The 115343-nt window shown below is 48.8% G+C and carries 104 protein-coding genes, 2 tRNA genes, 11 pseudogenes and 1 other annotated feature (1 of these 118 running past the window's edge); of the genes and pseudogenes, 20 read left to right on the plus strand and 97 right to left on the minus strand.

Annotated elements, in window-relative coordinates:
* Positions 1-236 precede the first annotated feature (236 nt).
* The 12 genes from DWX91_RS07280 to DWX91_RS07335 form a co-directional block, all read right to left on the minus strand.
* Positions 237-325: transfer RNA gene (locus tag DWX91_RS07280), tRNA-Ser, on the minus strand.
* Between the two features lie 44 nt (positions 326-369).
* A tRNA-Ser gene (locus DWX91_RS07285) sits at positions 370-455 on the minus strand.
* Between the two features lie 268 nt (positions 456-723).
* The gene (gene rplA, locus DWX91_RS07290; protein ID WP_022359097.1) at positions 724-1419 is read right to left on the minus strand and encodes a 50S ribosomal protein L1; all 696 of its coding nucleotides are present in this window, start codon (positions 1417-1419) and stop codon (positions 724-726) included.
* Between the two features lie 67 nt (positions 1420-1486).
* A complete protein-coding gene (gene rplK, locus DWX91_RS07295; protein ID WP_022359098.1) occupies positions 1487-1912 on the minus strand; it encodes a 50S ribosomal protein L11 in 426 nt (141 codons plus the stop codon).
* A gap of 69 nt (positions 1913-1981) precedes the next feature.
* Entirely contained in the window at positions 1982-2500 is a 519-nt protein-coding gene (gene nusG, locus DWX91_RS07300) for a transcription termination/antitermination protein NusG (protein WP_022359099.1), read from the minus strand.
* 17 nt (positions 2501-2517) lie between these two features.
* The gene (gene secE / locus DWX91_RS07305; protein WP_022359100.1) at positions 2518-2721 is read right to left on the minus strand and encodes a preprotein translocase subunit SecE; all 204 of its coding nucleotides are present in this window, start codon (positions 2719-2721) and stop codon (positions 2518-2520) included.
* A gap of 58 nt (positions 2722-2779) precedes the next feature.
* The gene (gene rpmG / locus DWX91_RS07310; RefSeq protein ID WP_207722866.1) at positions 2780-2944 is read right to left on the minus strand and encodes a 50S ribosomal protein L33; all 165 of its coding nucleotides are present in this window, start codon (positions 2942-2944) and stop codon (positions 2780-2782) included.
* Between the two features lie 261 nt (positions 2945-3205).
* Positions 3206-3961: a YcxB family protein gene (locus DWX91_RS07315; RefSeq protein WP_118538588.1), complete on the minus strand. Its 756-nt coding sequence runs from the start codon at positions 3959-3961 to the stop codon at positions 3206-3208.
* Between the two features lie 185 nt (positions 3962-4146).
* Complete coding sequence (locus DWX91_RS07320) at positions 4147-4896, minus strand: ComF family protein (RefSeq protein WP_022359102.1); 750 nt, start codon at positions 4894-4896, stop codon at positions 4147-4149.
* Complete coding sequence (locus tag DWX91_RS07325) at positions 4893-7259, minus strand: ATP-dependent RecD-like DNA helicase (RefSeq protein ID WP_118538590.1); 2367 nt, start codon at positions 7257-7259, stop codon at positions 4893-4895. Before DWX91_RS07325 ends, DWX91_RS07320 begins: the two co-directional genes overlap by 4 nt.
* 33 nt (positions 7260-7292) lie before the next feature.
* Positions 7293-8294 (minus strand): rod shape-determining protein, encoded by a 1002-nt coding sequence (locus tag DWX91_RS07330; RefSeq protein WP_022359104.1) that lies wholly within the window; start codon positions 8292-8294, stop codon positions 7293-7295.
* A 514-nt stretch (positions 8295-8808) separates the two neighbouring features.
* Complete coding sequence (locus tag DWX91_RS07335; protein WP_022359105.1) at positions 8809-10362, minus strand: ABC-F family ATP-binding cassette domain-containing protein; 1554 nt, start codon at positions 10360-10362, stop codon at positions 8809-8811.
* Between the two features lie 329 nt (positions 10363-10691).
* Between DWX91_RS07335 and DWX91_RS07340 the strand changes: the two are divergent.
* Positions 10692-11836 (plus strand): annotated as a pseudogene (locus DWX91_RS07340) (hypothetical protein).
* 53 nt (positions 11837-11889) lie between these two features.
* Here the strand turns inward: DWX91_RS07340 and DWX91_RS07345 are convergent.
* Positions 11890-13626 (minus strand): phospho-sugar mutase, encoded by a 1737-nt coding sequence (locus tag DWX91_RS07345; protein ID WP_118538592.1) that lies wholly within the window; start codon positions 13624-13626, stop codon positions 11890-11892.
* Positions 13627-13815: 189 nt separating this feature from the next.
* Entirely contained in the window at positions 13816-14796 is a 981-nt protein-coding gene (locus DWX91_RS07350) for a phosphotransferase (protein ID WP_118523071.1), read from the minus strand.
* Positions 14797-15210: 414 nt separating this feature from the next.
* On the opposite strand from DWX91_RS07350, the gene DWX91_RS07360 reads away from it, so the two are divergent.
* On the plus strand, positions 15211-16611 hold the full coding sequence (locus DWX91_RS07360; RefSeq protein ID WP_118538614.1) for an MATE family efflux transporter: 1401 nt from the start codon (positions 15211-15213) through the stop codon (positions 16609-16611).
* A gap of 134 nt (positions 16612-16745) precedes the next feature.
* On the opposite strand, the gene DWX91_RS07365 is transcribed toward DWX91_RS07360, so the two are convergent.
* From DWX91_RS07365 to DWX91_RS07395, 6 genes are all read right to left on the minus strand, one after another.
* Positions 16746-18140 carry a CCA tRNA nucleotidyltransferase gene (locus tag DWX91_RS07365; RefSeq protein ID WP_118538594.1) on the minus strand — a complete coding sequence of 465 codons (1395 nt, stop codon included), beginning with the start codon at positions 18138-18140 and terminating at the stop codon, positions 16746-16748.
* A gap of 1 nt (position 18141) precedes the next feature.
* Positions 18142-19575 carry a proline--tRNA ligase gene (gene proS, locus DWX91_RS07370; protein ID WP_022359111.1) on the minus strand — a complete coding sequence of 478 codons (1434 nt, stop codon included), beginning with the start codon at positions 19573-19575 and terminating at the stop codon, positions 18142-18144.
* A gap of 88 nt (positions 19576-19663) precedes the next feature.
* Positions 19664-19883 (minus strand) — a binding site (T-box leader).
* A 235-nt stretch (positions 19884-20118) separates the two neighbouring features.
* The gene (locus DWX91_RS07375) at positions 20119-21147 is read right to left on the minus strand and encodes an NUDIX domain-containing protein (protein WP_182435064.1); all 1029 of its coding nucleotides are present in this window, start codon (positions 21145-21147) and stop codon (positions 20119-20121) included.
* Entirely contained in the window at positions 21072-21599 is a 528-nt protein-coding gene (locus tag DWX91_RS17305; RefSeq protein ID WP_243098999.1) for an alpha/beta hydrolase, read from the minus strand. Before DWX91_RS17305 ends, DWX91_RS07375 begins: the two co-directional genes overlap by 76 nt.
* A 258-nt stretch (positions 21600-21857) precedes the next feature.
* On the minus strand, positions 21858-22940 hold the full coding sequence (locus DWX91_RS07385; protein WP_118472556.1) for an AI-2E family transporter: 1083 nt from the start codon (positions 22938-22940) through the stop codon (positions 21858-21860).
* A gap of 357 nt (positions 22941-23297) precedes the next feature.
* A complete protein-coding gene (locus DWX91_RS07395) occupies positions 23298-24023 on the minus strand; it encodes an RluA family pseudouridine synthase (protein ID WP_118469495.1) in 726 nt (241 codons plus the stop codon).
* Between the two features lie 318 nt (positions 24024-24341).
* Between DWX91_RS07395 and DWX91_RS07400 the strand changes: the two genes are divergently transcribed.
* Positions 24342-25049 carry a PAQR family membrane homeostasis protein TrhA gene (locus tag DWX91_RS07400; RefSeq protein ID WP_118469496.1) on the plus strand — a complete coding sequence of 236 codons (708 nt, stop codon included), beginning with the start codon at positions 24342-24344 and terminating at the stop codon, positions 25047-25049.
* A gap of 211 nt (positions 25050-25260) precedes the next feature.
* Here DWX91_RS07400 and DWX91_RS07405 read toward each other — a convergent pair whose 3' ends face one another.
* The 16 genes and pseudogenes from DWX91_RS07405 to DWX91_RS07475 form a co-directional block, all read right to left on the minus strand.
* A complete protein-coding gene (locus DWX91_RS07405; protein ID WP_243099000.1) occupies positions 25261-26337 on the minus strand; it encodes an MATE family efflux transporter in 1077 nt (358 codons plus the stop codon).
* Positions 26229-26603, minus strand: a complete 375-nt coding sequence (locus DWX91_RS17310) for an MATE family efflux transporter (protein ID WP_243099001.1) — start codon at positions 26601-26603, stop codon at positions 26229-26231. Before DWX91_RS17310 ends, DWX91_RS07405 begins: the two co-directional genes overlap by 109 nt.
* Positions 26593-27045, minus strand: coding sequence for a MarR family winged helix-turn-helix transcriptional regulator (locus DWX91_RS07410; protein ID WP_107001883.1), 453 nt, complete (start codon positions 27043-27045; stop codon positions 26593-26595). The genes DWX91_RS17310 and DWX91_RS07410 overlap by 11 nt, the downstream gene beginning before the upstream one ends.
* 343 nt (positions 27046-27388) lie before the next feature.
* A complete protein-coding gene (locus DWX91_RS07415; protein ID WP_118469498.1) occupies positions 27389-27841 on the minus strand; it encodes a VOC family protein in 453 nt (150 codons plus the stop codon).
* 48 nt (positions 27842-27889) lie between these two features.
* Positions 27890-28447, minus strand: a complete 558-nt coding sequence (locus tag DWX91_RS07420) for a cyclase family protein (protein WP_118472553.1) — start codon at positions 28445-28447, stop codon at positions 27890-27892.
* Positions 28441-28905, minus strand: a complete 465-nt coding sequence (locus tag DWX91_RS07425) for a MarR family transcriptional regulator (protein WP_118469500.1) — start codon at positions 28903-28905, stop codon at positions 28441-28443. Before DWX91_RS07425 ends, DWX91_RS07420 begins: the two co-directional genes overlap by 7 nt.
* Before the next feature lie 153 nt (positions 28906-29058).
* Positions 29059-29604, minus strand: coding sequence for a methylated-DNA--[protein]-cysteine S-methyltransferase (locus DWX91_RS07430; RefSeq protein WP_118469501.1), 546 nt, complete (start codon positions 29602-29604; stop codon positions 29059-29061).
* A 33-nt stretch (positions 29605-29637) separates the two neighbouring features.
* Complete coding sequence (locus tag DWX91_RS07435) at positions 29638-29868, minus strand: nucleotidyltransferase substrate binding protein (RefSeq protein WP_347475390.1); 231 nt, start codon at positions 29866-29868, stop codon at positions 29638-29640.
* A 48-nt stretch (positions 29869-29916) separates the two neighbouring features.
* A complete protein-coding gene (locus DWX91_RS07440) occupies positions 29917-30825 on the minus strand; it encodes a radical SAM mobile pair protein B (RefSeq protein ID WP_118472552.1) in 909 nt (302 codons plus the stop codon).
* Positions 30813-31502, minus strand: coding sequence for a radical SAM mobile pair protein A (locus DWX91_RS07445; protein WP_118469502.1), 690 nt, complete (start codon positions 31500-31502; stop codon positions 30813-30815). The genes DWX91_RS07440 and DWX91_RS07445 overlap by 13 nt, the downstream gene beginning before the upstream one ends.
* A pseudogene (locus DWX91_RS07450) lies at positions 31499-31935 on the minus strand (radical SAM mobile pair system MarR family transcriptional regulator). The gene DWX91_RS07445 and the pseudogene DWX91_RS07450 overlap by 4 nt, the downstream one beginning before the upstream one ends.
* Positions 31936-32029: 94 nt before the next feature.
* Positions 32030-32272 (minus strand): annotated as a pseudogene (locus tag DWX91_RS07455) (GNAT family N-acetyltransferase); the annotation flags it as partial.
* A gap of 62 nt (positions 32273-32334) precedes the next feature.
* Positions 32335-32828, minus strand: a pseudogene (locus DWX91_RS07460) (HD domain-containing protein).
* Positions 32829-32865: 37 nt separating this feature from the next.
* Positions 32866-33623 (minus strand): annotated as a pseudogene (locus DWX91_RS07465) (class I SAM-dependent methyltransferase).
* 73 nt (positions 33624-33696) lie between these two features.
* Positions 33697-34020 carry a hypothetical protein gene (locus DWX91_RS07470; RefSeq protein ID WP_004613237.1) on the minus strand — a complete coding sequence of 108 codons (324 nt, stop codon included), beginning with the start codon at positions 34018-34020 and terminating at the stop codon, positions 33697-33699.
* A gap of 96 nt (positions 34021-34116) precedes the next feature.
* Positions 34117-34449, minus strand: coding sequence for a winged helix-turn-helix transcriptional regulator (locus DWX91_RS07475; protein ID WP_008373705.1), 333 nt, complete (start codon positions 34447-34449; stop codon positions 34117-34119).
* Between the two features lie 142 nt (positions 34450-34591).
* Here DWX91_RS07475 and DWX91_RS07480 point away from each other — a divergent pair, with 142 nt between their 5' ends.
* The gene (locus DWX91_RS07480) at positions 34592-34945 is read left to right on the plus strand and encodes a cupin domain-containing protein (RefSeq protein ID WP_004614173.1); all 354 of its coding nucleotides are present in this window, start codon (positions 34592-34594) and stop codon (positions 34943-34945) included.
* 112 nt (positions 34946-35057) lie between these two features.
* Here DWX91_RS07480 and DWX91_RS17315 read toward each other — a convergent pair.
* From DWX91_RS17315 to DWX91_RS07555, 16 genes and pseudogenes are all read right to left on the minus strand, one after another.
* Positions 35058-35264: pseudogene (locus tag DWX91_RS17315) on the minus strand (VOC family protein); the annotation flags it as partial.
* A 362-nt stretch (positions 35265-35626) separates the two neighbouring features.
* On the minus strand, positions 35627-36070 hold the full coding sequence (locus DWX91_RS07495; protein WP_118469267.1) for a GNAT family N-acetyltransferase: 444 nt from the start codon (positions 36068-36070) through the stop codon (positions 35627-35629).
* 166 nt (positions 36071-36236) lie between these two features.
* The gene (locus DWX91_RS07500) at positions 36237-37073 is read right to left on the minus strand and encodes a sialate O-acetylesterase (protein WP_087155189.1); all 837 of its coding nucleotides are present in this window, start codon (positions 37071-37073) and stop codon (positions 36237-36239) included.
* A 195-nt stretch (positions 37074-37268) separates the two neighbouring features.
* Positions 37269-37967, minus strand: a complete 699-nt coding sequence (locus DWX91_RS07505) for a DUF5714 domain-containing protein (RefSeq protein ID WP_118472549.1) — start codon at positions 37965-37967, stop codon at positions 37269-37271.
* A 22-nt stretch (positions 37968-37989) separates the two neighbouring features.
* Positions 37990-38844 (minus strand): ATP-dependent sacrificial sulfur transferase LarE, encoded by an 855-nt coding sequence (gene larE / locus DWX91_RS07510; protein ID WP_207663648.1) that lies wholly within the window; start codon positions 38842-38844, stop codon positions 37990-37992.
* A gap of 67 nt (positions 38845-38911) precedes the next feature.
* Positions 38912-40312 carry a nickel pincer cofactor biosynthesis protein LarC gene (gene larC / locus DWX91_RS07515; protein ID WP_118482022.1) on the minus strand — a complete coding sequence of 467 codons (1401 nt, stop codon included), beginning with the start codon at positions 40310-40312 and terminating at the stop codon, positions 38912-38914.
* A 103-nt stretch (positions 40313-40415) separates the two neighbouring features.
* Complete coding sequence (larB, locus tag DWX91_RS07520; RefSeq protein ID WP_118469270.1) at positions 40416-41189, minus strand: nickel pincer cofactor biosynthesis protein LarB; 774 nt, start codon at positions 41187-41189, stop codon at positions 40416-40418.
* 134 nt (positions 41190-41323) lie between these two features.
* Positions 41324-41449, minus strand: coding sequence for a hypothetical protein (locus tag DWX91_RS17975; RefSeq protein WP_412693852.1), 126 nt, complete (start codon positions 41447-41449; stop codon positions 41324-41326).
* Positions 41413-41898: an ATP-binding cassette domain-containing protein gene (locus DWX91_RS07525; protein WP_412693853.1), complete on the minus strand. Its 486-nt coding sequence runs from the start codon at positions 41896-41898 to the stop codon at positions 41413-41415. Before DWX91_RS07525 ends, DWX91_RS17975 begins: the two co-directional genes overlap by 37 nt.
* Before the next feature lie 54 nt (positions 41899-41952).
* Positions 41953-42723, minus strand: a complete 771-nt coding sequence (locus DWX91_RS07530; RefSeq protein WP_243015259.1) for an ABC transporter ATP-binding protein — start codon at positions 42721-42723, stop codon at positions 41953-41955.
* Positions 42724-42881: 158 nt separating this feature from the next.
* Positions 42882-43691 (minus strand): ABC transporter permease, encoded by an 810-nt coding sequence (locus DWX91_RS07535; protein WP_118469274.1) that lies wholly within the window; start codon positions 43689-43691, stop codon positions 42882-42884.
* Positions 43688-44674 (minus strand): ABC transporter permease, encoded by a 987-nt coding sequence (locus tag DWX91_RS07540; RefSeq protein WP_333549120.1) that lies wholly within the window; start codon positions 44672-44674, stop codon positions 43688-43690. The genes DWX91_RS07535 and DWX91_RS07540 overlap by 4 nt, the downstream gene beginning before the upstream one ends.
* Entirely contained in the window at positions 44667-46145 is a 1479-nt protein-coding gene (locus DWX91_RS07545) for an ABC transporter substrate-binding protein (protein WP_118538618.1), read from the minus strand. The genes DWX91_RS07540 and DWX91_RS07545 overlap by 8 nt, the downstream gene beginning before the upstream one ends.
* A complete protein-coding gene (locus DWX91_RS17980; RefSeq protein WP_182435065.1) occupies positions 46064-46330 on the minus strand; it encodes a hypothetical protein in 267 nt (88 codons plus the stop codon). The genes DWX91_RS07545 and DWX91_RS17980 overlap by 82 nt, the downstream gene beginning before the upstream one ends.
* Positions 46331-46605: 275 nt before the next feature.
* Positions 46606-47556, minus strand: coding sequence for a 3'-5' exoribonuclease YhaM family protein (locus tag DWX91_RS07550; protein WP_118472547.1), 951 nt, complete (start codon positions 47554-47556; stop codon positions 46606-46608).
* 23 nt (positions 47557-47579) lie between these two features.
* Positions 47580-48899, minus strand: a complete 1320-nt coding sequence (locus DWX91_RS07555) for a S1C family serine protease (protein WP_107001862.1) — start codon at positions 48897-48899, stop codon at positions 47580-47582.
* A gap of 234 nt (positions 48900-49133) precedes the next feature.
* Between DWX91_RS07555 and DWX91_RS07560 the strand changes: the two are divergent.
* The 4 genes and pseudogenes from DWX91_RS07560 (at position 49134) to DWX91_RS07570 (ending at position 53787) form a co-directional block, all read left to right on the plus strand.
* Positions 49134-51538: pseudogene (locus DWX91_RS07560) on the plus strand (endonuclease MutS2).
* 65 nt (positions 51539-51603) lie between these two features.
* The gene (locus tag DWX91_RS07565; protein WP_107001860.1) at positions 51604-52317 is read left to right on the plus strand and encodes a response regulator transcription factor; all 714 of its coding nucleotides are present in this window, start codon (positions 51604-51606) and stop codon (positions 52315-52317) included.
* Positions 52318-52369: 52 nt separating this feature from the next.
* The gene (locus DWX91_RS17985) at positions 52370-52813 is read left to right on the plus strand and encodes a hypothetical protein (RefSeq protein ID WP_412693854.1); all 444 of its coding nucleotides are present in this window, start codon (positions 52370-52372) and stop codon (positions 52811-52813) included.
* Complete coding sequence (locus DWX91_RS07570) at positions 52810-53787, plus strand: HAMP domain-containing sensor histidine kinase (RefSeq protein WP_412693855.1); 978 nt, start codon at positions 52810-52812, stop codon at positions 53785-53787. The genes DWX91_RS17985 and DWX91_RS07570 overlap by 4 nt, the downstream gene beginning before the upstream one ends.
* 29 nt (positions 53788-53816) lie before the next feature.
* Here the strand turns inward: DWX91_RS07570 and DWX91_RS07575 are convergent, their stop codons facing one another.
* From DWX91_RS07575 to DWX91_RS07605, 7 genes are all read right to left on the minus strand, one after another.
* Positions 53817-54449: a helix-turn-helix domain-containing protein gene (locus DWX91_RS07575; RefSeq protein WP_022358806.1), complete on the minus strand. Its 633-nt coding sequence runs from the start codon at positions 54447-54449 to the stop codon at positions 53817-53819.
* Positions 54430-55107 (minus strand): DUF3990 domain-containing protein, encoded by a 678-nt coding sequence (locus DWX91_RS07580; protein ID WP_107001858.1) that lies wholly within the window; start codon positions 55105-55107, stop codon positions 54430-54432. The genes DWX91_RS07575 and DWX91_RS07580 overlap by 20 nt, the downstream gene beginning before the upstream one ends.
* A 226-nt stretch (positions 55108-55333) precedes the next feature.
* Positions 55334-56818: an L-serine ammonia-lyase, iron-sulfur-dependent, subunit alpha gene (locus tag DWX91_RS07585; RefSeq protein ID WP_207664029.1), complete on the minus strand. Its 1485-nt coding sequence runs from the start codon at positions 56816-56818 to the stop codon at positions 55334-55336.
* Between the two features lie 208 nt (positions 56819-57026).
* Positions 57027-58313, minus strand: a complete 1287-nt coding sequence (locus DWX91_RS07590) for a TRAP transporter large permease (protein WP_118469282.1) — start codon at positions 58311-58313, stop codon at positions 57027-57029.
* A 9-nt stretch (positions 58314-58322) separates the two neighbouring features.
* A complete protein-coding gene (locus tag DWX91_RS07595; RefSeq protein WP_118469284.1) occupies positions 58323-58841 on the minus strand; it encodes a TRAP transporter small permease in 519 nt (172 codons plus the stop codon).
* Between the two features lie 75 nt (positions 58842-58916).
* The gene (locus DWX91_RS07600) at positions 58917-59981 is read right to left on the minus strand and encodes a TRAP transporter substrate-binding protein (protein WP_022358811.1); all 1065 of its coding nucleotides are present in this window, start codon (positions 59979-59981) and stop codon (positions 58917-58919) included.
* Positions 59982-60084: 103 nt separating this feature from the next.
* Positions 60085-61125, minus strand: coding sequence for a proline racemase family protein (locus tag DWX91_RS07605; protein WP_207663647.1), 1041 nt, complete (start codon positions 61123-61125; stop codon positions 60085-60087).
* Positions 61126-61489: 364 nt separating this feature from the next.
* On the opposite strand from DWX91_RS07605, the gene DWX91_RS07610 reads away from it, so the two are divergent.
* On the plus strand, positions 61490-62599 hold the full coding sequence (locus DWX91_RS07610) for a helix-turn-helix transcriptional regulator (protein WP_118472545.1): 1110 nt from the start codon (positions 61490-61492) through the stop codon (positions 62597-62599).
* A gap of 64 nt (positions 62600-62663) precedes the next feature.
* Here DWX91_RS07610 and DWX91_RS07615 read toward each other — a convergent pair whose 3' ends face one another.
* Positions 62664-63023: a DUF1622 domain-containing protein gene (locus DWX91_RS07615; RefSeq protein ID WP_118472544.1), complete on the minus strand. Its 360-nt coding sequence runs from the start codon at positions 63021-63023 to the stop codon at positions 62664-62666.
* Between the two features lie 277 nt (positions 63024-63300).
* Here DWX91_RS07615 and DWX91_RS07620 point away from each other — a divergent pair, with 277 nt between their 5' ends.
* The gene (locus DWX91_RS07620; RefSeq protein ID WP_182431310.1) at positions 63301-64287 is read left to right on the plus strand and encodes an ornithine cyclodeaminase family protein; all 987 of its coding nucleotides are present in this window, start codon (positions 63301-63303) and stop codon (positions 64285-64287) included.
* Positions 64288-64443: 156 nt separating this feature from the next.
* Here DWX91_RS07620 and glyA read toward each other — a convergent pair.
* The 9 genes and pseudogenes from glyA to DWX91_RS07665 all read right to left on the minus strand — a co-directional run bounded on the left by glyA (position 64444) and on the right by DWX91_RS07665 (position 76444).
* A pseudogene (gene glyA, locus DWX91_RS07625) lies at positions 64444-65690 on the minus strand (serine hydroxymethyltransferase).
* Positions 65691-65840: 150 nt separating this feature from the next.
* Positions 65841-66989 carry an FprA family A-type flavoprotein gene (locus DWX91_RS07630; protein WP_118472542.1) on the minus strand — a complete coding sequence of 383 codons (1149 nt, stop codon included), beginning with the start codon at positions 66987-66989 and terminating at the stop codon, positions 65841-65843.
* Between the two features lie 129 nt (positions 66990-67118).
* A complete protein-coding gene (gene rpiB, locus DWX91_RS07635) occupies positions 67119-67562 on the minus strand; it encodes a ribose 5-phosphate isomerase B (protein ID WP_022358818.1) in 444 nt (147 codons plus the stop codon).
* A gap of 210 nt (positions 67563-67772) precedes the next feature.
* On the minus strand, positions 67773-70364 hold the full coding sequence (clpB, locus tag DWX91_RS07640) for an ATP-dependent chaperone ClpB (protein WP_118472541.1): 2592 nt from the start codon (positions 70362-70364) through the stop codon (positions 67773-67775).
* Positions 70365-70565: 201 nt separating this feature from the next.
* Positions 70566-71435, minus strand: a complete 870-nt coding sequence (aroE, locus tag DWX91_RS07645; protein WP_118472540.1) for a shikimate dehydrogenase — start codon at positions 71433-71435, stop codon at positions 70566-70568.
* A 48-nt stretch (positions 71436-71483) separates the two neighbouring features.
* Positions 71484-72263 (minus strand): shikimate kinase, encoded by a 780-nt coding sequence (locus DWX91_RS07650; RefSeq protein WP_118472539.1) that lies wholly within the window; start codon positions 72261-72263, stop codon positions 71484-71486.
* A 145-nt stretch (positions 72264-72408) separates the two neighbouring features.
* Positions 72409-73296, minus strand: a complete 888-nt coding sequence (locus tag DWX91_RS07655; RefSeq protein WP_022358823.1) for a shikimate dehydrogenase — start codon at positions 73294-73296, stop codon at positions 72409-72411.
* Between the two features lie 99 nt (positions 73297-73395).
* A pseudogene (locus tag DWX91_RS17990) lies at positions 73396-75415 on the minus strand (FAD-dependent oxidoreductase).
* Positions 75416-75487: 72 nt separating this feature from the next.
* A complete protein-coding gene (locus DWX91_RS07665; RefSeq protein WP_118472537.1) occupies positions 75488-76444 on the minus strand; it encodes a LysR family transcriptional regulator in 957 nt (318 codons plus the stop codon).
* Between the two features lie 458 nt (positions 76445-76902).
* On the opposite strand from DWX91_RS07665, the gene DWX91_RS07670 reads away from it, so the two are divergent.
* The 5 genes and pseudogenes from DWX91_RS07670 (at position 76903) to DWX91_RS07695 (ending at position 82336) form a co-directional block, all read left to right on the plus strand.
* Complete coding sequence (locus tag DWX91_RS07670; RefSeq protein ID WP_107001849.1) at positions 76903-78117, plus strand: MFS transporter; 1215 nt, start codon at positions 76903-76905, stop codon at positions 78115-78117.
* Between the two features lie 31 nt (positions 78118-78148).
* A pseudogene (aroD, locus tag DWX91_RS07675) lies at positions 78149-78912 on the plus strand (type I 3-dehydroquinate dehydratase).
* Positions 78913-79247: 335 nt separating this feature from the next.
* Entirely contained in the window at positions 79248-79868 is a 621-nt protein-coding gene (locus DWX91_RS07685) for a TRAP transporter small permease (protein ID WP_118472535.1), read from the plus strand.
* Complete coding sequence (locus DWX91_RS07690) at positions 79868-81157, plus strand: TRAP transporter large permease (RefSeq protein ID WP_118538598.1); 1290 nt, start codon at positions 79868-79870, stop codon at positions 81155-81157. Before DWX91_RS07685 ends, DWX91_RS07690 begins: the two co-directional genes overlap by 1 nt.
* A 132-nt stretch (positions 81158-81289) precedes the next feature.
* Positions 81290-82336: a TRAP transporter substrate-binding protein gene (locus tag DWX91_RS07695; protein WP_107001903.1), complete on the plus strand. Its 1047-nt coding sequence runs from the start codon at positions 81290-81292 to the stop codon at positions 82334-82336.
* A 172-nt stretch (positions 82337-82508) separates the two neighbouring features.
* Here the strand turns inward: DWX91_RS07695 and DWX91_RS07700 are convergent, their stop codons facing one another.
* The 11 genes from DWX91_RS07700 to DWX91_RS07750 form a co-directional block, all read right to left on the minus strand.
* The gene (locus tag DWX91_RS07700; RefSeq protein WP_022358832.1) at positions 82509-83099 is read right to left on the minus strand and encodes a 50S ribosomal protein L25; all 591 of its coding nucleotides are present in this window, start codon (positions 83097-83099) and stop codon (positions 82509-82511) included.
* A 235-nt stretch (positions 83100-83334) separates the two neighbouring features.
* A complete protein-coding gene (locus DWX91_RS07705) occupies positions 83335-84150 on the minus strand; it encodes a histidinol-phosphatase (RefSeq protein WP_118472533.1) in 816 nt (271 codons plus the stop codon).
* Positions 84151-84245: 95 nt separating this feature from the next.
* Positions 84246-84989 carry a YkgJ family cysteine cluster protein gene (locus tag DWX91_RS07710; RefSeq protein WP_118472532.1) on the minus strand — a complete coding sequence of 248 codons (744 nt, stop codon included), beginning with the start codon at positions 84987-84989 and terminating at the stop codon, positions 84246-84248.
* Positions 84990-84991: 2 nt separating this feature from the next.
* Positions 84992-86047, minus strand: a complete 1056-nt coding sequence (locus tag DWX91_RS07715) for a threonine aldolase family protein (RefSeq protein ID WP_118472531.1) — start codon at positions 86045-86047, stop codon at positions 84992-84994.
* 75 nt (positions 86048-86122) lie between these two features.
* A complete protein-coding gene (locus DWX91_RS07720) occupies positions 86123-86968 on the minus strand; it encodes a CPBP family intramembrane glutamic endopeptidase (protein WP_182431309.1) in 846 nt (281 codons plus the stop codon).
* A 61-nt stretch (positions 86969-87029) separates the two neighbouring features.
* Positions 87030-87668, minus strand: a complete 639-nt coding sequence (nth, locus tag DWX91_RS07725) for an endonuclease III domain-containing protein (RefSeq protein ID WP_117796723.1) — start codon at positions 87666-87668, stop codon at positions 87030-87032.
* A gap of 159 nt (positions 87669-87827) precedes the next feature.
* Entirely contained in the window at positions 87828-88694 is an 867-nt protein-coding gene (locus tag DWX91_RS07730; protein WP_022358838.1) for an NYN domain-containing protein, read from the minus strand.
* Between the two features lie 404 nt (positions 88695-89098).
* Entirely contained in the window at positions 89099-90523 is a 1425-nt protein-coding gene (gene rlmD / locus DWX91_RS07735; protein ID WP_333549119.1) for a 23S rRNA (uracil(1939)-C(5))-methyltransferase RlmD, read from the minus strand.
* A 24-nt stretch (positions 90524-90547) separates the two neighbouring features.
* The gene (locus tag DWX91_RS07740) at positions 90548-91138 is read right to left on the minus strand and encodes a TIGR01440 family protein (protein WP_118472529.1); all 591 of its coding nucleotides are present in this window, start codon (positions 91136-91138) and stop codon (positions 90548-90550) included.
* A 91-nt stretch (positions 91139-91229) separates the two neighbouring features.
* Positions 91230-92333 carry a chorismate synthase gene (gene aroC, locus DWX91_RS07745; RefSeq protein WP_118472528.1) on the minus strand — a complete coding sequence of 368 codons (1104 nt, stop codon included), beginning with the start codon at positions 92331-92333 and terminating at the stop codon, positions 91230-91232.
* Between the two features lie 25 nt (positions 92334-92358).
* Positions 92359-93435, minus strand: coding sequence for a lactonase family protein (locus DWX91_RS07750; RefSeq protein ID WP_107001837.1), 1077 nt, complete (start codon positions 93433-93435; stop codon positions 92359-92361).
* Positions 93436-93830: 395 nt separating this feature from the next.
* Here DWX91_RS07750 and DWX91_RS07755 point away from each other — a divergent pair, with 395 nt between their 5' ends.
* From DWX91_RS07755 to DWX91_RS07770, 4 genes are read left to right on the plus strand one after another with little or no spacing between them, the layout of a single operon-like run.
* Entirely contained in the window at positions 93831-94364 is a 534-nt protein-coding gene (locus tag DWX91_RS07755) for a helix-turn-helix domain-containing protein (protein ID WP_107001836.1), read from the plus strand.
* Between the two features lie 36 nt (positions 94365-94400).
* A complete protein-coding gene (gene potA / locus DWX91_RS07760) occupies positions 94401-95477 on the plus strand; it encodes a spermidine/putrescine ABC transporter ATP-binding protein (protein WP_107001835.1) in 1077 nt (358 codons plus the stop codon).
* 18 nt (positions 95478-95495) lie between these two features.
* Positions 95496-96317 carry an ABC transporter permease gene (locus DWX91_RS07765; protein WP_022358845.1) on the plus strand — a complete coding sequence of 274 codons (822 nt, stop codon included), beginning with the start codon at positions 95496-95498 and terminating at the stop codon, positions 96315-96317.
* A complete protein-coding gene (locus DWX91_RS07770; RefSeq protein WP_107001833.1) occupies positions 96317-98245 on the plus strand; it encodes an extracellular solute-binding protein in 1929 nt (642 codons plus the stop codon). The genes DWX91_RS07765 and DWX91_RS07770 overlap by 1 nt, the downstream gene beginning before the upstream one ends.
* An 84-nt stretch (positions 98246-98329) precedes the next feature.
* Here the strand turns inward: DWX91_RS07770 and DWX91_RS16595 are convergent, their stop codons facing one another.
* Positions 98330-98470, minus strand: coding sequence for a hypothetical protein (locus DWX91_RS16595; protein ID WP_181357268.1), 141 nt, complete (start codon positions 98468-98470; stop codon positions 98330-98332).
* Between the two features lie 111 nt (positions 98471-98581).
* Here DWX91_RS16595 and DWX91_RS07780 point away from each other — a divergent pair, with 111 nt between their 5' ends.
* Positions 98582-99013, plus strand: a complete 432-nt coding sequence (locus DWX91_RS07780) for a NifB/NifX family molybdenum-iron cluster-binding protein (protein WP_118469322.1) — start codon at positions 98582-98584, stop codon at positions 99011-99013.
* Between the two features lie 51 nt (positions 99014-99064).
* Here DWX91_RS07780 and trmL read toward each other — a convergent pair whose 3' ends face one another.
* From trmL to DWX91_RS07855, 16 genes and pseudogenes are all read right to left on the minus strand, one after another.
* Positions 99065-99559: a tRNA (uridine(34)/cytosine(34)/5-carboxymethylaminomethyluridine(34)-2'-O)-methyltransferase TrmL gene (gene trmL / locus DWX91_RS07785; protein WP_118472527.1), complete on the minus strand. Its 495-nt coding sequence runs from the start codon at positions 99557-99559 to the stop codon at positions 99065-99067.
* Positions 99553-100727 (minus strand): annotated as a pseudogene (locus DWX91_RS07790) (aminotransferase class I/II-fold pyridoxal phosphate-dependent enzyme). The gene trmL and the pseudogene DWX91_RS07790 overlap by 7 nt, the downstream one beginning before the upstream one ends.
* A complete protein-coding gene (locus tag DWX91_RS07795; RefSeq protein ID WP_022358850.1) occupies positions 100724-101206 on the minus strand; it encodes an Lrp/AsnC family transcriptional regulator in 483 nt (160 codons plus the stop codon). Before DWX91_RS07795 ends, DWX91_RS07790 begins: the two are co-directional and overlap by 4 nt.
* A gap of 14 nt (positions 101207-101220) precedes the next feature.
* Positions 101221-101838 (minus strand): AIR synthase-related protein, encoded by a 618-nt coding sequence (locus DWX91_RS07800; RefSeq protein WP_118472525.1) that lies wholly within the window; start codon positions 101836-101838, stop codon positions 101221-101223.
* 115 nt (positions 101839-101953) lie between these two features.
* A complete protein-coding gene (locus tag DWX91_RS07805) occupies positions 101954-103516 on the minus strand; it encodes a VanW family protein (protein ID WP_243099003.1) in 1563 nt (520 codons plus the stop codon).
* Between the two features lie 127 nt (positions 103517-103643).
* Positions 103644-104369, minus strand: a complete 726-nt coding sequence (locus DWX91_RS07810) for a PolC-type DNA polymerase III (RefSeq protein ID WP_118472524.1) — start codon at positions 104367-104369, stop codon at positions 103644-103646.
* 191 nt (positions 104370-104560) lie between these two features.
* Positions 104561-106384 carry a B12-binding domain-containing radical SAM protein gene (locus tag DWX91_RS07815; protein WP_118472523.1) on the minus strand — a complete coding sequence of 608 codons (1824 nt, stop codon included), beginning with the start codon at positions 106382-106384 and terminating at the stop codon, positions 104561-104563.
* A 4-nt stretch (positions 106385-106388) separates the two neighbouring features.
* Positions 106389-107441 carry an L-threonylcarbamoyladenylate synthase gene (locus DWX91_RS07820; RefSeq protein WP_242995804.1) on the minus strand — a complete coding sequence of 351 codons (1053 nt, stop codon included), beginning with the start codon at positions 107439-107441 and terminating at the stop codon, positions 106389-106391.
* 204 nt (positions 107442-107645) lie between these two features.
* Complete coding sequence (locus tag DWX91_RS07825; RefSeq protein ID WP_333549118.1) at positions 107646-108383, minus strand: N-acetylmuramoyl-L-alanine amidase; 738 nt, start codon at positions 108381-108383, stop codon at positions 107646-107648.
* 87 nt (positions 108384-108470) lie between these two features.
* Positions 108471-108872, minus strand: coding sequence for a YitT family protein (locus DWX91_RS17335; RefSeq protein WP_284525737.1), 402 nt, complete (start codon positions 108870-108872; stop codon positions 108471-108473).
* Positions 108872-109342: a YitT family protein gene (locus DWX91_RS07830; protein ID WP_284525736.1), complete on the minus strand. Its 471-nt coding sequence runs from the start codon at positions 109340-109342 to the stop codon at positions 108872-108874. Before DWX91_RS07830 ends, DWX91_RS17335 begins: the two co-directional genes overlap by 1 nt.
* 101 nt (positions 109343-109443) lie before the next feature.
* Positions 109444-110898 carry a sigma-54 interaction domain-containing protein gene (locus tag DWX91_RS07835; protein WP_107001825.1) on the minus strand — a complete coding sequence of 485 codons (1455 nt, stop codon included), beginning with the start codon at positions 110896-110898 and terminating at the stop codon, positions 109444-109446.
* A gap of 149 nt (positions 110899-111047) precedes the next feature.
* Positions 111048-112415, minus strand: coding sequence for a sodium/glutamate symporter (locus tag DWX91_RS07840; protein WP_022358860.1), 1368 nt, complete (start codon positions 112413-112415; stop codon positions 111048-111050).
* Positions 112416-112568: 153 nt separating this feature from the next.
* A complete protein-coding gene (locus DWX91_RS07845; RefSeq protein ID WP_118472522.1) occupies positions 112569-113738 on the minus strand; it encodes an alanine dehydrogenase in 1170 nt (389 codons plus the stop codon).
* 412 nt (positions 113739-114150) lie between these two features.
* Positions 114151-114369 carry a hypothetical protein gene (locus DWX91_RS07850; RefSeq protein ID WP_118472521.1) on the minus strand — a complete coding sequence of 73 codons (219 nt, stop codon included), beginning with the start codon at positions 114367-114369 and terminating at the stop codon, positions 114151-114153.
* A gap of 427 nt (positions 114370-114796) precedes the next feature.
* Positions 114797-115343: the final stretch of a sodium:solute symporter family protein gene (locus DWX91_RS07855; RefSeq protein ID WP_182427998.1), read on the minus strand. The gene runs 863 nt beyond the window's last position; the window shows 547 of its 1410 coding nt (coding positions 864-1410); the start codon falls outside the window, past its right edge — the gene reads right to left on this strand; the stop codon is at positions 114797-114799.

Genomic DNA, 115343 nt, shown 5'->3' on the forward strand with positions numbered 1-115343 from the left:
ATTCGCTTGGCTAATTTTAACCGTTATTACTGTTGTTTTGGTTCTTCGCAAAATTTGCATTTTGCTCATCGCGTTCAACTCGCTCATGCCTGCAAGCAGTCATGGACTCGTTTTTATCGCGAATGTTCTGAATGTTCTCTTGAACTTCAAGGCTTAACCAAAAGCCTTTGTTCTTAGAATTTTCAGGGTTTTACATACTGTTCAGTTTTCAAGGTTCCTGATGCTTTCGCATCGAACGCAGAAGGAGGGATTTGAACCCTCGCGCCGCTACTAACGACCTACTCCCTTTCCAGGGGAGCCCCTTCAACCTCTTGGGTACTTCTGCAGGTTGATTTTCATATCTTATGAAATTAATAACCGTTTTTGAAACGGAGAGAGTGGGATTCGAACCCACGCGCCCTTTCGGACAAACGGTTTTCAAGACCGCCTCGTTATGACCGCTTCGATATCTCTCCAAAAATGTGCTTAACCATTATATAATGGGTATTCATTTTTGTCAAGGACTTTTTCACTTTCTTTTTGAAAGTTTTCACAATCACCTGTGCGTCTTGACTCTTTAATTTTCGTTTCCGCTTTCTCAGCGGCAACAGAACATATTTTATCACTACTAAAGTATAAAGTCAACTGTTTTTTTGACTTTATTTATATTTTTTCGACAATCGAAAAAAAGAGGACGAAAGACCCAAAAGTCCCTCATCCTCTTGATTCTATAACGTCTTCTGATTAGCCAATCAGCTTACCTACGTTCAGCTTAACGCCCGGGCCCATGGTAGAAGTCATGGTTACGCTCTTTAAGTAAGCGCCCTTTAAGGTAGCTGGTTTTGCCTTCAGGATAGCGTCAATAAGCGTCTGGAAGTTGTCCGCTAACTGCTCCTCTGTGAAGGAAGCTTTACCTACTGGCACGTGGATAATGTTAGTCTTATCAAGTCTGTACTCGATCTTACCGGCTTTGATATCATTGATAGCTTTGGTTACATCCATAGTAACAGTACCAGCCTTCGGGTTCGGCATTAAGCCCTTCGGTCCAAGTACACGACCAAGACGTCCTACAACGCCCATCATGTCCGGAGTAGCTACTACTACGTCGAAGTCTAACCATCCCTCGTTCTGGATCTTCGGGATCAGCTCCTCAGCGCCTACGAAATCTGCGCCTGCAGCCTGAGCCTCTTCTGCCTTCGGTCCCTTAGCAAATACAAGGATACGAACGGTCTTACCAGTTCCGTGCGGCAGTACAACTGCACCACGGATCTGCTGATCAGCATGACGGCCGTCACAACCAGTTCTGATATGAAGTTCTACGGTTTCATCGAATTTAGCACCTGCAGCCTTCTTCACGATGGAGATGGCATCTGCAGCTTCATAAAGGCTTGCGCGATCTACTAATTTAGCAGCCTCTACGTATCTTTTTCCTCTTTTCATTATAAAAAACCTCCTAGTGGTATTGTCGGGGAATTCCCTCCCACGTTACTGATAAACATCCCGAAAATTACTCGGCAACTGTGATACCCATACTTCTTGCTGTACCAGCGATCATGCTCATAGCAGCTTCAAGGCTTGCTGCATTTAAGTCAGGCATCTTTAATTCTGCGATCTTCTGCAGATCCTCTTTCGAGATGCTAGCTACCTTAGTCTTGTTCGGTGTAGCGGAACCGGATTTAATCTTGCAAGCTTTCTTTAACAAAACGGCAGCCGGCGGAGTCTTTGTGATGAAGCTGAAGCTTCTGTCAGCATATACAGTAATAACAACCGGGATGATCATATCGCCCTGGTCTGCTGTCTTAGCGTTGAACTCTTTCGTGAACTGTACGATGTTTACACCGTGCTGTCCAAGAGCCGGACCTACTGGCGGAGCTGGTGTAGCCTTTCCAGCAGGAATCTGTAATTTAATATATCCTGTAACTTTCTTTGCCATTGTTGGCACCTCCTATAAATTGTGGTAATTGCGGGGATTTCCCTCCCACAGGCTCATAAATGAACCTCTTTACATCATCTTCTTGATCTCTGTGAAGTTCAGTTCAACCGGTGTCTCACGGCCAAACAGTTCTACACGAATCGTCAGGGTCTGTCTTTCCTCGTTGATGGACTCGATAACACCAACGGTATCCTTCCATGCCCCTGTCGTTACAACAACCGTGTCGCCGACCTCAAAGTCAACAACAACGCCGGTTTCCTTAAATCCGAGACCGGCCATCTCCTCTTCCGTCAAAGGAACCGGTTTGGAGCCCGGACCAACAAACCCGGTCACTCCGCGGGTGTTGCGTACTACGTACCAGGTATCATCATTCATAACCATGTTGATCAGTACGTATCCGGGAAACATCTTCTTGGCAACCTGTTTATTGGCTCCATTCTTGACTTCGATAACTTCCTGCATCGGCACGGAAACCTCTAAGATCTGATCCTGAAGGTTCCGGTTCTCGATCGTCTTTTCGATGTCAACCTTTACTTTGTTTTCATAGCCGGAATAAGTATGCACTACATACCAATTTGCTTCTGCCATATTTCTCACCTTTGCCTTTACATAACGAAGTGCAGTCCAAACACGATTGCCGTGTCAAGAGCCGCAATGATAAGTCCCAGCGCAACGGAAACGGCGATGACCGCTCCAGTCTGCTTCGTAACTGTCTCTTTGTCAGGCCAGATGATCCTTTTGTACTCAGCTTTTAGACCTTTCCAGAAACTCTTTTTAGGAGCTTTTTTGGTATTTTCTGTATCACCCATTTTTGTCCTCCAAAGCGCTCAGGCAGATGCCCGATCGCGCAGAACCAACCAGTTACTCTTACTTCGTCTCTTTGTGTAACGTGTGTGTCTTACAGAATCTGCAGTACTTTTTGGTTTCCATTCTGTCCGGATGAGTTTTCTTATCCTTGGTCATGTTGTAATTGCGCTGCTTGCATTCTGTGCATGCCAGTGTAATTCTTGTACGCACAACTTCCACCTCCATTTTTCTTAGTATGCGATCTTTCCACTCTCCAACCGGAAATCTGGTTTTTGAGCATAAAAAAAAGACCTATGTTCTTCCATTCGCCCGTCTACTATATCATAAAAGAAGCGGCGCGTCAAGCAATAACTTGCCGACATTCGCCGCCTCTTTTATATTATAGATATCATTTTCACTTAGTGCAGGCTGGAACCAGATTCTGCCCGCGCCTCGTATTTCACATTATCAGGACTTACAATGATGCTATAAAACAATCAGAAACGTTTACTCATCGGTTTCTTCCTCATCTGCCGCCTGGCTTCCGATAAAATGCGCCATTTTTCCAATCTTACCCATATGGCTTGTATCCACGCGGGTGATCTCCGGCTCATCAGCTTCCACAACATCATCCTCAAGCGCGGCGTTCTGATGCAGGGCGCCGCCCTCCTGATTCTCCGCATTTTCCGGATTTTTTGTCACGGATGGATATTCTTCCGGGTTTTCCTTGGCATCCGCAAGCTTTTCATTCATGAATGTCTCAAACAGCTTTTGCTCTTCCTCGCTGGAAAATGCCGACTTGGCGATAAACTGCCAGGTTTTCTCGTTCGTCTCAAGCAGATACATCCGCTCAATCTCAACCATCTGCTCAATGTCGCTGTAGCTGTAAGTCTTGGTCATCTCCTGTGCCGCAACCGTCATGGTCAGTGTCTTCTCATCCAGCGTCAGATGTACGACTGGGAAATTGCCCGTCTTTTCCAAATTTTTAAGTCCGCTCCGTTTCCAGATCATCCGCTCCTGGTTCTGGTTTGAAATCATGTAAAACATGCCGATGCCGACCAGCACCGCTATCACGATGGACGGTACAAGAAGAACCAGATTGCCCTTTGCCTGCATCACATTTTTTCCCAGAAAGAGAGCTAAAAATGCGACATATAAGAGTGCCGACACCATCTTCATTTTCTTGGACTCATGCTTAAGCACGTTCCAGTGAATCCAGTTTTTATAATCTTCCTTTTCCAGGCGATATTCAAATTCCTGCATTCTTTTTACTCCTTTTCTTTCTTACTTGAAATCTCCCCCGCATTCCTTCCGTCTCCTGAACCTCTTTTTGCCTCTCCCGCAAACTTTTAGATTCAAATGCTTTCTACTATTCTTTTCATCCAGAAATGCCGGAGTATTTCCACTTATAAGGCTTCCCTCTGCCTATCTTCTCTATCATATCCACTTTAGCGTCCTTGTCCAATACAAACGGCAAAAAAACAGACTTTTTCAATCCCCGCAGACAGAAGCGCCCGGGTACACGCTTCCGCCGTGCTTCCGGTCGTATAAATATCATCCACGAGAAGCACGTTTTGCACACCACTTGCCCGGATTGCCTCCGCATCTGCCTGAAACGCCTGCTGTAAATTCCGGAGCCGTTCATCTGGATTCAGCTCTTTCAGGGGTTCTGTATTTCGTATCCGATATAAAAATTCCGGGCACACCGGCATTTCCAGCCGCTCGCCCATCCGCTTTGCCAGAACCTCCGCCTGATTGAAACCGCGTTTCCGTTTCCGCGCCGGGTGGACCGGAACGGGAACCAGACCGTCAAACTGCCACTCCTCCCGATTTTCATACTGCCTCAGCTTTTCCGCTGCAGCTTCGGCATAAAAATCGAGATATTCCCTCTTATTTTTATATTTAACCGCTGCCATCGAGCGCGCAGCTTCCTCCGTATAGTTAAAGAGTGCCATCCCACGTGCAAATGACCGGCGATGTTTCACACAGTCTGGACAATATTCGATTTCTTCACTCCAAACTTCTTTTCCACATTTCTGACAAACCGGCGATTTGACAGGCGAAAGCCTCAAAAGACACGAAGGACAGATAAGCCTGCCCTTCGGCGTCACGATCTCCCCGCAGACCGGGCAGCGCCTTGGATATAGCGCATCCAGAGCGGCGCGGGGGAATTGATTCCATTTTATATTTTTTATCACAATGTCTCCATAATTTCTTCAATGCGGTCGCGCAGTCCCGAATAGCGCTTCTGTTCCATCGCATTGTCCACCATCTGCTGAAACACATACGGGACACCGACCAGGCAGACACAGGCTCTTGCCCTTGTAACCGCCGTGTAAATCAGATTCCGCGTCATCAGCATCTGCGGTCCGCTCCAAACCGGAATCACGACCGCCGGATACTCGCTTCCCTGCGACTTGTGGATCGTGATCGCATATGCCAATTCCAGCTCCTCCAGCTGCTTGAAGCTGTACTCGACACGTTTTCCCTCATCATACTCCACGGTTACCAGCTCCGCAAAGGTATTGATCTCGCGGATACGCCCAAGATCCCCGTTGAACACGCCGGCTCCCTTGTCCACCGGGATGCCGCTGCGGTTGTAGGAAGTCCACTCAATCTGGTAATTGTTCTTGATCTGCATGACCTTGTCGCCCACACGAAACGTCGTCTCGCCATACTCTTTTTCCGCCTTTTCTGCCGATGGCGGATTTAAAAATTCCTGCAAAATGGAATTTAACCGTATCGATCCCAGCACTCCCTTCCGCATCGGCGTCATGACCTGTACCTCAAACAAATCGGCATGGACGTAATTCGGCAGTTTTTCACGTACCAGCGTGATCATTGCATTGATGATCGCATTCGGATCATCACGCTTTATAAAGAGGAAATCTCTGCTTGACTTTCCGATCGGAATGCGCTCTCCGGCGTTGATGCGGTGGGCGTTGACGATAATATCGCTCTGCGCCGCCTGCCGGAAAATCCGGGTTAGCTTTACCACATGGAAACACTCTGACTCGATGATATCACGCAGGACATTGCCCGGTCCGACGCTCGGAAGCTGATCCACATCACCTACCAGAATCAGACGCGTGCCGACATTGACCGCCCGGAGCAGCGAATGCATCAGATTGATATCCACCATCGACATTTCATCGATAATGATGACATCAGCTTCCAGCGGATTGTCCTCGTTCCGCTCAAAATGCATCGAAGTCGTCCGGCTCTTCTCATCCTCCTCTGGCATTCCCGTCAGCTCTAACAGGCGGTGAATCGTCTTCGCCTCATAGCCTGTCGCCTCGGTCATCCTTTTTGCTGCGCGTCCGGTCGGGGCTGCCAGCAGGATATCCATGTCGCCCTTTTCAAAATACCGGATGATCGTGTTGATCGTCGTCGTTTTTCCGGTACCCGGGCCTCCCGTGATTACCAAAAGTCCGCAGTTGACCGCCTCAATCACCGCGCGGATCTGCAGTTCATCCAGCTCGATCTGTTCCTCTTTCTGGATGACTGCCAGACTTTTCCGAATCTGTTCTTCCGATTCGGAACCAGTGATGTTTAAGTCGTGCAGCATGCGGGCGGTGTTTAGCTCGGTATAATAGTAGTGTGATGCATAAACGGCGCGTTCCGGGGCGTTTGCTATATTTGATACATTTGATGCATTCGGTTCACCCAAAACATCTGGCTGCGGCTGCATCTGCCCCGACACTGCCGATTCCGCCTGAACGAAAACATCCATTTCTGCTGTTTTCTGCTGTTTCCTCTCCCGGAGCACCAGCCGTTTATCCATCTGCATATCCATCAGATGCTTGTCAATCTCGGAAATCTCAACCTGTAGAAGCTTTGCCGCCCGATCCGCCAGCTCGTCCTCCGGCAGGTATGTGTGCCCGTTCGCCGTCGCCTGATAGAGTGTATACAGGATGCCGCTCTTGATGCGGAAATCCGAATCTGCCACGATTCCTATCTTCGCCGCAATCTCGTCTGCCATCTTAAAACCGACGCCCGGAATATCGTCCGCCAGCTTATACGGATTGTTCTGGAGAATCGTGTACATTGCCGGACCGTATTCCTGGTAGATTTTAACCGCCAGATTGATGGAAATGCCATAATTTTGCAGAAACATCATCGCCTGGCGCATATCGCGCTTTTCCTCGACCTGTTCACCGATGGACATCGCCATTTTTTCACTGATTCCCTTGACCTCCGCGAGGCGTTCCGGCTCTTCTTCCATGATGCGGAATGTGTCCGCCTTAAATTTTTTAACAATCCTGGAAGCTAAAGCAGCCCCGACGCCTTTGATGGCGCCGGAGCCTAAATATCGTTCCATGGAAACAGTATCCTCAGGCGCTTTCAGCTCATAGCTTTCCACCGCCATCTGTTCCCCGTAAATCGGATGCTCGGTCATACGCCCGCTTGCCTCGATCATCTCGCCCTCTGCGATGTAGGAAAAAGTGCCAACCAGCACATATTCCTCCCCGTCGTCCAAGCCGCTGATAGAGAGAACCGTATAGCCATTGTCCTCATTGCGGTATTTTATTTTTTCAATATATCCTTTAACTGCTGCCATATTTTTATGCTATCCGCCTTCCGGCGGTTCTCTTTAATCGTAGTTTTTCTTCTCACCGTGTGCGAACTCGATAAACTTACCAGTTCCGATCGCAACTGCGGTCAGCGGATCCTCTGCGATCATCGTGGAAATGCCAGTTTTCTCCTCGATCAGGGCATCCAGACCGCTTAACAGTGCGCCGCCGCCTGTCAGTACGATACCACGGTCAAAAATGTCGGCTGCCAATTCCGGAGGCGTCCGCTCGAGTACGTTGTGAACGGCATCTACGATCTGGAGTGCCGGCTCGCGCAGCGCTTCCAGCGTCTCGTCGGATGTGACAACGATCGTCTTCGGAAGTCCGGTAACCAGATTTCGTCCGCGCACTTCCATTGTGATTACCTCCGGACGGCGGTATGCCGCACCGATATTTATCTTGATCTCCTCAGCGGTTCTCTCACCGATCAAAAGATTGTGTTTCTTTCTCATGTAACGGACCAGTGCCTCGTCGAAGTCATCACCAGCCACTTTAATAGAAGTGCTGACTACGGTACCGCCCAGAGAAATAACGGCGATATCTGCCGTACCACCACCAATATCTACGATCATGTTGCCGCACGCCTTGGAAATATCGATACCAGCGCCGATCGCAGCTGCTACCGGCTCCTCGATGATCGAAACCTCGCGTGCGCCAGCCTGATAAGTCGCATCCTCAACCGCCTTGCGCTCTACCTCGGTCGCACCGCTCGGGATGCAGACGCTGATACGCGGCTTGCGGAGTGTCTTCTTGCCGACTGCCTTGTTGATGAAATATTTCATCATCTTCTCTGTCACTGTATAATCTGAAATAACCCCCTGGCGCAACGGACGGACCGCTACGATATTGCCAGGGGTTCTGCCGATCATCAGGCGGGCTTCCTCGCCGATCGCCATGATCTTATTCGTATCCCGATCGATCGCCACTACGGACGGCTCTTTCAGTACGACACCTTTTCCCTTGATATATACAAGGATGCTGGCTGTACCCAGATCGATACCAATATCATTGGACATCAACATAGTTGTTTTCCTCCTGCTCTGAATATGCACTCTTGAGTACATAAATCTATGAGTTTCATTGTATTTTATCTTCTTTATTTCAGCTTTTTTCGCTGCCATCCAGCCCGCGCATTGTTTTAGAGCGGACTATACCACTTACTATTATATACAACTTTCGATTCTTTTGAAAGAGGTTTTTATTTTTTTATGGACTTTATATTTTTTTTATGAAAGGGACATATTTTAGTCACAAGTTTCTCCTATAATACAAGTATGTTATCCGAAAGGGTAACAGGCCTTTGTTTCAAGTGTTACTTGAAATAAAAAAGCTTTTTCATACTCATACCGGACGATACAAATCGTCCGGCCCCCCTAAGCCAATTTCTTTTTTATATATACCTACCATTCCCAATTTAAGAAAAACAGGAACGCCGTCGGACTCTCAGCCGATGCGTTCCTGTTTTTTGTCAGTGCCGGACACCTAAAAAAAGGGCTCTATACTGAATGTTGGGGTACGCTGAAAAACATTTTTTTCTTATATTTTCAGACTCCACTCACTGCAGTCCCAGACCTTCGTTGCGAATCCCTCATAGAAATCCGGTTCATGGCAGATCAGAAGGATATTTCCTTTGTACGCCGCCAGCGCACGCTTTAACTCCTCCTTCGCCTCAACGTCCAGATGGTTCGTCGGCTCGTCGAGAAGCAGAAGGTTCGTCTCGCGGTTGATCAGCTTACACAGGCGCACTTTTGCCTGCTCGCCACCGCTGAGCACGCGCACCTGGCTCTCGATGTGCTGGGTCGTCAGACCGCATTTTGCCAGTGCAGAACGCACCTGGTACTGGGTGTAGGACGGAAATTCTTTCCAGATCTCATCGATGCAGGTCGTCGTATTGCCCGGCGCCATCTCCTGTTCGAAATAGCCGATGGAGAGATAATCGCCCAGCGTCACCTTGCCGGACACTGCTGGAATCAAACCTAAAATACTCTTTAAAAGCGTCGTCTTTCCAATTCCGTTGGCACCGACCATCGCAATCTTCTCGCCGCGCTCCATATAGAGGTTCAGCGGACGGGACAGGGGCTCGTCGTAACCGATCACCAGATCCTCCGTCTCAAAAATACATTTTCCGGAGGCTCTCGCCTCTAGGAAGTTGAACTCTGGCTTCGGTTTTTCCTTCGCCAGTTCGATCACATCCATTTTATCCAGCTTTTTCTGGCGGGACATCGCCATATTTCGCGTGGAAACACGCGCTTTATTGCGTGCCACAAAATCCTGCAGCTGCGCGATCTCCTGCTGCTGACGCTTATACGCTGCCTCGAGCTGCGCTTTCTTCGCCTCGTGCACCTCGAGAAACTTGTCGTAATCGCCCACATAGCGGTCAAGCCGCTGATTTTCCATATGATAAATGATATTTACTACGCTATTTAAGAACGGAACATCGTGTGAAATCAGGATGAACGCATTTTCATATTCCTGCAAATACCGTTTCAGCCACTCGATGTGCTGCACATCCAGATAGTTCGTCGGCTCGTCCAGCAACAAGATATCTGGCTTTTCCAGAAGCAATTTCCCGAGCAGTACCTTCGTTCTCTGTCCGCCGCTCAAATCCGTTACATCGCGGTCCAGACCGATATCGGTCAGCCCCAGCGCACGTCCGACTTCCTCCACCTTCGCATCGATGGAATAAAAATCGTGGTTCATCAGAAGATCCTGGATCGTTCCCAGCTCTTCCATCATCACGTTCATCTCATCCTCCGATGCCTCGCCCAGATGGTCGCAGATTTCATTCATCTGCACTTCCAGCTCAAACAGGAAGGAAAATGCGCTCTTCAAAACCTCGCGGATCGTCATGCCTTTTTCCAGCACCGTGTGCTGATCCAGATAGCCGACGCGCACCCGCTTTGACCACTCTACTTTTCCCTCGTCCGGCTGCATATGCCCGGTAATAATATTCATAAACGTCGATTTACCCTCGCCGTTCGCACCGATCAGACCGATGTGCTCACCCTTTAACAGGCGGAACGAAACATCCTGAAAAATCGCCCGGTCACCAAAACCGTGGCTTAAATGTTCTACATTCAGTATACTCACGTGTGTACCTCTCCTATTTTTCTTTTTATTGTAAATTGTTTGTATTTGTTGAATTGTTCTTTGTTTTTCTGCAAATTTTATCCTGGAAAACAACTCCACTTCATATAAGATTTGCTTTCTGTACGTCTGCCTGCTGTCTGTGGCAAAGCTGACTTCGATTTATTGTACACGAAGCGTGCTTTTGTGGCAAGCGGAGATTTTGGAATTATCTTTTTTCACCCAGATGCCTTGAACTTTTCTAGATTTATATAGTAAGATAAGAAACAACTTCATTTTAGATACGTTTTTCAACCAATGAGAAAATGACTTAATTTTCTAAAGGAGGTTTTATGTATACCTATACCTGGTACCAATGGCTAGCTTTTTTCTATGTATACTGCTTTTTAGGGTGGATTTTCGAATCGACTTATGTTTCCCTGAAACAGAAACGGCTCGTCAACCGCGGATTTCTGCGGCTTCCGATGCTGCCGCTCTACGGTTCCGGCGCGGTGATGATGCTCTGGGTGTCCCTGCCGGTGCGGGACAGCCTGCCGCTCGTCTATATTTCCGGTTTTATCGCCGCCACGGCGCTTGAATATGTCACCGGCGCGTCATGGAACGCCTATTCAAGGTCCGCTACTGGGATTACAGCAGCCAGCCGTTCCAGCTGCACGGCTATATCTGCCTGAGTTCCTCGATCGCATGGGGATTTCTGACGATCCTTATGACCGATGTCATCCATGATCCGATCGCCCGCACTGTGCTTACGGTTCCTCCGGTTATCCTGCTCATCTGCGATTTCGTCATCAGCGTCCTTTTCACCGCCGATGCTTACGAATCCATCAAGGCAGCCCTGGCTCTGGGTCATACGCTGGAAGCTATGACAAAGCTCAAAGCCGATATCGAAGAGCTCCAGTCCAAGATCGAGCTGCTGCGTGAGGAAGCCATTGAGCGCGGCGCCCTGACCCGTGAAGAAACAGCCGAAAAACTGGCAGCCGCCCAGGCAGAAGCCGCCCGCAGACTTGCCGCCGTCCGCAGTGACGCCGAAGAACGCCTGGCAACCGCACGCGCCGAGACTGCCAGACAACTGCAGGCGGCTGCCACCGAACACAAAGAGCGCCTGGCTGAGACCAAGGCACTCGCCGAAAAACGCCTGTCCGATGTTCGAGAAGAAACCACCTCCCGCATCGAAGCTGCCAAAGCAGGAAACGCAGAACGCATCGAAGCTGCCAAACAGCGCGTCAACGAGCGCATTGCCGAAGTCCGCACCGAAGTCGATGCCCGCATCGCCTTCGACAACCGCCTCACCCGCCTGAGCACCCGGTTAGAAGAACTCAAACACCGCCGCCAGTCCCTGCGCCCGGCTAAAAAGCTCCATGCCTTCTACCGCCGCGGGCTGCTGAGAGGAAATCCTACTGCGGTTTCGTCGAAATTTGCAGCGGCGTTGAAAGAATTAAAAGAACAAAATAGCACAAAAATAGGACCTTTCGCATGAACGAATGGTCCTATTTCTTTTAGGAACTTATTTCACATCTTCTTTTTATTTTTCTACAGCAGTCCATTGACAATCGCCATCACAGACTCGCCTACCTTCTCTGATTTCGCTGCCGCGTCTTCCAGGGAGGTACCTTTCACGCCGTAGTAGAACTTGATCTTCGGCTCGGTTCCAGACGGGCGGACGCAGAGCCATGCGTTGTCTTCCAGTTCGTAGTAAAGAACATTGGAGGATGGAAGTCCGGTCGGTTTTACCTCGCCGGTTGCCAGATCCTTGACGGTATCTGCCTTGTAATCGCGGACAGCCAGCACTTTATGTCCGGCAAAATCGGACGGTGTGTGGGCGCGGAAATATTCCATGATCTCCTGAATCTTTGCCAGTCCCTCGATGCCCTTTAAGCCGATGGACTTCACTTCATCTTTATAATAGCCGTATTTCTCGTACATCTCGACCATCGCATCCCACAGCGTCATGCCTTTTTCCTTGTAATAAGCAGCCGCCTCGCAGAGTGCTGCGGTTGCGGAAATGGCATCTTTATCGCGTGCGTATGTACCGATCAGACAGCCATAGCTCTCTTCCATGCCAAACAGATAGGTTCCTTTGCCTTCCTGCTCATTTTTGAGAACCTGTTTGCCGATCCACTTAAATCCGGTCAGAACCTCGATGAGCTCTGCGCCGTAATTCTTCGCAACTGCATCTACCAGATTCGTCGTAACGATGGATTTAACAACCTGTCCATCTGCCGGAATCTTGCCGTTTGCCTGTTTCTGGCTGAGCACATACTCGCAGAGCAGGGAGCCGGACATATTGCCGGTCAGCGGAATGTATTCGCCGGACTTGGTATCTTTGACATACACGCCCAGACGATCGGCATCCGGATCGGTTGCCAGAACGAGGTCTGCATTTTTCTCTTTTGCCAGAGCCAGTCCCAATTCAAATGCTTCCTTTGCCTCCGGGTTCGGATAGCTGACGGTCGGGAAATCGCCGTCTGGAAGCTCCTGCTGCGGAACCACATATACATGGGTAAATCCAAGCTCTTTCATCACACGGCGTGCCGGGATATTGCCCGTGCCGTGAAGCGGTGTATACACGATCGTGATCTGATCCTGCATGCGGTCAATCGCGCCCTGATTGACTACCTGTGCCTTGACCTGTGCAATATATTTGTCGTCAATCGCTGCACCGATGATCTCGTAGAGTCCTTTTGCCTTTGCCTCTTGTGCTCCCATCGTCTTAACGGTGGAAAGATCGGTGATCGCCATAACTTCCTCAGTCACACCCTTGTCATGCGGCGGTGTAAACTGTGCGCCGTCCTCCCAGTAAACCTTGTAGCCGTTGTACTCCGGCGGGTTGTGGCTGGCAGTGATGTTGATGCCGGCGATGCAGCCACGCTCGCGGACTGCAAAGGAAAGCTCCGGCGTCGGGCGCAGCGTCTCGAACCGGTACGCCTTGATGCCATTTGCCGCCAGTGTCAGCGCTGCTTCCTCGGCAAATTCCGGGGACATATGACGGGAGTCAAATGCGATCGCCACGCCTTTTGCCGCGCCGCCCTGCTTGATGATGTAATTTGCCAGTCCCTGGGTCGCACGGCGGACGGTGTAGATATTCATCCGGTTAATACCTGCACCGATGATGCCGCGCAGTCCTGCCGTACCAAACTCCAAATCCATATAGAAACGCTCTTTAATCTCATTTTCATCGCCCTCAATGGCGCGTAATTCCTCTTTCGTTGCCTCGTCAAAGTATGGATTTTCCAGCCATTCTTTGTAAATCGTCATGTAATCCTTCATGATTCACTTACCCCCTACTTTCTTCTAGGATGACTTTCTTTTCCTCCATTATAGTATAATTATTCTGAAAAATAAAGAGAATTTCGGTTACTATTCTTTGTCTTTATTTTTTCTCTTTTCAAAGTTTCTCCATGATGTATCGAATACGCTTAACCAAAGAATTTATATGCATATGTAAATCAACATTTCTTATCGGATTGCCTCAAGAAAGAGGTTCCGCGCCGTCTGCTGTTCTTCCAGCTTCTGCAGTTTTTCAATGCTGCGGACTGGAATCCACGCCTTGCCTGCATTATAATAAAAATTTAACTGTTTCCAGTATTTTTCCGGATATAAAAACAGGTAATAGAGGTATGTCCGCTCCTGTGCATTCAACGGCAGAATACGATCATACGTCTCCAGCAGCCGCATCCCCAGACGCAAATCCCAGCCATGCTTTTCCAATATTTTGCGCGTAAAATGATACAGGTCTTCGACCTGGACGCCCCGGTGCATCCGGTTAAATTCAATCACCGCCATCTCATTTTCTTCTGCCAATAAAATATGGTGCTGGTTCAGATCCCCGTGACACAAATAGTTTTCCGGCTCGCCGTCCTGCTCGATCTGCGCTTTCAGCCCGCCTGCTGCTTCCTGCGCCTGCTCATAAAAGATGGCAAAGCTTCCGCTGACTGCCCTCTCAAAATCCGATTTACGCCGTTTTTTCCGGATATAATTCCGCGTACGGACAAGTTCCCGGTTGTGGCGCTCCATCTCCGCCACCGCCGGACGCGTGAGAATTGACCCCAGATTCCACGACTCATCGATCGCAATGCCGCGCAATGTCCGGTGCAGCTTCGCGATCTGCCCGACCGCCCGGACTACCTCCGCCTCGCTCTGCACACTGCACTCGCGCCCGGAAAACCATTCCTTCACAACACACCGCGTTCCATCCTCCGCCACCGACAAAAGCTCGCCCTCCCGGTTCCGCATATACTGATCGGTCCGGCATGTTTTCTGATTTTGCAGAACATTCATGATTTGTTCTTCAAATTCAAGACGTTTGACGGTCCCCTTATATTCCCGGAGGAGTTTTAACCCCTGACTCGTCTCGCAGATCCACGCGCCTCTTCCACGGCGCTTCGACTGCACTTCCAGTTCATACTGTTCCAGCACCTCGGTTGTTCTCTCGTTCACAACTTCCCCCTCCTGCCTCTATCCGACTGCCCGCCTTTCCATTTCCCAAAAGAATGTGGACAGCATATTTTCACGCCGGGCCACAGCTGCTGACAGCTATGTTAATTGCAACATTCACACGATTATGCAAATATGCACATCAGACACCCAGCCTGCTACTCCTAACCTATGAGAGGGGGCTTACAAATATGCTTATGCATAAATATCGCAGATTTGAAACACAGTGCACAAACTATCACACACAATCGCCAATGTGGAGTGATTACGAAATTCTGTTCATTGCCATCATTTTAACGGTATGTTACAATGATTCACGTTGGGATAAAAAAGCGGTCTGGCTATTTGTCCCAACAATCAGGCAAAAAATCAAATAATATATTTTACTGTAAATGAAAAGGAGGGCTCTCTTTGTCCATACAATCCGCTCATCGTTCCAACGATGAAAATACGCGCCCGCATTCAGGCGCAGCATCATCCCGTGAAGCTGATCTCGGCAGTGCGCCGATCGGGGCACTTCTTTTTAAACTGGCGCTCCCGGCAATTGCCGCACAGATCATCAACGTTCTCTATAACATGGTTGACCGCATGTACATCGGCCATATCCCGGACATCGGTCCCAGCGCCCTGACCGGCGTCGGCGTCACAATGCCGATTATCATGTGCATTTCCGCTTTTGCCGCGCTCGCCGCCATGGGCGGTGCCCCGCAGGCGTCGATCCTGATGGGAAAAGGCAACAAGGATTCCGCTGAAAAGGTACTCGGCAACTGTACCTTCATGCTGACCGTCATTTCGCTCGTCCTGACCGCCCTGTTTCTTGGCTTTGGGCGCCCGATCCTCCTGATGTTCGGCGCCAGTGAGAAGACGATTCTCTACGCCTGGAACTACATGAAAATCTACGTCTGCGGCACTTTCTTCGTCCAGATGGCGCTCGGACTCAATGCCTTTATCAACGCACAGGGTTATGCCAAAACCGGCATGATTACCGTTGCCATCGGCGCTCTCTGCAACATCATCCTCGATCCGCTCTTTATCTTCGGACTGCATCTGGATGTGCGCGGTGCGGCACTTGCAACCATCCTTTCACAGGGTATTTCCTGTATCTGGATTCTGCGTTTTCTGACTGGAACGCATAGTACCCTGCGGATACGGCTCCGCAACCTGCGCCCGCAGAAGAAATTTATCCTGCCATGCCTGGCGCTCGGACTGGCGCCGTTTATCATGCAGTTTACAGAAAGTGCACTGTCCATCAGCTTTAACACCAGCCTGTTGAAATATGGCGGCGATACCGCGGTCGGCGCGATGACGATTCTTTCCAGCGTCATGCAGTTTTCCATGCTGCCGCTGCAGGGGCTCACACAGGGCGCGCAGCCGATCATCAGCTTTAACTATGGAGCAAAAAATATCGACCGTGTGAAAAAAGCGTTTCACCTGCTTCTGCGCTCGGCAGCCTGCTATTCCACCTTGCTCTGGCTCTTATGTATGCTGGTTCCGCAGATTTTTATTTCCATCTTTACCAGCGACGCAGACCTTGCCAGCTATACCATCTGGGCGCTCCGGATCTATATGGCAGCTTCCCTGCTCTTTGCCGTCCAGCTCGCCTGCCAGCAGACTTTTATTGCCCTTGGAAATGCGAAAACATCCGTCTTTCTGGCATTGCTCCGGAAAGTACTGCTTTTGATTCCGCTGATCTTTATCCTGCCGCATTTCGTTTCAAATCCGGTATTCGGCGTATTCGTGGCAGAACCGGTGGCAGATACGATTGCGGTGGCGACGACGGCGGCGCTGTTTTTCAGGGAGTATAAGAAATTGGGATAACCCTTTTAATCATCCTCTGATTGAAACTATTGTTGTTAAAAAAGCAAAAGGAAAAGAGACAAAATCGTTTGTCCGGCTTGTCCTGCCGGTTCCAAACGATTTTGCCTCTTTTCTCTTTTTATTTATTAATCGTCTTATGCTTTACTGGTTTTGGCATTCTGCGATTGTTTCAACACTTCCACCTCAGCCAGAAGCCGCTCTTTCTCATTCCAAGCCGGATTCTCCAGCACCTTTTCAAAGAGAAGATGCAGCGTTTTTCCAAGCGCCGGTCCCGGCTGGATGCCTGCCTGAATCAGGTCTTTTCCGGTTACCGCCAGAGTTTTAAGACGGATACAGTCACCGCGCTCCCGGATCTGCCTTGCAAGTGAGCGAACCATTTCCACCGCATCCATGCGCTCCGGCATCAGAACTTCCTGAAGGAGAAGCAGCCAGTCAAAGACCGTATCTTCCATCGCACTCATCGCGTGGCGGACAGCGCTTTCCTCCGGTTCCATCTGCGTGAATGCAAAACGGCTCAGAATCTTCGCCTTATCGATCGTGTCGTTGTCCATCTTGAGTTCTCTCAGAACCCGGACACAAGTTCCCTCGCCCGCCGGGGCAAGAAAATACGACCAGCGCAAGGCTTTTTCTGCTGGCAGATGTGCCGCAGCAGCAGAAATTTCCCCCGCCATGTCTGTCTCACATTCATGTTTCACGAACATGTGCCCCTGCTGCGCTACCGTTTCCGTTTTGATCGCATCCTTGTCAGCAGCTGGCACATCCTTCGAATATACCTTCTCTTCCAACCTCTGCTTTGCACAGCTTTTCTGCTTTTTCCACGCCGCAAATACCTCCGGAAATGTCTTTGAAATGTACGGTGCCAGTCCTGCCGCCTCCGTTTTCCAGATAAATTCCGGGCGGTCGGACAGGAGTGTTTTTGTCAACTCCACCTGCACCCGTTCCTTGCTCACATGGACAAGGGAGGGCGCCAGCTCACAGAGCGCCTGCCAGGTCTTTTTCTCTATCGAAAATCCCAGCTGGGCCGAAAAGCGGACGGCACGCAGGATCCGGAGCGCATCTTCCGTAAACCGTTCTCCCGCATCTCCGACGCAACGGATCCGGCGCGCTGCCAGATCCTCCGCCCCGCCGAAAATATCGACAATTCCCGTTTCGTGGCTGTATGCCATCGCATTGATCGTGAAATCACGCCGTCTCAAGTCCTCACGCAGTTCGGCAGTAAATACGACTTCCTTCGGGTGGCGTCCATCCTCATATTCACCGTCAATCCGGTAGGTGGTTATTTCATATCCGATATGATCACGCATGACCGTGACCGTACCGTGCTGAAGCCCGGTGTCGATCGTGTGACCGAACACCTGCTTCACCTCCTCCGGGTGCGCCGAGGTCGTGATATCCCAGTCACCGGGAATCCGTCCCAGGATCGCATCGCGGACACAACCGCCGACTGCAAATGCCTCGTAACCATGTTCTCGCAGCTTTCCCAGGATTTCCTCGACCTGGACCGGCATTTCTATCCGTTTTGGAATCATATTAATATGCCTTACCCCAGTAAACCATCTTCGTTGCCGGCTTGCCGCAGCATACGCAGGTGTCAGCCAGATGTTCCTGATTGAACGGAATGCAGCGGGAGGTTACGCCGACTACTTCTTTCAGTTTATCCTCGCACTCCTGATTGCCGCACCACATTGCCTTGATGAAGCCTGGCTTATTTTCTGCGATCTCCTTCATCTCATCCAGTGTTGTCGCTACATAAGTATGGGAATCTCTGTGTGCTTTTGCACGCTCAAACATATCGTGATGAATCGTCTCCAGAAGCTCGCCAACCTTTGCTGCGATCTCATCCAGAGATACCGTAATCTTCTCATGCGTATCACGGCGAACCAGAACTGCCTGATTTTCAGCAATATCTCTCGGTCCGATCTCGACACGTACCGGAATACCGCGCATCTCGGACTCGCTGAACTTCCATCCCGGAGATTTGTCGGAATCATCCACTTTGACACGGAAGTTGGACAGAACCTCTTTTACCTCAAATGCCTTGTCCAGAACACCCTCTTTTGCCTGCTGAATCGGAACGATCATAACCTGGGTCGGAGCTACCTTCGGCGGCAGAACCAGACCATTATTGTCACCATGAACCATGATGATCGCGCCTACCATACGGGTTGTCATACCCCAGGAAGTCTGATGAACGTATTTTAATTTATTATCCTTATCCAGATACTGGATGTTAAATGCCTTTGCAAATCCATCGCCGAAGTTGTGGCTGGTGCCGGACTGCAGTGCCTTGCCATCGTGCATCAGGGACTCGATCGTGTAGGTTGCCTCTGCACCGGCAAATTTCTCCTTGTCGGTCTTGCGTCCGCGGATAACCGGAATTGCCAGGAAGTCCTCGCACAGATCCGCGTATACATTTAACATCATCTCGGTACGCTCCTGTGCTTCCTCAGCGGTTGCATGAGCGGTATGACCTTCCTGCCATAAGAACTCTCTGGAACGCAGGAACGGACGGGTGGTCTTTTCCCAACGTACAACCGAAGCCCACTGGTTGTAGTTTCTCGGCAGATCGCGATAAGAATGTACGTCATGTGCATAAAAATCGCAGAACAGAGTCTCGGAAGTCGGACGTACACACATTCTCTCCTGTAACGGCTCTAAACCGCCCTGTGTCACCCACGCTACTTCCGGTGCGAAACCTTCTACGTGATCTTTCTCTTTTTCCAGAAGACTTTCCGGAATAAACATAGGCAGATATACGTTCTCTACGCCGGTTGCCTTAAAGCGCTTGTCCAGTTCATTGCGGATATTCTCCCAGATCGCATATCCGGCCGGTTTGATAATCATGCAGCCCTTTACACTGGAGTAATCAGAAAGCTCTGCTTTCTTTACGATGTCCGTATACCACTGGGCGAAATCTTCATCCATCGATGTGATGGCTTCTACCATTTTCTTTTCCTTTGCCATGTCATTTCTCCTTGTTAAAAACATTTTATTGTTGTTTTGTATTTCATAGAAATAAAAAAGCCCTCCGATCCCTGCTGATCGCTGCGATCAAAGGGACCGAATGGCTTAACTTCGGCGGTACCACCCTGCTTAACCAGAATTTCGTTCCGATTCTGGCTCACTTAACTTCCGTTAACGCCGGAAATACGTTGCATTTTCATGCACAGCTCCAGGGCCGGTTCAACTTTCAGGGACACAAAAGCCTCTCACCATACGGCTTTCTCTCTGGACGTGTGTCAAAGTTTACTGATTCCTCTCTTCGCCTGTTTTGTTTCTTATTGTTTGATGTTCTAAAATCAAACGCTGGATTTCTTCCACGGCATCCACAAACTCAGCCGCGCAAATCCTGACAGTATTATGATTTTACGCCAATCGGTCGGGTTTGTCAAGGCTGGAACTCGCCCTTGTACAAGTCTTGACGATACCTCGCATTTTTTACTCGGTCGTCACTGACTCGGTTGCGTCCGAACAAAAAATAATGTTTTTATCCCTATCTTACGAATCCTATTTTAATAAAATGTCCTCCCGGTACATCTCCGCCAGTGACCGCAGAATCTTCGCCGTCATCCCCCAGATGATTCCTTCCTCGCGGCGGTAGAAGTAGACATCGTAATGTCCGCGCCGCCAGCGGTAATCGCGTCCGCCCGGAACATCTTCAAACGGGAATGTCTCTTCCGGCACGGTCACAAGTTCTGTTTCATATCGCTCCGGTTCATGTTCCGCGAACCAGCGGAGCGGGACAGAAAAGGTATGATCGACCTCCGCCTCGGAATATGACCAGCGGTAGCCCTGCAGCGCACCTAAAAATGGAGAAATCTCCATCGCTCCGGGTGCTTCCAGCACATCCAACGGCGCGATAACGCGAATCTGGCGGCGACTGATTAAGAGTTCTTCCATCGCCTCACGGATCGCCGCCTGCTTCGGTGTCTCGTCCCGCTCAACGGCACCGCCCGGAAAACAGATTTCGCCCGGCTGAGTTTTTAAGCTTCCCGCGCGCACCTCAAACACCACGTGGTACTCCCCGCCTTTCTGAATCAAAGGTACCAGCACCGCCGCCCGACGGATCTTCTCCTTCTCCAGCCTTCCGGCTCTCCGGCTGCCCCAGACTCGGCTCATCTGCGCCAGCTCGCCGCCCTGTGTCTGTTCCAGGAATGATGCAACACATTGGTTAAATGCGTCCGGGTTCTCTGCTGCAATAAAATGGGTGCCCTCTAAAAGCCGAATCCTTGCGTTTGGCAGAGAACGTGCGATTTGGCGCGTGTGGCATTCGCGGATCATGTCGTCGCTCCCTGCTACCACAAGGACGGGCATTTTCAGGCGGTGGAGAAGTTCAGGGCGGATCCAGGGTTCATACAACATTAAGGATAGAAGCTCTTTTTTGTGTATATTTGCCTTCCGATCATTTTCCTTATTTTCAGGAATTTTTTCTTTCTGACAGCTTCTTCTCTGTTGTTTATTCAGTCCTTCCTGTCCATTCTGTTTTTCGTTTTCTTTTGAAAATTGCTTTTCTGTCCGCATTTTTCCTGCTGCCATCTGCATTTTTCCCCGTATCTGCCGATGCCGCTTTTCTGCAGCCAGAGCTTCCCCACAACTCCCACATACTCCCGCGCCACATCCGCCAGCACGGACGGCTTCATGCCAAACGGGTTTAAGTTCGCTCCATTTAAAATCAGCCGATCGACATATCCCGGATATTTCAGTGCAAAAATCAGCGCAATATTGCCGCCGTCGCTGAACCCCAGCAAAATGATCCGCCTAAGTCCCCGGCGGTCAAGAAATCCTTTCAAATCATCAGCAAACCGTTCCAAGGTAAATGTCCCACAACCACGCGGAGATCTGCCATGTCCACGGGTGTCCACCGCAATCACGAGATATTTTGATTCAAAAAAGGATATCTGGTTCACAAAGTAGGAGCTGTCCTCTCCATTTCCGTGAAGCAGCACCATCGGCTGTCCGGAGCCTGACTCTTTTGTATATAAATTCACGTTTGTTCCTCCATATTAAATGATATGCATATTTATTTCAGCTTAACATCCAGCTATCTTCCAGCAACTCTTTCTCTGCTGTTTTCCAGAACTTTTATGCGTTTTTAATTCCTTATCTATTATATATGATCCTTTTGTCTCGCGGCAATTCTAAAAAATCCTTTCATCTCCTTAAATTTCCACATTCAAAAGCAATTTCAGATCGCCCATCCACCAATACTCCACTTTTTTCCTCTTTTTTCCTCTAAAAGCGCCTACTTAATGAGCATCCGCTCCTTCGTCCGCTTCCCCATACTCCTCCACAAAATCCTTAATAATCAACAGCCCAATCGGACCCAGCAGAAATCCAAACAGACTAAACAGCTGCAAGCCCACATAGATCGCCGCCAGCGTTTCAAGCGGCGACAGCCCCATTTTCTTCCCCATCAGGTGCGCCTCCGTGAACTCACGCAAAAAATAACAGAGCAGATACAGCCCGAAGAGAATCAGCGCGTGTCCCCACTCCCGCTTAAACAGGAGAAAAAGACTCCACGGCACCAGCGCCGTCCCTGCGCCGAAGATCGGCAGGGCATCCAGAACCCCGATTCCGATTCCACCCAGAATATAATATGGATTTCCAATCAGCAAAAGCCCCGCCATCGAAAATGCCGAAGTCATCAGGAAAATGACCGACTGGGTTTTCAGCCATGCGCTTCCTGTCACCGCAAGGCGCCTGCCGAGCAGGAAAAATTCGCGGTGAAACATCGAATCAAACCGCCTCCGGCGCAGTTCGTCCATCTCCTGTAAACTCAAAATCGAGGCAATGAAAAATAAAACAACCACAATAACCGCGCGCACAATCCCCGCCGCAGCAGGAACTGATTTCTGAAGGAGCTGCGGCAGCAGGATCTCCTTGACCTGTCCACCGCCCTGCAAGCCTGTTCCGCGAAAGAGCTGCCCGATTTTACCGGCAGGCAGATGAAGGACTCGCTCGATCGACTGTTCAAATTGCTGTCCGAGCAGTGACAATTCCTCCATCCGTCCTGGAAGCTCTTCTAAAAAGTGTTCCAGCTCCTCCGTGAAACGCCGTCCCCCTGCTGCCAGCAGACCGACCAGAAAAATGCTCAGCAAAATCAGCTCCACGCCCCCGATCATACCGATGGGAACGCCGATCATGCGCCCGCGGAAGGAGATTCGCAGCCGTTTTTCGAGAAATGCTGCCGATGGCTGGAGAAGCAGCGCCATCAGATACGCTGCCAGAAATGGGAATATAAGCGGCAGCAGGTAACGGAAACTCAAATACACGCCCGCCGTGACTGCTGCTGTGAGAAATGCTTTTTTCTGTTTTCTGCTGAGTGCCATCTGTCTGCTCCACCTTCCCGATTTTTTCTTTATGCCATACACCGTTATGGTTCTATGATTTCTACAGCCATCCATTCAAACAAACGTCTTTTCCTTAAACCTACACGCCCTTTTTTCCGGATGTATGACAACGAAAAACCACAGGAAACCGGTGTCAGCTCCCGCTTCTCCCGGCTCCTGCGGTCTCTTTTGTAAGCCCTCTTTAGTCGCTCCGGGGCTTACCCATGGACTTTGCCCATTTATGATTCGTACTTCCTTTGTACACACTCTAGTATGGGCAGGCTGGATAAAAATATACACATCTTACCTTCTATTCACCCTTGATCTTTTATTTTCTTGACTTATAGAAAAGTTCGCTCACAGAACAAATTGCGGTTTGGTGGAAAACTCCATTCTTTTTCCCGTCACCGGGTGAAGGAACGATAAACGGACCGCGCACAGCGCCAGCGGTTCCCGACGGGCACGTCCCACGGAAGCAGCCGCTGGTGCGCCATACTTGGTATCTCCCATGAGCGGTGTCCCATGCGCGGCAAACTGTACGCGTATCTGATGGTGGCGTCCTGTGTGAAGATGGATTTCCACCAGTGAACGCACGGTACCGTCTTCCTGTTCTTTTTTTTCTAATATCTGATATTCCAGCTCTGCCCGTTTCGCACCGGCGACCGACTTATCCACAATCCGGCTGGTATTCGTTTTCCCGTCTTTCAACAGATAATCCACGTACTTACCCACATTATCCACAGGTTTTCCACATACGAGCGCCTGATAGATTTTCTCCAGTTTTCCCTCCTGTACCTGACGGCTTAAGTGCGCTGCCGCTTTCAGGTTCTTGGCATATACCATCACACCGCGCACCGGCTTGTCCAGTCGGTGGATAACTCCAACATACGGATCCACCGGGGCTGTGGACGCTTTTGGGGATAATCCTGTGGATAACTTTTTCGTCTCCTGCACCTTCCGGTGGAGATAATTTTTTATCTCGCTGACCATATCCGGCTCCAGGCGTCTCGATGTCTGCGACTCAACTCCAGCTGGTTTGACCACAACTAAAATATCTTTATCTTCGTATAATATATCTAACATAACCGATTTCCTCTCTACTTCATCCATGAATTCCCGAGCATTTTAACTTCTCAAATCATCTATGATCCATTTTATCTTCCACTTGTTAAAAACGCTTCGTTAATTTCTCATATTATAACATATCCCATTCCCCTCTTGCATATTTTTCGAAAAAGATGTATAGTATATAAAAACGTTCTATGTGGTTTTAAATACTACATATTGCATTTATAATTACTCTGTAACTGTTCAGTACCTTCACAGTCACGCGCAGTACATGTGCAGACCTACTGAACCGTTACATTACTCTCTCAATATTACAGCAAAGGAGGTTATCCTATGATTTCCAATCAAACACATACATCTGACACAACAAAACTCGCTGAGACAAAGCATCATAAATTCCACGTAAAGGATCCCGGAAGCGCGCTGACGCATTTTATCGCGATGATCGGCGCGGTGATCGCGGCAGTTCCGCTGCTTCACAAAGCGGCTGGAGAAGCAGATTCGCGCCATCTTGCGGCGTTGGCTGTGTTTATCGTCAGCATGATTCTGCTCTATGCCGCCAGCACGACCTACCACACCTTTAATATTTCCGAGCACGTTAATAAAATCCTGCGTAAGATCGACCACATGATGATTTTCATCCTGATTGCCGGAACTTACACACCGGTTTGCCTGATCGTCCTTGGAAATAACGCCGGTTACCGGCTTCTGGCGCTCGTCTGGGGTATCGCGATTGCCGGGATTCTCGTCAACGCGCTCTGGATCAACTGCCCGAAGTGGTTCTCCTCGCTAGTTTACATCGCGATGGGCTGGATCTGCGTGCTGGCGTTCCGTCAGATCGTACTGGCACTTCCGAAAAGCGCATTTCTCTGGCTGCTGACCGGCGGACTCATCTATACGGCTGGAGGCATTATCTACGCATTAAAACTGCCGATTTTCAATGCAACGCATAAAAATTTCGGTTCGCATGAGATTTTCCATCTGTTTGTCATGGGCGGAAGCCTGTGCCATTATGTGATGATGTACGCATTTGTAGCATAAGGGTGAAATACCCATTTCGTCTGACAGGCATTATGCCTCATACGTACACGAAATGCATACATTCAATTTTTTATGTCACATTCATTCTCCTTTCGAAAAAGGAACCGTCCTGATGCCAGTTGATAGACTGACCCAGGCGGTTCCTTTTCAATTCATTAAAAGCGTTTAAAAATTTTCTACGAAACTATTTTCTATGTTTTTACGTGCTTTCTCATGCTGCTCCTTTATCAAAGTCTCTTTTGATTTCCTTGTAATAAAGCACGATTCCCGTGACACCGACCAGCACTTCCGAGATCGGAAATGCAAACCAGGTAAAGCGCAGGTCAATCAGCGACAGCAGCCAGAAAATCGGAATCAGGCAGCAGATCTGGCGCATCACGGACAAAAAGAGGCTGATCTTTCCATTTCCGATCGCCTGGAAGAAGACCGGGGTCATCAGTGAAAATACCGCCGGAATAAAACTTGCCCCGATGATAGGGAATGCATTTTTTCCGATCGCGATGACCTCACTGCTCTTTGAAAAAACCTGGAGCAGCTGCACCGGAAAGAAAACGAAGCAGATCACACCGACCAGCATAAACACACAGGAAAATCCATAGCTGTCCCGCATAATTTCCCGGCATCTCGCATAGCTCTTGGTTGCATAGTTAAAGCTGAGCACCGGAACGATACACGTCTGCAAGCCCATCAGCGGGATAAAGAAAAACGTCTGCATTTTATAATAAAGCCCCAGCACCGTCACTGCCGAATCTGAAAATCCGGCAAGGATCGCATTTAAGATCACGATATAAACTGTAAATAATGCCTGCATAATAATCGACGCGTAGCCAAACCAGTAGATCTGCTTGATATAGAGCGGCATTTTTGTGCGCTCTGGCAATCTGCCAACCCCGCCAAACGATGTGATGACCGCAGCTGCCACCTGTCCGCAGACAGTCGCATAGGCAGCACCCGCGACTCCCAGCTCCGGCACCGGACCGAGTCCGAAAATCAGGATCGGGTCAAGCACGATATTCGTCAGCGCCCCCACGGTCTGGGCGACCATCGGACGGTGCATATTGCCCCGCGACTGATGGACCTTCGTCCAGTTTCCTTCCAGAAATGCCCCGATGCTGCCGATACAGACGATCTGTCCGTAGATAACAGCACTCTCGATCGCTTCCGGGGTATTCGCACTTGTCAGGACATACGGACGCATACAGAAGATCGAGAAAATGGCAAATATAAGCCAGGTTCCAAGCGCCAGAAGCGTGCCTGTTCCCGCTGTTTCTTCCGCCTGTCCCGGCATTTTCTGTGCATACAGCGCGCCATGTAGGTATTCACGCCCACGCCGGTTCCCACCGCCAGCGCAATGATGATGAGCTGCAACGGATAAATGACCGAAAGCGCCGTCAGCGCCGATTCGGAATATTTTCCCACAAAAAAACTGTCCACAATGTTATACATCGCCTGAATCAGCTGCGCCAGCATAACCGGAGGTGCGATTTGCAGCAATATCTTCGGAATTTTCTCCGTCCGGAAAAATTCTGTATCCGTTCCCGCCTTACTCTTCATCGTCCGTCTCCTCCAGTGCCTCTTCCAGAATCTGGTCATACTCCATAAACAGTTCCGTCATTCTGCGGATCTTGTCCTCTCCCAGACGTTTCGCCGCCCGTTCTTCCATCCGGCTTAACGAATATAATAATTTTTCCGAATACCGTTCGCCCTCCGGCGTCAAAACAAGCGCCTTTTCCTTCCCGGTGCTCTTTTCCAGATCCGCTACAAGAATCCCGTCCTTTTTCATCTCTGAAATCACATGGTTCACCGTCTGCCGCGGAAGCAGATACGAATCACAGATCTGCTTTTGCGTACAGAATCCGAATTCGCGGATGGTGTAAAGCACCAGCATCCGGTTATAGCTCACATTGTTATTCTTTGCCCACATCGAGTATACACCACGGCAGCGGATGATCGCCTGGTTGACCTGATCGTAAAGTTTTTGTATTTTATATTCCATAACCTTCCCCATTCAATCCCATTTGGGACTGAAAGAAGTATACGACAGGATTTTGAAATTGTCAATCTTTATATATTCTTCATTCTTGATATGCAGAGATGACGTAACTGTTCACAGGTAGGCATTTTCTGAACTGAAAATTCCGTATGACACAGTTCTGATTCTCATAAAAAAGACTATATTGTAAAACGAAAAAACACCGCCGGAAAAGCTATATAGAATAAGCCTTCCTGCGGTGTTTTTCCAAATATCACTGTCAAAGACGGGATTATATTTAATATTACCCAAAAGTACAAGATCCGTCTGATTTTTCTGTTATATAAACTGGAAGTTGTTTATTATTTTACAAAGGTTGCATCATCTCAAGAATGATTCCATCCGGGTCTCTGAAATAAAACGCTCTGCTTTCCCCAAACCCATCTGCCCTGAAATCGAAATACTGCGGTTCAGACAAGCACTCCACATGATTTTCAATAAGGGTTTTGTAGACAGAATCAATGTCATCCGTGTAAAAGCATACTTCTGAGATAGATGTCGTAAACAAGTCTGATTGTTCCTTATGGATTTTGCTGTCTACAAACTGAATCAATTCAATCGGTGGTGCTTCAAGAGCCTTCGAACCATTCAAATATGCAACCCTTGCTTTACAATTTTCCTTGCGAAACATTTTATCTGTCTCTTCGCCCTCCATAAAGATTTCGCCCTGAAATTCAAGCCCAAGAATGTCTCTGTAGAAAGCAATGGAGCGATCTATATCAGAAACGGTTAATCCTACGTGATAAATTCTTCCAACCATATTTTTTCCTCTCCAATAATTTCTATATTTCATCAAACCGGAAGTTGTCTAAACCTCTGCAACAACCCTACAAGGCAATCCGGTCATGTCAGCATAGTTCATAGGATAGGTATTGATAAGGCAAGTCCCTCCTGATTCAATAACTTTTTGCAGATTACACAGGTTTTCAATGATAAAAACGCCTTGATCCGCACAATACTGATCCTTTGGTGTATGTTCTTTTCCACGTCGTACACCTGCACAATCTACTCCAATGATAGATACTCCTTTGTCAAGCAGAGCATCTATCAATTTGTCTGAAAGCTGTGGGTGCCCTGTAAAATATTCTTTTCCACCATAGCCTTCTTTTTCAATAAATCCGGTATAAAATGCCACGAACATATTCTGTTCTACTTTACTAATAACGATATCATCAATATCTATATCCCTGTCACCAACATCAGAAACATCAAAGACTATCGCCCTTCTCTTTGTATATTCTAAAGGGAACTCTTTGTTCATAACATCAAAATGTGTTCCAAGATGACCTACCAGTGCTTTCTTTTCATTTCCCTGTGCATCCGTTACCATTTTGGGTGTGATTTTTAAAGTAATATCAATTAACATTCGTTATGTCCTCCTATTTCTGCTATTTTATCTTCCAGATAATTATTAAAATCCATCATAAACTGCTGTATTTCATCCAGTTCTTTTTTGCTGTACTTTTGTAAAAATGCGTTATCACGTTCCAGCCACAGATTATGCCTTTTCTCATGTTCTTCGTATAGCTGCTGTCCTTTATCAGTCAGTTTAAAGAAAATCTTCTGATTATTTCCTTCTGCCATATAAGACTCAATCATTCCATTCTGCATAAGTCTTCTTGTGATCTTGCTGATTGCTCCTCTGGTCATATGCATAGCCTGTGAAATTCCTGTGACATTTGGAAACTCCATATCTCCTATTGCAGCAATCGTATGTATTTCTGAATAATTATAGCCATGAAGCTCTTCTGATTCCGTCAGTTTCGATAGGACTTCCTGCTTTTCCATGTACTTTGCAAACAAACCTAATAATTCTGAATTCATTTTATTCTCCTTTCTTGTTTCTCTGGAAACAAATGTATTATACCGCTCACTTGTTTCCATATCAACAAGTCAATAAGAATATATAGGCAAAAAGCTGCTGCCAACTTATAAAATGGCAACAGCTTTAAAAATTCCAATTTTTCCACTTAATAACTAAAGCGCCGTTCCTTTCTTCGGCACAAAGAAACGACTCATATCGGTATGTTCCAGCATAAGCAGCGCCACCTTCTTCTCAATTCCGCCCGCATACCCAATCAGGCTTCCACTCGTTCCCACCACACGGTGGCATGGGATGATAATGGAAATCTCGTTATGCCCCACTGCACCGCCTACCGCCTGCGCGGACATATGGGACGCATTCTGCATCTTCGCCAGCTTTTTTGCAATCTCCCCATAGGTAGTCGTCTGTCCATACGGAATTTGCAATAAAATCTGCCACACCGCCTGTCGAAATGCGGAGCCAGTCGGATGCAGCGGCGGAATAAAGTCCGGTTCTTTGCCAGAAAAATAAATATCCAGCCATCTCTTTGCCTCGGTTAAAATCAGGGATTCCTGTGAAATAGCTCCGTCTGGAAGTGTATTTGCAAAATACTTCTGCCCCTCAAACCACAGACCCGTGAGTCCGATCGCGTCTGCCGCCAGCAGAATATCGCCTAACTTTGATTTATATGTACATGTATATACTGTTTTATCCTTCACCGTGGACTCCTCCCAGGGTTATCGACTGTTTTTTTACATCCAATCGCTTTCTGCTTCCTCCAGCTTCTTCACAAGTGTATCTTTAAGAACCGTAAAAGCCAGAATAAAGCTATCGCGTATCAGCAGAATCAACTCGTCTATTTCATCCTCATTATATATATGAACAGAGGTATTGCGTTTTTTTAACATGAGTAACCATATCTCAGCATCATTGATAAATCCGATCTTATAACCAAGCTGGAAGTTCTCAATCTGTGAAAATATTTAATCTAATCGCTTTCACTCTGTAAGCACTCCTTTTCAAATTTCTGCTTAACGATTTCTTTTTCCTGTATTTTCTGTCCCTCGGATTTCCTCATGATAGAAATAATCTACGATCACCGGATGTCCCTGCGGGACTCTTCCATAAGGCATTTCATTATCCACAAAGGCACAATCATACTTCTTAGCCATTTTCTCAGCTTTTACTTCAAGTGCTTCAAAGTAGCTGCGGTTATGCTTGTTATAGATCTCGTCGTAAAGTGGTACAAGATCAGGATATTTTCCGGCGATATAATCCATAATTGTCTTTTTGAAACCGCCTCGAAGATTGAGATTTTCGAGCCAGAACAGATCGCACTGATCCTTTACCCGCTCAAAGATTGCTTCAAAATCCGTGATACCGGGGAATACCGGGGATACGAAACAGACTGTACGGATACCGGCTTCATATACCTGCTTCATAGCAGAGATACGGCGCTCAATGCTCGAAGCAGAGTCCATATCGTTCTTGAAATTTTCATCTAGTGTGTTGATCGACCATGAAACGGTTACACGTCCAAGCTTCTTCAGCAGATCAATATCCCGTACCACAAGATCCGACTTTGTGCAGATCAGAATATCTGCGTCACTGCCGATTAACTGCTCCAGAAGTTTTCTGGTATTCCCGAATTGCTCCTCCTGTGGATTGTAGCCATCCGTCACAGAACCGATGACCACACGCTGCCCGGCATATTTCTTCGGATTTTTAATTTCCGGCCAATGCTTCACATCAAGGAAAGTGCCCCATTCCTCCTTGTGCCCGGTAAAGCGCTTCATAAAAGAAGCATAGCAATACTTGCAGGCATGTGTACAGCCCACATAGGGATTGACCGAGTAACCGCCTACCGGCAGACTAGACTTAGTCATGATGTTCTTTGTTTCCACCTCACGAATGAGGATTCCATTTATTACTTCTTCCATGATTTCTGTACCTCTAACACTTTATTAAATTCTTCCGGCATTTCCTGAATCATATTTTCATTCCCTATGATAGGGACAAGGTCTTCCTTCATAAACACCGGAATGCCGAGCTTATGTGCCTGGTCCGCCAGAGACCATGCCCATTCCGGCTCCGTATGAATCTTCCTGCTCTGAGCCCCGGTCATAGTGCCGACAACGATCCAATTGATTCCGAAAAGGTCAACTGTGCCGGGATCGTCGAATAACGGCTCAAAGGTAACATGGTAATGTTTTGCTCTGACGTTTTTCCGAAGGGCGTCGATACGCCACAGTTCTGCTTTCCTCGTCACCGTAACGCCAAACCATGCGTTTTCCAGATCGGTATCAAAATCCAGCAAATCAGGTCGCTTGGTAAGGAACAGGAACTGATGCTGTGGATTTTCACGGATCTTTGCAAATACCTCGTCTCTCCATTCCGGCTTCCATCCGGAGAGATCGCTCATCCCGGTAAGAAGAAAGTTCTGCGGACGTTTCTTTTCCATCATCTTGAGCTTACTCGGAAAGAATTCAGGGTCAGCGAAGTCATCAATCATATGCCAGCGTTTCACGTTGTTGCGGGCATAGCAATATGTACACCCCACTGTGCAGCCGATGACGATATTCATGTTCTGAATCTGATCTTTGATACAAATACTCATGACTTCTGCCACTCCTCAAGATTCTTTCTGATGCGGTCGAGGCATTCCTCAAACCGGGTAATTTCTTCCTCTGAAAAACCTTTGTAGTAAATACTGCCCATCTCATCAGATACAGAATCGTACTCGCCCTTTAAGGCATGTGCTTTCTCAGTCAGAAACAGGAGTGTTTTCCTTTTGTCCGTTTCAGACTGAACACGGCTTATCAGCCCTTGATTTTCCATTCTTTCCAGCATCGTAGTAAGAGATGTTATCGCTAATCCGCATTTAATCGAGAGTGACCTGATTGAGATACCATCCTCCTGCCACAGCACATAAAGAATACGTCCCTGGCTCCATTAAACGCATCGATATTTTTTTCGCTGAGAATCTTCTCAAAAATCCGGTCACCAAGCTGTTTTATTTTGGTGACAAGAAATCCGCCATTTGTTTTCATGCAAAAGCTCCTATATAGTAGTTTATAAAATCATACTATATAGGAGCTTTATTGTCAAGAGCTTGTATGTTTGAATAGAGGTAAACTGGAATTTCTATTTGTGTTGCCATGTCATTACATAATCTTTTTCTCCGGTAGCCTCATCTAAGCCACTATGCTGAATCTCAAATCCTTCTCTCTTATAAAAAGATATTGCCCGTGCATTCTTTTGGTATACGTTCAAGTACAACTTACTCCTTTTGTCCTTTGCATAATTCAGCAGAATTTTACCTATACCCTGCGATTGCATTTCACCAGAAACAAAAATGCCCTCAACATATTCATCATTTAACCCTAGGGTTAAACTTAACTACTATTTTTTCTTTGCGATATAAAATACATAACTGTAATAATCTACTACTAATCTAAAATAAAGCGATTATAAGCTATCCTTTTTCCTGTGTTTGTTTTAAGTTTTCATCTATACACTTTTTTATCTTTTCCTGTTCTTTTTCTTTATCCATAATCGTTAAATTTTCAAGCAAATCAGCTTCCCATTGTATTTGAAAATCAAGTCCATCAATTTTAGATGGAGTATGATGGTTGCCTATTATAAAGCATATTCTATCAATATTTTTGTTATAGCCTACCTTTTTTAATATTTCTTTCGCTACTTCTGGTCCTTCCTTTTCTTGATAGACACCATCAATAGAACCGTATTTTTTTTGTGCTTCAACCGCACCAATATCATGTAGTATAGCAATAATACTGATGAATTCTTTTTCTTCCTCTCCGATATTTTCTCCTTTCATTATATCTTCTGCATTTTTCAAAACTTTGAGAGTATGCTCTATGCCAAAAGGAATTTCTTTGAATACTTCTTTCATCTCTATAATAATTTTTTCTTTAAACATAAATTACCTCCATTTATACCTTATAGGTGTTTTAGTTCTATCTATCCACTTTTTTGTTCGCCGATACAATCAGCATCATGGGACGGCGCATTTCATCCTGCATCCCCGGAATATCCATCATGTATTCCGGCGGCTGCGGCTCCACAATATGATTTATTATAAAACCATTTGAAAGCAGTGTATTTAGATATGTGGTCAGTGTTCTATGATATTTTGTAACCTTTTCTCCCAAAAAGACAGCTGTCCGTTTGCCCTCATAATAATAATTATCCACCGGAAAATGCAGTATTTCTCCTTTTTCGTTATAATGCCAGTCTTGTGTTCCATAGGCAGTAAAAACAGGATGTTCAACCGTAAAAACTAGCTTACCACCAGACTTCAGTATTCTATATATATTTTTTACTAAAATCTCATAATCTGCTACATAGTGAAACGCAAGTGAACTTAATATTACATCAAAACTCTCCTCTGGGAATTCCACATCTTCTATAGCACAGCATTTATATTCAACCTGTGGAAAATGTGTTTTTTCTTTGGCTACCTCGAGCATTTTATGAGAAATATCAACACCCACAACAGAAGACGCTCCGTGTTCCATCGCATAAATACAGTGCCATCCATAGCCGCATCCTAAATCAAGCACACGCTTATCTTTAAAATCCGGCAGCAGCTTTCTCAATGTTTCCCATTCTCCTGCACCGGCTAGTCCCTGCTGTGAGCGACTCATTTGACTGTATTTTTGAAAAATATATTATCATCATATTTGTTTTCTTTTCCATATTCTACATAATTCAACCTCTTTCACCTCGCTGTAAACTTCCGATTTTTCGTTCTCTGCGACTTCCCAATAAACGGGAATTTGACTTGCCTATTTTCTTAAAATCTCATGTGGAGCTTCTATTTCATTTGCCAAGGTATGCTCTGTTAATTCTGACATCAATTTCAATTTTTTATTAATCAATGGTCGCATACAATTAGGAACATGTTCCTGATGCGCTCTGTGGATTGCTACACATTCCTTACAGTTTCCGTGATAACGACAGGCTTTCAGGCAAGGACAGTGATCTTTGTCTTTATACTCCTTACGAAATTCCGCTGCAAATTCTTCTTGCAGTCTCAGTCCCTCGACACGGTTTCCCTTATGAAATTCTACCATTGCATCCAGTTCTTTCTGGTTCCCTTCAATCTTCATGTTATTATAGCGCCTCCATTTCAACTATTCCTCATTTTCTGATAAATTCCTGTTATACAAACTGGAATTGTTCGATCTTTTCAAATACTAACGTCCCTAATTCTGTTCAATAATTGATTTATAGTAGTTACCAAAGTCAGCAAGTGAATTAACAATTGGAAGCATTTTTGTTCCGAGTTCAGTTAAGCCGTATTCAACTCTCGGTGGCTGCTCATGGTAATCGTGGCGATATGCCAGCCCATCACTCATCATTTGTCTTAAACTATCTGTCAAAACCTTTTGTGAAATACCATCTATACTTCGTTGTAGCTCATTGAATCTCCATGGACGCTCTTTCAAGTTACGCAAAATCAGCAGTTTCCATTTTCCTCCGATAAGAGATACTGCTGTTGCAACTGGGCATTCCGGTAATTCTTCTTTTGCTCGCATAATTCTCACCTCCGAGTCTATTGTAACACATTCATTTTTGAGTGTACAGTTACAAAAAGGTGCGTACTTGTTTTTGTATGTGTCTCACACTATACTAATACCAAGCAACCAGAAACTACAAATTAACTATGGAGGTATTATTATGGCAAATTACACAAAAACAACTATTGGAAAGGAAAACCGAATTGAGCTACATGAAAAGTTGTCTTTAACAGGTGCAGAAATCAGTTTAAACGAACTACCTGCAGGAGCAAATGTCCCATTTGTTCATTCTCATAAAGAAAATGAAGAAATCTATGGAATTCTTTCAGGTAACGGCAAAGCCATAATTGATGGAGAAGAAATTAGCCTTTCAACTGGAGACTGGCTAAAAATCGCACCTGCTGCAAAGCGTCAGTTTTTTGCATCCGATATTTCCGGAATTACTTATATCTGCATTCAGGTAAAAGAAAATTCTCTGGAACATTTTACAGCAGAAGATGCCGTAATCGGCTAATTAAAAGTATTTATTTACAGAAATGCACAGTTCCCGATATGCTAAGAACTGTGCATTCCTTTTTTCTTCAATTTTACGATTTCTCAATTTTTCGAACTTGAAATTGTCGGGTTCAAACTGTAACCTCAATTTGATTCCCTTCAATTGCAACAATACAGCTTTCGTAATAGCCATCTCCTGTTGTCCGGGGACCACTGATTACTTCATAACCAGCAGTTTTCAACTCTACGGTCAAGGCATCAACCTTTTCTTTACTTCCTACACTAAATGCGATATGTGCATATCCCGTGCGAGCAAGTTCTTTAGGTAAATCAGGCATTTTGCAAGATGGTAATTTTTTAGTGTACAAAGGTGGTTTTTAAGCCAATTACCTATCTTGTACGAAAGATGTACAAAGGTGGTTTTTTACTGTACAAAGGTGGTTTTTCTGGATTCCTTTATCTTTTATCTAAGAAACTGTACAAAGGTGGTCTTTTAATAATAAAAGTTATTTTTGGTGATTATTCACATTTCATAGAACTGTATAAAGGTGGTTTTTTGAGCTTTTTCCCAATTTTACAAGAATGTATAAAGGTGGTTTTTAAGAAGTTATCCACATTTTAAAAAAGTGTACAAAGGTGGTTTTTTCATTATCCACTCTCCAATTCCTCAGGCGCAAACATACATTCGAAAAGCTTGAAGTTATATATGTCTTTGCAAATATACCATATCTATTAGTTGTACACCGCCCTCATAAATTGGGTGGTCATAATTGTCAGTAAAGAAATTGGGAATCTTGTGAGAACGAACAAACCCACATTTTTCATAAAATGGTATCGTCAATGGACTGTCACCTGTTCCAACTTGCAAAACAGAATATTCATCTGCATATTTACTGGCAAGAAAATCAATTAGTGCTTTGCCATAGCCCTTTCCCTGATTTTCCGGATCGACTGCGATATTCTTGATTTCAAGTATTTCGTTACCTTCATCGGTGACAACACATTCAGCTTTTACATCATTGTCTTCAAGCACATACATAGTTCCTTTTTCAAGATAGCGATCAACCATGCTCTCCTGTTCATCAGCTAATAACAATAATGATATAAACTGCTTTTTATTCTCATTCACTTCTCGGATTTTCATATATATTACTCCGTCAAATTGGAATTTGCCAGTCAATTACTTATCTTTTTCCAAAGAAGTAAGAATAGCAATCCTCATTACAACAATCGCTTTATTCATACAATTACACTTCTTTGTAAAATTCTAATTCTTTTCTTTATTTTATTTCCATTAGTCAGATTGAAAGTTAGAGATTTTTCATTTTTGTTATGAACTCTTCATAACTACATTTTCCCATTGTCAAATCCATCATGGCTAAATATTTCATTTCATTCTGAGTATATGGAATATTAATACATGACTCTAATAATTTTTCTTCGTTTTTCAAAGGTGTTATCACATTCTTTTTGTTTTTGTAGGCATAGTAATAACGAACCCCAAATTTTCTTTGAGAGACAGCATTTAAATGTATGCCATCTGGATTTGCTGACAACCCCTGGGCAGTTACAAAATATACATGATTATGATCATTGGCATATCGTAATAATTCTTTATTCACCAAGTCATACTCTGTACAATTAAAACCAAAGCCTATCTTTCCTAAATAGTCACCAAGTCCTCCAATAATAAACGGTACATCGTCTAAATTAAGTTCATTTTTTAAAGCCTCAAAAATTGTATGTAATTTTTCATAATACGTTTTGTAGTTACCATTATAGCTATCATTTTCTCCTTGATGCCACAGAATAGCAATCAAATTACTATTTTGCATTGCAAATTTTGCCTGAATAATTGCATTTTTAAATAATATTTTCTCTATAGACCAGTCATCAATGGAACTGCCACCTTCCGCACATGGAATCAAGCCGATTTGTTCTTCTTTGTTTTCCATGCACCACATTGCAGCAAATGAACCCGCAAGACTTACTCCTGATATAGGACGATCGTAGTTAATTGGTTCTGTCATCATTTGCCATTTTCCATTTCTTAACATCTGGATTCTCTCATTACAAATCATCGGTACTTCGTTTATGAATCCACGTCCAGCCATGTTGGACTGTCCAATCATTAATACACTTTTCATTCAACACCTCCACAACTTCCGATTTTTCCACGTAAAAAAGGATGTGCCTTTTTGTGTAATAGGGAATTCCAGGAAATTTCCTATTACACGAGAAATTGCTCTCTCATCACAGTTCACACATTATGCAAACTGCAATCCCATCTCGCACAATCTAATTATATCGCAGCTTTATTATCTCCGTTTATCCATTTATAGTCAAATATTATCATCAAATCGCCAAAATGGACAGCGCTTGCCAATACACTGATTGTTCTGAGCATAATGCGTACAATGGACTTCTGTGCATTCCATTTCGATTCCAAAATGCGTTTTTACAAAATCAACCGCCGCCAGAATCGCCAGATAAGAATCTCTTTTACAACACCTCGGACCGCCGGTGTGCGAAATCGCTTCCAGTGCTTTTGATGTCATCTGATTCGAAAGTCCCCAGGATTCCTCCGTCAGTGGCGTCGCCCCAGACAAGATAGATACAAACATACCTGCGCTGATTCCCGCTCCGCAGGCACCCCAGAATCCGCAGGTTCCTCCTGGAACGGCTTTTCCACGGTTCAGCATTTCCATCACAGATTCCCGCAGATTAATAGCACCTCCCGCATTTTTATATGCAGTAAGCAGCGCCGCTCCCACCATGACATGATGCTCCGGTCCATGCATATGGCAAAACGGTGCATCCATCATCTTCCGGACAATCTCGATCGGATTTCTGGATGTTTCGTCTATACACAGGGAAAGAATGGTGTCCAGTCCCTTCGTATGACAATCATTACAAACATAATGCCCGTTCTGGCATCTGGTCTTGCTCAATTCTTTTTTATGACATAATTCGCACTCCATCCATTCATCCTGTTCCAGATAAATAAGAGGTGCTTTACAGACAATACATTCTTCTTGCATGGGATTTCCATCTCCTTCACATTCATTTCCCGGCCAGCGCGTTGAGTTTCTGCACTATATCCATACTTCCCGACCGGAAACCTTCCAGATCGAGTGTAATGTACAGAAAACCCATTTCTTTTAATGTCCTGCAGATCGTCTCCCGCTCGGCAATCGCTTTTTCAAATTTATCCGCATTCACCTCGATCCGGACAATATCGCCATGCAGGCGCAGGCGCACATTTCCGCCAAACACGCTTCGAAGATAATCTTCGCCTTTCTCAATCCGCTTCAAAACTTCCATGTCAAAGGAAGTTCCATATGGAAGGCGGGTCGCCATACATGGCATGGACGGACGGGATGCAACGGAAATTCCTAAGTCAGCTGCAAATGCCTTGACATCCTTTTTCTCCAGTCCGCACTGTGCAAGTGGACTGACGACACCCAGCTCACGGAGTGCCTGGATACCTGGGCGGTACACATGCAGGTCGCTCTCATTGGTTCCGTCCATCACGCACGGAATCCCCTCTTCTTTTGCAAAATCCAGAAGTGTCGCGAACAGGTGGTGTTTGCAGATATAACAGCGGTTGACCGGATTCGTCCGGATGGCTTCCAGCTCCATCTCATTGACCTGGATAATTTTATGGATCGCGCCCAGCTCCTTTGCCACCCGCTCCGCGATCTCCAGATCACAGGCTGGGTGCAGCATGGTGTGAAATGTCACGGCATAAACCGGCATTCCCGTCTTCTTCGCCGTATCACACGCCAGCTTGAGAATCAGGCTGCTGTCCACACCGCCCGAAAAGGCGACACAGACCGGTGCTTTCGCTTTTTCTGCCATGAACTGTTTTAAAGCTTCTCTTTTTTCTGTCTCTGATATCATTGGTTTATTTTCCATGGTTCTTGATTCTCCTCTTAATTATCTAACGAGAATGCACTGTGCCGTTTTTCAATCTCAAAAGTGCCTACTGTAAACTAATACTTCCGTCTTCCATTACTCCGTGGAATACTTCCATGAAGCGCTTCCCTGTCTCCCGGCAGATCGCGCGCACGCTCTCATACTCCGGATAGCACGTATCCACGCCGCCGCGCTTGCAGATTTTTACCTTTGCTGCCCCGTAACGGGTCTGGATCTCCTTTACTTCCCGTGGCAGTATCGTCCTCTCTACTGGATAACGGCGCACACCAATCGTGGTCGTACAGGAGAATACAAGCTGTTCTAATTCTTCTCGTTTTTCTGCCGTTGTCAGTACATGAAGCACATACGCCGGACGGTTTTTCTTCATATATGCCGGTGTGTACCACACATCTCTGGCGCCCGCTTCCAGAAGCACCTCCATCGCATATCCCAGCGCCTCGCCGGTGCAGTCGTCCAGGTTTGCCTCCATGACCCACATGGAGCTCTCGTCGTGACCGTCTTTTCCGGTTTCTACTTCCACCGTTTTATCCGTCAGAAGCATCGCCCGCAGGATATTCGCGTGCGCGAAATCCTTATTTCCGGCGCCGATACCGATCTTTTCGATCTGGTACTTCTTCGGAAGCGCCGCTTCTGTCCGGAATGCCGCCGCGATCGCCGCGCCGGTCGGCGTTACCATCTCTCCTTCGACATCCCGAAGCGTCAGTTCCAAGCTCTGTGCTGCTGCGATATTTGCCGTCGCCGGAACCGGAACCGGCATTAAACCGTGCTGGCAGCGTGCGAATCCATGACCTTCGGAAAGCGGCGATATCACCACGCGGTGGATTCCCAGATCCTCCAGGCAGAATGCCGCACTGATAACATCCACAATCGAGTCAATTGCACCAACTTCATGGAAATGAACCTCGCTGACCGGGATTCCGTGTGCTTTCGACTCTGCCCCCGCTACAATCTCGAACATCCGGCGCGCCAGGTTTTTAACGCGGTCAGATGCATCCAGACGATCGATGATCTCGAAAATGTCATGGATGTTGCGGTGGATGTGAGGATGCATATGATCGTGGGTGTGAGCGTGATCATGGCTGTGCTCATGGTCGTGAGTGTGTTCATGATCGTGATGATGCTCATGGTCGTGCTCATCATGGCTATGTTCGTGCTCATGACCATGTTCGTGGTCGTGATGATGCTCGTGGTCGTGATGATGCTCGTGGTCGTGATGATGCTCGTGGTCGTGATGATGCTCTTCTTCCTCTAAATGTACATCGAAATCATACGCATCGATTCCACATTTCTTCGTCCGCCCAAAATGCAGATGATACCCGGATACGCCCAGACTGTCCAGTGCCTGTACCAGTTTTTCCCGGCTTGCTCCAAGATCCAACAGTGCGCCAACCGTCATATCTCCACTGATTCCAGACGCACAATCCAGATATAAGATTTTCTCATCCATTTTTTACTTCTCCTTCCAGTCTTCTCTCTTTTGATACATTCCCGCTTTTCCGCTCTCATGCATCTATTGTCCTGTTTATTTCCACAATAACACAAACTTTCTATCACTCTGCCGTCTTCTTCGGCTCCCGCACCGCCAGGCGGTTGATCTGCGCCGCCAGATATGCTGCGCCGTAGCCGTTATCTATATTTACAACCGAAATGCCGTTCGCACAGGAATTAATCATCGTGATCAATGCCGACAGTCCATGAAAACTTGCACCATAGCCGACCGAGGTCGGAACCGCAATGACCGGATTTTCCACCAGCCCGGCGACAACTGTGCCAAGCGCGCCTTCCATTCCCGCCACCGCAATCACGCAGTTTGCCCGCGCAATCGCCTCGCGTTTGGATAAAAGGCGATGGATGCCCGCCACCCCTATATCATAGTAGCGCTCCACGCGGCAGCCGAAAAATTCTACCGTTTTGGCAGCTTCCTCCGCAACCGGGATATCCGCGGTTCCGCCTGTGCAGACTGCCACCAGCCCTTCCAGCTTCCACGGTGTCTCCGATGATTTTCTCGCCTGCAAAATTTTTGAAACCGGATCGTATTCTATCTCCGGGATGCGCGCCCGCACTAGATTCCACTGCTCTGGCGTCGCCCGCGTTCCGAGTACTTCCCCATTTTCCCGGTACAGCGTCTCGAAAATATCCGCCAGATAGGCATCCGGCTTTCCTTGGCAGAACACCGTCTCTGGGAATCCCGAACGCAATTTCCGGTGCAGATCCAGCTTCGCATACCCTAAATCTTCGTAAGGAAGATTCTTGAACGCATTCTCCGCTTCCTCAATACTCGTATCCCCCCGTTTTACCTCTTCCAACAGCTTCCGAACATCCATTTTTCCTCCTCCTTACCAAATCCCGAATTATTAATCTCTTACTATCGCCCATCTTCTTGTCCTTTGGACAAGAAGCATCCCTCGCTCTTATGAGCTCGGTCAATCCCGATTTTCTCTGTCAATATGTGAACTGGCTAAACTGCTGCCATCTTTTCCTGCAATGCCTTTAAATCAATCCGCCGCGTGCAAATCCGCTTCAAAAGAGATTCCGAATGGCTCACAATCACCATTCCCAGCTCCCGCTCCTTTGCCTCCTGCAAAAGCGCCTGCCAGATCTGGCTCTGGTCACTGCGTCAAACATCGCGGTAATCTCATCCGCCAGCAAATACCTCGGATTTGCCGCCAGCGCTCTGGCAATACAAAACCGCTGCAGTTCGCCTCCGGAAAGCTCCGATGGGAACCGATCCAGCCATTCTTCCCGGATGCCAAGCCGTCCCCGGCTCTCCTCATCCACCTGACCGCCTTCACTGAGAACCTGGCGCATCCGCCAGCGCGGGTTGACCGCCTGCTCCGGGTGCTGCCAGATTAACTGCACCGGCATACAGCCCCGGATATTCTCAATCGGTATGCCGTCAATCTCTACCATTCCCGCCTCCGGTCTCTCATATCCCGCCAGCAGGCGACACAGCGTCGTTTTTCCATATCCGCTCGGCGCCACCAGCCCCACGCGCTCTCCCGGCTCAATTTTCAGGGAAATACGCGTCAGCACGTGGCGCCCGTCCTTTTCATATGAAAAGATAGGTTTTCTGCCTTTAGTGACATCTCATTCTCCTCCAAAAAATTCATGTTCCGGCAGCGCCCGGTAGAGCGCCTGCGTGTATGGCTCTTTCAGATTCCGTCCCTCCCGGAAGTTCTCCGGCTTTACTTCCTCCAGAATCGTCCCGTCATAAAACACCAGAATCCGGTCCGCCATCTCAATCGCCAGTTCCAGATCATGAGTAATCAAAAGCACCGCTGCCCCGTCCTGTGCCATCTCTTTTAAATGACGGATCACATGGCGCGCGGTCATCGCCTCCAGCCCCGGTGTCGGTTCATCCGCCACAATCAGCCTCGGCTCCTGCATCAGTGTCGCTGCCATCAGGACGCGCCGCGCCATGCCGCCCGACAGCTCAAATGGATAACATTTTTCCACTGATTCATCCAGCCCGTACCGCTTCAAAAGCTGGCGGCATTTTGCCCGCGTCGCTTCATCTTTTCTGCCGCCGCAGATCTGATCCCCGACCCGCATCAACGGATCGAGGTAGGAAACCCCCTGCGGAATCAGGGAAATCCCATTGCCCCGCAGCCCGGCAAGCCGCGTCTCATCCAGAACCTCTCCCTGATAGGAAATTTTTCCTTCCATCCGGCAGTTGTACGGCAAGATCCCCAGAATCGCGTGCGCCAGCAGGCTTTTTCCCGAACCACTCGCCCCGACCACCGCCGTCAGCTCCCCACTGAAAAGTTTGCAGGAAAGGTCGCGGAGCGGATGGAGTTCGCGCCGTCTAAGCCCACGCGCGTACTGCGTAAAATATAAGTTTAGATTTTGAATTTTCAATATCGGCTTTTCCATGGATCACGATTTTCACGCAATCTCCGTTCTTTGAGAACGTCTGTCTGTTCCAAATCTGATAGCCGCATCGTTTTTGATTGTTTCTGTCTTAATCGCATCATTTTATCAAAATATATGTTTTTCTGCCTCATTCCCAGCATCCTCTACTCATGCACGCTCCCCGGATCCATCAGCCGCCCCAGGCTCTGCCCGATCGCCTGAAATCCCAGCGTTACCAGCACCAGTGCCGCGCCCGGAAAGAGCGCCAGCCACCATTTTCCGGTAATCAGGTACGACATACTCTCGGATAAAATAACACCGATCGCCGGTTGCTCGGAGGAAAGGCCGAAGCCCAGAAAGGTCACGCCCGCCTCATGAAGAATCGCATGGGGAAAGAGAAGAATTAACCCGGTTACAAATTGCCGCGATACCTGCGGTACTATGTGGTTCCAGGCAATCCACCAGGGCTTTTTCCCCAGTTTTTCGGAGATCCGCATATACGGACTGTCCCGGATCTGTAAGATTTCCGCCCGCAAAAGCCTCGCCAGGGACGCCCAGTGCGTCAGGGCAATCCCGGCTGCTACACCCCGGAATCCCTTTCCCAGACTGTAGGAAATCAGGATCAGGAGAAGCATGTGCGGGATTCCCATTACCAGATTAATCAGCCCGCATACCAATGAATCCATCAGGCCCCCGCCAAGCGACGCCAGCAATGCAAGCGCCAATGCCACCGCGGCGCTGATCGCCGCGGTCAGAAGCCCCAGCCGGATGCTTAAAGAAAGCCCCGCAACCGTCCGTTTCAGCATATCCCGCCCCATCCAGTCGGTTCCAAACAGCCCGCCGGTTCCCGGAGGCAGGTTTTTTCTCGCAAAATCGACCTGCTGTGCGGCATCCTCCCAGACGATTCCAAGCACTGTCACCAGAATCAAGAAAAGGAGGGAAATTCCCAGCAGCCAGAGTGTTTTCTTTCTCATGCCCTACCTCCTTTCCTAAGTCTCGGATCGACCAGCCGGTACAGCCCATCCGCCGCTGCATTTCCTGCAAATACAAGCACGGCACTGATGAGTGTAATTCCCAGCAGAAGCGGGATATCGCTTCCCAGCCCCGCCGTGACCGCCGCCCGTCCGAGTCCCGGATAGGAAAAGACCTGTTCCACCAGCACCGAACCGCCGAAAATCTCGCTGATCGAGCCAAATTGCAGCGTAATTACCGGGAGAAGCAGGTTGCGGAGTCCATGCCGGAAAATCAGCCGCCAGCCGCTCTCGCCCCGCGCCCGCGCATAGAGTACGTAATCACTTTCCAGAATCTCAATCACTTTTTCGCGCGTGTGCATCGCAATCGAAGAAATCCCTGTCAGTCCCAGCGTACACGCCGGCAGAAATGCGTGATACAGGCGATCCGCCAGGCTGACCTCGTCCGCCGCCATTCCCACCGGGACACTGAACCCGATTGGGAAGATGGGAAGCTGCACTGTAAAGAGAAGCAGCAGCACCAGCGCCAGCCAGAAGGACGGCGTTCCCGCGATCACGATGCAATAGCCCGTAATCAGGCGATCCACCCACTTGCCCCGTTTTGCCGCCGCTGCAATTCCTAAAAATATCCCCACGATTCCCGAAAACAGCCACGCAGACAGAAGGAGCCACACTGACGCAGACGCCTTTTCCGCGATCACCTCCAGCACCGGTCTGCGGTACAGAAGGGAAATGCCAAAATCACCATGACAGATGCCCGAAATCCAGCTAAAGAAGCGCTTCCAGACCGGCACACCAACGCCCCAGTACGCCTGCAGCTTCTCGATCTGCTCCGGCGCCATCGAGCCGAGCGCCGTCTGCCCGACATTCGTCTGCAGCGGATCGACCGGAGACATCGACACCAGCAGAAACGATACCAGACTGACTGCCAAAAGCAGCAGAATCAGGTGCAGCAGACTGCGCCCAAACCATTTCATCCTACTCATAGTACCACCGATCGACATTGTTGACGATGGACCAGCCGTGACCGTGCGGATGCACCTTCTGCTCTGCGACATGAAGCCCGTCTCTCACCCAGTACAGATGATCGACATTTACCAGCCAGATCCACGGAAGATCACCCTCGGCTGAAACGCCCGTCTCGCCGTCCCACTGCGCCGTTTTCCACAATTCATACGAACTTTCCAGATCCGGTGCTTCCAGGGCCTCATCCATATAAGCGTCCACGGTCTCATTCGCATACGGCGAATATTCTGCCAGCCCCGTATCTGCCTTTGTATGGTAAATATTATAAAATTCCATCGGCGTGTGCGCGCCCCAGCCCCAGAGAAGCGGCTGCGACTGTGCCTCGTCATACGCAGTATCCCAGCCGGTGCCGCGGATCGATGCGTCAATTCCAATCTCTTTTAACTGCTGTGCCGTATCGGCTGCCAGCGCCTGACGCACCGAATCCCCGGTCGGATAGAGAAATTCCAGAATGGCTTTCACTCCATCCTTTTCGCGGATGCCGTCAGCATTTTTCTTCCATCCCGCCGCATCCAGCATCTCTTCCGCCTTCTCCACATCATAGGAAATTTTCTCCATTTCATCGTTGTACCACGGCATCTTGTCACAGACACTATATGCCGGGCTGCCGTAACCATTTAACACATGATCGATCATTTCCTGCCGGTCAATCGCCAGGTTGATCGCCCGGCGCACCTGCACATCCGCGGTAAAATCATTGCCGATTTTTACGCCATCCCCCCGTACCGTCTCCGGCACTGCCGGGAGGTTAAATCCACGGTTGTCCACCGTCTCACAATCCAAAAGACTGAATTCTGGAACCGACTGGTCTGCATAGGACGCCGCCGTGTACGCCACATCCACCTGCCCGGCGCGCACCGCCACAAATGCCGCATCCTCTTCCATAAAGAGAATCGTGACCTGCCGCATCTTCGGCGCATCCCCATAATAATCCGGGTTGGCTTCCAGAATCACCTGCTGCCCCTTGTCCCACTGTTTCAGGATATATCGCCCGGAACCGATCGGATGTGTGCCGTAATCCGTTCCATATGCATGCTCCGGCACAATTCCCGTCACCGCCATCGTGTATGACCAGATAGCAAACGGGCGTTCCATCTCAAACACAACCGTCACATCATCGATCGCCTCCGCCTGTTTCAGCATTGAAAAATCGTTGACGGAACTCGTCTTTTTCAATGTGTTATAAGTGAATGCCACATCCTCCGCGGTCAGCGCCTCGCCATCCGTGAATTTCGCATCGTCGCGGATCGTCACCGTCCATGTCATTCCATCCTCGGAGGTCTCCACATCCGTCGCCAGATCATACCCGATACTCAAATCTGCTTCTGTCACCGTCAGGGTGCTCTGGATCAGCGGTTCATGCATATGCTCGCCCGCGCCCCAGCCATATGCCGGATCAAAGCCCGCCTCCGGCTCTGAAGTCGGCGGCATCGCGATAATAACGCTTGTTGGGTATTTTCCGTCTGTTCTGCGCCGGAACCGCCTTTCTGTGCCTGATTTCCAGCGTTTCCGCATCCGGAAAGCATGACTGCCGCCGCTAAGGCAGTAACGCCAAGTTCCCTGGCTTCTCCGAACACCTTTCCAATGATTTTGCCTGTATTTTCTCGTTTTTTCATATTTTCTGTTGTACCCCTATATTTTTCTTTATGAAACAAAAGGATATCAGAAAAGTGCGATCCCTACTGAACCGCTGTACCTTCCTGGTATCCTTCTCCATTTTTCTTATTTATTTTATGTGCGGCTATTTAACTCGCTTCTCTGCCAACAGCATAGACACCTGATTCCTATTTTTTCGTTCCCCCGCTTCTGCAAGGCAGCATCTGCTTGTGCAGCGCTGTTTTCTTTTTCTTATATACATTTAGACTCATTTTAGATGTCTGTTATCTTATTATTATTCCGTCGGCGTCGTCTTTCTCACATTCGTCTCCAGGAAACGGTTATATCCGAGCCAGCCCGGATTCTCCCCGCCGCTCTTTAAGACTTCCAGCATCGTCTCCATCTTCGCATCGGTATTGTCCGCGAAATTCAATGCCAGCGCCTCCAGAAGCGCCGGTTTCTTCGGGGAACCGTACTCTAATTCGCCGTGGTGCGCAAGGATGCAGTGCTTTAACTCCGCCGCTGTCTTTGCCGGGAATCCCGGAATCTCCTTAATACGGTCTGCAACCATCATCGTGCCGATCACGATATGACCTAAGAGCTGACCGTCGTCCGTATAATCATTTTCCGGAAACGCGGATAATTCCTGCACTTTTCCGATGTCGTGGAACAGCGCCGCCGTCAGAAGCAGATCGCGATTCAGCGCCGGATATGACTTCGTGTAGAAATCACAGAGTTTCATAACACTTAACGTATGTTCCAAAAGTCCGCCCACAAAACCATGATGCACACTCTTCGCCGCCGAATGGAAGCAGAATTTCTTCACAAACGCCTTATCTTCCAGGAAATAGCTGGATGCCAGCTTTTTCAGGTACGGATTCTGGAAAGACTGCACCAGAGCCGTCAGATCCTGATACATTATCTTGATATCCTTTGAGCTGACCGGAAGGTAATCACTTTCCTGATACTCGCCCTCGTCTGCCTTGCGTATGCGCTTGATATTTAACTGGTTGGAACCCTGGAAAACCGTCACATCGCCGTCCACATAGACGTACTGCAGCGGCTCAAAATCATTGATGCCCGGAGAACTTAAATCCCAGATTTTGCAGTCTACCGTGCCTGTTTTATCCTGAAGCAGCACGGAAGCGTACTCTTTTCCGTTTTTCGTCACCGCGTGCTGTTTCGTCTTACATAAATATACGTCCGAGACTCTCATTCCTTCCCGGAACTGTTCAATATATCTCATTCTGCCTATATCCTCCTGAATTTCTATCTGGCGCGCAGAGATACCAAAAATGGAATTTCCGTGTATCCGTCGCGCCCTTTCCGCATCACATTTACCGATACAGACACGCCGCTCGCGGAATTTTCAATCTGCGCCTGGAGATCTTTGAAACTTCCGATCTCCTTTGTGCCAAATTTCACAATAATATCGCCGGGCTGGATGCCAGCGTCATATGCCGGGCTGCCGGAGACTGCCTCCGTCACGTAAACGCCCGCCGGAATGCCGCTCCCCTGCATCGCACGGCTCACATCCTGTCCCAGGATGCCCAGATATGCCGCCGAAGCGCCATTCGTCAGCCGCTCCAGAATCGGCTTGTAGCTGGAAATGGTGTACGCCGCCGTCCGATCCGTACAGCTCTCGCTGCGGCAGGACTCCGATGTCCAGCCGACCATCTCTCCGGCTGTATTGATCAAAAAGGTACCCGTCTGCGAATTGCTGCTGATATCCGCATACAGGATCCGCGTCAGTCCATCTGTAATCTGCACATTGCGCGCCACGTAGGATACCGTTCCGAACGAAAGCGAATGCACCTGTCCGGACGGACCGCCGATACCTACGAGGACATCGCCTGCCTTGACCGTATATGAATTGGCAAGTGAAAGCACCTGCACCTTTTTCCGCTCTTCTTCCGGCAGATTGCCGGACGGCACCGCCACAACTGCCATTCCGAGCACTTCGTCAATCTGGCGCACTGTACCAGCGATCTTCGTTCCATCCGAAAATCTCACATTGATCGAATCTGCTGCCCGCACCGCATCGGCGTAAGTAAAGATCAGAAATTCTCCATCACTCTCCGCGATGACTGCACCTGCATAATCACCCGTATTTTCCACCGGGTTTCCAAATATATCCGTATCCTGTTTGCCGGAGCTGACCGTCACGATCGACTTATCACCCTGTTCCCCGATTCCACGCAGCACCGACGTCATCGAATTGAAATTGTCTGCGGAAAACTGATAGCTGGAAAGCGCCTCGCTGACCGCCTCATCAATCTCCTGCTCCATTTGTTCCGGCTGCGCTGTCATATCCGCATCTGCACCGTCCGACGGCGAAACAGAGTCCGGATCGTCCTTGGAAAACTCGACTGAGGATGTCTCCTGCATCCCATTTTCCTGAAAACACCGATCCGCAAACGGCTTTACCGCCGCAAACGAAACCGCCGCGACTCCTCCAAATGCGGCTGACGCGCATACAAAGAGAGCCACCCGCTTCGCAATCTGTTTTCTGGTCAGCGGCGGCTTCACTATCGTTTCTCTCATGAATTCCCGTTTTTCCTTTTTTTCAAGTTCTTCTGAATCCGGCATTTCACTTTCCCCTTTGCATAACATATCCTAATTATACTTTCCTTCTTAAGGTTATGCAAGAAAAAAGTGCGAATGCTTGGCTAGACGGCGGGGAATGTGATATAATGTGAACACTTGACGAGGTCTTTTCGAGTCTAGTGAGAACTTATACCTGACCACTTAATGAGGTCTTTCACGAATTTAGTGGTCACGGTATCATGTGAACACCATTTAAATTAAGAGGATTACCACAACATGAATGAAAAAGCATTAAAAACTCTCGAATATACAAAGATCATCGACCAGCTCACGGAGTACGCCTCCACGGAGATGGGAAAACAGATGTGCCGGGAACTGCAGCCGTCCTGTGATCTGGGGACGATCCGGCAGAGCCAGACGGAGACGACCGATGCCCTGACGCGCGTCCGCATGAAGGGAAGTCTCTCCTTCGGCGGCGTGAAGGATGTGCGTGGTTCCATGAAACGTCTGGAAATCGGAAGTTCCCTGGGGATCCCGGAGCTTCTCGCTGTCAGCTCCCTGCTGACAGTCGCTGCCCGCGCGCAGAGCTACGGACGCCATGAGAAATCCGAAGAATTTCCAGATGATTCCCTCGATGAGCGCTTCCGCGCCCTGGATCCGCTGACGCCGGTCAACAATGAGATCAAGCGCTGCCTGCCATCCGAGGATGAGGTCAGCGATGACGCAAGTCCGGGACTTGCCAAAGTGCGCCGCTCCATGAAGATCGTGGGCGGACGCGTCCATACCCAGTTAAATTCTATTTTAAATTCCAGCCGGACCTATTTACAGGATGCCGTCATCACAATGCGCGACGGGCGCTATTGCCTGCCGGTCAAGGCTGAGTATAAATCCCAGGTACCAGGCATGGTGCACGACCAGTCCTCAACCGGTTCGACTGTATTTATCGAGCCGCTCGCGATCGTCAAGCTGAACAACGAACTGCGCGAGCTGGAAATCCAGGAAAAACGGGAAATTGAATTTGTTCTGGCAGCTCTTTCCAGCCAGCTTATGCCTTACACCGACGCGATCCTCTCGGATCTTTCGATTCTGGCAGAGCTCGATTTCATTTTCGCAAAGGCAGCTCTTTCCCGCCACTATAACTGCGTGGAACCGAAATTTAACAACAAACGGTATATCAATATCAAGGACGGACGCCATCCGCTCTTAAATCCGAAACAGGTCGTTCCGATCAACATCTGGGTTGGCGATTCGTTTGACCTTCTGATTGTGACGGGTCCAAACACGGGTGGTAAAACCGTTTCTTTAAAAACCGTCGGACTCTTTACCCTGATGGGGCAGTCAGGACTCCATATCCCGGCATTTGAGGGATCCGAGTTGGCTGTTTTTGACAATGTATTTGCCGACATTGGCGATGAGCAGAGCATCGAGCAGAATCTGAGTACATTCTCCGCCCATATGACGAATATCGTTTCGATTTTAAATGAGGCGGACGCCAATTCGCTCTGTCTCTTCGATGAGCTCTGTTCCGGTACCGACCCGACCGAGGGCGCGGCGCTGGCGATTGCGGTTTTAAATTTCCTGCACAACATGACCTGCCGGACGATCGCAACCACGCATTACAGCGAATTAAAAGTCTTTGCGCTGACCGCGCCAGGCGTTGAAAATGCCTGCTGCGAGTTCAACGTCGAGACTCTCCGCCCGACCTACCGCCTGCTCATCGGTATTCCAGGAAAAAGTAATGCATTTGCCATTTCCCGCAAGCTGGGGCTGCCGGATATATCATCGACGAGGCGAAAAACCAGATGGAGCAGAAGGACGAATCCTTCGAGGATCTGCTTGCCAATCTGGAAAACAGCCGCGTGACCATTGAAAAAGAGCGCGAAGAGATCGCCTCCTATAAACAGGAAATTGAAACGCTGAAGAACCGCCTCCAGCAGAAGGAAGAACGTTTCTCCGAGCAGAAGGAAAAAATGCTTTCCAAAGCCCGCGAGGAAGCTCAGAAGATCCTTCAGGATGCGAAGGACACCGCCGATCAGACGATCCGCAACATCAACAAGCTTGCCAAGTCTTCCGGCGTCAATAAAGAACTGGAAGCTGAGCGGACCAAGCTACGCGGCAAGATCCAGGATGTAGACAAGAAACTGGCAGTTAAGAAAACCGCCGCACCGAAAAAAGCCGTTTCCGCGAAAAAGCTGCGTCTCGGCGATACCGTGCGCGTTCTCTCGATGAATTTAAAGGGAACCGTCAGCTCCCTGCCGAACGCCAAGGGCGATCTGTATGTACAGATGGGAATTCTGCGCTCCCTCGTCAATATCCGCGATCTGGAAATGGTCGAGGAAGCATCCATCACCGGACCGGGACTTTCCGGCACGCATACGGGTGGTTCCCGCGGATCCGGAAGCGGAAGCAGCAAGATCAAGATGTCCAAGTCCTTCAGCGTATCGCCGGAGGTCAACCTGATTGGCATGACCGTCGATGAGGCGATCCCGGTACTCGACAAATACCTGGATGATGCCTACCTGGCGCATCTTCCGCAGGTCCGCGTCGTACATGGTCGTGGAACCGGCGCTTTGAAAGCGGGCGTACACCGCCACTTGAAGAAATTAAGCTATGTCAAGGAATACCGGCTTGGCGAGTTTGGCGAAGGCGATACAGGCGTTACAATCGTGACATTTAAATAAGAAATATCCATAACTGTGAAGGTACTGAACAGTTACAAATATCCAAAAAAACAGGAGGAATCAACATGGCTGAAAAGCAGCGCATTCTCATCGTAGATGACGACTACAACATTGCTGAACTAATCTCACTTTACCTGACGAAAGAATGTTTTGAAACGAAAATTGTCGGAGACGGGGAAGAAGCTCTCCGGGTATTTCCCGAATTTCAGCCCAACCTGATTCTCCTTGATCTGATGCTTCCGGGCATCGACGGCTATCAGGTCTGCCGGGAACTGCGAAGTACCTCCCAGGTGCCAATCATCATGCTCTCCGCCAAGGGCGAAATCTTTGATAAGGTGCTGGGGCTGGAGCTGGGCGCCGATGACTACATGATCAAACCATTCGATTCGAAAGAGTTGGTTGCCAGAGTCAAAGCCGTTCTGCGGCGCTACCAGCTGCCGGTGCAGATGCCTGCATCGTCCGTGACCGAACAGCATGGCAATTTTGTCGAATATCCGGATCTCATCGTCAACCTGACGAACTACTCCGTCATTTACAACGGACACTCGATCGAGCTGCCGCCGAAGGAACTGGAACTGCTCTATTTCCTCGCGTCCTCACCAAACCAGGTATTCACAAGGGAGCAACTTCTCGACCATATCTGGGGATATGAATACATCGGCGACACGCGGACGGTAGATGTCCATATCAAGCGGCTCCGTGAAAAAATCAAGGGCAACGACAAGTGGGCGCTGACGACCGTCTGGGGGATTGGATATAAATTTGAGGTAAAACGGTAACTGTTAGTAAAGGAACTGAACTGTTACGTGAAGAGGTAACCGGAGGTTTACCATGAAATCAAACCACTACACACATTCTCTTTATTATAAACTGCTGATCGGCTATCTCATCTTCGGTCTGCTTGGATTCATCACGATCGCGACCATCTCATCTGAGATGACCTACCACCATCTGGTGGAACGCGAATCGGAGGTTCTGTATGACGAGGCGACCATGATTGCCGATCGGTGCAGCAAAGCCTACGAGGGCAAAACCATCAATCTCGACTCGGCATACCCACAGCTCGAGGCGGTTTCCGCCTATCTGCAATCGGATATCTGGATCCTGAACCATGAGGGCACCATCGTTGCGGACAGCAGCGACAGTCGTACCGGCATCGCAATCGACGATTTCGACCCGACCGCACAGGCAACCGGCTCTATTCCATCGGACAGTATTACAACCTGTTTGACAGCAAAGTACTCTCCGTTTCCGCCCCGATCACAGGCAATATGAAGACCTACGGCTACATCGTGATTCATATGCCAATCCAGAACATTGAGGCGGAACAGAACGGATTTCTAAATATTATTTACATAACATCGATCATCCTGTTCTTCCTATCCCTGGTGGTGCTTCTTGTTTTTACAAAAGTGGTCTATTTCCCGCTCAAAAAGATTACGGTCGCAGCCAATGAATATGCAGCCGGAAACCTGGCACACAATATCCCGATTACCACCCACGACGAGATCGGCTATCTCGCCAGCACATTAAACTATATGTCCAGCGAGTTAAATGAAATGGAACAGTACCAGCACAATTTCATCGCGAACGTATCGCACGATTTCCGCTCGCCGCTGACCTCCATCAAGGGCTATCTCGAGGCGATTCTCGACGGCACAATCCCGCAGGAACTCTATCATAAATACCTGCACATCGTCATTTCCGAAACCGAACGCCTCAACAAGCTGACCCAAGGCATGCTGACACTCAACTCCCTGGACAGCAAAGGCTACTTAACCCGGACAAATTTCGATATCAACCGGACGATCAAGGATACCGCCGCAACCTTCGAGGGCACGTGCAGCGCGAAAGGCATCACGTTTGACCTGACCTTTGCGGATAGCATCCAGATGGTCTACGCCGATCTCGGAAAAATCCAACAGGTTCTCTACAACCTGATCGACAACGCGATCAAATTCAGCCACGAGGATTCGATCATTTACATCCAGACCTCCATCCGGTATGAAAAAATCTTCATTTCCGTCAAAGACACCGGCATCGGCATCCCGAAGGACAGCCAGAAGAAAATCTTTGAACGTTTCTACAAGACCGACTTATCGCGCGGAAAAGATAAAAAGGGGACCGGACTGGGGCTTGCGATTGTCAAAGAGATTGTTCAGGCACATGGGGAAAATATCGACGTTGTCAGCACCGAGGGCGTGGGGACGGAATTTATTTTTAGTCTGCCGAAGGCGACTGCGCTATAGCAAATTGAAACTGTCCAATTCCTTCGCAATTACAGCAAATCTTCCATCTGGCATCCCAGTGACCGTGCAAGCGCACGCACGGTTTCTGCGGATGCTTTTTGAATCTTCTTTTTTCCCTGTTCATACTGCTGAATACTCCGCAGCGTAACCCCCGATTGCTCTGAAAGATCCTTTTGGGTATATCCCGCCATCTTCCGGATCCGCCGCAACGCGTTTTTCCCCTGCTCTTTTCTTCGAATGATTCTGTCTGCCGCCTCAACAAATTTATCCTCCGGAGCTTCATGAAGTGCCGGATACATTTCCACAACCTCCCGGACCGGAAGCCCTGCTTCAATTTCCTTAAATTTCTTCTCACTGTACCACTGATAATACGCCAGTATCCAGCCACTCCAATACTCTCTGGAACAGGTAAATTCTACCTGCGGTTCCGGCAGTTCGTCCTTTTTTCCCGCTTTTCGAAGCACTTCCTCCGCAAGCTCCGTTCCAGAAAAGCCGCTCACTACTCTTGGTACACCTTCCCCAAATTTTTCTGCATACCCGGTTGTAAGAAACAATTTCCAAAAATCTTCCAGATCCATCCCACAGGCATTGACCGCATAATCTGTCATTTCCCCCAGATTCCTCATCGCATCATCCAGATATTCAATCCCATAAGCGCTCATCCTCAGCCGACACCTCCCCTCGAATCAAATCCCGCATATAAATACCGTCGATATCATCCTCTTCCACCTTTTTCCGGTATGCATTTCTAGCTTGCTCATCTCTGGCTCTTCGTTTTACATAATATTCCACTGAATCTACTCCTTCATAAGAAAGAAAGTGTATCGCCTGAAATGCCTTCTGACTCTTTAATACATACTGCTCTCCCAATTTTCCCAGCCGCATCGCATACGAAAGCTGCTCTAACGATATTTCATTATTTACAAACGCCCTTGCAAATGAAAAATACGAATCATCCGCCCGGTACCCAATCACCACATCATATCCGTCCACATCCGGGAGGAAATGTTCCAGCAGCCACTCTCTTCCCCGTTTCATGACCGCCGAAGAAAGGCGGATTTTCCGGTATTTCATCAAAATCGCCAGCCAATGAAGAACGCTGTAGTGCTTCTCCATCAAATTTAAAATCAAAAGACCGGTTTCATCCATTTCATACTGATTCACATAGCCGTCCTCCCGCTCGGCGCACGACCACTCCTTCGCCAGCTCCAGACTCTCCGTACAATAAAAGCCCTGTCCGTAGTCATTATAGACCTTTCCCTGACCATACATAGGAGTAGAAATAATTTCCAAGGAACCGTGATATAAAATTTTTCTCATTCTGAGGCAACCTCCTTATCTATTATGGGAGCAAGTAGAAACATGGGGTATATAAAAAATAGATTCGTTTTAATAAAAATAACTCTATAGAGATATTTTTATTAATATTATATCTCTATAGAGTTATTTAATCAATTTTTATTTCAGATCTTAAAAAGATATGCCACCTTACAGTACGCACCTTACACAAACTGTAACTGTCCTTTCACGATGTTTTGAATTACACCTACCGCGCCTCTTCCCCCGGAAAATGCGCGTCGGACCGCTTCAGAATCTCCCGTGCGGTCTTTGTCTTTCCAAGACCACCAAAGGTACACCGCAGTTCCAGCGGCAGCGACAGACCGATCTCATAGATTGCACCAATTGTCTCATCCAATGGGATCACTTTGTCATAGCCTGCCAGAATCATATTGGCGCTGGCGAGCGCATTGCTTCCGCCCATGATATTTTTGCCGAGACATGGCCATTCAACACGGTTTCCAACCGGATCGCAGGCAAGCCCTGTGATATTCTGAAGCCCTACAGACGCCGCATCCATACAATTTTCGATGGTTCCGCCCATCATCGCCGTGAGTGCCGCCGCTGCCATACCGGAACCGGCACCGCACTCTACCTGGCATCCTGCTACTTCCGCCGAAAACGTCGCTTCCTCTGCGAAAAAGACACCGACCAGACCCGCAACCAGAAGTCCCTGTACTACCATTTCTCTCGGAAGTGACAGCGCCCGCGCCAGTCCGATGACCGTTCCCGGCAGGCATCCGCAGGAGCCACAGGTCGGTGCTGCTACGATCACGCCCATGGAGCTCTTGCTTTCCATCACCGCCGTGATGCAACGGATGAGCTCATTGACAATCGGATCCGGAATCAGGCGTCCTGCCTGTTCGGCTGCTGCCACCCTGCTGACCTGCTCGCCCAGAATACGGTCCTGATATTTCGTCCCGGCTAATCCCGTCTCAACCGCCTGTTCCATGACCGACAAGATCTGTTCCATCTGACGGTATACGGCTTCTCTCGACTGACCGCCCCGACAAGCTTCATATTCCAATGCATACTCCCAGGACTCCATCGGATGCTCTTTCGCATAATCAACCAGGGCGGCTGCCGTTGAAAATGGAACCTGACAGGTTCTGCTGGAATGCGTCGGAAGCACCGGTTCAAGATAGCACGCCTGGTTGACACCCGCCACATCACGGACGGCTTGGATCACATTTTTTGTCAGCGGAACAGCTAATTTCCAATTATATAAGATCTGACCATTTTTCTGATCGCTCTGGAAAAATTCAGCATCCGGCAAAAGTGCTTCTATTTTTTTCTCAATTCCCGGTGCCACATCCGCAATCACCAGAAGCTCATAGAAATCTCCGGCTATCTGCACCGAAAATTCCTCGTATTTCTGCATCTCGACCATACCGCCGCCGACTGCGATCGCCTCCCAATGCACGACATTTCCATTCTGGTCCCAGACCTCTGCCCGGTAATTGCCCGGATGCTCTGCCCCATAATCAAGGATCCGGTATTCAATCTCCAATCCCCGTTCTTTCGCAATCGCCTCATACTGTGCGACATCCGGCGCATCCAGCTCCATATTCAAAAGCCCGCTGGCAAATCCCATATCCGTTCCGTGTCCCGTGTGCGATGCCGCCAGCGCACCATTGACATCAAAATCAACGATCGCTTTTTTCACCGGTGCATCCAGAGATTGCCGGATCATGGAGCGATCCGCGCCGCCCCCGCCACATGGGAACTGGAAGGTCCGCGCATCACCGGACCGAGTACATCATTGAAGATACTGCAGGGTAGTTTTTCCATGGTTTGTCCTCCTTTTTGTATCAATCATTCCATGTTTTTTATTCATCATTTTTGATTCGTGTTTTTGTAAAGGAAAAGGGAACGTCCAACTTCAACGTCCCCTCTCGTTTCTATCGTCCCATTAAAATAAATGGAATTCTGGATACTACCGGAACATTCGTAATAATCGCTAATGCTGCCAGCATCGCTACCAGGAATGGTATTGCATTTCGAACCGTATCTCCAAATTTACATCTTGCAATATTGGTTGCCGTGTATAAGCAGACACCTACCGGCGGAGTTGCCAGACCGATGGTCAGGTTCAGGCAGACAATCATACCAGTCTGAATCGGGTCAACGCCCAGGCTTGCCATCGCCGGTGCCAGAATCGGCGCTACCAGCATGATTGCCGGAGCACTATCCATAAACATACCAACAACCAGAAGAACCAGATTGACCAGTAACAGTTTCACTGCTAAAGAAGTATGAAGGCCAACCAGCATATTCGTTACAGAAACTGCCCATCTCTCATTGGAGATAACCCATCCAAACAGATAGCAGCCGCCGACAATCAGCATAACCGTACCACTGTCGATCGCGCTGTCGATAATCGATTTCCAGAGCTCTTTCCAGCCAACGGTCCGGTATACAAATGCCGACAAAATCAGGGAATAAAGAACCGCTGCCGCCGCTGCCTCGGTCGGAGTAAAGAAACCACCCATGATACCGCCAACAACGATGATCGGAAGTCCGATACATGGAAGTGCCTGTCTGGTTGCTTCCCATTTTTCCTTCCAGCTTGTCTTAGGACCTGCTGAAAAATCACGTTTCACTGCAAATACATAAACAACCAGCATCATGATAATACCCATCAGGATACCCGGTACTACTCCGGCGATAAACATATCGCCAACGGATACCTTCGCTGCCGCACCGTAAATAACGAATGCCAGACTCGGTGGGATAATCGGGCAGCAGCAGGATGCACACGCGGTCAGACCTGCTGTAAACGCCGGATCATACTTTTCATCCTTCATTGCCGGAATCATCAGGCATCCAACTGCCGCCGTACCAGCTACCGCCGAGCCTGAAACTGTACCAAACATCATACATACCAGGATGTCTACCATCGCCAGACCACCCTTGATATGTCCAACGAATGCCTGTGCGAAACGAACCAGACGCATGGTAATACCGCCGTGATTCATAATATTTCCTGCCAGAGCGAAGAATGGAAGACAAAGCATGGTAAAACTATTAATACCATAGATAATTCGCTGCGGAACCAACGCCAGGTTGGCATCACCGGTACTTAAAAGCGCATAGGAGACCGTCGCTACGATCAATACAAAAGCAATCGGAACGCCTAATGCAAGAAACAAGAAAAAGCTTCCAAATAAAATTATACTGCTGAACATATTGACCTCCTACTCTTCATCCCCCGGAAGAGGAATCTTTTTCGCTTCCCCGTAACATATATTTTCAAGAAGCTGCACAAATGTATAATAAATCATAATGAGACCGCTGACCGGAAGGGCTGCATAAAAGAGCGCCAGCGAAACCTTGATCGTCGTTCCCAGATGTGGAATCTGTGCAACTGTATAGTTCCAACCTGAAATTGTAAATAAAACAAGTGCAAATAATAAAATCACATCCGCCAGAACCAGCATAAACTGACGTGTTTTTCCATGGCACAAGTTAATTACCATGTCAACACCGATATGAAGCAGATGACGGCTTGCTACGGCACTGCCAAGCATCGTGGTCCAAACGAAGATATAACAGGAGAACTCCGTTGCCCATGGCATCGTAGCTCCAAACCATCGCAAAATAAACTGGCCGATTACCGCGATACATAAAGCAATTGACGTAACCCCTAATGCAACTCTGGCAACCGTATTGATCACGTCGCCAATCTTGTGAAGTTTTTCAATCAATCCTGCCATTTTTCTCCCCTCTTTGTAAATGTACTCCCGAAAACAGGCTCCGGGAGTACATGATAGTTCAAAAATTATTGTACTTTATTTCGCTGCGCGAACCATCTCAACCAGACCTTCCCAGGTCGGATGTGCCGCGTACATTTTATCATATACCGGAGCAACTTTTTCTTTCCATGCATCAATATCAGTCGGACGTGTTACGGTATAACCTTTTTCTTCATACTCAGCAATCTTTGCCTCGTCATTTTCCAGGAACCAAGCTCTCTGCTCTTCGCCTGCTTTTATAGCTGACTCTTTCACGAGTTTCTGGTCTTCTTCGCTTAAACCCTCATACCATTTTGAAGAAGCAACAATGATACCGCTGGAATAGTAATGATGAATATCGCAGATATTATTAACAACCTCAATATAACCATCTGCTACTGCATATAATGCACTATTGTCTGTTCCATCTACAACGCCATTCTGAAGTCCTGTGAACTGCTCGCCAGATGCCAATGCAACCGGTGTAGCACCAAGTGCTTCGTAGGTTGCCACGCAAACTTCATTCTGCATGGTTCTCATACGAACGCCCTTCATATCATCTACGGTATTAATTGTCTTATCTTTAGTCAGGATATTTCTCCAGCCATCCTCATGGAAACCAAGTCCTGTAATTCCATCAACCGCGCTTAACTGTTCCAGAAGGGAATTGCCAAATTCTCCCTCCAGCGCTTTATTGACATTATCCTCATCCTCAAACAGGAATGGAAGCTCAAAAATGCCTAAATCTGGTACAAATCCGCCCAGGGCACCAGTTCCTACCCAGCCGATTTCCAGGTTATTATTCTGAACCATCTCAACACACTCAACCTCGTCGGTTGTCATATCGCCTGCATAAACCTCTACTTTAATCCGTCCGTTGCTGCCCTCCTCGACCAGCTTTTTAAAAGCATTCGCACCGTAATCATACGGAGAACCGGTTCCACATACATGTGCTACACGGATCGTCATCTCCGCTCCGGAAGTATCTACGCTGGAACCACTATCTGCTGCTTCGGTTCCGGCTGCAGATGCGGATGAAGAAGAATTTCCGCCTGAACACCCCGCCATTGCCATCGCTCCGATTACCAATGCCATCGTACCGCAAAGCCATCTCTTTTTCATAAAGTATCCTCCTTTATACTGTTTTTATGTGAACTCCCGAGGTACTTCTTTCCCTCAGAAGTACCTCCCTGTACCTTTAAACTCTTATTTTGTTTCTATCAATTTAGCCTAATAAGAAACCTTCCGGGAATGGATCGTCCGGATCGAATAACCATGTACTCTCTCCCATCACAAACGCCCGTCCGCTGATCTCCGGTACTACTGCCGGAATTCCTGCCACCTCTGTCTCTTCAACGATATGGCAGTGGAATAAACTTCCAATCAGGCTCTCATGCACAAACGGCTGTCCGACTGCCAGCTTTCCTTCCGCATGAAGAAGTGCCATCTTCGCTGATGTACCGGTTCCGCAAGGGCTTCGGTCAATCGCTGCCGGGGGAATGACAACTGCATTTTTTACATCCGAAACCCCTTCTGTACCCGGTTCGAAAAATTCCACATGCGTTACCTGGTTCATGATTTCCAGATACGGATGCTTGACTGTTACCTGCTCATTGATAAACTTTTTAAGATAATTTCCTTTTTCGACAATCTCTTTTGCATTTTCTTTATCCAGCTTTAAGCCCATTGCCGATGCCGGTACTAACGCAAATACATTTCCGCCGTATACGATGTCTAACGGAATCTCACCATATCCAGGAACCTGTACCTTTACATCCCGATTCATCACAAATGCCGGGGCATTTTTAAAGGATACCCGCACCGCCTTGCCATCTTTCACCTCAATTTTCACTTTTACCAGTCCAGATGGTGTATCTAAGGTCGCATATGTATACGGTTCCTCCGCTTTTAAGAGTCCGCTTTCAATCAGTGCCGTTGAAACTCCGATCGTATCATGTCCGCACATCGGCATCCAGTTTCCAACCTCGTAATATAAAACACCAAAATCTGCCTCCGGATTGCACGGCTTGGTAACAATCGTTCCGGACATTACGTCATTTCCACGCGGTTCAAAACAAATTGCTTTTCTCATCCAGTCCTGTTCCTGCATCATATAGAGCATCTTTTCTTCCATCGTGTTCCCCGGAATTTCCGGAAATCCCGATAAAATGGTTCGGGTTGGCTCTCCCTCTGTATGTGTCTCGATACAGGTTACTGCCTTTCTCCCCTTAATCTCCTGCAAACAAAATTCATTCTTTTTTTCCATAGGCTCCTCCGTATTAAAAATTTTGTCCGTTCTCTTTCAGTTTTCTGAAATCTCGTTGTTAAAATCATATCATGATGAAACTTTCAAAAAACATCATTTTTAATACAAAGTTTTTTGTGTTTTGGTTATTATGATGCATGACGTCAGTTAACGGTAGATACTTTCGGTTCTATCATAGTATACTTTTGGATACTTTTTCTATTTTCAAAGTTTTTCCACTTGCAATAATCATAACAACATTTTATTATGCTTTATATATTATCAGTCTATTAAAAATAGTTTAAAACAATAGTTGGACTATAGTCTAGTATTGATTCCATTTTGTTTTCACTAATTGAATACTCACGGGAAAGGAGGCATCTTCATGAGTGCTGAAAATCTTTTTACAACATCACGAATTGAAAACGTCAATCAGATCATTGCTGAACTTTACGACGATTCAATTCTTCTTGAAAAACGGATGGAGAGTTTTTTCCTGAACCTGAACAATATTGTTTTCTTTGAAAAAGCAAATTTTTTGTTTTACCAAAAGCAGGGACAGAATTACAAAACCCATTCCATCTACACCATCAACTGGAATGATGAACAGAAACGGCGATATCAGGAAGAATACTGCCATATGGATGATGTTCTGTCGATTCTGGACTCCGACAGCAATGTAACTTTCCTGACTAACCAGCTGTTCAATCAGGAGGTTCGAAAAAATTCTCTTTATTTTCAGGAATTTCTACTTCCCATGGGGCTGCATGATTCCATTGAAACGAATTTTTCGATTCGGAACCGGGAGCTGCGGGGTGTGTTTTCCATCCACCGATCCAACGATAAAAAAAATTTCCTGCCAGATGAATTAAGCCTTGTCCGGTTATTCCAGCCGCATTTCTGCAACGTATTTAAAAATTACGGGCGGGAGCTCAACATCGGACGGGCATTTCATGTACTGGAAAATTACAACTGCATCGGAATCGGCTGTTTTGACGATAAACTGAATTTTATCGGGTGCAACACAACCTACCATACATACATGGAGAATCATGGATTTGCAGATTTATCTAACAACCCCATTTCCAATTGTTTTCGCTCTCTTTGCCGTCAGCTGCTCCGTTCTGGAAGCATTACCGGACAAAATATCGAATACAAGATGGAAAACAGCCCTTTGTTTCTGGAGGTAAGCCGCTCCCATCTTAAGGAGGGACCAGACAACGACTGCTTTGTATGTCTGTTCTTCGATTTATCCTATGTGATGGATCGTACTCTTTCCCAGATCAGCCGGGATTTTTCCCTGACGAACCGAGAAGTAAATGTTTTAAGCCTTTTACTGCGCGGCTATTCCAACGATCAGATATCTTCCACCCTCTTCGTCAGCATCCCTACTGTCAAAAAGCATCTGGCTTCCATTTATTCCAAAATGGAAATCAAAAGCCAGAAGCAAATTCTGGAACGCCTTCATTTCTACGACAAATATTTTTCGCATTAATCTTGTTTAACCACGAAAAAAGGGAGTCCGCTCATCCTGCAGACTCCCTTTTTCGTGCCCCTTTTTACTCTAGCTTTCCTCCTTGCTCTTCCTGGGTTTCTCTTTTTTCGTTCTTGATCTCCCAATGAATCAAAAATGTAAGCATTGCCCGAAGGACAATGATGGCTCCCAAAATTCCAAGTTCCGACCATTCCCGTACCACAACCGTCCTGAGTACCTCGCCGCCCATCTTAAATTCCAACGCCAGCGCAATTCCCTGTGCCAGATTCAGGCGGATCAGCTGACGCTTGTTTCGTATCCACTGAACAAAGCAGGATACCGCTGTCGAAACCAGCACAATGATTCCAAACAATTCTAGCACGACCGTGCATATCTGTACCAAATTCTCTAACAACCAGTCTAATACTTTAATTACTTCTCCCATTACCCCTTCCTTTCCAGGTATTCTTCCCTTCTCGCTTGTGCTAATTTTATCCATTTCCTGTAGCTCAGTAAATGCGTAAACCTACTGAACCGCTACAATTTTCTTTACTATACACGCCCCATTTCAAATATGCAACTTGATTTTTATTCTGTTTTCATCTTGACAATGAAACGTGAAACTGCTACAATCCAGCTATACAAACCACATTTGATTTGTGATAAATCTATTTTTAGTATATATGTTTTATTTCATTCATAAATATTCAGGAGGTTTTGATATGTTATTTCTCAGCGAACAAGAAATGTGGCAGTCCGTCACCTTAGAGGATGTCATGGACGCGATCGAAGATGCGTATGCGATTCACAAAAGCGGCAATTATAAGATGCCGGATCGTTTTATCGCACAGCGTGATAAAAATATGATGCTCTATATGCCGTGTTTTCTGGATTCCGTCATCGGTACAAAGATGTTATCCGAATTTCCGGACAATTCCTCTCTGGGAATTCCGTATCTGAACGGACTTATGATTTTAAATAACGCAAAGACCGGTCTGCCGAAGGCGATTATGAACGGAAGTGTCCTGACCGCAATGCGGACCGGTGCGGTCGGCGGTGTCGCACTGCGCTATCTGGCTCCAGAGGATGCTGCCTCAGTTGGTTTGGTTGGCTGCGGTATGCAGGGACTACACCAGCTTCTCTATGCCTGCGAGGTGCGCCCGATCACAGATATTTATCTGTATGACGCATACGCTAAGGATCTTTCCGGCTTTATCGAGCGCTTATCGGCGCGTCTGGCATCGTTTGGAAAAAACGACATCCAGATTCATACCTGCGCGGATACCCGTGAACTGGCTGAGCACAGCCGCGTCCTGATCTCCGCCACCCAGGCGGTCGATCCGGTCTACCCGGATGATGAAGAGCTGCTTCGCGGCAAATGCTTTGTTGCCATCGGCTCCTGGCGTCCGGAACGGCGCGAACTGCCGGATGCGGTGTGGAAACTCGTCAAGAACGCGTACACCGAGCTTCCGTATGCCTGCGAGGAGAGCGGCGATCTGAAAATTCCGCTGGAAAAGGGCGTTCTGACACAGAAGCGCGTCCACTTTATCGAGGATCTGATCGAAGATACCAAGCAGGGACATCCGCATGAGCAGAACGAGACCCGCTGCTTTAAATCAGTCGGCATGGGACTCTTTGATGTGCGGACGGCACAGCTTATCTATGAAAAAGCATTGGAAAAAGGAATTGGACAAAAACTTAATTTCTAGGAAAAATGGTTGGAATAGAAAAGGCTGTATCACCTACCGCGCGCTTCCATGCGGCAGGCAATACAGCCTTTTTCTTATTGTTATATGTGCATTAATTTTCCAGCATTTTTCTGAATCTATAGACTGGCAAATTTTTCGCTCCATATTCTTCTCTACTTATTTATATAACGGATACTTCTCACACAGTTTCGTCACTTCCGCACGGATGTAATCTGCCTTGTTCTCGAAGTCGGTAGCTGCCAGCCAGATGCACTCTGCAATCACTTCCATGTCCTCTTCTTTCAGTCCACGGGTGGTAACAGCCGGAGTACCGATGCGGACGCCAGAAGTAACAAACGGGCTTCTCGGGTCGTTTGGAACGGTATTTTTGTTCAGGGTAATGTATACTTCATCGCAGCGGTTCTGCAGCTCTTTACCGGAAATATCCATGCCGCGCAGATCAACTAACATCAGGTGGTTATCGGTTCCGCCGGTCAGAATCTTGAATCCCTGCTTCTGAAGTGCGGCTGCCAGCGCTGCTGCATTCTTCTTTACCTGAAGCTGATACTCTTTAAATTCTGGCTTCAGCGCCTCGCCGAAGCAGACTGCCTTGCCAGCGATGATGTGCTCTAACGGACCGCCCTGGGTTCCCGGGAAGATCGCCTTGTTGAAGTTGAACTTCTCAGCTGCTTCCTTATTTGCCAGAATCAGACCGCCTCTCGGTCCGCGCAGTGTCTTATGTGTGGTTGTCGTAACAACATCTGCATACGGAATCGGGCTCTGGTGAAGACCGGCTGCTACCAGACCAGCGATATGAGCCATATCGACCATCAGGTATGCGCCTACTTTGTCTGCAATTTCACGGAAACGTTTGAAATCAATCTCTCTTGCATAGGCACTTGCACCTGCAATGATCAGCTTCGGTTTTGCTTCCAGTGCAATGCGCTCTACCTCTTCGTAATCAATCACGCCATTGTCATCGACACCATACGGCACAATGTTGAAATATAAACCGGAGAAATTGACAGGGCTTCCGTGTGTCAGATGTCCGCCGTGATCCAGGTTCATGCCCATAACAGTATCACCCGGTTTCAGCATTGCGATAAATACCGCCATGTTTGCCTGCGCGCCGGAATGCGGCTGTACGTTTGCATAATCACAGCCAAACAGTTTTTTCGCTCTCTCGATCGCGATGGACTCTACAACATCGACACACTGGCATCCGCCGTAGTAACGTTTTCCCGGATATCCCTCCGCATATTTGTTGGTTAATACCGATCCCATCGCCATCATAACCGGCTCCGATACAATATTCTCCGACGCGATCAGCTCCAGGTTTCTTCTCTGACGGGCTGCCTCTGCTTCAATGGCTTCTCCACTTCCGGGTCTGCCTCTGTAATGAACTTCATTACCTCATCTACCATGTCTGTTTCTCCTATTCTTTTCTGTCATCCATACAAAATCATCAAGTGGATTTTTCATATATAAATATAAAACCACACTTTTGTCTCTCCGGATTTTTTATTTAAAAAAGCCTTTTTCAGGTCTCATTAAATACTGTCACCAGACGCTTCTTATGCCAGCAGCGCTTCCGCCATCTGCTCCAGCGACGGAATATCGCTCTCCTTGAGCGCCCCGCGAACCGTAACGACCGGTTCAACCACCGTGATCTCCTTCATCGCATCCAGCATTCCCTTCATCGTGCGCGCTGCACTCGGCGCCCAGGAACCGTTTTCAATCAGGGCAACGGTGCGTTTCTGGTAATTCTTGCTCTGTAAGTGGTGCAGGAAATCTGCCATAACCGGCATCACACCCGCGTCATAGGACGGTGCTGCCAATACAATTTTTCCATACCGGAATGCATCTTCCAGCGCCTCCGCCATATCACCGCGCGCCAGATCCGCGATTGCCACTTTCGGGCATTCTTTTTTCTCAAGAATTTCCTTGCATTTCTTCGCCGCATCCTCGGTGTTGCCATGCAGGGACGCATATGCGATAAATACACCCTCAGACTCGACGCCGTAGCTGCTCCAAATCTGGTATTTTTCAAGCACATGACCGATCGTCTCTTTCAGAACCGGTCCATGCAGCGGGCAGATGATCTGGATCTCAAGACCGGCTTCTTTCTTAAGAAGTGCCTGCACCTGCATTCCATATTTTCCTACAATATTGAAATAATACCGTCTCGCCTCGCAGTCCCAGTCCTCATCCACATCAAGCGCACCGAACTTGCCGAAACCGTCGGCGCTGAACAGCACCTTGTCGCAGGAATCATAGCTTACCATAACCTCCGGCCAGTGTACCATCGGTGCCATGACGAACGTCAGCTCATGGCGCCCCAGTTTCAGGGTATCGCCCTCCTTGACCGTCAGCGCACAGCTGGTATCAAGATCAAAGTACAGTTTCAGCATCGGAAATGTCTTCGCATTGCCTACCAGTGTGATTTCCGGGTACCGTTCTAAGACTGCCTGGATACTTGATGCATGATCCGGCTCCATGTGGCTGATTACCAGATAATCCGGGGTTCTTCCAGCCAGTGCGGTTTCCAGATTTTCCAGAAATTCTGTCTGTTTGCGCTTGTCTACCGTATCCATGATCGCGATCTTTTCATCCATAATCACGTATGAGTTATATGAAATACCATTTGGCACCTGATACTGCCCCTCAAATAAGTCAATGTCATGGTCGTTTACACCGATGTAGCGAATATCTTCTGTGATCATCTCCTGCTTCCTCCTGTTCTTTTCGCAGCTGCTCCATCTCTTTACAGCTGCCTCTTTTTGTTCTCACAGGCATCTCGCATCCTGCTGTCAGCCTGCCTTATGATTTCATCCGTTACCTCTGACTCTGAATCAGTCTTTCTCCTCAATCGCCATAATCATATCCACGCGTCTCTGATGGCGTCCGCCCTCAAATTCTGCGTTGATCCACTCGTCAACGATCATCTTCGCAAGCTCACTTCCTACCACGCGGGCGCCGAAGCAGAGTACATTGGCATCGTTGTGGCGGCGGGACATCACCGCTGTGTACGGCTCGCTGCATACGCAGGCGCGCACGCCTTTTACCTTGTTAGCTGCCAGTGAAATACCAAGACCGGTACCGCAGATTGCAATACCCAGATCGGCTTCGCCGGAAACAACTGCACGGCCTACCTTCTCTCCGTAAACTGGATAATCACAGCTCTCGCTGCTGTCTGTACCCAGATTTAACACTTCGATTCCTTTTTCTTTCAGGAAATCCACAATAATGTTCTTCAGTTCTACCGCCGAATGGTCATTTCCAATCGCAATTTTCATCTCATCTTCTCCTCATCTGACTGACTTCCGGAACAAATGATATAGTCCGGTCATTATGGAATCATTTTAGTAAAGTTGCCGGGCAATGTCAAGACTGTGAAAATCTCAGAAATACATAAAAAGAGCGCAGAGGAAGCTCTTTCGCACTTCTCCGCGCCCTATTGTTTCTTCTATATAATAGTTATAAATCCGCCGTAAGACGTTTTCCGCTTACGCGCTATGGACAGCCGAAGCCGTCAGCTTGCCATCCGAAAGCCCGATCTCTATCGTATCGCCCGCACGGACGCCGTCCGCCAGAATCAGCTTCGCTGCCAGTGTCTCGACGTTCTTCTGCAGGTACCGTTTCAGCGGTCTTGCACCGTAAACCGGATCGTAGCCATTTTCAATGATGAAATCCTTTGCCTCGTCCGTCAGGGCAATCTTTAACTCCTTATCCGCCAGACGTTTGTTGACATCTGCAATCAGAAGCTCAATGATGCCTCCGATGTTGCCTTTCGTCAGCGGCTTAAAGAGAATAATCTCATCCAGACGGTTCAGGAACTCCGGACGGAAGTGAGCTCTCAAGTCATGCATAACGGAGCTTTCCGCCTCCGGCTTGATCTGTCCCTTTTCATCGATGCCGTCCAGCAGATACTGGGAACCGATGTTGGAGGTCATAATCAGGATCGTATTCTTGAAATCGACAGTTTTGCCGGTCGAATCCGTGATACGTCCATCATCCAGAACCTGCAGCAGGACGTTAAATACATCCGGGTGCGCTTTCTCAACCTCATCGAAGAGGACAACGGAATACGGTTTGCGCCGTACTGCCTCGGTCAGCTGACCGCCCTCGTCATATCCGACATATCCTGGCGGCGCTCCGATCAGACGGGAAACGGAATGTTTCTCCATGTATTCACTCATATCGATACGAACCATGTTGTTCTCATCGTCAAACAATGCCTCCGCCAGCGCTTTTGCAAGCTCTGTCTTGCCGACACCGGTCGGACCTAGGAACAGGAACGAACCGATTGGTTTCGTCGGATCCTTGATGCCCGCTTTGGAACGGATAATCGCCTCCGTTACCTTGGTAACGCCCTCATCCTGTCCGATGACACGTTTATGCAGCAGTTCGTCCATATGCAGGGTCTTGCTGCGCTCGCTCTCGGTCAGTTTGGCAACCGGAATACCGGTCCACTTCGAAATAATCCTGGCAATCTCATCCTCGGTGACACTCTCATGTACCAGACTGAGATCCTGATTTTTCACTTTCTCTTCCTCTTCCGCCAACTGTTTCTGCAGTTCCGGCAGCTTGCCGTACTGGAGTTCAGCCGCTTTGTTTAGGTCATATGCCTGCTGCGCTGCCTGAATCTCGCCATTTACATGCTCAATCTCTTCACGCAGTTTGGACAGCTTATCAACGGAAGATTTTTCATTCTCCCACTGGGCTTTCTGGGTCGAAAAGCTGCTCTTGAGCTCTGCCAGTTCTTTCTGCAGTTCTGCCAGGCGATCCTGACTTAAGCGGTCAGTCTCTTTCTTAAGCGCAGCCTCTTCAATCTGCAGCTGCATGATACGTCTCGACAGTTCATCCAGCTCCGCCGGCATTGAATCCATCTCCGTCTTGATCATCGCGCACGCTTCATCAACCAGATCGATCGCCTTATCCGGAAGGAAACGATCCGTGATATAACGATCCGAGAGAATTGCCGCCGATACAAGCGCAGAGTCGGTAATCTTGACCCCGTGGTAAACCTCATATCTCTCTTTCAGACCACGCAGAATGGAAATCGTATCTTCCACGGTCGGCTCATCAACGTGAACCGGCTGGAAACGACGTTCCAGAGCTGCGTCTTTTTCGATGTATTTACGGTACTCATCCAGGGTCGTCGCACCGATACAGTGCAGTTCACCTCTAGCCAGCATAGGCTTCAGCATATTCCCGGCGTCCATCGCGCCCTCGGATTTGCCCGCGCCGACGATCGTATGCAGCTCATCGATAAACAGAATAATCTGTCCCTCGCTCTTCTTGACCTCGTCAAGCACCGCTTTCAGTCTCTCTTCAAACTCGCCGCGGTACTTCGCGCCCGCCATCAGAGCGCCCATATCCAGGGCAAACAATTTCTTGTCCTTCAAGCCCTCCGGGACATCGCCGCGCACGATACGCTGTGCCAGTCCTTCAACAACGGCTGTCTTACCAACGCCAGGTTCACCAATCAGAACCGGGTTGTTTTTCGTCTTTCTGGAGAGAATCATAACCACGTTACGGATCTCACTGTCACGACCGATGACCGGATCGAGCTTCTGATCTCTCGCACGTTCCACCAGATCGTAACCGTACTTATTTAAAGTGTCATACGTTGCCTCCGGATTATCGCTGACGACACGCTGGTTGCCGCGCACAGTCGAAAGCGCCTGCAAAAAGCTCTCTTTCGTGATACCGTAGAGACGGAACAGTTCCTTGACCGCCTTATTCGGCTGTTTTAACATCGCCAGAAATAAGTGCTCGACGGAAACATACTCGTCTCCCATCGCCTTGGCTTCGTCCTCCGCGTTCACCAGCACCTTGTTGGCATCGTTGGAGAAATACACCTGACCGCCGGATACCTTCGGCAGCTTTCCAATCGCCTGCTGCACCTCATCACGGAACTGGTCGCCCGAGATTCCCATCTTTGTTATTAATTTAAAAATCAAGCTGTCTTCCACAGTCAAAAGACTGTACAGCAAATGTTCCTGATCAATCTGCTGGTTTCCATATTCATACGCCAGCTTTTCCGTATTTTGAACGGCTTCCAGAGACTTCTGGGTAAATTTACTGATATTCATAAACCTGCCTCCTTTCGAACAATCTGTGAAAACCTTTTGGTCTCCTTTTGTTCTAGCAGTAATATAACACTTGTTATTAGCACTGTCAAGAGTTGAGTGCTAATAATTTTGTGAATAATTTGTGAAAACATTTTTTTGAAAAACGGCACACCGCATTCTCATCACTAAGTAACGAGAATGCGGTGTGCCGTTCTTCAAATCCTATTTTGTAAAATATTTCTCTTTAATGATCTCCACCGGCATCTGCTGTCCTGTCCAGAGTTCAAAGGATGCAGCTCCCTGATAGAGAAGCATGTACATACCGTTGCTGGTCTTGCAGCCTGCCGCTCTTGCTTCGCGCAGTAAACGGGTCTCCTGAGGATTGTAGATGACATCGAATACGAACAGGTCTTTGTGGAACATCGTTGTATCAGTAATGATTGTGTTGTCTGTCTTCGGAGCCATGCCGACGGAAGTACCATTTACCAGAATCGCGCTGTCTGCGATGGACTGGCGCAGGATCTCCAGATCGGAGTAATCATGCAGGGTTACCTTGCACCCTGTGCGCTCGTTCAGTTTCTTTACAATCTCCTCGGCTCTCGGATAGAACGCGTCCTTGACGTTAAATACGTTAATTTCTGCCACGCCGTCTAAAGCTGCCTGTACAAGAATCGCGGTTGCGGCGCCGCCAGCGCCTAAAAGCGTCATTTTCTTGCCAATGATGTCTACACCATTTTCTGCAACTGCACGCATAAATCCGACGCCATCGGTCGTATAAGCAGTCAGAACACCGTCGTCATTGACAATCGTATTGCAGGCGCCGGAAATCTCGGAAGCCGGTGAAACCTTGTCTGCCAGCTTGCACATGATATTTTTGCCCGGCATCGTGATATTCCAGCCGCGCGCGCCCATCGTCCGCAGTCCCTCAACCGCCTGCGGCATCTTCTCTTCCGGCACATCAAACGCCAGATATGTATAATCCAGCCCCAACTGGCTGCACGCCTCGTTGTGCATCTCCGGCGAAACACTGTGTGCGACCGGGCTTCCCAGTAAACAAAGTAAACCTGTGTGTCCTGTGATATGATTCGACATCTTTTTTCCCCTTTCGTTTTCTCTGTCAGAACTTTCTGAGCAGTCACATTATTTAAACTTCTTCACCTGTGCAATGATCTCCTCGCAGATCTCATTCGCTGATTTTCCATCGGTCGCGATCACAATATCCGCTGCCGCTTCATACGCCGGTCTGCGCTTCTCCATCAGTTCGGAAACATATTCCACTGTCTTATTATTTTCCAGAAGCGGACGGTCATGGTTCTCTTTGACACGCTCCAGAATCGTCTCCGGCTTCGCGGTCAGAAGTATAACCTTGCCGCTCTTTCGCATCTCCTGTACATTGACCTCGCGCATCGCTACGCCGCCGCCGCAGGATACAATCTTGTTCTTCTCGTTTCCTACCTCTTTAAGCAGGTTTGTCTCCTCGTTGCGGAAATATTCCTCGCCGTGCAGATCGAAGATCTCGGAAATGCTCATGTTGTTCTTTTTCGCGATCATTTCATCCATTTCCACCACATCCATCGCAAAGGTATTCTGCAGTGCATTCGAAACGGTGCTCTTTCCGACTCCCATAAATCCGATCAGGAAAATATTGAATCCAAACAACTCATGGGACTGGATCCGTTTGCTCCGGTAGAGGACGCTGTCGTAAACTGCCATGATTGACTTTTTGTATTCATAATCATCCAGCTTCGCAAGCATCTTGCTCTTCTTGCGCTCTTCCTCCTCTGCCTGATAAATCGGAAGTCCGTTTTTCTGTTTATAATTTGTAATCTCCTGGATAATCTGGTAGCGCATCCGCAGGGCATCGATCAGAATCTCGTCGCACATGTCCAAATCATTTCGCAGCTTCTTTAATTCATCCATCTGTCTCATCCTTCTTCACTTGTATTCATTCAAATCACTTTTGCACTTTACATTGAAAGTGTGTTTTATTATTATACCCGAATCAGGATATGAACGCAAGTGCTAATGCGGAATAGCAGGTATAACTGTGGGGGCTATCGTTTAATTAGATTCCCAGCTTCTCCTTCATGTAATCCACCGGTGTTGATTTTCCTGTATACAGTTCAATCGCGATCAGCGCCTGGAACAGCATCATGCTCATTCCGTTGTATACGCGGGTGCAGCCAGCTTCTTTGGCCTGCTTCATCATCACGGTCTCACGCGGTGCATATACTGTATCAGTTACGATCAGATCCTTGCGGAAATAGGACGGATCCGGAATATTGGACAGATCCTCCAGCGGGTGCATACCAACGCCGGTTGCATCACAGAAAATGTCTGCTTCGTGCATTTTCTCTTTTAAGAGTGCCAGATCGCCCAGGTCATGCATCTCGGCCTTGCAGTTAGAGTTCTTGTTGATGATATCAACGATCTCCTCGCCGCGTGCATAGAATTTATCTTTGATATTGAAGATATGCAGCTCTGCAATGCCGTCCAGTGCGCCGCGTACTGCGATAGCGGTTGCTGCACCGCCAGTACCGATGAGAACCATCTTCATTCCCTTGAAATCAATGCCTTCTTCCTTGATTCCCTGCCAGTAGCCCATACCGTCAGTGTTGTAACCCTTCAGGTATCCGGTTACATTGCCGTCTTTGTCACGGGTGTTGACTACAGTGTTGATCGCACCGCACAGCTTTGCAGCCTCGTCTACCTCATCCAGATATTTGTGAACGACGGTCTTGTTCGGCATGGAGATGTTGGAACCCAGCATCTTCAGCGCACGGATACTCTCAACCGCTGCTTCCAGGGTATCGTTGTCTACCTCGAACGCAAGCTGGATAACATCGTCGCCATTCTTGTCATAGGCAAGGTTGTGGGTAGTCGGAGACTGTGTATGACGGATCGGGTAAGCCATTAATCCTACTAATTCGGTATGTCCTGTAATGTTTGGCATGATAATTTCCTCTTTTCTTCTCTATTTTTTATAATTAAATAAAACGATATTATTCGTTCAGCGAACAGTCAGAATCTTTCAAATGCAATATTCAATTCCCTACTCCAATGGTGCCAGCTCTAAAAATCCTCTCGCTTCCAGCACGTTCAGAATCGCACGTCCTTCCATCGTTCCCTCCATGATACGGCGGGCGCGGACGGAGTCTCCGATCGGGTAAATGAAGGTATCTGTGTTGTCAAATGCCTCTTCGAGCTGTGCCAGAATCGGATTGTTGGCGCGCATTCCCAGGCAGTTGAAACCGAGTTCAAAGTTCAGATCCTCGATCGTGCCATCCGGCAGCTTCACGGTAAATGCGTTCTCTTTGACTTCCTGCAGCGCAGTATTCACATACTCTTTCACACCGTATTTATCGTGTGTCTCACGCATGGAACATTTCGTAATCGGATCTGCCATCATGCCAATCTGCGGAAGCTATCCACGATGGTACACTCCGCGCCGCGCGGTGCGAAATACTCCACAACATCCAGACCAACGGAGCCGCCGCCGACTACAACCACTTTTTTGCCCTTGCAGAAATCATCCGGGTATTCTCCGGCTTTTACTTTCTGAATCATCTCGAAAATGGTATCGACATGACCGGCTGCGATGTTTTCCTTGAGTCCCTTGATCGGCGGAACGACTGGAACGGAACCGGTTGCGTTGACAATGATATCCGGCTTGAACTGTTTGATCTTGTCCACGGTTGCCTCGCAGTTCAGAAATACATACAGATTTTTCAGTCTCTTCGCACGTGCTTCCAGATATTTCGGGAAGTCTTTCATACGGTTCTTGCTTGGCAGGTCGGAGATAAAGGTGGAAAGTCCGCCTAATTTACCACTCTTTTCTAATAAGAATACGTTGCATCCAACCTCGGCTGCCGTGCAGGCTGCTTCCAGACCGGCTGTACCGCCGCCGACTACAACTACGTTGCAGTTTTTATTGACTTTCAGCTTCTTGTAGATATCGCCCTCCGGAACAGCCGGGTTGACGGTACAGCGGATCGGGCGGTTGACGCCGATTCGGTTGCCCGCACAGCCAACGTTACAGGAGATACATTTACGGAGAATCTCTTCCTCGCCGTTCTGCACCTTGCTGACCCAGTTCGGCTCTGCAATGAGTCCGCGTCCCATGCCGACAATATCGACATCGCCGCTCTCCAATACTTTCTCAACGACCTCCGGATCGCGGTAGTTGCCCGCATTGATAACCGGTTTACCAAATTTATCCTTCACGCTCTTGCCATGTAGGAACGCCAGCCATCCGGCAGGAAGTTCGAGTCAATCTGATACTGTAAGGACGGGTTCAGACCGCAGGATACATCGTACATATCTACGTACTCATCCAGATATTCGAGGTATTCCAGTGTGTCTTCCAGCGTGTTGCCGCCCGGCACGCGCTCTTCCGCAGAGATACGGACGATGATCGGGAACCACGGACCTACATTTTTCCGCACCTCTTCCAGAACCATCTTCGGGAAACGGAGACGATTCTCGACAGAGCCGCCGAATTCATCGGTTCTTTTGTTGTAATACGGGGAAATAAACTGACTCATCAGATAAGAATGACCGCAGTGGATCTCAATCGCATCAAATCCGATCGCCTGTACACGTTTCGCCGCCTCGCCGTATTTTTTTACGGTCGTCAGGATCTCTTCCTTTGTCATCGGACGCGGAATCTCGCCGCCTGCCTTGGTCGGGATATTGGAGGAAGACACCGTCTCCATACCGGTTCTGGCAGAGGATGCAGAAGCACCCGCATGGTTGACCTGAATCGCTACCATCGCGCCATTCTTATGAAGATTCTCGACTAACTGATAGTAACGCGGCATAAAGCTGTCGTGATCGATGCGGATCTGGCTTGTGCCATTGGAACCAACCGGATATTCAATATTGGCATTCTCCAGAATAATCAGACCAGTTCCTCCCTTGGCACGCAGGGAATAATAATTCATATGGCGGTTGCTCATCTCACCGCTCGTCTCGCCATAGTTAGTACCCATCGGCGTCATGGCAACACGGTTTTTGATTGTCATGCGCTTAATGGTAATCGGTTCAAAAATTTTCGGGTATTTGCTCTTCATGATGAAATTCTCCTTCTCCATTGCATGAGAGGCATCCCTGTGTTTGTGACACTTTTATCATAACCGTTTTGCTTAAAAATTAACAATATCTTTCAAGTAAATTTTCAATACGTTTTTGCTATCGGTTTCCCGTTCCGCCTGCAGACCGTCCTGACGCGCCTGCTGTTTCATATATTCAATAAAGCGTTCCACCGCCGGAAGCCGGTAGCGTTCTTTCATCCAGAACATAAAAATCTGGTGATAAATGTCCAGATTTTCAATCGGATGAATGCAGACTCCCGGAGCAAGCTCCAGAATGTCCGTGCGCGGCATCAGTGCGATGCCAAAACTCTCCCGCACCAGCGCGACGATCGAATATTCGTCCGGACACTCCACAATGATGTCCGGCTGGATGTTGTATTTCGCATAGAGTGCGCGGGTGCGCGTCCCCATCCAGGAGTCCTTATCATATCCAATTACCGGATACCGGTTCAGCTCCGCAAATGGAATTCTCTCCCGTTCCGCCAGCGGATGATCCTTCGGTGTGATGATAACAAGCTTCTGGTTCGCCACCGGGAAAAATTCCATGTCATCCTTTTCCAGACAGCCGCCAAAGCCTACATCTAATTCACCCGTTTTTACCTTTTTTGCAATCGCCGGTGTGTGATTCTGCCAGAAATTAAACACAACCTTTTGATTTTCCGGTTGTTCTAAAAAGAGCTTGACCCGGTGCGGGATATAGTGGCCGGCCAGCGGAAACACGTAACCGATGTCGATCTTTCCCCCATCCATCGAAATCTCCCGCATTTTTCCGACCGCGATGTGGCAGTCTGTGAGAATCCGGTCCGCGTACTCCAAAAACATCCTCCCCGCCTTCGTCAGGGTCACCCCGCGTCCTTCTTTTTCAAAGAGCGTCACGCCCAGCTCATTTTCCAGTGATGCCATCGACCGGCTCAGGGATGGCTGTGATATATATAATTCTTCCGCCGCCTGATGATAATTTTCCAGATTCGCTATCTTCTGAAAATATAAAATCTGATTCAATGTCATTCCTAACGTCCCCCGTCTTTATGTATCTTCGTATTAACTCTTCGCAATATCAGCCGTAAATGCATCACACCAAACTTCCATAATCGTTACTGTTCACGCATACGTGCCCAGTAACGGAATTTGCCGTGGCTTCGCATTTAAATACGGCAAATTCCTGCTGCCACCACGTTTTCTTACGGCACTTTCGGTTCCAAAAGTGCCTACCCGTGAGCAGTAACCCATAATCATATTTATAACACATTAATGCTTAAAATGCATTGGTTTTTTGCTATAAAAGTATTAGACTTCGGCTATAATAATTATTAGAATAAAGGCATCAAACGTGTTATTTTTCTAACACTAAAACAGAACTTTTTATATCGGCATCTCCTTTGTGTCTGTGACAGAACATCAGCCATCATCCGCCCGGTTTCCGAAACGGCAGCACGACAGGCGGATCTTGAATTAAGGAGAAAATCATGAACAAGAAATATCTGCCAAGTGCACTTATCATGTACTTAAACTACTTTATCCATGGCGTCGGCTGTTCGATTCTCGGACAGGCAGTCATCAAGGAAGCGCTTGCCGCAGCCTGGGGCGTTGAGGCAATGGCGATCACCGCGATTTCCGCTGCTTTAGGACTCGGGCGTCTGATTGCACTTCCATTTGCCGGACCACTTTCCGACAAACTGGGACGCCGCATCTCAACCGCCATCGGCAGCGCCTCCTACGCGGTTTACCTGATTGGACTTGCTTTCGCTTTCAGCGCCGGACAAAACGGCGGCTATCAAATCGCTTATGTATGTGCAATCATCGGAGGTATCTCCAATTCGTTCCTTGATACCGGTATCTATCCGGCGGTTGCCGAGATTATCAGCAGCGCTCCGGGTGTCGCTACCATGGGAATCAAATTTTTCATTGCGATCGCGCAGATGCTTCTGCCGTTCGTACTCGGTGTTGCTGTGACAACCACCGCCACCGGCATGGTATCTTACAATCCGTTATTTATCGGATGCGGTATTATTTACGCTGTTTTATTTGTACTTATTTTCCTGTTCCCGCTGCCAGATTCTGAGCAGAAGGCAGAGGGCAAATCCGAGGGACTCATCGCCAGCTTAAAACACACAAATTTTTCGTTTGAGTCCATCGCCATGATCGTGATTGGTTTCACCTGCACCGGTACCTTCCAGTTATGGTTAAACTGCGCGCAGAACTTCGCAAAAGAAAATGCAGGCTGGGCGAACCCGTCCATCATGCAGACCTACTATTCCGCAGGTACCCTGATGGCGCTCGTTGTCACCTCCCTGCTGACCCGTAAAATCAAGGATGTACGTTTCATCCTCGTTTACCCGGTTATCTGCCTCGTTACTTTGGTTGCCGTACTCATCGGTCACAGCCAGACCCTTATGATTGCAGGCGCTTTCATCATCGGCTGGGCAGGCGCGGGCGGTCTGTTACAGATTGTAACCTCCGTCTGCAACATGCTGTTCCCGAAGATCAAGGGAACCGTAACCGCACTGGTTATGATTGCTTCTTCCTTATGTAATTACACAATTTTGACTGCCGCTTCCAAAATGGCACCATCCCATGTTATGATAATGAATATCGTACTGACTGCCATCGGCGTTCTCTTGGGACTCTTTGTCAATGCCCGCTACGCGAAAATGGTGTCTCTGGCAGAAAGCGACGAATAAATATTTATTGATAAAATGAAAGGATTCTCTGATTATGAATACTATCAAAGTTAGAAATATCGAAATCGGCTCCGGCACACCGAAGATCATCGTTCCGATCGTAGGCGTTACCAAACAGGAAATCATCGACGAGGCCAAAACGTTTGATTCTATTCCGGTTGATATGGTAGAATGGCGTGTAGACTGGTTCGAAGGTGTCTTTGATTTTGAGAAGGTAGAAGACGTCTTAAAGGAACTGCGTGCCGTTCTCGGCGAGACTCCGATTCTGATGACCTTCCGTACCTCCAAAGAGGGCGGCGAGAAATCCATCGAGCCGGAAGATTACGCAAAGCTGAACATCAAGCAGCTCAGACCGGCTATGTTGATTTCATTGACGTAGAGATCTTTACCGGCGACGCGATTGTAACCAAGATCATCGACGGCGCACATGCGGCTGGCGTGAAAGTCATCGCTTCCAACCATGACTTCCACAAGACGCCGGAGAAATCCGACATCATCTACCGCCTGCGTAAGATGCAGGATATGAATGCAGATATCCCGAAGATCGCAGTTATGCCGCAGAACAAGAAAGATGTTTTAACACTTCTCTCTGCCACTGAGGAAATGACTTCCCTCTATGCGGACCGTCCAATCATTACCATGTCGATGGCTGGCACCGGCGTTATCAGCCGTCTCTGCGGCGAGGTATTTGGTTCTTCCATGACCTTCGGCGCTGCCAAAAAGGCATCCGCACCGGGTCAGATGGGCGTAAAGGAGCTGGAGACTGTACTGGGACTGCTTCACAGTGCGATGTAATATCTGGCTTATCCAGTTATTCGGTTACTGTTCACGCTAACGTGCCCAGTAACTGAATTTGCCGTGGCTTCGCATTTAAATACGGCAAATTCCAGCTGCCACCACGCTATCTTACGGCACTTTCGGTTCCAAAAGTGCCTATATTATACTTTTAGCCACCTATTTTTTTACTCCCGGAAATCCCTGTACCTGCGGGTACGGAGGGATTCTCCGCGAGACACTCAAGACCTGCTACCTCCATCGCAGGTCTATTATTGTTATCAAGCGGCACATCCGTTTTCAAACGTGCCTGCATAAACAGCAACCTATTATCCGTATTTACAAGGGGATTATTCATGAAAAAAACACTTCACTGGCTGGATGAAAACCTGGAAGAATTTCTGCTGGTTGTCATGCTGGCTGCGATGACACTCATTATGGGAATCCAGATATTTTCCCGCTACGCGCTGGGACAGTCTCTGTCCTGGTCCGAGGAGGTTACCCGTTTTCTCTTTATCTGGAGCGGTTTTTTAAGCGTCAGTTATTGCAGCAAAAAATGCCTTTCTATCAAGATCGAACAGTTCGTCGCCGCCTTCCCGCGCAGAGGAAAGGCTCTTTTTAAGGTTGTCAACCACACCTTTGAGCTGATTTTTTTCCTCTATATGATCCCATTTGCATACTCTTACATGATGTCCGCCATTCACAGCGGACAGTTATCCCCCGCCTGCGGGATTCCGATGTACTATATTCAGGCAGCGCCGTTTGTTTCCTTTCTTCTGGTAACATTCCGCATTCTGCAGCGCTGGATCATCGAATTTAAGGTTGCCCGCGGCGAAGATGTCTACGATCCGGCCCACCCGGAGCGCAATACACCGGAATCCTTTATCCATGCAAATGCAGATATGCCGGAAACGGAATCCAATGAAATCGAATCTCTCATCGAGGCAAATACACCATCTGGAAAGGAGGAACACTGATGCCTGCTGCTCTCTTATTTGTTATCTTTGTCGTGCTGCTTGTCATCGCGATCCCGGTATCGATCACGCTCGGTATCGCCTCGGTTCTCCCTTCCGTTTTTGACCCGTCCTTCACGGTCGGCGCTAAGTATCTGATCCGCGCCATATTCGGCGGACTGGATTCTTTTCCCCTGCTCGCCGTGCCGATGTTCGTCTTATCCGGCATCATCATGGCAAAGGGCGGTATTTCCAAGAAACTGTTTGACGTATTCGCCTTCTTTCTTGGCAATTTTACCGCCGGTATGCCATGCGCGGTCATCGTGACCTGCCTCTTCTACGGCGCTATCTCCGGCTCTGCCCCGGCAACCGTCGCAGCCGTCGGAAGCATGACGATCCCGATTTTAAGCGCCCTCGGCTATGACCGGACTTTCTCTACCGCGATCGTGGCAGTCGCAGGCGGTCTGGGCGTTATCATTCCGCCGAGTATCCCGTTTATCATGTACGGCATGGCGTCCGGTGCCTCTGTCAGCAGCCTGTTCTTAGCCGGCGTCATTCCGGGTCTGATGATTGGTCTGCTCCTGATGCTGTATGCCATCTATCACTGCCGACGTTACGGTGAAGATAGAGAAAAAATCCACGCTGAAATCCATCTGCTGCACGAAAAAGGACTGTTCCGGGTGCTGCGCGAAAGCTTTTTCGCTCTCTTAAGCCCGGTCATCATCCTTGGCTGTATCTACAGCGGCATCGCCTCCCCCACGGAAGCAGCAGTTATCTCCGTTTTCTATGCCCTGTTTGTCAGCCTGTTCCTCTACCGGACCATGAAATTCCGGGATATCCCGCCGATTTTTGTGGAAGCGATCCGCACATTCACACCGATCCTCTTTATTCTGGCAGCTTCCACGGCATTTTCCAGAGTCCTGACCCTGATGCAGGTGCCGCAGGCGGTCAGCAGCTTTATCCTGGAGCATTTCAACAGCCCGGTCATGATCCTGCTTGTCATCAACCTGTTCCTGCTTATCGTGGGAATGGTCATGGATACAACCCCGGCGATCCTGATTCTGACCCCGATCCTGCTCCCGATCGTGACAGCGATCAACATGGATCCGGTCCAGTTCGGTGTGATCATGGTTGTCAATCTGGCAATCGGCTTCGTAACCCCGCCGATCGGCGTCAACCTCTTTGTCGCCAGCTCCCTGACCGACGTCCCGATCATGGCGATCGCCAAAAAAGCGATGCCGATGATTGGATTGTTCCTGGTGGCGCTGCTGCTGATTACGTTTATACCGGCTTTGTCGCTGGGATTGTTATAATGCTGAATGGACGCTTGGAAATGTTGAAGTTCTGAAAGATTTCATATAACGACCTGCTTCACGCTTTCAGGCTGTGAATGGAATATTTCACATATGAAATGGATGTTTTTAAATTTGAAAGGATCTCCCATTATGATTTATATTTCAAACCTAGTGTCCCGCCGATGCCGGACTTCTTCCCGATTCGCTGCGGCGCTCATTTCTTCCTCGGTTCTTTTATTCGGTGCCTCGCTCGCGCTGAGCGGCTGCGCCTCCAGCAAGGAAGAACAGCGCTATTCCTGGCCACTGGCGACCGCCAGCCCGGAGGACACGGTAACGCAGCTGTTTGCCGAAAAATTTGCGGAGGAAGTACATGACTTAAGCAACGGCGCAATGCGGATTCAGGTTTACGCCAACTCCACACTCGGCGGTGACCGCGACCTGCTCGAAACGTGCGCGGACGGCGATATCCCGTTTGTCGTGCAGAACACCGCCCCTCAGGTTTCTTTCATGAAGGATCTCGCCGTTTTTGACCTTCCATGCGTCTTTGATTCGCTGGATGACTGCCGCAAAAAGCTGGATGATCCGGATTTTTACAATCTCATCAGCCAGGTGTACACCGACGGCGGTTACCACCTGCTCGGCATGGCAGATCAAGGATTCCGCATCATGAGCACAAATAAACCAGTTTACTCCCTGGCAGATTTCAAAGGGCAGAAAATCCGTACCATGGAAAACAGCTATCATCTCGCATTCTGGAAAGCAATCGGCGCCAATCCGACGCCAATGACCTTCAGCGAGGTGTATATCGGTCTCCAGCAGCACACGATCGACGCGCAGGAGAACCCGTATGAGGTCATCGTCTCCAACCGTCTCTACGAACAGCAGGATTATGTGGTCGAGACGAACCACCTGCCGCATCTGATCTCCTTGATTGTCAATGACGATTTCTTCCAGAACCTGACTCCAGAAGAACAGGAAATCATGACGCAGGCAGCCAAAACCGCGACCGAGTATGCCAGAGAACAGTCCGACGCGCGCATCTTTGACCGTATCGCTACGATCGAAGCGAGCGGCACCGCGATTTTAACTCTCTCGGATGAAACGCGCGATGCCATCCGGGAGGCGGCTGGAAGCGTATATGAGAATATCCGCGAGAATATTGATCCGGAAATTTATGACGCATATATGGAGCCATAACCTCATCCTCTTTTACCGTCTGCAAAAAAAGTTCATACAAAATTCAAAAGCGGATATACCGGCCATCTGGTCAGTACATCCGCCTTTTCTCATGTTTCAATCATTCCGCGAAACTTTTTATCTGCCTTGCGGACAGCATCCCGTTTCGCTTCATCCTGGCACTGCGCTTCAATTATTTAGCTTCTTCTGCGTCAGCCTCTTCATCGGTCTCCGGTACATTGTTGTGAACCGCTGTGACGGTAGCAACTACTGCCTCCAGATCGGTCAGAATATCAATGTCTTTATCTTTTGCGATCGAAAGGTCTTTGACACGAATCGTATCACCAATCTCCATCTCACCAACATCAACTTTGACTTTCTCAACCAGTGCAGCCGGTAATGCACGGTACGATACTTCTTTCAGTACCTCCTGCAGAACGCCAGCTTCTACCTTGTCGTGGTTCTCGAAGATAATCTCAGCAACGGAATGAACCTTCTCATTGCTTACCAGCGCCTGGAAATCTATCTCTACAACCTGATTTGCCATTGCATCATAGTCAACTTCCTTGATCAGGACATCGTAGACTTCACCTTCTACATCCAGCATAATCTGTCCGCCCTTGGTCTCGGTCTTCAGCAGACGATCCACGTCTTTCTTTTCCATCTTAACAGGAATGGAGCCCTGAATCTTCTTACCAAATACGTTGCCTGTTACATAGCCTTCTCTTCTGAGTCTCTTTGCCTTAACATCCATGCTTCTTTTTTCAGCTTTTAAAGTAGTCATTTGTCTTTTCCTCCAAAAATCTGATCTGCGCCTTCCGCACACCCTGTGTGGAAAACACATTGTGCTTAGCAGCCCTCAGCCATGGGGTTTTGTTAAGTATCTATCTCCTTGTTACGGCTCATATTATAGCAGGGTTCTCTGAAAACGATTCACCAAAAATAAAATCATTTCGGCTTTATTTTCAGCATTTTTTAGCTTGAAATTTAGAATTTGTATATTTTTCTTTCTGTCTTTTTTATACAAGAAGTATCTCCCTAAATCCGCCACCCGGTTTCAGGGCACACACACTTTTAAATCCACACGCCACCGCCAGCTCCTGCGCCTGCTTAAACCCATATCCGATCGTGTCGGTACTGTGGCTGTCGGAGTTGATGAGGATACGTCCACCGCAGGCACACAGCTCTTTTAACAGAGCTGCGGACGGGTACGGCGCACTCCGATAGCCGCGGGACATGGCGCCTGTGTTGATCTCAAACGGAATCCCCAGAGTCGCCAGTTTGTGCATCGCCGTGATCGCCGGTTCCAGATAGGCGTCTTTCGTCTCGTCAAAATGTTTATATCCCTCGTTAAATTTTGTCAACAGATCAAAATGTCCGATGAAATCGCATTTTGTCCGGTCATAAATCTGCGCCTCTGCCTCGAAATACTCCCGTGCAAACGCGTACCAGTCACCATGCCACAGCGTCTCGACTGCTTTTACCAGTTTCTCCTCCGTATCATCCACACAAACATACTCGCCATCCTTGATGAGCGCATGGGTCGAGCCGATCGCGTACTCTGCTTTCTGCACCGGTCCCAGTCCATCCAGCTCGATCCCGATATAGAGATTCATCTTTCCCCGGTATTCCTCCCGGAGTTCTTGAAGTTCTTCGGTATACTGGCGAAGCTTCTCGTCGTCCATCCCGAATCCCGGCTCAAACATCGAAAAATCAGCATGTCCTGAAACGCCCAAATCGGTCATTCCCATCCGGTATGCCGCCTCCACCATCTCCCGCGGCGTACTCTTTCCGTCGCAGAACGTGGTGTGGGTGTGAAAATCCGTATGAAGCATCGGTAATCTCCTTTCTTATTTCACTCTGTCAAAACGGTTCAGCCTCTTCACAGCTGGGGGCAAACATCCTTGCGGATTTGTCTTCAACAAAGGATTTATCGCAAACTCCGCTCCGCCATCTGCATCCGCTTTTCAAACTGCTCGTAAAAGTCCTTCTCTCCATCATACGGAAGCAGATAGAACAGTTTCATAATCAACAGATTGCGCCGTTTTTCGCGCTCGGCTGCCGCAGCGGCACGGTTTTTCTTCTGTATCTCCTGTTCCTCCGACGTTCCGATGCATGGTTCTGCCAAAAGGTTTTGCGCCGCCTCCGTTTCCGCCATTCTTATATCTTTTAAGAAATAATGCCACCGGCTGATATACGCCTCATACCGCTTTAAATCTGGCGTATCAATCCATTTTTTCACTTTAACTTTCGTCCGGTTTTCCTTTTTACACTCATGAATCTGGAGAAAATACTGGAAACTTCCATTTTCATAAAAGCGCCCCAGTGGAAACAGGCGGCAGATACCCGGCCGGTATGCATGGATCCGGCAGCGCCCTGCTTCATCGAGAAACCCACAGGCTTCATCCGCCCCGCTCCGGAGAGCCAGATTCGGCAGAATCTGTCCGTCCACGACGTTCCACTCCACCTTTTTCTCCTCCAGCAGATGTTCCAGCGTGTCCCCGCGCAAGGTGGTCAGACGGTACACATCATATGGATCCAGCACGATCGAATTACCCATTCCGTGGCAGCACGCCGAACAGCCCCGGCAATCATCGCATCCGACTTTTACCATATCGTCCCGGCTGTACAGCTTTCCATCTGAAATCTCCGCCATCGTTACATTACGTTCCATCTCTACTTCTCTCTTTCTGCCTCAATCCGATCTAAAATCTCCCACAAATGTTCCAGATCCGCCTCTCTGGTCGCCCAGCTCGTCGCAAAACGGACAACGGTGTGATCCTCGTCATACCGCTCCCAGAAGCTCACGGAAACCTCTTTTTCAATCTGCTCCATCCGATCATTTTCCAAGATCACAAACTGCTGGTTGGTCGGGGACTCACGGAAAAACGTATAACCGCGCTGTTTTAACCCTTTCTTTAAAGCTGCCGCCATCTCTACCGCATGGCGTCCCAGGCGCTCGTACAGCCCGTCTGTAAACAGCACATCAAACTGGATTCCCAGCAGGCGTCCCTTTGCCAGCAGCGCGCCCTGCTGCTTGATCCGGGTAATAAAATGCGCCGGAACATTCTTCTTCTCACCAAATACAACTGCCTCTCCGCAGAATGCGCCAACCTTCGTGCCGCCGATATAAAATACATCACACAGATGCGCGATCTCCGAAAGACTCAGGTCATTTTTCTCTCCCGCCAGACCATATCCAAGACGCGCTCCGTCCAGATAGAGCGGGATTTCATACGAACGGCAGATCTCCGAGATCGCCTGCAGCTCCTTCCGGCTGTATAAGGTTCCGTATTCCGTCGGATGGGAAAGATACACCATTCCCGGAAATACCATATGATCATTGTTTGCGTCCGCCTCGAAATTTTGCAGATATTCCTGCAGATCCGCCGGATCAATCTTCCCATCTTTTTCCGGAAGCTGCAACACCTTATGCCCGGTGTACTCGATCGCCCCGGCTTCATGAATACTCACGTGCCCTGTCTGCGCTGCCACTACGCCCTCATACGGTGCAAGCATGCTGCTGATCACGACCGCATTCGTCTGGGTACCGCCCACCAGAAAATAAACCTCCGCCTCCGGGCATCCGGTCGCCTCCTGTATTTTTCTGGCGGCACTCTGGCAGTACCGGTCCATGCCATATCCCGGCAGACTCTCCCGGTTCGTCTCCGCCAGCTTCTGAAGTATCTCCTCGCAGGCGCCCTCTGTATAATCGCTTGCAAATGAAAGCATCGTAGTATCTCCTCCTGTTCTTTCCTCGAGCAAACACAATCCTGCGTTCTCGAAATTGTTTGTATTTTTATGTCCTCACCAGTGCCAGAGAAGCCCCCGCATCAGCATCGCCGTCAAATTTGCTGCACTGTGAAATAACACAGGTTCCCACAGACGGTTCTTTTTTTCATACAGCCACGCCAGTATAAGTCCCATGAGCGCCGCATAAATCCCCTGCGCCCAGTTTCCATGCACCAACCCGAAAAATACCGCCGATCCAAGTGCCGCCCAGAAAAATGGAAGCGCCATACGCAGGCGCTCAAATAAAATGCCGCGAAACAGCAGTTCTTCGGAAAGTGGGGCGGCAATGCCCATGAGAAAGAACTGCTGCCACAGGGCGCCGGAAAATAAAGCGGCGGCGCCCTCCGACGCACCTTTTCCCAGAGCTGCCGCAAGCATATCCCCCTGAGGCATTTTCAAACACAGAGACACCGCTTCAGCTGCCTGCCCAGTCACCCGAACCTTTTGCACTGCAATATGCAGCACTCCCAGGAAAATCTCCTTTTTTTCTAATGCCCAGAAAATCATGTTAAACACAGCGCTGAACGCAGCTGCCCCCAGCAGGATTTTCCACACATCTGGCACTTTTTCCCAGAAATATCCACATTTCTCTTCCTTTGTCGTCTTTATCTGTGGAGAGACCTGCTCTTTCATCCCGTCTGCCTCTGCTATGCGCCTTTTTTCTTTCTTTTTCTGGATCCTCCGCCAGTAAAATGGATAAATCACGGCAAATGTAAGAAACGACGACACGGTTCTTCCCGCATTTCCCTCCAGATGTCCCAGCACCTCCACACATCCGCCGATTAAATCGCTGATGACGCACGGAAAAAACATCTGCCAGACGATACGCCAATCCGCTGTCTCCTGCCGTTCTTCGTCCATTTTTCTGCCTCCTGTCATCCTTTTCCTATCTGCATCTGTTTCCATGACTTTTTCAGACTTTCTACTCCACGCCTGCCTTCGCGCAGATATCCTGCAGACAGCACTTGTCACAGTACGGCTTCGTCCGCGCCGTACAGACTTCACGCCCGTGATACACCAGGCGGTGGCAGAAATCGCTGCCTTCCTCCGGTGGAATCAGCTTCCAGAGTGCCATTTCCACGCGCTTCGGGTCCTTGATTCCTTCCACCAGCCCTATCCGGTTTACCAGGCGGATGCAGTGCGTATCCGTGACGATCGCCGGTTTTCCAAACACATCCCCCATAATGAGGTTGGCACTCTTTCTGCCGACTCCCGGAAGCTTTAACAGAGCGTTAAAATCATCCGGCACATGCCCGCCGTACTCGTCGCGCAGCACCTTCATACAAGCGCTGATGTCCCGCGCCTTGCTGTGTCCCAGACCGCACGGCTTCACAATCGCCTCGATGTCTTCCACCGGGGCATCCGCCAATGCCGCCACATTTGGATATTTCTCAAACAATCCCTTGACTACCACATTGACACGCGCATCGGTACACTGCGCCGCCAGACGGACACTGACCAGCAGCTTCCACGCCTGATTGTAGTCCAGCGTACAACCCGCATCCGGATATTCTTTTTTCAGGCGGTCAATTACCTCTAATGCAAGCTCTTCCTTTGTCATGTTCCTGTCTCTCCTATCTGCTATCCTTCACTTTTCAATTTACAGTCTGTCTTTGTAACACCTGACACAACACTACAACCACTGCTGCATTCTTCCAGCCTCATACGAATCACAGCCGCTTCTGCAACTTTTTATTCTCATACGAACCGCATATGCTTACTATTCTTCCGCGTCCGCATCCTTCTTTCGTTTTCCGCCGCGCCGTACCTTGGAAAGTACCGGCTTTTCTTCTTTCTGTTTGACACGCACATAGATGATCGACAGAATCTTATTGTGCGGATTGCGCGCTGACCGAACCTCAACGGAATCAAACAGCTCGATAAACTGCTTTAACTTCGTGCATTTATAATTTCGCGGGTCAAATCCCGGCACACGCTTTGGAAGATTGTCTCCCAGCTCCGATAAATCCACCCATCCGTCATCGTCCGCATGTGTGTTGATGATCGAGATAATCTCTTTCTCCATCTCCTCCATGTTCGGAATATTGCTGACTGCATTCGGATCGCTTTCTTTCTCTGCCTCTTTTCTGGAACCATCCGCCTCACTCTCCTTGCGCGTCTGCGGCAGGGACGGATTCTGCGACGGATTTTCATCGTTTAATAAAATATCCAGGAATTTAAATGTCTCACACGCCGAGACAAACGCATTCGGCGTCTTGCGCTCTCCCATGCCGATCACCGTCATGCCTGACTCACGCAGGCGCAGCACCAGCTTCGTAAAATCACTGTCCGAGGTGACGATACAGAAGCCATCCACATTGCCCGAATATAAAATATCCATCGCATCGATGATCAGCGCTGAATCGGAGGCATTTTTCCCCTGCGTATAATTGTACTGGAAAACCGGCGTGATCGCATAGTCGCGCAGGTTCTTCATCCACGCCCGCACGCTCGGCGTCTGAAAATCGCCGTAAAGGCGCTTGTATGTCGCACTTCCATAATTGCTGACCTCATCTAAAATCAGCTTGATATACTTGCCGGACACATTTTCCGCATCGATCAGTACGGCTATTTTTTTGTCATCCATCTCCTGTTTCCTTTCTCAAATACCGCTCAAAATATTCTCTGCCGCTTTCATCAGGGCGCACTTTCCTTTGAAATAAAAAGGCACCGGAACTTTCGCACGGTCGCATGATCGTGACTCTGAAAGCCTCCGGTGCCGGAATTTCTCAATTTCTCATCTTCACACCGCCGAAACGGTCGTGATCGACAGCCGATACAGCTTATCTATAAGTGTATCACGTTCATGAGAAATCAGCAAATATTCTTTTTATTGTTCAGGCAAATGGATTCTCCGTCTTATAAAGCATTCCCTTCGGCTGGTTAAAGCCAATCTCCGGGATGGCAAAAATACCGATGAAACCAAAGGAATGCGTCGCGACCGGAAGCACCTCGCCCCATGCGATATACGCACGCAGGATACCCTGAATTTTACACTTCTCTTGTCGCTATCTTTTTAGTTAATAAAGCTACCGTCTCCACATGCCCGCTCATCCCGAACATATCACAGCATCTCACGCGCTCCACCGCGTATCCTCTTTCATCCAGATACTTCACATCGCGCGCCAATGTGGCGGAATCGCAGCTGACATAGACTACCCGCTTTGGCTGCATCCGGACGATCGTGTCGAGGCAGACGCTGTCACAGCCTTTGCGCGGCGGATCGACGACGATGACATCGGCATAGACCTGATTTTTTTCATACTCCCTTGGAAGTACCTCTTCAGCTTTTCCGACGAAAAACTCGACATTTTCCATGCCATTTAATGCCGCGTTCCGGCGGGCATCCTCGATCGCCGGAGGGACGATCTCTACACCGTACACTTTCTTCGCTTTCTGCGCCAGAAACAGGGAAATGGTTCCGATTCCGCAGTACAGATCCCATACAGTCTCCCCACCGGTCAGCCCCGCGTATTCCAGCGCCGTTCCATAGAGTTTTTCCGTCTGCACCGGATTGACCTGATAGAAAGAAAGCGGCGAAATCTGGTATGATACATTTCCGATTTTATCTGTGATATAGCCCGGTCCGTATAAGTTTACAAGCTCCGAACCAAGAATCACGTTTGTTTTTTCCTGATTGATGTTGTAGGAAATACTGGTCATGCCAGGGACTTCTTTTAAGCGTTCCACAAAAATATCCGCGTGCGGCAGCTTCTTTCCATTGATGACGAGACAGACCATCAGCTCGCCGTTTGCAAATCCCTTCCGAATCAATGCATGGCGAATCAGACCCTTGTGCGTCTCCTCGTCATATGGCGCAATCTGGTATTCTTCCATGATTTTCTTGATAATATCCAGAATTACCGCATTTTCTTCGACACCCAGCAGGCAATCCTCCGCTTCCACAATATGGTGGGTGCGTCCCGCGTAAAATCCGGCAATGATTCTTCCATCCTTATCGCGTCCAAACGGAAACTGTGCCTTGTTGCGGTAGCGCCACGGGTGCTCCATCCCCAGGATCGGCTCCATCACGATGGTTTTATCCACAATCACACTATCCGCCCGCTCCGGCAGCCGCAGGTTCTCCATCCCGCCGATCCGGCGCAGGTTATTGTAGACCTTGCGCTCCTTAAAATGAAGCTGCGCCTCATAACTCATCATCTGAAGCTGGCAGCCGCCGCACTGTCTTGCGACCGGGCATTCCGGCATCACGCGGTCTTTGGATGCTTCCAGCACCTCCATCAGACGGGCAAAGCCATAATTTTTCTTCATTTTCATCGCCCGCGCCCGGATCCGATCCCCGATCACGGCATCTTTTACAAACCAGATATAGCCGTCCTGCTTTCCGATCCCGGCTCCATCTTCGCTCATATCTTCGATTGTCAGTTCAAATTCATCATTTTTCCTGATTTCCACGTTTTTTTGTACTCCTCATTTTCTTTATTTCGCATCCAGATAATGCGCCCGCTCTCCGCCAATATATTTCAGCCTCGTTCTCGCACACGTCACATGGGCGCCGCCGATCGCACGGATCGAGGTCCGCACCGGAACTGCAACCGGGCGCAGGTGCATACCGATGAAAGTGTCTCCGATATCGATGCCCGCGTGTGCCTGAATCCGCTCTACGGCTGTCGGATGTTCAAATCCCGCATAGGCTGCCGTTGCAAAGGAACCGCCTGCTTTTAGCTGCGGCACGACGTTTACCATCTCCAGACCATATTTTTCCGCCGCTTCTTCTTCCACAATCAGCGCCCGGTTCAGATGTTCACAGCACTGTGCCGCCAGATAAAGCCCCTGCGACTTGGTAACTGCATACAGCTCCTCAAACACCACTTTTCCGATCTCAGCGCTGGAATAGGAACCGATCTTATGCGATGCTATCTCGCTGGACGAACATCCGACCACCAAAATCTGTCCCGGCTTCATATTTGCCGCACTGAGAAGTTCCTCTGCGGCAATCCGTACTTCCTGGCGCAGCTCCTCTAACTGTCCTGCTGTCTCTATTTCTTTTGAAATTCCTGTTGCACTCATCCTGCTGCCTCCTGATTTAATGCCAGAAAAAGCCGCGGTTCAAACAGGCTGAGCCCGCCGCAGCTTTTTCAAAATTTTTATTTGCATTCCCTTACTTCCGGTAAAACTCCTGAATCCGATCCAGCCTCGCCGTCATGCCGCCCAGCAGCATATCCGCCGCCGCAAATGCCGCCATCGTCTCAACCACGACAACCGCTCTCGGCACAATGATCGGATCATGGCGTCCCTTGATGCTGATGCCGATCTCCTCGCCGCTCTTATTGACGGTTCTCTGCTCTGCGGCAATCGACGGGGTCGGTTTAAATGCCGCACGGAACACAACTTCGCTTCCATCCGTCATACCGCCTAAAATGCCGCCTGCATGGTTCGTCGCCTTGCCGACGCTTCCATCCGCCTCCATGACAAATGCGTCGTTGTTCTCGCTTCCTGCCATCTGCGCCGCATGGAAACCCTCTCCGATCTCGAAGCCTTTAACGGCACCGATCGAGCAGATTGCCTTTGCCAGGTTCGCATTAAATTTATCAAAAACCGGTTCACCAAGCCCTGCCGGAAGACCGGCAATCACGCATTCCACGATACCGCCAGCAGAATCTTTCTCCGCCATCTTCCTTTCCAGATACTGCTCTGCCTCTGCGGCTGCGGCAGCATCCGGCATATACAGCTTATTCTTTTCACATTCTGCCAGATCAAACCGATCCGGCGCCACTTCCACCGGTCCGATCGCTTTCGTGTATGCTTTTACCCGAATGTTCAAGGATTCCAGCAGCTTTGTCGCGATAGCGCCTGCTGCCACGCGTCCGATCGTCTCGCGTCCCGAAGAACGTCCGCCGCCCCGGTAATCCCGGAAACCGTATTTTTCATCGAAGGTATAATCTGCATGTCCAGGACGGTAATAACTGGCGATCTCACTGTAATCCTTCGAATGCTGATCCTGGTTCCGCACCAGCATCGAGATCGGCGTGCCCGTCGTCCGCCCTTCAAAAACGCCTGACAGGATCTCCACCGTATCGCTCTCGCTGCGCTTCGTCGTAAAACGGCTCTGCCCCGGTTTGCGGCGGTCCAGATAACGCTGAACGTCTTCCTCACAAAGCGCAAGCCCCGCCGGACAGCCATCTACGACCACGCCCACGCCTGCGCCGTGGGATTCGCCCCACGTTGTCATTGTCAGTATTTTTCCGTATGTTGATCCTGCCATTCTCGCTATTAACTCCTTCTGCCATTTAGTCTGCTTTCTTTCCTCTCGTAGGTACCTTTGTAATCACACAGCAGTTCGGCTCATTCACCGAAATACTGCGTCCGCTCATCACCAGCAGTTTCTCCTTATATTCCACCTGGAAGAAAGAAATGCTGTTACTGCCGTGGTTGATCGACGCCAGATGGTTTCCATCCGGGAAAATCGCGATATCCTTCGGGTAATCTCCACTGATCGGCAGACAGCAGAGCAGCTTCAAAAGCCCCGTCTGTGCATCGCGCTCGTAGACACTGACTGAATTATCGCCCGCATTGCTGCAGAACAGATGTGTCTCGTCCTCGGACATCCGGATCGTGCACGCTGCGGTCAGCTGGCTGGTGCGCTCCGGTGCGGTCGATGGGATCGTCTGGATCTTCTCGATCTTCGGCACACGATCGCCCGTTTCATACGTGTATACATCAATCACATTTTTGATTTCATACATCAAATACAAGAATTTTCCATCCTTGCTGAACATGAAATGTCTCGGACCAGATTCCAAATCACAGCGGATCGCGTCCACCAATGAAAGTGTTCCCTTCTCGCCATCAAACCTGTAAATCTTGACCTGGTCAATTCCCAGATCGGCTACCAGCAGGAATCTGCCATCCGGTGTGCGCTCCGCACAGCTCACATGCGGGCGGAACGTGCGCTCTGCCACGCTTCCAAGTCCCTTGTGGTAAACGCCGTCGGTCACTTCCCCGATAGAACCGTCCGGCTTCAGGCGGACCACCGTCTCCTTGCCGTCATGATAGCCGGATACGAAGATAAACTTGTCCTCCGCATCGGTCGCAATATGGCAGCCGCGCATCGCCTTGATATTTGCGCTGTTCACACGGCTGAGTGCGCCGTTTTCCAGAATCCGGAACGCCACAACGCCCTCGTCCGCGATGGAATAGAGCATCCGCCCGTCATGTGAAACAGTTAAATAGGAAGAGTTGTCCACTTCCACCTCGCACCGGTAGATAAATTTTCCCTTTTTTACATCCACATCATACACGGTAATTCCCTTTGCCTGACCGTTGTATGAGTAAGAACCCACATATGCCATATACTTATCCTGCATGAAATGTTCCTCCTTTGATCCCCCAGAACCGTTATAACGGTTTCTATCAAATTATCTGCCCCTATTTTATCATCATACCGCCATTTTTGCACCCTTTTTTCACACAATTTGAGAGCCCCCGGATTTTCCCGTTTTTTTCCTTGACACCTTCCCCACATTCTGTATAATAGATACTCGGAAGCAAGTTTATTATTTCTAAACAAAAAGATTAATTTTACATTCATTTTAGAATTTCTAAACTTTCATCTTACTTTTGTATGTTTCTAAAAACGCCGGACGGATGGTTTCCCACCCGGTTTTTATAAAAAAGAATGTGCCCTAGCGCATCCTCGCGGAGCGTTTTTTGTTTCATAGGACGCAATTTCCTATGAAACCAGGAAAGGAGGTTCCCTCTGTTGAGTATAGGAGGAAAATTAAAGGAACTGCGAATTTTAAAGGGTCTGACGCAGGAAGAGCTGGCTGACCGCGCAGAGCTTTCGAAGGGATTTATCTCCCAGGTAGAGCGCGATCTGACCTCCCCGTCCATCGCTACTTTGATGGATATTCTCCAGTGTCTCGGCACAACCATAGGGGAGTTTTTCAACGAGGCTCCGGAAGAGCAGATTGTATTTGAAAAAAACGACTATTTTATCAAGGAAGATCCAGAACTGAAAAATGAGATTCAGTGGATCATCCCGAACGCCCAGAAGAACACGATGGAACCGATCCGCCTGACACTCGGTGTCGGCGGCTCCACCTATCCGGACAGCCCGCATGAGGGTGAGGAATTTGGCTACGTTCTTTCCGGCAGCATCCTGATTCATCTGGGGAACCGGACGTACAAAGCCAAAAAGGGCGAATCTTTTTACTATACGAGCGACAAGACGCATTACCTTGAAAGCCGCTCCGGCGCGACGATCCTCTGGGTCAGCTCGCCGCCAAGTTTCTAATACTACACATTATTTTACTATTTACGGAGGAAACGCATGAGCCAGCCATTAATCGATTTACAGCATATCTCGAAACGCTTTGACGACACCCTGGTCCTGGATGACTTGAGCCTTTCAGTAAAGGAAAATTCCTTTGTAACGCTCTTAGGTCCCAGCGGCTGCGGCAAGACGACCACGCTCCGCATCATCGGCGGATTTGAATCCCCAAATACAGGAAAAGTAATTTTCGGCGGCGAAGACATCACCAAACTTCCGCCAAACAAGCGCCAGCTAAACACCGTATTCCAGAAATACGCACTGTTTCCGCATATGAGCATCGCAGATAATATCGCATTTGGGCTAAAAATTAAGAATAAATCAAAAGCATATATTGATGACAAAATTAAGTACGCTTTAAAGCTTGTAAACCTAAACGGCTTTGAGCATCGCAGCATTGACTCTTTGAGCGGCGGTCAGCAGCAGCGTATCGCCATTGCGCGTGCGATTGTCAACGAGCCAAAGGTCCTGCTTCTCGATGAGCCGCTCGGTGCCCTAGATTTAAAACTGCGCCAGGACATGCAGTACGAGCTGATCCGTCTGAAAAATGAGTTAGGCATCACTTTTATCTATGTTACCCACGATCAGGAAGAGGCATTGACGATGTCCGATACCATCGTTGTCATGAACCAGGGTTATATCCAGCAGATGGGTTCCCCGGAACAGATCTACAACGAGCCGGAAAACGCATTCGTTGCCGACTTCATCGGCGAGAGCAACATTGTGGACGGTCTGATGATCCACGACGAGCTGGTTGAAATCTTCGGTGCGAAATTTGCCTGCGTCGATAAGGGATTCGGAACAAACCAACCTGTAGACGTTGTCATCCGCCCGGAGGACATCGACCTCGTAAAACCGGAGGAAGGCACGCTGCAGGGCATTGTCACCCACCTGATTTTCAAGGGCGTCCACTATGAGATGGAAGTCACCACACCGGACGGCTATGAATGGCTGGTTCACAGCACGGATATGTTCCCGGTCGGCGAGAAGGTCGGCATCCATGTAGACCCGTTTGACATCCAGATCATGAACAAGCCGGCGTCAGAGGACGAGGAAGCTGTGGGCGTCAATGAATAGAAAGGAGTCGGACTTAGCATGAAATCAAACGTGAAACGGCTCTTCGCCGGTCCTTATATTCTCTGGATGATCGGTTTTACCATCATCCCGCTCCTGCTGATCGTATACTACGGTCTGACAACCAAAAGCGGGGCATTTACACTGGCAAATGTCTGTTCCATCACGACACCGGAGCATATGAAGGCGCTGCTCTTATCCCTGGGTCTGTCTCTGGCTGCGACCGCCATCTGCCTGCTTTTGTCCTATCCGCTGGCTTTGGTGCTGCGCCGCCGCGGCATTGGGGCAGGCAGCTTCATGGTATTCGTCTTCATCCTTCCGATGTGGATGAATTTCCTGCTCCGCACCCTCGCGTGGCAGACGCTCCTGGAGAAAAATGGCGTTATCAACGGCATTCTTTCCTTTCTCCATCTGCCAAATATTGCCATCATCAATACCCCGTGGGCGATCATTCTGGGTATGGTATACAACTTCCTGCCTTTCATGATTCTCCCGATTTATAATGTGCTGGCAAAGATCGACGACAATACCATCAACGCCGCCAAAGACCTGGGTGCAAACAATTTCCAGACACTCATTCACATCTGGATTCCGCTCAGCATCCCGGGCATCATCAGCGGCATTACCATGGTATTTGTCCCGGCGCTGACAACCTTCGTTATTTCCAGTCTCTTAGGCGGCAGCAAGATCCTGCTCATCGGAAATGTCATCGAGCAGGAGTTCACCAAGGGAAGCAACTGGCACTTAGGTTCCGGTCTCTCGCTGGTTCTGATGATTTTCATTTTACTGAGTATGGCGCTCATCGCCAAATACGATAAAGAAGGGGAGGGCAATGCGTTCTGATGAAACATAACCGCTTAAAACAGTTTTTCCAGGACTTTTACCTGGCGCTCATCCTGCTCTTTTTATACATCCCGATCGTGACCATGATCGTTTTGTCCTTTAACAACACAAAATCGAGAACCGTCTGGGGCGGTTTTACCACCCGCTGGTATACGCAGATGTTCCAGGATTCCGCCATCATGAATGCCTTAAACAATACGCTGCTCATCGCGTTTGCGTCGGCTCTGATCGCGACCGTCATCGGCACGATCGCCGCCATCGGCATCAACAGCATGAAACGGATTCCGCGCACCATCGTCATGGGAATCAACAACATCCCGATGCTGAACTCCGATATCGTAACCGGTATCTCCCTGATGCTGGCATTTATCGCGTTCGGTATCTCTCTCGGATTTAAAACCGTGCTGATCGCGCATATCACATTTAATATTCCATATGTGATATTAAGTGTCATGCCGAAACTCAAGCAGACGAACCGGTACACCTACGAAGCCGCTCTGGATCTCGGCGCCAGCCCGCTATATGCTTTCTTCAAGGTCGTATTTCCGGACATCGTCCCGGGTATCCTCTCCGGCTTTTTGATGGCATTTACGATGTCCCTCGATGATTTTATCATTACGCACTTTACAAGAGGTGCCGGTATGGATACCTTATCCACCCTGATCTACAGCCAGGTGCGCCGAGGCATCCAGCCGACGATGTACGCCCTGTCCACGCTGATTTTCGTGGCAGTCCTGGTGCTCCTGGTGATCACCAACTTTGCCCCGGAGAAAAAATCCACCGGCAATGCGACTGTGATTGACACAGAGACCATCAAGCGCCGCAAACGCAACAACCAGATCAAGAACGGCGTTCTGGGACTTGCCTGCACGCTGATTCTGCTTGTCGTTGGTGTCAGCACCTACAGCCGCTACACCACGACTCATTCAAACGAACTGTACGTCTACAATGCAGGCGAATATATTGATCCGGACCTGATTGAGGAATTTGAACAGGAAACCGGAATCAAGGTTACCTACGACGTATTTGAGACCCTGGAAGAAATGTATCCGGTCATCGAAGCCGGCGGCGTCAACTACGATGTAGTCTGCCCATCCGACTACATGATTCAGAAAATGAAGGAAAATGACCTGCTTGCCGAACTCAACTTTGACAATATTCCAAATGTCAAAAACATTGACCCGCAGTACATGGAAATGTCCAAGCAGTTCGACCCGGAAAACAAATATTCCGTGCCATACACCTGGGGAACCGTCGGTATTCTTTATAATACGAAGCTCATCGAAGAAAAAGGACTTCCGGTTCCGACCAAATGGTCCGATCTCTGGAATCCGGCTTATAAAGGCGAGATCCTGATGCAGGACAGCGTCCGCGATGCCTTCATGGTAGCGCTCAAAAAAGACGGCTTCTCTGCCAACTCGACCGACGAAACCGAACTCCAGCAGGCAAAGCAGGATCTGATTGACCAGAAACCGCTCATACAGGCTTACGTCATCGATCAGGTACGTGACAAGATGATCGGCGGTGAGGCAGCCATCGGCGTCATCTACTCCGGCGAGATCATGTACATCCAGGATGAGGTAGCCGCACAGAACCTCCCATTCTCCCTGGAATACGTGATCCCGGAAGAGGGAACCAACGTCTGGCTCGATTCCTGGGTAGTTCCGAAAAATGCGAAAAATAAGGAAAACGCAGAAAAATGGATCAATTTCCTCTGCCGCCCGGATGTCGCAGTCAAAAACTTTGAGTACATTACCTACGCGACGCCAAACAAGGCAGCCAAGGAAATGCTGGACGAAGAAATCCAGAACAACAAAGCCGTCTTCCCAGATGCAAAGCAGCTGAAAAACTGCGAGGTTTACCGGTATCTTGGGGATGAGGCGGACGAGCTTTATAATAGTTTGTGGAAAGAAGTTAAGTCGGATTAAGCGGTGTGCCGTTTTTCAAATCATATTTGCAAAAAAGAGTCAACAGAAGTGTATTCTGCTGGCTCTCTTTTTCTATCAAAGATATTATACTTCCAATGCCGCTTTTAAGTCTTCCATACTGGAATATCTCGGTGCATTTGGATCTTTTACAATCGTTCTTCCTTCTTCGATTGCTATCAGTAACGCATTCTTCTTTTCATTCTTCTCAATATTTACTCCATCCATACAAGCCACCTCCATATATGTCTATTATATATTTTTTCATAAATAGCATATACATTTATATTGATTTTTCAATTCTAAGCGCTATACTATCTCTAAAAAAGGAGGTCACTCATGAAAATTGCAGTCCCTTATGAAAACGGAGAAATCTGCTCCCACCTGGCTCAGGTGAAAGAATTTTTAATTTTTGATGTAGTTGACGATGAGATTATTTCCACCAAAACCGTGAAACAGACCTATGCAAACGATCCCGGCGCGCTGGTCGAGTTTCTGAAAAAAGAAAATACTGCCGTTCTCCTCTGCGACGCCCTTCCGATCCCGATGATGATCGCCCTGCGCGAAACCAGCATCCAGGTTCTCGGCGGCGCCAAAGGCGCTCCTAAAGACCGCGTCGAAGACTTCTTAAACGGAATGCTTCACTTTGACCGGAGCGGAAATAACGGACCATCCTGCGGCGTCCACCTGCCGGACAACAATAAAAATGGCACTGACTCCGACGCCGAATGCGACGGAAATATCAGTGCCTGTGGGACTTGGTGCCACTAATTCCTGTTTCATCTGAGACGTTGATGACGCACGTGTGGGAGAGAATCCACCTTATTTCCACTGGAGGTGATGCAGATGCCCCTCCGTATTCATCTTCTCAAACCCATTCTGCCGCAGCGCCTCATACAGAATGATCGCCACCGAGTTTGACAGATTCAGAGAACGCGTCTCACCCCACATCGGGATGCGGACGCAGCGCTCCGGGTCTTCGATCAGGAGTTCTTCCGGGATGCCGCGGCTTTCCGGTCCGAACATGATATAGCAGTCCAGATCGTAGTGAACGTCCGTATACACCTGCGTCGTCTTCGTGGTCGCCATATACGGGCGCGCGCCCGGATTCTTCTCCAGAAAATCTTTAAAATCGCTGTAAACTGTCACATCCAGATGCGGCCAGTAATCAAGACCCGCTCTTTTTACCATTTTATCATTCAATTTAAAACCGAGAGGCTCGATCAGATGAAGCCGCGTGTTCGTTGCCACGCAGCTTCGTCCTATATTTCCTGTATTCATCGGCATCTCCGGTTCATAGAGTACAATATTTAACATTTCTTCTCTCCATCCAGCCGTGCCACAAACCGCTTGATGCGCTCGATCGCCTTCTGCAGATCCTCCAGCGAATACGCATAGGAAACACGCAGATAGCCCTCGCCGCAGTTTCCAAACGCGGTGCCCGGCACAAGCGCCAGCTTCTCTTCCTGTAACAGGCGGTTTGCGAATTCATCCGAGGTCATGCCAAACCGTTTGATGCACGGGAACATATAAAATGCTCCATACGGCTCGAAACAGTCCATGCCGAGCCCCCGGAACTCTCTCAAAAGATAGCGGCGGCGCTCATCGTAGGCTTTCTTCATGCGGGCAATGTCCTCATCGCCATTCCGCAGGGCGTCAACCGCTGCATACTGGCTGGTGGTCGGCGCACACATAATCGCAAACTGATGGATTTTCAGCATCTGTTTTAAGATAAGCGCTGGAGCCGCCGCATAGCCGAGACGCCACCCGGTCATCGCATATGCCTTGGAAAATCCGTTGATCAGCACCGTGCGGTCACGCATCCCGGAAATTTCCGCGATGGAAACGTGCTTGCCGCTGTAGGTCAGCTCGGAATAAATTTCATCACTCAGCACAAACAGATCCTTCTCCTCAATCACCTTCGCGATCGCTCCAGATCGGTGCGGTTCATGATCGCGCCCGTTGGATTGTTCGGGAATGGAAGAATCAGCACCTTTGTTTTCGGTGTGATTTTCTCCAGCAGCTTCTCCGGCGTCAGACGGAACTCATCCTTCTCCTCCAGCTCGATAATGACCGGCGTACCACCCGCCAGCACCGTACACGGCACATAAGAAACGTAACTCGGCTGCGGAATCAGAACCTCATCGCCCGGATTGAGCATCGCGCGCAGGGCGATATCAATCGCCTCGCTGCCGCCGACCGTTACCATCACTTCTGTATTCGGATCATACTCAAGGCGCTGACGACGTTTCAGATAATGGCAGATCTCCTGGCGCAGTTCCTTTAAACCAGAGTTCGACGTATAGAAGGTACGTCCTTTTTCCAGCGAATAAATGCCCTCCTCGCGGATATGCCACGGTGTATCAAAATCCGGTTCGCCCACGCCCAGGGAGATCGCGCCCTTCATCTCGCTGACAACGTCAAAAAACTTCCGGATTCCGGACGGCGGAATATTTACAATCGTATCTGATAATGGGTTTCTCACGGAACAATCAACATCCTTTCATCCTGAGGACCGTCGCAGAGAACGGTACCATGGTCTTTGTATTTTTTAAGAATAAAATGGGTCGCGGTACTCAGCACAGAATCGATCGTGGAAAGCTTTTCTGCCACGAACTGTGCAACTGCACGCATGGTTTTCGCCTCGATCATAACGGTAAAATCATAGCCGCCGGACATCAGGTATACCGAAGTCACCTCGCTGTACTGATAGATTCTCTCGGCAATCTTGTCAAAGCCCATCTCGCGCTGCGGCGTTACCTTTACTTCGATCAGTGCAATGACCTTCTCCTCATCTGTATTATCCCAGTTAATCAGGGTATGGTAACCGCAGATGATATGTTCATTTTCCATTTCGGCGATCTCCGCCGCGACCGCAGCTTCATTTTCCCCGAGTAAATCCGCCAGCTCTTTGACGCTGATGCGGCTGTTTTTTTCAATGACCGCTAAAATTCTCTCTCTCACTTTACTACCTCCTGTTAATGGGATTTTGGTAAGTCTTTCATTTTATCTATCTCATCCGGTTTTGGCCGGTCAAGAAAGCTATGTACTTCGCCGCTGTAAATCTCGCGTCCGATCGCGGTGCGCGTCCGACCGATGAGCGCCGCCGGAATGCCCTCTCTCTCCAGATTCTGGAGCAGTTTCGGACCGCTAGACGCCGTCAGCAGAATGCAGCCCTGCGACTGTAAACGGTATGGATTGAGGTCAAATACCTCGCAGACCTCCACCGTCTCCTGGCGGATCGGAAGTTTCCTAAGATCCATCTCAAATCCGAGTCCGAATCCATCAAAAAAATGCCACAGCGCTGCCATGACGCCGCCCCCGCCCGCCGGATACCACGCAGATGCGCCGAGACGGGTCAGCACTTTCCGCTCTTTATGTGCAGCAAATGCCTCCAGAAGCGGAGACGGATTCCATTTCTCATAGAGATTCTGGCATTCTCTCACATACCGTGCAGAAAATCGGTTCAAAAGCGCCGCCTCGCCGCTTTTTGCCGCCATCGAGGTACCAAGAAGCGCGGTGTAACCGACCGCCAGAAGATCCTGCTCGGCTTTCATCTCCCCGTATACCTCGAAAATTTCATCTTTTATGTTCATTCTGATTCCTTTCCCAGCTTCACATTCAAGTACAGTAATTTTCTGCGTTTACCACGCCATGTTACCACAAATCTCTGCTCTCATACCATCACTATATATGATCCGATATAAGCTATCACTCCATCGGCGGCGCTGCTTCCTGCGCCGGACCGGCTGGTCCCTGCGGCTGTGCCGGGGTCGGCTCCTGTGCTGCCGGTGCTTCCGTCGGTGCCGGAACCGGATTTTCCGGCTGTGGCGCCGGTGCTTCCGTCGGTGCCGGAACCGGATTTTCCGGCTGTGGCGTCTCAGGCTGCGGTGTCTCAGGCTGCGGTCCAGCCGGAACCGCCGGTGCCGCAGCTGCAACGGCCGGACCTACACGGTAGATTGCCTTCGATGCCATATAGGTATCCGTCTGCAGCAAGGTTTTCTCCGTCTCCACGCCGTCCACGTAGACGTATTTCCAGAGCCGTGACTGCAGCCCATAGTGCGCCGACTGTTCCTTCACCCTCGCACCCGGCTTCAAAGATGCGTCCACCTTTGTGATCGGCTCGCCCGGATCCTTCTTCGACAGTGTCTCCGAAACGTATTTGATCGTCCGGTTTGCCGGCCGTGTCTCTTTTCCATATATCGTAAATGAAATAGTTCCACCGTTCACTGCCCCTTCCATATAGATCGGGGTATCGTATGGATTTTTAAATTTCAGATCCTTATAAGTACCCGCAATCGCCGAATCCTGCGATGCCGGAACGTAAGTAACAATCATCGAATGATTCTGGCGCTGGGTGATATCCATCTCCGCCAGAAGCGCTGCATTGTAGAGCGTCGTGCAGATCTGGCAGGCGCCACCGCCGACCGTATCGACTACCTGACCGTTCGCATAGGAACCTGCCGATGCATAGCCATTTTCCACCGTAAATGGGGTCAGCCATGTATAAGCCGAAAATTCTTCTCCCGGCATCAGAACCGTGCCGTTGATCTTCGCCGCACCGTTCCGCAGATTCTTGGAACGCGACACATTTCCCGGGTTGAATCCGGTACTGAATGTTCCAAGTGCATCCTGAATCGTAGATAATGCCTCTGTCGTGCGGGTCGGCTCTGCATTTTTGACTGTTGCATCCACCGAAACCGGTTCCGAAAGACCGCCCGCGAGCGCCTCATTCAGTGCTTTTGTCGTCGCATCTATGTCCACTTCCTGTCCCGCCGAAGACTGGCTGACCTGAAAGACTCCATTTTCATGCGTGATCACAGCGTCCTGCGGCGCTGTCGTAAATTCCGCGCACCGGGTCTGCACAAACTCGGCAACCTTCGCTTCATCGACCGCTGTCTCAATCTGCAGATCCACGCCGGACTGCTCTAATTCCTTCTGATTCAGATACCGGCGCAGAAGATTTCCGCCGGAAAGTTTCTCCACTTCCTCATCAATCTCGTTCTGGTTGACCCAGGAAAATCCCAGCTCCGCCGCCGTCGTCTGAACCTCATGACCTTCTACCCGGATCGAAATGGTCTGATTTTCCATCTCCCCGATCGATTTCTCAATCGTCTGATCCGCCTCTTCCCGTGTCATCCCGGAAAGATCAAACCCACCGACCTGAAAGCCCGTGGGAATCGTCCCCGCTGACGCGGTGCCCGTACCGGCTATAAGCAGTCCCATCACTGCCGCACCGCATACGCCTGCCATCCAATTTCTTTTTTTCATCATCTACCGAACCTTTACATCATAAGACCTGCCAAAATGGTTCCCGCTACCATCGCTACTACTACGATTATAATAACAACCGCTGATACGATCTGGCGTGTTTTCTGATTTGAAAATTTAAACATATCTCTCACCTCTTCTGCATTCTGCCATGCTGCGCGATAATCTGATCCGTAAGTCTCGAAATCTCATTTTTCGAAAGCGAATCAATCTGCGCAGATAAATTTATTCTATGATATTTTAGTAATTCCCGCAAGACTTCTTTTTGCTTTTTTGACGCGGGCTGTTCGCGTTTTACCTTGTAAATCAAAGGCTGCGGTGCAAACACCTCCGGCACTTCCAGAAAATACCTGTTTTTAAGCTCCTGATACAGATGGTGCGCCGCCAGCGCATCCGAAAACGCCCGATGGCTCTCGCCCGGATCCACCGCAAAATACCGGCACGCGGCTGCCAGATTCTTCTTTTCCTCCTCCGGCATAAAATGGCGGCAGATTTTCAAGGTATCAAGCCCCGCGCGCTCAAATGTATACTTCCGGTTGACCGCCGCCCGCTTGAGAAAGCTGAAATCAAAGATAACATGATGCCCCAAAAGCGGCAGCTCCCCGCAGAATGCCAGAAGTTCCGGCAAAACTGTATCCAGCACCGGCGCATCCTTCAAATCATCGTCACAGATTCCCGTCAGCTCCCGGATGCGCGCATCCAGTTCCCGCTCCGGGTTGACAAACGTCGAATACGTCTGCACCACGGTTCCATCTTCCACCCGCGCCGCTCCGATCTCGATGATCCGCTCGGTTTTTGGATTTAACCCTGTTGTCTCCAGGTCAATCGCTATATAAGAATTGTCTGTTTGTTCCATTTTATTTATCCATCGTAACTGTTCAGTACCTTCACAGTCACGCGCAGTAAATGCACAGACCTACTGAACAGTTTACTATCCATCTAATTTAAAATATGGCTGTCTTACATTTCTTCCCATTCTCAGGTGTTCAGACTGCCGCCATCTGCAATTTCTTTTTCCTGTCTTTCTCTGGAAAATCCCATTTCTCACTATATTTCATCCTGGGAAATGGAAAATGCCGCCGCATTGCCAAACAGAGCATCCCGGTTTTTGTAATCAAACAGCACAAAGCTTCCGTCTTCCATCCGCTCTAAATGCGCCATTTTCGCCATCTGTCTGGAATCGTATGCCTCGTAGCCCTTCAAATAACGGCGTTCCTTCGCCTCGCGCATGAAAAACTGCTTCGTCTCGTTCTTCCACTCCGACGGATCCGGGGCAAAGGATGGGCGGCTCTTGACGTTTTCGCGGAGGTAGAGGTCATACATTAAAAGATCCTGATAGGATGTCTCATCGATAGAAAAAATTTCTGCCTGCTTCCTCCATTTCTGAATGAACCTGTATAAAATCTCATACCGCGCCAGCCGGTTATGGCTCACGCCATTCAATCCTTCATCCTCATAAAATGCCGCCAGGCGGTCATACAAATCAAACGCATCGCCCCATTCCTGCGACAGGCATTTCATCGTGCGGCGGAACTGCCCGCTGTTGTAATAGACCTCGACCATCTCTTCCACACCCTTGAGACGGATCACCTCTTCATAGGAAAGCCAGTTGGTTCTAAGCACCTCATACGGCGGCTTGCTCTGGCTGAGCAGACCGTATTTCTGCTTCATTTCTTCCATATAGGAACCTTTCAGCACCTTCAGAAAGCCAAGCTGAAGCTGTTCCGGCTCCATTTTGTATACATCGTTGAAGGAACGATGAAAGCTCTCGATATCCTCATACGGAAGCCCCGCAATCAGGTCGAGATGCTGATGGATGTTGCCAAAGGTGTTGACCTGCGCCACACGGCGCGCCACCTTGTCTAGATCCATCGTCCTCCGGATCTCCTTCACAACCACCAGGTTCGTCGTCTGCACGCCGATTTCCAACTGAATCAGCCCCGGACGCATCTGTTTCATCAGTGCCAGCTCGTCATCATCCAGAAGATCCGATGAAATTTCAAAATGGAAGTTGGTAATTCCATTATCGTGTTCCAGCAAATACTGCCAAATCGCCATCGAATGGCTCTTTTTGCAGTTAAACGTCCGGTCTACGAACTTTACCTGCGGCACCTTCCGGTCAAGGAAAAACTGCAGCTCCCTGGTTACCAGCGAAAGGCTGCGGAACCGCACTTTTTTGTCAATCGAAGACAGACAGTAACTACAGGAAAATGGACATCCACGGCTGCTCTCATAGTAGATAATGCGGTGTTCCAGCCCGCTTAAATCTCCGTAGGAAAATGGAATGTCGTCCAGATTCATGAGCGGCGCCGGGCGATGGACCTCGATGGTGCCATCCGAACGGCGTAGGACAATGCCTGGGAGCTCTGAAAAACAAACCTCCGTCCCGCACTCACACGCCTCCACCAACCGCGTAAAGGTCTCCTCGCCTTCGCCCTGCATGATCAGCTCGACCTCCGGCAGCTCATCCATCAGGTGAACCGCGTCATACGAAGCCTCCGGACCTCCCATCCAGATGCGGACCTGCGGAAGAACCTTTTTCAAATCGTGGATCAGTTCCTTCACGTAAACGATATTCCAGATATAACAGGAAAATCCCACCACATCCGGTTTTCTCCGGTAAATATCCTGCAGAATCTGATCCATCTGGTGGTTGATGGTGTACTCGCCGAGATCGATCTGGATTTCCGACACGGTTTTCGTTCGATTCGCGCCTTCTGCTGCCTCCGAAACCATTTCCATTCCAACAGCCGCACCCTGCTCATCCTTCTGTCCCAGCCCCAGCCGCTCCATCGCATATCGTCTCAGGCTGTAAATTCCCAGATTTGAATGTATATATTTGGCATTAATCGCCGCCAATAAGTACCGCATCGTCTCACACCTTCAAAATATGATAGCCAGCCGCCTTATTGAGCCGGTTCATAATCGCCCGTCCTAAATTGTCTTCCGAAAATCCTTCCGAAAAGATATATTCCGCGCCGCGATCGTCGAAATCGCGCAGAACTGCATACAGGTTGTGTGCAACAGTCTCCTGACGCGCCCGCGCACCGATGCTTTCCAGCATTCCCGCCGGGTAACGATCTTTCGTCTCGTCCGTGCAGATAATTCCAACCTTGCGCCCTTCTGCCAGCTTTTCGCCTGCCAGGCGGTTGATCGTCTCCACAACTGCCTCCGTCTCGCCCTCGACCAGTGTCAGATCGGCTTTCGGTGCATAATGGCGGTATTTCATTCCCGGTGCTTTCGGGCGCACATCCGCGCTGACCGGTCCTAAAATCGCCGGATCAATGCCGACTTCCCCGACCGTTTCACGCAGCATCTCCACGGTGATCGCACCCGGTCTTAAAACCATCGGCATTTCCTCCGTAACATCCACGATCGTCGATTCCAGACCAATTCCAACCGGACCGCCGTCGATGATCGCATCGATCTTTCCGTCCATATCCTGAAGCACGTGATCCGCGCGCGTCGGGCTTGGGCGTCCCGATGTATTCGCACTCGGAGCCGCGATCGGCACGCCGGACAGACGGATTAACTCTGCCGCGATCGGATCAGACGGCATCCGGATTGCCACCGTGTCAAGCCCGCCGGTCGTTCCATACGGCACGATCGCGCTCTTAGGAAATACCATCGTCATCGGTCCCGGCCAGTATGCCTTTGCAAGCTTTTTGCCATTTTCCGGCATATTCGATACCAGCGGCGCGATCTCCTCCAGACAGGACACATGCGCGATCAGCGGGTTGTCAGACGGGCGTCCCTTCGCCGCATAAATCTTCTTCGCTGCTGCCTCGTCCAGCGCATTCGCGCCCAGGCCGTACACAGTTTCCGTCGGAAATGCCACCAGACCGCCCGCGCGGATGATCTTTGCCGCCTTCTCAAGCACCTCCCGGTCATGCGCCGTAAAGTCCTTTGGATTTTCTATCTTCCACATCTGGGTGTGAAGTTCTTTTTTCGTTTCGTTTTGCATATTGACTCTTCTTTCTACTATCTCACAATGAATAAATCTATCTTCCGTACTAAGCTCGAAAACACCTCGCTAAGTACTCCTAGTATGCGCGGCATGACTCGTACTAAGCTCGAAAATACCTCGCTAAGTACTCCTAGTATACACAAGATTCCTCGCCAGTTCAAGGTTTCAGCGCCCATTCAGATACTCCATAATCCCCATATGCAGCGTATACGCCACGCGGTCCTGATATTCTTCTGTTTTCAGCAATGCCGCCTCTTTCCAGTTAGACAAAAATCCGCACTCGACGATGACAATCGGGCATTTGACGTGGAGCAGGAGGTAATAGCTGTCATTCGGTTTGGCTTTTCTGCGGTTCTGGTCTCCCAGCGCATAGTCAAAGCGCTTCTGCAATATCTCCGCCAGCCGTTTTCCCTTCTCCGACTTCCGGTAATAAAATACCTGAGCGCCGGATACGTCCTCCTGGTGGTAGCTGTTCTGATGGATGCTGACGACCAGATCCGCGCCGGATTCCTCGACGCGGGCGCAGCGGTTTTTCATGTCGGACATTTTCCGGCTTCCGGCTGACGTATCGTAAAGTCCCCGGTCATCCTCCCGGCTCATCACGACCTCCACATCCGACTGCTCCAGATACCATCTAAGGCGCTTCGCGATTGCCAGATTGATGTCCTTTTCCAGGCTTCCGTCCACACTCACCTTTCCCGGATCAAAATCCCCATGTCCGGCGTCCAAGAAAACAACCGGCTTTTCCTTTCCAAGCACAGCGTCCGCCCCCGCTGATGCCAGCCCCGCATACCGTGCCGCCAGAAAGACGCCGCAAAATAAAAGAAGGCAGACTGCCAATTCCACTGACAGCCGCCTTCGCATTTGTTTTAGAAACGGGTGTGTTTCAAACCATTCGTTCAAGTGCACCGCTCCTGATGCATTCTTATGATATCTATATTCGCCTTGTTCGCGGCATATCCCGCTATTTTCTAATTCTAATCCCGGCTCCTACTGCTGCGCCTCCGCTACATCCTTAAACCCAAGTCCAAAAATGCCCGAGGTTTCCTTCACAATCACAAACGCATTCTCATCCGTCTCCGCAATAATGCGTTTTAAACGATTGAACTCCGTTTTGCGGACGGTACATAAAACCACCGTCGTGTCCTCGCCGCTGTAGCCGCCCTTGCCCGGAAGCAGCGTTACCGTACGGTCAATTTCCTTAATGACACGTTCTGCGATTTTCTGCGGGTATTTCGTCACGATCGACGCCTCGCTTCCGGCATCATTTCCGTAGATGATCATGTCGATGACCTTCGTCTGCGCGTACAGGGAAATCAGTCCGAACAGTGCCGCATCGACATTTCCAAAGACGAAGATCGAGGTGGAGAGGATGATTCCATCGATCATCATCAGGCGCGCCCGATCGAGACATGCGGATATTTCTTCTGGAGCAGGTAGCCGACCACATCGCTGCCGCCCGTCGTCGAACCGGACAGAAAGATGAACGCCATGCCAACGCCGACCAGAATGCCGCCGTAGAGACTTCCCATAAGCTGGTCGCCCATATAAACCGGAAAGACCGGGGCGATCACGTAGTCAAGCACCACCGAACAGATTCCGCACGCAAACGCCGTCCGCAGCGCAAAGGCACGGCTCAAATGAAACCACGCCAATATTAAAAGCGGCACATTGACCATCAGTGTCAGCCGTCCGACCGGCAGGTTCGTCACATGGTTTAACATCAGTGCCACGCCGACCGCACCGCCCGGCGCAATATTCGCCGTCTCAATAAAGCTGTGCGTGCCGATACTGTAGATAAATGCGCCCAGAATCAGATATAAAAAATCTTTTACAGAATATTTTCCAATGTATTTCTCCATTTCTGCATTTCCTCCTGTTATTCTGTCTGAGCGTTCCATCCTTTCCGGGCTGATTCCGCTTCCCGCATCGTCCTCAATTTTCCGTATCTATCCTCCATCGCTCAGATTTCTTTTTCCTGTTTTTCCTTCGCCTTTTCGCCCCGCAGCTGGCTCGCCTTTCTCTGCAGCGTCTGCCTCGGCACATCCAGAATCCGCGCTGCCTCAGATATATTTCCGTGCGCCGCCTCCAACGCCTGCCAAATCAGTTTTTCCTCATAGGCAGCCACCGCCTCACGAAGCGACGAGCAGAGTTTTGGAACTTCTTCCAGGCTTTCCGGCGCCTTTTTCCTGTCCGCCTGCTTTTCCAGCAGAAGCTTTCCCTTGATGTCTTTATACTGGAGCAGGGCGCTCGTCTCATCCACCATGCTCATGCCGTAAACGATCACGTGTTCCAGCTCCCGGACATTGCCTGGCCAGTCATATTCTTCCAGTTTTTTTAGCAGATCCTTTGACACATACTGAACCTGCTTGTGGAACGTGCCATTGTGTTTGTTTACATAAAACTTGACAAAATGTCCAATATCCGCCTTCCGTTCCCGCAGCGGCGGAATCCGGATCGACATCATGCTCAGACGATAATAAATATCGCGCCGAAGCTGTCCTTTCTCGATCGCCTCAAGCGGTTCCACATTGGTCGCCGCAATGATCTTCACATTCGTGCGTTTCGTCTCACTGCCGCCCAGGCTGCGGAAACTGCCGTCCTGCAGAACCCGCAGAAGCTTTGACTGCAAAAACAGAGGCATCGAATTGATCTCGTCGAGAAACAGTGTTCCGCCGTCCGCCAGCTCAAAGAGTCCCTTATTTTCCATTGCCCCGGTAAACGCGCCCTTGGACGTTCCAAATAAGATACTTTCGAGCAAGGTATCCGGCAGCGCCGCACAGTTCTGCGCGATAAACGGTTTATCCCTCCGTTCACTGGCATTGTGGATCGACTGTGCAAACACCTCTTTTCCGGTTCCCGTTTCCCCATAGATCATAACCGGCAGATCGCACGCCGCCACCACCGGTATATAGTCTCTGGCATTTTTCATTTTTTCATCCACTGCGATGATATCTTCCATCGTAAAAGATGCGCCGCTGTGTTTTTTCAGCTTTCCAGCGCCGCCGACCGGGATCTGTTCCGAAGTCAGTTCCACACTCTCCGGCTCTTCCTCGCCGTCTGTCATCTCCTCCATCGACAGATCGATCGCGCCCACCACGGCGCGCCCGCTCTTGATCGGAATCGAAAGAGAGCTGATATGGATGCCCTCCTGCCCCTTGGTCTGAAGTAGCTGGTTTTCCACGTAAACCGGCAGTCCGACCTCCATCGCCCGGATCATGCTGCTGTTCTTAGCGTTCAGGTTTTCAAATACATCGAAAAAATTTTGTCCCACCAGCGCCTGGTAAGCTTCTCTCTCTTTCCGGTTTGAAAATTTACTATTTAACTTTGCTGAAAACAGAATCTCGCCATCCAGGTTGATGATCGTGATTCCGTCAATATATCCTTTTCCATGAAATAACTGTCTTAAAAACTCCATGCATTTCTCCCCTGTCTGAAACACCGCTGACCGGAATCACGCGCTAAGTCTCACGGACGTTCGACTTGAATCTGCGTTCATCCGGCCTGACAACGGTGTTATGTTTACACCTGTTCCAAGTGTATCAGAGGAAACAGGCAAAGACAAGTTTATCCGATCTCCTCCACACCTGGGCGATCCAGCGGAAGTTTCAGCCACCACCATTTAAATACGATATTTGCGATGATGCATGCTGCCATGATTACCAAATAGATGCCGATAAACTTCCAATGGCTGCCATTTAAGAGCATCATCGGTCCCATCGACCACGCAAACATCTCTGCCGGAGTTGTAAACGGCGCTGCAAATGCAGTATCGTTCAGCGTCTTGGAGCGGTTTTCCGGATCAACGATTCGAAGAAGGATGAAGCCGATCGCAAAAACGCCCGTTGAATAGCCAAATACGAAGATCGCGCGCTCAAACCAGCTGCCGCGGTTCATCGCCGGACCAAAGAACATCAGAGTTGCCACTACGATTACAATACCGCAGAGCAGAAGAAGTGCCAGCGGAGCTGCATATTTAACGATAACTGCCAGTTTGATGGAAGCGATTCCGAAAAACACCAGATAATCCGTCGCAGTACCGGAGATACGTCCCACTACATTTTCATCAATATAATCACCGACGCCGACTTTTCGGAAAACGAGGAACATCACGATCGCGGTCAAAAATGCCATCAGGTAATTCGGCAGATCCAGACCGATCGCTGCATAGATTCCCTTACTGAGTCCCACACCGATACCGGATGCGATCAGCATCACTGCCAGATGCCATGCCAGCGGATCCAGGACGTTGGATGAAATAGTTTCCTCGCCCATCGACTTGCGCTCATTTTTGGGCACCAGACCACAGCGCAGATCATCGGAGATCTGATTGAAGCCTTTCATATATTTGGTCCAGCCCTTTTTCGTTCCCAGCTTGATGAAGAACAGACCGCCAAAGATACCCGATAAAATACCAACAGTTGCACAGGTCATCGCGATATCCATTGCATCCAGATCACCCAGTCTCTCAAACGCGGTACCAACAGCCGCTGCCGTTCCGTGTCCGCCGGAGAAACCAGCTGCCAGCAGCAGACCGAAGCCATAGTTAATGTTCGGGAATAATTTCGAAATTACTAAAATACTAAACAACGGTGCCAGTGAGAACTGAATCGCCTGTGCCAGCACTTTATAGGAAAAATAAGAACCAATCCGGTCAATTTCCGCTTTAAAATCTTTCTTATTGAAAGAAAATCCATTAATTCCGACACCTGCGAAAATCAGGATAATCAGAACACTTGCATAAGAACCAATATTTTCAGAAAACGGCAGGATTCCCAGTCCCTGCGCCCCGAGTGCCAGCGCGATAAATCCGGCAATCATGCTTGGCGGAATGAAAAATTTCTGTACCAACGGCACTTTTGCACGTAAAAGCTGACCAACCGCGATAAAAAACGATGCGATCGCAAAGTCCACTAAAATGTCTGTAACACTCACAGATACCCCTCCTATTCTTCTGTATCAAATGCGCCTCCAGCTATTTCCCATCCGGAAGCGCTTCTATTCTCCCCTCAAATGGCAGAGCGCTTTTCATCCGTATCCCCATACGTTTCACGAAAAGCGTTCTGCCGGTATCCTTTATCTGAAAAATCACTTCTCTAATTTGATAAAGTTATCCGAATGGCTCTTGGTTGCCGACGGAGCCAGATCCAGTTTCTGATCTGCGATCTCTAAGATGTCTTCCGGACGAACCCACGGTCTGCCCTGGATAGCACTTGTCTCCTCATGGGTTAAGTATCCCTTGTAGGCAGTTAAGCTGCGGCGCAGGAAACCATCCTTTGCACACGCCTGCGCCACACCATTGTTGATGATGCTTCTGAAGTGCGGCAGTACGGATGCTGCGTATGCGATCGAGGTAGACTGGGAAATTGCACCCGGAATGTTGCTTACGCAATAATGTACGACACCTTCTTCGATGTAGCGCGGATTTTCATGGGTGGTCTCATGGAATGTCTCGATTGCACCATAATCGTTGCTAATATCTACGATAACGGAACCTTTCTCCATCGAGCGGACCATCTCGCGGTCGATCATGTATTCTTTGGCATCCTTCGGCCATCTAACACAATTATATACGACATCTATCTCTGGTAAAATCTTTTTCAGATTATAACGGTTGGAAATCTGGGTGTTGACTTCCTCATTGAACTGTTTTCCGATATCGCGCAGGGTTCCGATATTAATATCCATAACCGTTACCCACGCGCCCAGCGCATGAAGAACAGAGATTGCTGCGCGTCCTACCACGCCGCCTCCAATGACCAGCGCCTTAACGCCCGGAGCACCGCCGAGACCGTTGACGAATTTGCCCTTGCCGCCGTTGATGGAAAGCAGGGATTCCAGGCCAAAGAGTGCACCCGCCTTACCAGCTGCCTCACAGTTCGGTGAACCGTAACGGTGGGAATCTTCTGCGGTAAATGCAATACACTTGCTGTCGAGAAGTGCCTGTACCTCTTCCGGATGTGCTGCTGGATGGATGCAGGTAAATACGATCTGGTTTTCACGGAGCAGTTTGTACTCGCACGGTTCAAACTCTTTTACCTTTGCGACGAAATCGCAGGTTGCATAAATTTCTTCCTTTGTATCAACCAGCTTCGCGCCCTCTTTCACATATGCCTCATCCGAGAATCCAGAACCTTCGCCCGCGCCCTTCTGAACGTAAACCTCATTGCCGTCACCTACCAGCATGCTTACCTCTGCCGGGGTTGCGATGACACGGTACTCGCCTACTTTGATGTCTTTCAATACGCCAACTTTCATAATGTGTTCCCTCCATGTAATATATTTTTCTTTTTGCTTGATACTTTTGCTTGATACTCATATATACAGCAAGTTCCGTGCCAACTTTTACGTTTTTCGATTTTATTTAATATTTTTATTTTTTATTTTCCAAAAAAATCGAGATTCTCCTTGTAAATACAAGGTTTTTGTCGACTTAAAATTTTTATTTATTTTTTTGATGATCTTCCAGAAATGACCCGTTCTTGTCTCATTTCTTTTCAGAGTGCAAAAAATGACTCATTTATGAGCTTTTATGCGCTCATAAATGAGTCATTCAAATTTTAAGTTTGAGTCACATGCCGATTTTTGAGTCTTTCATTTCCAGGGTGCTCATTTTCATTTCTACGCTTTCGCTGATAAACTTTTTATTTTTTCGCACCCAGTTTAATTCCTACTGCCCGACTTCCGCCGCTGCCAGCTTTCGCGACTCCGTCAGCGTCTTTCCCTCGCGCAGATGAACCGCCACGCGCTCCAGTTCCGCCGGATCTGCATAATTCGAATGGTTCACTGCATTGTACAAACTCCGCAGACTTTCCCTCGTACTGAATATCATCCGAAATAACGTGTCCTTGTGATCCCGCCTTGCTCTTGCGTAAGTTCCTTTTTTCATAAATTCTCCTTTCTGTCAGGAGAATTTCTTCTGCTTTGTAACACTCCCGTCACCTCACAGTCAGAGCAAAATCCATCGAAAATCTCCTGCTTTTCAATTGTTACTTAATTGGATATGCATAAGATTTTCTCAGATTCATAATTAGATTGGAATGTAAGATATACTTGAAATGTTTACAAAGAAAAATATATGCTTGATATGATAAATGTAACATATCCGAACCCATGATGCAAGGTATATGGTCCTAAATTGTCCATCCGTTCAAAAGATGGATTTGCCGGATTCGGTCATTGCATCCGCAAAAAAGGAAGCAGGTGAGCAAACCATTTAAGATCCCCTCACCTGCTTTTCTTATACCTTGATGTTGTCTTTGAAGTATTTCTCCCAAGAAATCTTGAACGCTTAATGGGGTCTGACCCCATTAACTTCATTCACTTTTTGGCTGTGTAGCTAAGGATACCGCAACTAATGTAATCAAAGCAATCGGGAATGCAACAAAAATTGTCTGTAATCCAAATGGAGAACCGGTTGCCTCCCAGATAATACTTAATCCACATCCAATAATCATAGATGAAATGCCTCCCGCTTTTGTAGCTTTTTTCCATACAAGTGCTCCAACAACTGCCGGTGTAATTCCTGCTCCATAAATAGTATAGGACCAATACTGAATTGCAAGAATCGATGGGAAGAAAGTCAGAATAATATAAGCGACAACACCTGCAATCAAAATGAACGCACGGCTGACTTTAAGCTCTTCTTTCTCTGTTGCATTCGGATTGATTTTACTATATAAATCGATGCAGAAGTTAGCTGCTGCAGATAACAGATATGAATCACCTGTTGTAATGGTAAATGCTGCTGCTGCGGAAAGTACGATGCCGCCCACAATCGTAGGAAGAAGTGTTGCCGCACCGATCAATGCCTGTCCTGCTGCAATACTGGTTCCAAAATACTGACGTGAAATGAATGCATAG

Origin of the sequence: Clostridium sp. AF22-10, assembly GCF_003478725.1 — a bacterium.
Taxonomy (GTDB): Bacteria; Bacillota; Clostridia; order Lachnospirales; family Lachnospiraceae; genus Otoolea; species Otoolea fessa.

What these genes read in the sequence shown, in the direction of transcription:
- rplA (WP_022359097.1), bottom strand. Translation starts at nt 1,419, where the DNA reads ATGAAAAGAGGAAAAAGATACGTAGAGGCTGCTAAATTAGTAGATCGC.
- rplK (WP_022359098.1), bottom strand. Translation starts at nt 1,912, where the DNA reads ATGGCAAAGAAAGTTACAGGATATATTAAATTACAGATTCCTGCTGGA.
- nusG (WP_022359099.1), bottom strand. Translation starts at nt 2,500, where the DNA reads ATGGCAGAAGCAAATTGGTATGTAGTGCATACTTATTCCGGCTATGAA.
- secE (WP_022359100.1), bottom strand. Translation starts at nt 2,721, where the DNA reads ATGGGTGATACAGAAAATACCAAAAAAGCTCCTAAAAAGAGTTTCTGG.
- rpmG (WP_207722866.1), bottom strand. Translation starts at nt 2,944, where the DNA reads ATGGAGGTGGAAGTTGTGCGTACAAGAATTACACTGGCATGCACAGAA.
- DWX91_RS07315 (WP_118538588.1), bottom strand. Translation starts at nt 3,961, where the DNA reads ATGCAGGAATTTGAATATCGCCTGGAAAAGGAAGATTATAAAAACTGG.
- DWX91_RS07325 (WP_118538590.1), bottom strand. Translation starts at nt 7,259, where the DNA reads ATGGCAGCAGTTAAAGGATATATTGAAAAAATAAAATACCGCAATGAG.
- DWX91_RS07330 (WP_022359104.1), bottom strand. Translation starts at nt 8,294, where the DNA reads ATGTTGATGTCCAATGATATTGGTATCGATCTGGGTACAGCCAGCATC.
- DWX91_RS07345 (WP_118538592.1), bottom strand. Translation starts at nt 13,626, where the DNA reads ATGAAGGATTACATGACGATTTACAAAGAATGGCTGGAAAATCCATAC.
- DWX91_RS07365 (WP_118538594.1), bottom strand. Translation starts at nt 18,140, where the DNA reads ATGATTCCAAAACGGATAGAAATGCCGGTCCAGGTCGAGGAAATCCTG.
- proS (WP_022359111.1), bottom strand. Translation starts at nt 19,575, where the DNA reads ATGGCAAAGGAAAAGAAAATGGTAGAAGCCATCACATCGATGGATGAA.
- DWX91_RS07375 (WP_182435064.1), bottom strand. Translation starts at nt 21,147, where the DNA reads ATGGCAGCAGGAAAAATGCGGACAGAAAAGCAATTTTCAAAAGAAAAC.
- DWX91_RS07385 (WP_118472556.1), bottom strand. Translation starts at nt 22,940, where the DNA reads ATGGCACTCAGCAGAAAACAGAAAAAAGCATTTCTCACAGCAGCAGTC.
- DWX91_RS07395 (WP_118469495.1), bottom strand. Translation starts at nt 24,023, where the DNA reads ATGTTAGATATATTATACGAAGATAAAGATATTTTAGTTGTGGTCAAA.
- DWX91_RS07400 (WP_118469496.1), top strand. Translation starts at nt 24,342, where the DNA reads ATGATTTCCAATCAAACACATACATCTGACACAACAAAACTCGCTGAG.
- DWX91_RS07405 (WP_243099000.1), bottom strand. Translation starts at nt 26,337, where the DNA reads ATGCCGGGACAGGCGGAAGAAACAGCGGGAACAGGCACGCTTCTGGCG.
- DWX91_RS17310 (WP_243099001.1), bottom strand. Translation starts at nt 26,603, where the DNA reads ATGAAGAGTAAGGCGGGAACGGATACAGAATTTTTCCGGACGGAGAAA.
- DWX91_RS07410 (WP_107001883.1), bottom strand. Translation starts at nt 27,045, where the DNA reads ATGGAATATAAAATACAAAAACTTTACGATCAGGTCAACCAGGCGATC.
- DWX91_RS07415 (WP_118469498.1), bottom strand. Translation starts at nt 27,841, where the DNA reads ATGGTTGGAAGAATTTATCACGTAGGATTAACCGTTTCTGATATAGAT.
- DWX91_RS07420 (WP_118472553.1), bottom strand. Translation starts at nt 28,447, where the DNA reads ATGTTAATTGATATTACTTTAAAAATCACACCCAAAATGGTAACGGAT.
- DWX91_RS07425 (WP_118469500.1), bottom strand. Translation starts at nt 28,905, where the DNA reads ATGAATTCAGAATTATTAGGTTTGTTTGCAAAGTACATGGAAAAGCAG.
- DWX91_RS07440 (WP_118472552.1), bottom strand. Translation starts at nt 30,825, where the DNA reads ATGGAAGAAGTAATAAATGGAATCCTCATTCGTGAGGTGGAAACAAAG.
- DWX91_RS07445 (WP_118469502.1), bottom strand. Translation starts at nt 31,502, where the DNA reads ATGAGTATTTGTATCAAAGATCAGATTCAGAACATGAATATCGTCATC.
- DWX91_RS07470 (WP_004613237.1), bottom strand. Translation starts at nt 34,020, where the DNA reads ATGAAGATTGAAGGGAACCAGAAAGAACTGGATGCAATGGTAGAATTT.
- DWX91_RS07475 (WP_008373705.1), bottom strand. Translation starts at nt 34,449, where the DNA reads ATGCGAGCAAAAGAAGAATTACCGGAATGCCCAGTTGCAACAGCAGTA.
- DWX91_RS07480 (WP_004614173.1), top strand. Translation starts at nt 34,592, where the DNA reads ATGGCAAATTACACAAAAACAACTATTGGAAAGGAAAACCGAATTGAG.
- DWX91_RS07495 (WP_118469267.1), bottom strand. Translation starts at nt 36,070, where the DNA reads ATGAAAATCCGAGAAGTGAATGAGAATAAAAAGCAGTTTATATCATTA.
- DWX91_RS07500 (WP_087155189.1), bottom strand. Translation starts at nt 37,073, where the DNA reads ATGAAAAGTGTATTAATGATTGGACAGTCCAACATGGCTGGACGTGGA.
- DWX91_RS07505 (WP_118472549.1), bottom strand. Translation starts at nt 37,967, where the DNA reads ATGCAAGAAGAATGTATTGTCTGTAAAGCACCTCTTATTTATCTGGAA.
- larE (WP_207663648.1), bottom strand. Translation starts at nt 38,844, where the DNA reads ATGGAAAATAAACCAATGATATCAGAGACAGAAAAAAGAGAAGCTTTA.
- larC (WP_118482022.1), bottom strand. Translation starts at nt 40,312, where the DNA reads ATGGATGAGAAAATCTTATATCTGGATTGTGCGTCTGGAATCAGTGGA.
- larB (WP_118469270.1), bottom strand. Translation starts at nt 41,189, where the DNA reads ATGGATGTTCGGAAGCTGTTGGAAGAGGTAAAACGGGGGGATACGAGT.
- DWX91_RS07535 (WP_118469274.1), bottom strand. Translation starts at nt 43,691, where the DNA reads ATGAGAAAGAAAACACTCTGGCTGCTGGGAATTTCCCTCCTTTTCTTG.
- DWX91_RS07540 (WP_333549120.1), bottom strand. Translation starts at nt 44,674, where the DNA reads ATGAGTAGGATGAAATGGTTTGGGCGCAGTCTGCTGCACCTGATTCTG.
- DWX91_RS07545 (WP_118538618.1), bottom strand. Translation starts at nt 46,145, where the DNA reads ATGCCGCCGACTTCAGAGCCGGAGGCGGGCTTTGATCCGGCATATGGC.
- DWX91_RS17980 (WP_182435065.1), bottom strand. Translation starts at nt 46,330, where the DNA reads ATGAAAAAACGAGAAAATACAGGCAAAATCATTGGAAAGGTGTTCGGA.
- DWX91_RS07550 (WP_118472547.1), bottom strand. Translation starts at nt 47,556, where the DNA reads ATGAGATATATTGAACAGTTCCGGGAAGGAATGAGAGTCTCGGACGTA.
- DWX91_RS07555 (WP_107001862.1), bottom strand. Translation starts at nt 48,899, where the DNA reads ATGCCGGATTCAGAAGAACTTGAAAAAAAGGAAAAACGGGAATTCATG.
- DWX91_RS07565 (WP_107001860.1), top strand. Translation starts at nt 51,604, where the DNA reads ATGGCTGAAAAGCAGCGCATTCTCATCGTAGATGACGACTACAACATT.
- DWX91_RS17985 (WP_412693854.1), top strand. Translation starts at nt 52,370, where the DNA reads ATGAAATCAAACCACTACACACATTCTCTTTATTATAAACTGCTGATC.
- DWX91_RS07570 (WP_412693855.1), top strand. Translation starts at nt 52,810, where the DNA reads ATGAAGACCTACGGCTACATCGTGATTCATATGCCAATCCAGAACATT.
- DWX91_RS07575 (WP_022358806.1), bottom strand. Translation starts at nt 54,449, where the DNA reads ATGAGCGCTTATGGGATTGAATATCTGGATGATGCGATGAGGAATCTG.
- DWX91_RS07580 (WP_107001858.1), bottom strand. Translation starts at nt 55,107, where the DNA reads ATGAGAAAAATTTTATATCACGGTTCCTTGGAAATTATTTCTACTCCT.
- DWX91_RS07585 (WP_207664029.1), bottom strand. Translation starts at nt 56,818, where the DNA reads ATGATCCGGCAATCTCTGGATGCACCGGTGAAAAAAGCGATCGTTGAT.
- DWX91_RS07590 (WP_118469282.1), bottom strand. Translation starts at nt 58,313, where the DNA reads ATGTTCAGCAGTATAATTTTATTTGGAAGCTTTTTCTTGTTTCTTGCA.
- DWX91_RS07595 (WP_118469284.1), bottom strand. Translation starts at nt 58,841, where the DNA reads ATGGCAGGATTGATTGAAAAACTTCACAAGATTGGCGACGTGATCAAT.
- DWX91_RS07600 (WP_022358811.1), bottom strand. Translation starts at nt 59,981, where the DNA reads ATGAAAAAGAGATGGCTTTGCGGTACGATGGCATTGGTAATCGGAGCG.
- DWX91_RS07605 (WP_207663647.1), bottom strand. Translation starts at nt 61,125, where the DNA reads ATGGAAAAAAAGAATGAATTTTGTTTGCAGGAGATTAAGGGGAGAAAG.
- DWX91_RS07610 (WP_118472545.1), top strand. Translation starts at nt 61,490, where the DNA reads ATGAGTGCTGAAAATCTTTTTACAACATCACGAATTGAAAACGTCAAT.
- DWX91_RS07615 (WP_118472544.1), bottom strand. Translation starts at nt 63,023, where the DNA reads ATGGGAGAAGTAATTAAAGTATTAGACTGGTTGTTAGAGAATTTGGTA.
- DWX91_RS07620 (WP_182431310.1), top strand. Translation starts at nt 63,301, where the DNA reads ATGTTATTTCTCAGCGAACAAGAAATGTGGCAGTCCGTCACCTTAGAG.
- DWX91_RS07630 (WP_118472542.1), bottom strand. Translation starts at nt 66,989, where the DNA reads ATGATCACAGAAGATATTCGCTACATCGGTGTAAACGACCATGACATT.
- rpiB (WP_022358818.1), bottom strand. Translation starts at nt 67,562, where the DNA reads ATGAAAATTGCGATTGGAAATGACCATTCGGCGGTAGAACTGAAGAAC.
- clpB (WP_118472541.1), bottom strand. Translation starts at nt 70,364, where the DNA reads ATGAATATCAGTAAATTTACCCAGAAGTCTCTGGAAGCCGTTCAAAAT.
- aroE (WP_118472540.1), bottom strand. Translation starts at nt 71,435, where the DNA reads ATGTCGAATCATATCACAGGACACACAGGTTTACTTTGTTTACTGGGA.
- DWX91_RS07650 (WP_118472539.1), bottom strand. Translation starts at nt 72,263, where the DNA reads ATGGATGAATTAAAGAAGCTGCGAAATGATTTGGACATGTGCGACGAG.
- DWX91_RS07655 (WP_022358823.1), bottom strand. Translation starts at nt 73,296, where the DNA reads ATGCCAAACATTACAGGACATACCGAATTAGTAGGATTAATGGCTTAC.
- DWX91_RS07665 (WP_118472537.1), bottom strand. Translation starts at nt 76,444, where the DNA reads ATGACATTGAATCAGATTTTATATTTTCAGAAGATAGCGAATCTGGAA.
- DWX91_RS07670 (WP_107001849.1), top strand. Translation starts at nt 76,903, where the DNA reads ATGAACAAGAAATATCTGCCAAGTGCACTTATCATGTACTTAAACTAC.
- DWX91_RS07685 (WP_118472535.1), top strand. Translation starts at nt 79,248, where the DNA reads ATGAAAAAAACACTTCACTGGCTGGATGAAAACCTGGAAGAATTTCTG.
- DWX91_RS07690 (WP_118538598.1), top strand. Translation starts at nt 79,868, where the DNA reads ATGCCTGCTGCTCTCTTATTTGTTATCTTTGTCGTGCTGCTTGTCATC.
- DWX91_RS07695 (WP_107001903.1), top strand. Translation starts at nt 81,290, where the DNA reads ATGATTTATATTTCAAACCTAGTGTCCCGCCGATGCCGGACTTCTTCC.
- DWX91_RS07700 (WP_022358832.1), bottom strand. Translation starts at nt 83,099, where the DNA reads ATGACTACTTTAAAAGCTGAAAAAAGAAGCATGGATGTTAAGGCAAAG.
- DWX91_RS07705 (WP_118472533.1), bottom strand. Translation starts at nt 84,150, where the DNA reads ATGCTTCATACGGATTTTCACACCCACACCACGTTCTGCGACGGAAAG.
- DWX91_RS07710 (WP_118472532.1), bottom strand. Translation starts at nt 84,989, where the DNA reads ATGGAACGTAATGTAACGATGGCGGAGATTTCAGATGGAAAGCTGTAC.
- DWX91_RS07715 (WP_118472531.1), bottom strand. Translation starts at nt 86,047, where the DNA reads ATGCTTTCATTTGCAAGCGATTATACAGAGGGCGCCTGCGAGGAGATA.
- DWX91_RS07720 (WP_182431309.1), bottom strand. Translation starts at nt 86,968, where the DNA reads ATGGACGAAGAACGGCAGGAGACAGCGGATTGGCGTATCGTCTGGCAG.
- nth (WP_117796723.1), bottom strand. Translation starts at nt 87,668, where the DNA reads ATGACAAAGGAAGAGCTTGCATTAGAGGTAATTGACCGCCTGAAAAAA.
- DWX91_RS07730 (WP_022358838.1), bottom strand. Translation starts at nt 88,694, where the DNA reads ATGGATGACAAAAAAATAGCCGTACTGATCGATGCGGAAAATGTGTCC.
- DWX91_RS07740 (WP_118472529.1), bottom strand. Translation starts at nt 91,138, where the DNA reads ATGAGTGCAACAGGAATTTCAAAAGAAATAGAGACAGCAGGACAGTTA.
- aroC (WP_118472528.1), bottom strand. Translation starts at nt 92,333, where the DNA reads ATGGCAGGATCAACATACGGAAAAATACTGACAATGACAACGTGGGGC.
- DWX91_RS07750 (WP_107001837.1), bottom strand. Translation starts at nt 93,435, where the DNA reads ATGCAGGATAAGTATATGGCATATGTGGGTTCTTACTCATACAACGGT.
- potA (WP_107001835.1), top strand. Translation starts at nt 94,401, where the DNA reads ATGAGCCAGCCATTAATCGATTTACAGCATATCTCGAAACGCTTTGAC.
- DWX91_RS07765 (WP_022358845.1), top strand. Translation starts at nt 95,496, where the DNA reads ATGAAATCAAACGTGAAACGGCTCTTCGCCGGTCCTTATATTCTCTGG.
- DWX91_RS07770 (WP_107001833.1), top strand. Translation starts at nt 96,317, where the DNA reads ATGAAACATAACCGCTTAAAACAGTTTTTCCAGGACTTTTACCTGGCG.
- DWX91_RS16595 (WP_181357268.1), bottom strand. Translation starts at nt 98,470, where the DNA reads ATGGATGGAGTAAATATTGAGAAGAATGAAAAGAAGAATGCGTTACTG.
- DWX91_RS07780 (WP_118469322.1), top strand. Translation starts at nt 98,582, where the DNA reads ATGAAAATTGCAGTCCCTTATGAAAACGGAGAAATCTGCTCCCACCTG.
- trmL (WP_118472527.1), bottom strand. Translation starts at nt 99,559, where the DNA reads ATGTTAAATATTGTACTCTATGAACCGGAGATGCCGATGAATACAGGA.
- DWX91_RS07800 (WP_118472525.1), bottom strand. Translation starts at nt 101,838, where the DNA reads ATGAACATAAAAGATGAAATTTTCGAGGTATACGGGGAGATGAAAGCC.
- DWX91_RS07805 (WP_243099003.1), bottom strand. Translation starts at nt 103,516, where the DNA reads ATGATGAAAAAAAGAAATTGGATGGCAGGCGTATGCGGTGCGGCAGTG.
- DWX91_RS07810 (WP_118472524.1), bottom strand. Translation starts at nt 104,369, where the DNA reads ATGGAACAAACAGACAATTCTTATATAGCGATTGACCTGGAGACAACA.
- DWX91_RS07815 (WP_118472523.1), bottom strand. Translation starts at nt 106,384, where the DNA reads ATGCGGTACTTATTGGCGGCGATTAATGCCAAATATATACATTCAAAT.
- DWX91_RS07820 (WP_242995804.1), bottom strand. Translation starts at nt 107,441, where the DNA reads ATGTGGAAGATAGAAAATCCAAAGGACTTTACGGCGCATGACCGGGAG.
- DWX91_RS17335 (WP_284525737.1), bottom strand. Translation starts at nt 108,872, where the DNA reads ATGATGATCGATGGAATCATCCTCTCCACCTCGATCTTCGTCTTTGGA.
- DWX91_RS07830 (WP_284525736.1), bottom strand. Translation starts at nt 109,342, where the DNA reads ATGGAGAAATACATTGGAAAATATTCTGTAAAAGATTTTTTATATCTG.
- DWX91_RS07835 (WP_107001825.1), bottom strand. Translation starts at nt 110,898, where the DNA reads ATGGAGTTTTTAAGACAGTTATTTCATGGAAAAGGATATATTGACGGA.
- DWX91_RS07845 (WP_118472522.1), bottom strand. Translation starts at nt 113,738, where the DNA reads ATGAAAGTTGGCGTATTGAAAGACATCAAAGTAGGCGAGTACCGTGTC.
- DWX91_RS07850 (WP_118472521.1), bottom strand. Translation starts at nt 114,369, where the DNA reads ATGAAAAAAGGAACTTACGCAAGAGCAAGGCGGGATCACAAGGACACG.